At 49.6% G+C, this 115,343-nt stretch carries 93 protein-coding genes and 6 pseudogenes (2 of these 99 cut by a window edge); 38 read left to right on the top strand and 61 right to left on the bottom strand.

Going from position 1 to position 115,343, the window contains the following annotated elements:
- The 9 genes and pseudogenes from HUZ68_RS11290 to HUZ68_RS11245 form a co-directional block, all read left to right on the top strand.
- A protein-coding gene (locus HUZ68_RS11290) for a family 10 glycosylhydrolase (RefSeq protein WP_088129698.1) crosses the window boundary here: on the top strand, window positions 1-1,302 show its 3' portion. The gene continues 18 nt to the left of window position 1, outside the view; the window shows 1,302 of its 1,320 coding nt (coding positions 19-1,320); its start codon lies off the left edge, out of view; its stop codon occupies window positions 1,300-1,302.
- 376 nt (window positions 1,303-1,678) lie between these two features.
- The gene (dosC, locus tag HUZ68_RS11280; RefSeq protein WP_000426292.1) at window positions 1,679-3,061 is read left to right on the top strand and encodes a diguanylate cyclase DosC; all 1,383 of its coding nucleotides are present in this window, start codon (window positions 1,679-1,681) and stop codon (window positions 3,059-3,061) included.
- A 24-nt stretch (window positions 3,062-3,085) separates the two neighbouring features.
- Window positions 3,086-5,485: pseudogene (dosP, locus tag HUZ68_RS11275) on the top strand (oxygen-sensing cyclic-di-GMP phosphodiesterase DosP).
- A 257-nt stretch (window positions 5,486-5,742) separates the two neighbouring features.
- Window positions 5,743-6,324: a D-alanyl-D-alanine dipeptidase gene (ddpX, locus tag HUZ68_RS11270; RefSeq protein ID WP_001285834.1), complete on the top strand. Its 582-nt coding sequence runs from the start codon at window positions 5,743-5,745 to the stop codon at window positions 6,322-6,324.
- A 13-nt stretch (window positions 6,325-6,337) separates the two neighbouring features.
- Window positions 6,338-7,888: an ABC transporter substrate-binding protein gene (locus tag HUZ68_RS11265; RefSeq protein WP_000830565.1), complete on the top strand. Its 1,551-nt coding sequence runs from the start codon at window positions 6,338-6,340 to the stop codon at window positions 7,886-7,888.
- Between the two features lies 1 nt (window position 7,889).
- Window positions 7,890-8,912, top strand: a complete 1,023-nt coding sequence (locus HUZ68_RS11260; protein WP_000145111.1) for an ABC transporter permease — start codon at window positions 7,890-7,892, stop codon at window positions 8,910-8,912.
- Window positions 8,909-9,805: a D,D-dipeptide ABC transporter permease gene (gene ddpC / locus HUZ68_RS11255; RefSeq protein ID WP_000979613.1), complete on the top strand. Its 897-nt coding sequence runs from the start codon at window positions 8,909-8,911 to the stop codon at window positions 9,803-9,805. Before HUZ68_RS11260 ends, ddpC begins: the two co-directional genes overlap by 4 nt.
- On the top strand, window positions 9,802-10,788 hold the full coding sequence (locus tag HUZ68_RS11250) for an ABC transporter ATP-binding protein (protein WP_028132732.1): 987 nt from the start codon (window positions 9,802-9,804) through the stop codon (window positions 10,786-10,788). The genes ddpC and HUZ68_RS11250 overlap by 4 nt, the downstream gene beginning before the upstream one ends.
- Window positions 10,781-11,707 carry an oligopeptide/dipeptide ABC transporter ATP-binding protein gene (locus HUZ68_RS11245; RefSeq protein ID WP_028132733.1) on the top strand — a complete coding sequence of 309 codons (927 nt, stop codon included), beginning with the start codon at window positions 10,781-10,783 and terminating at the stop codon, window positions 11,705-11,707. The genes HUZ68_RS11250 and HUZ68_RS11245 overlap by 8 nt, the downstream gene beginning before the upstream one ends.
- 55 nt (window positions 11,708-11,762) lie before the next feature.
- Here HUZ68_RS11245 and osmC read toward each other — a convergent pair whose 3' ends face one another.
- On the bottom strand, window positions 11,763-12,194 hold the full coding sequence (osmC, locus tag HUZ68_RS11240) for a peroxiredoxin OsmC (protein ID WP_000152305.1): 432 nt from the start codon (window positions 12,192-12,194) through the stop codon (window positions 11,763-11,765).
- A gap of 344 nt (window positions 12,195-12,538) precedes the next feature.
- On the opposite strand from osmC, the gene bdm reads away from it, so the two are divergent.
- The 5 genes from bdm to HUZ68_RS11215 all read left to right on the top strand — a co-directional run bounded on the left by bdm (window position 12,539) and on the right by HUZ68_RS11215 (window position 16,422).
- Window positions 12,539-12,754: a biofilm-dependent modulation protein gene (gene bdm, locus HUZ68_RS11235; RefSeq protein WP_000495766.1), complete on the top strand. Its 216-nt coding sequence runs from the start codon at window positions 12,539-12,541 to the stop codon at window positions 12,752-12,754.
- Between the two features lie 101 nt (window positions 12,755-12,855).
- Complete coding sequence (gene sra, locus HUZ68_RS11230; RefSeq protein WP_000841554.1) at window positions 12,856-12,993, top strand: stationary-phase-induced ribosome-associated protein; 138 nt, start codon at window positions 12,856-12,858, stop codon at window positions 12,991-12,993.
- Between the two features lie 156 nt (window positions 12,994-13,149).
- Complete coding sequence (gene maeA / locus HUZ68_RS11225) at window positions 13,150-14,847, top strand: malate dehydrogenase (protein ID WP_000433464.1); 1,698 nt, start codon at window positions 13,150-13,152, stop codon at window positions 14,845-14,847.
- Window positions 14,848-14,980: 133 nt separating this feature from the next.
- On the top strand, window positions 14,981-15,991 hold the full coding sequence (adhP, locus tag HUZ68_RS11220) for an alcohol dehydrogenase AdhP (RefSeq protein WP_000642407.1): 1,011 nt from the start codon (window positions 14,981-14,983) through the stop codon (window positions 15,989-15,991).
- Window positions 15,992-16,137: 146 nt separating this feature from the next.
- Window positions 16,138-16,422, top strand: coding sequence for a HigA family addiction module antitoxin (locus HUZ68_RS11215; RefSeq protein WP_000781370.1), 285 nt, complete (start codon window positions 16,138-16,140; stop codon window positions 16,420-16,422).
- 227 nt (window positions 16,423-16,649) lie between these two features.
- Here the strand turns inward: HUZ68_RS11215 and fdnI are convergent, their stop codons facing one another.
- The 3 genes from fdnI to fdnG are packed head-to-tail and all read right to left on the bottom strand — an operon-like array spanning window position 16,650 to window position 21,240.
- The gene (fdnI, locus tag HUZ68_RS11210) at window positions 16,650-17,303 is read right to left on the bottom strand and encodes a formate dehydrogenase-N subunit gamma (protein ID WP_000045648.1); all 654 of its coding nucleotides are present in this window, start codon (window positions 17,301-17,303) and stop codon (window positions 16,650-16,652) included.
- A complete protein-coding gene (gene fdnH, locus HUZ68_RS11205) occupies window positions 17,296-18,180 on the bottom strand; it encodes a formate dehydrogenase N subunit beta (RefSeq protein WP_001240582.1) in 885 nt (294 codons plus the stop codon). Before fdnH ends, fdnI begins: the two co-directional genes overlap by 8 nt.
- Before the next feature lie 12 nt (window positions 18,181-18,192).
- Complete coding sequence (fdnG, locus tag HUZ68_RS11200) at window positions 18,193-21,240, bottom strand: formate dehydrogenase-N subunit alpha (protein WP_239594203.1); 3,048 nt, start codon at window positions 21,238-21,240, stop codon at window positions 18,193-18,195.
- Window positions 21,241-21,471: 231 nt separating this feature from the next.
- On the opposite strand from fdnG, the gene yddG reads away from it, so the two are divergent.
- From yddG to narI, 9 genes and pseudogenes are all read left to right on the top strand, one after another.
- Window positions 21,472-22,353, top strand: a complete 882-nt coding sequence (yddG, locus tag HUZ68_RS11195) for an aromatic amino acid efflux DMT transporter YddG (protein WP_000198197.1) — start codon at window positions 21,472-21,474, stop codon at window positions 22,351-22,353.
- 258 nt (window positions 22,354-22,611) lie between these two features.
- Window positions 22,612-23,712, top strand: a complete 1,101-nt coding sequence (ompC, locus tag HUZ68_RS11190; protein ID WP_000768395.1) for a porin OmpC — start codon at window positions 22,612-22,614, stop codon at window positions 23,710-23,712.
- 163 nt (window positions 23,713-23,875) lie between these two features.
- Window positions 23,876-24,358 (top strand): annotated as a pseudogene (locus tag HUZ68_RS11185) (leucine-rich repeat domain-containing protein); the annotation flags it as partial.
- Window positions 24,359-25,203: 845 nt separating this feature from the next.
- Window positions 25,204-26,460, top strand: coding sequence for a T3SS effector leucine-rich repeat protein EspR1 (gene espR1, locus HUZ68_RS11180; protein WP_239594201.1), 1,257 nt, complete (start codon window positions 25,204-25,206; stop codon window positions 26,458-26,460).
- A gap of 320 nt (window positions 26,461-26,780) precedes the next feature.
- A complete protein-coding gene (narU, locus tag HUZ68_RS11175) occupies window positions 26,781-28,169 on the top strand; it encodes a nitrate/nitrite transporter NarU (RefSeq protein ID WP_001625224.1) in 1,389 nt (462 codons plus the stop codon).
- An 81-nt stretch (window positions 28,170-28,250) separates the two neighbouring features.
- Window positions 28,251-31,991: a nitrate reductase Z subunit alpha gene (gene narZ / locus HUZ68_RS11170; protein ID WP_062892365.1), complete on the top strand. Its 3,741-nt coding sequence runs from the start codon at window positions 28,251-28,253 to the stop codon at window positions 31,989-31,991.
- Window positions 31,988-33,532 carry a nitrate reductase subunit beta gene (gene narH, locus HUZ68_RS11165; RefSeq protein ID WP_000702551.1) on the top strand — a complete coding sequence of 515 codons (1,545 nt, stop codon included), beginning with the start codon at window positions 31,988-31,990 and terminating at the stop codon, window positions 33,530-33,532. The genes narZ and narH overlap by 4 nt, the downstream gene beginning before the upstream one ends.
- On the top strand, window positions 33,532-34,227 hold the full coding sequence (narW, locus tag HUZ68_RS11160) for a nitrate reductase molybdenum cofactor assembly chaperone (RefSeq protein WP_044867356.1): 696 nt from the start codon (window positions 33,532-33,534) through the stop codon (window positions 34,225-34,227). The genes narH and narW overlap by 1 nt, the downstream gene beginning before the upstream one ends.
- Complete coding sequence (gene narI, locus HUZ68_RS11155) at window positions 34,224-34,904, top strand: respiratory nitrate reductase subunit gamma (protein WP_000617115.1); 681 nt, start codon at window positions 34,224-34,226, stop codon at window positions 34,902-34,904. The genes narW and narI overlap by 4 nt, the downstream gene beginning before the upstream one ends.
- A gap of 64 nt (window positions 34,905-34,968) precedes the next feature.
- Here narI and HUZ68_RS11150 read toward each other — a convergent pair whose 3' ends face one another.
- Complete coding sequence (locus tag HUZ68_RS11150; protein WP_033815631.1) at window positions 34,969-36,159, bottom strand: DUF4303 domain-containing protein; 1,191 nt, start codon at window positions 36,157-36,159, stop codon at window positions 34,969-34,971.
- A 136-nt stretch (window positions 36,160-36,295) separates the two neighbouring features.
- Here HUZ68_RS11150 and HUZ68_RS11145 point away from each other — a divergent pair, with 136 nt between their 5' ends.
- Window positions 36,296-37,189: a PhzF family isomerase gene (locus tag HUZ68_RS11145; protein WP_239594198.1), complete on the top strand. Its 894-nt coding sequence runs from the start codon at window positions 36,296-36,298 to the stop codon at window positions 37,187-37,189.
- Between the two features lie 95 nt (window positions 37,190-37,284).
- Here the strand turns inward: HUZ68_RS11145 and nhoA are convergent, their stop codons facing one another.
- Window positions 37,285-38,130: an N-hydroxyarylamine O-acetyltransferase gene (gene nhoA / locus HUZ68_RS11140; protein WP_001625219.1), complete on the bottom strand. Its 846-nt coding sequence runs from the start codon at window positions 38,128-38,130 to the stop codon at window positions 37,285-37,287.
- 172 nt (window positions 38,131-38,302) lie between these two features.
- Here nhoA and HUZ68_RS11135 point away from each other — a divergent pair, with 172 nt between their 5' ends.
- Window positions 38,303-38,872, top strand: a complete 570-nt coding sequence (locus HUZ68_RS11135; RefSeq protein WP_000085901.1) for a flavin reductase family protein — start codon at window positions 38,303-38,305, stop codon at window positions 38,870-38,872.
- Window positions 38,873-38,875: 3 nt separating this feature from the next.
- On the opposite strand, the gene pptA is transcribed toward HUZ68_RS11135, so the two are convergent.
- The 11 genes and pseudogenes from pptA to HUZ68_RS11080 all read right to left on the bottom strand — a co-directional run bounded on the left by pptA (window position 38,876) and on the right by HUZ68_RS11080 (window position 52,179).
- The gene (gene pptA, locus HUZ68_RS11130) at window positions 38,876-39,103 is read right to left on the bottom strand and encodes a tautomerase PptA (RefSeq protein WP_001120147.1); all 228 of its coding nucleotides are present in this window, start codon (window positions 39,101-39,103) and stop codon (window positions 38,876-38,878) included.
- A 594-nt stretch (window positions 39,104-39,697) separates the two neighbouring features.
- Window positions 39,698-40,096 (bottom strand): hypothetical protein, encoded by a 399-nt coding sequence (locus HUZ68_RS11125; RefSeq protein WP_000425544.1) that lies wholly within the window; start codon window positions 40,094-40,096, stop codon window positions 39,698-39,700.
- On the bottom strand, window positions 40,097-40,537 hold the full coding sequence (locus HUZ68_RS11120; protein ID WP_223718857.1) for a hypothetical protein: 441 nt from the start codon (window positions 40,535-40,537) through the stop codon (window positions 40,097-40,099).
- Window positions 40,538-40,543: 6 nt separating this feature from the next.
- A pseudogene (locus HUZ68_RS11115) lies at window positions 40,544-41,956 on the bottom strand (RHS repeat-associated core domain-containing protein); the annotation flags it as partial.
- 9 nt (window positions 41,957-41,965) lie between these two features.
- A complete protein-coding gene (locus HUZ68_RS11110) occupies window positions 41,966-43,102 on the bottom strand; it encodes an ISAs1 family transposase (protein WP_137563588.1) in 1,137 nt (378 codons plus the stop codon).
- A 110-nt stretch (window positions 43,103-43,212) separates the two neighbouring features.
- Window positions 43,213-43,351: pseudogene (locus HUZ68_RS11105) on the bottom strand (IS1 family transposase); the annotation flags it as partial.
- Window positions 43,352-43,392: 41 nt separating this feature from the next.
- Window positions 43,393-43,986, bottom strand: a complete 594-nt coding sequence (locus HUZ68_RS11100) for a hypothetical protein (RefSeq protein ID WP_223718882.1) — start codon at window positions 43,984-43,986, stop codon at window positions 43,393-43,395.
- An 80-nt stretch (window positions 43,987-44,066) separates the two neighbouring features.
- Window positions 44,067-48,278 (bottom strand): RHS element core protein, encoded by a 4,212-nt coding sequence (locus HUZ68_RS11095; protein ID WP_239594194.1) that lies wholly within the window; start codon window positions 48,276-48,278, stop codon window positions 44,067-44,069.
- A gap of 66 nt (window positions 48,279-48,344) precedes the next feature.
- Entirely contained in the window at window positions 48,345-50,453 is a 2,109-nt protein-coding gene (locus HUZ68_RS11090; protein ID WP_231206946.1) for a type VI secretion system Vgr family protein, read from the bottom strand.
- 820 nt (window positions 50,454-51,273) lie between these two features.
- Entirely contained in the window at window positions 51,274-51,486 is a 213-nt protein-coding gene (locus HUZ68_RS11085; protein WP_001312904.1) for a YncH family protein, read from the bottom strand.
- A gap of 75 nt (window positions 51,487-51,561) precedes the next feature.
- A complete protein-coding gene (locus HUZ68_RS11080) occupies window positions 51,562-52,179 on the bottom strand; it encodes a glutathione S-transferase family protein (RefSeq protein WP_028132424.1) in 618 nt (205 codons plus the stop codon).
- Window positions 52,180-52,445: 266 nt separating this feature from the next.
- On the opposite strand from HUZ68_RS11080, the gene ansP reads away from it, so the two are divergent.
- Window positions 52,446-53,945 (top strand): L-asparagine permease, encoded by a 1,500-nt coding sequence (ansP, locus tag HUZ68_RS11075; protein ID WP_001300590.1) that lies wholly within the window; start codon window positions 52,446-52,448, stop codon window positions 53,943-53,945.
- A gap of 112 nt (window positions 53,946-54,057) precedes the next feature.
- Here ansP and yncE read toward each other — a convergent pair whose 3' ends face one another.
- Complete coding sequence (gene yncE / locus HUZ68_RS11070; RefSeq protein ID WP_028132423.1) at window positions 54,058-55,119, bottom strand: 7-bladed beta-propeller protein YncE; 1,062 nt, start codon at window positions 55,117-55,119, stop codon at window positions 54,058-54,060.
- 241 nt (window positions 55,120-55,360) lie between these two features.
- On the opposite strand from yncE, the gene pqqU reads away from it, so the two are divergent.
- Window positions 55,361-57,463 carry a TonB-dependent receptor PqqU gene (pqqU, locus tag HUZ68_RS11065; protein WP_033815237.1) on the top strand — a complete coding sequence of 701 codons (2,103 nt, stop codon included), beginning with the start codon at window positions 55,361-55,363 and terminating at the stop codon, window positions 57,461-57,463.
- Between the two features lie 35 nt (window positions 57,464-57,498).
- Here pqqU and mcbR read toward each other — a convergent pair whose 3' ends face one another.
- Entirely contained in the window at window positions 57,499-58,164 is a 666-nt protein-coding gene (gene mcbR / locus HUZ68_RS11060) for a colanic acid/biofilm transcriptional regulator McbR (RefSeq protein WP_001302140.1), read from the bottom strand.
- Window positions 58,165-58,361: 197 nt separating this feature from the next.
- The gene (gene curA / locus HUZ68_RS11055; protein WP_021574594.1) at window positions 58,362-59,399 is read right to left on the bottom strand and encodes an NADPH-dependent curcumin/dihydrocurcumin reductase; all 1,038 of its coding nucleotides are present in this window, start codon (window positions 59,397-59,399) and stop codon (window positions 58,362-58,364) included.
- Between the two features lie 180 nt (window positions 59,400-59,579).
- On the opposite strand from curA, the gene HUZ68_RS11050 reads away from it, so the two are divergent.
- Both HUZ68_RS11050 and HUZ68_RS11045 read left to right on the top strand, forming a co-directional pair.
- Window positions 59,580-60,098: a GNAT family N-acetyltransferase gene (locus tag HUZ68_RS11050; protein WP_000027563.1), complete on the top strand. Its 519-nt coding sequence runs from the start codon at window positions 59,580-59,582 to the stop codon at window positions 60,096-60,098.
- Window positions 60,095-60,544: a DMT family transporter gene (locus HUZ68_RS11045; RefSeq protein WP_001076539.1), complete on the top strand. Its 450-nt coding sequence runs from the start codon at window positions 60,095-60,097 to the stop codon at window positions 60,542-60,544. The genes HUZ68_RS11050 and HUZ68_RS11045 overlap by 4 nt, the downstream gene beginning before the upstream one ends.
- Here the strand turns inward: HUZ68_RS11045 and ydcY are convergent, their stop codons facing one another.
- Together ydcY and ortT are read right to left on the bottom strand one after the other, a co-directional pair.
- The gene (gene ydcY, locus HUZ68_RS11040) at window positions 60,545-60,778 is read right to left on the bottom strand and encodes a DUF2526 family protein YdcY (RefSeq protein ID WP_000018633.1); all 234 of its coding nucleotides are present in this window, start codon (window positions 60,776-60,778) and stop codon (window positions 60,545-60,547) included.
- Window positions 60,779-60,863: 85 nt separating this feature from the next.
- A complete protein-coding gene (gene ortT / locus HUZ68_RS11035; RefSeq protein WP_001595729.1) occupies window positions 60,864-61,037 on the bottom strand; it encodes an orphan toxin OrtT in 174 nt (57 codons plus the stop codon).
- 194 nt (window positions 61,038-61,231) lie between these two features.
- Between ortT and yncL the strand changes: the two genes are divergently transcribed.
- Window positions 61,232-61,327 carry a stress response membrane protein YncL gene (yncL, locus tag HUZ68_RS11030; protein WP_001303494.1) on the top strand — a complete coding sequence of 32 codons (96 nt, stop codon included), beginning with the start codon at window positions 61,232-61,234 and terminating at the stop codon, window positions 61,325-61,327.
- Between the two features lie 96 nt (window positions 61,328-61,423).
- Here the strand turns inward: yncL and patD are convergent, their stop codons facing one another.
- The 8 genes from patD to hicA form a co-directional block, all read right to left on the bottom strand.
- A complete protein-coding gene (gene patD, locus HUZ68_RS11025; RefSeq protein ID WP_001163882.1) occupies window positions 61,424-62,848 on the bottom strand; it encodes an aminobutyraldehyde dehydrogenase in 1,425 nt (474 codons plus the stop codon).
- Between the two features lie 21 nt (window positions 62,849-62,869).
- Window positions 62,870-63,664, bottom strand: a complete 795-nt coding sequence (locus HUZ68_RS11020; protein ID WP_000555458.1) for an ABC transporter permease — start codon at window positions 63,662-63,664, stop codon at window positions 62,870-62,872.
- Window positions 63,654-64,595, bottom strand: a complete 942-nt coding sequence (locus HUZ68_RS11015) for an ABC transporter permease (protein ID WP_001251315.1) — start codon at window positions 64,593-64,595, stop codon at window positions 63,654-63,656. Before HUZ68_RS11015 ends, HUZ68_RS11020 begins: the two co-directional genes overlap by 11 nt.
- Window positions 64,596-65,609, bottom strand: a complete 1,014-nt coding sequence (locus HUZ68_RS11010) for an ABC transporter ATP-binding protein (protein ID WP_000220411.1) — start codon at window positions 65,607-65,609, stop codon at window positions 64,596-64,598.
- A 17-nt stretch (window positions 65,610-65,626) separates the two neighbouring features.
- A complete protein-coding gene (ydcS, locus tag HUZ68_RS11005) occupies window positions 65,627-66,772 on the bottom strand; it encodes a putative ABC transporter substrate-binding protein YdcS (protein ID WP_000047424.1) in 1,146 nt (381 codons plus the stop codon).
- 244 nt (window positions 66,773-67,016) lie between these two features.
- Window positions 67,017-68,423 carry an aminotransferase-like domain-containing protein gene (locus HUZ68_RS11000; RefSeq protein WP_000760655.1) on the bottom strand — a complete coding sequence of 469 codons (1,407 nt, stop codon included), beginning with the start codon at window positions 68,421-68,423 and terminating at the stop codon, window positions 67,017-67,019.
- A 78-nt stretch (window positions 68,424-68,501) separates the two neighbouring features.
- A complete protein-coding gene (gene hicB, locus HUZ68_RS10995) occupies window positions 68,502-68,918 on the bottom strand; it encodes a type II toxin-antitoxin system antitoxin HicB (protein WP_077778300.1) in 417 nt (138 codons plus the stop codon).
- Window positions 68,919-68,963: 45 nt separating this feature from the next.
- Window positions 68,964-69,140: a type II toxin-antitoxin system mRNA interferase toxin HicA gene (hicA, locus tag HUZ68_RS10990; RefSeq protein ID WP_000813794.1), complete on the bottom strand. Its 177-nt coding sequence runs from the start codon at window positions 69,138-69,140 to the stop codon at window positions 68,964-68,966.
- A 221-nt stretch (window positions 69,141-69,361) separates the two neighbouring features.
- On the opposite strand from hicA, the gene HUZ68_RS10985 reads away from it, so the two are divergent.
- The gene (locus HUZ68_RS10985) at window positions 69,362-69,592 is read left to right on the top strand and encodes a YncJ family protein (RefSeq protein ID WP_000494244.1); all 231 of its coding nucleotides are present in this window, start codon (window positions 69,362-69,364) and stop codon (window positions 69,590-69,592) included.
- A gap of 91 nt (window positions 69,593-69,683) precedes the next feature.
- Here the strand turns inward: HUZ68_RS10985 and rlhA are convergent, their stop codons facing one another.
- Both rlhA and sutR read right to left on the bottom strand, forming a co-directional pair.
- Complete coding sequence (rlhA, locus tag HUZ68_RS10980) at window positions 69,684-71,645, bottom strand: 23S rRNA 5-hydroxycytidine C2501 synthase (protein WP_033815235.1); 1,962 nt, start codon at window positions 71,643-71,645, stop codon at window positions 69,684-69,686.
- A 72-nt stretch (window positions 71,646-71,717) separates the two neighbouring features.
- On the bottom strand, window positions 71,718-72,254 hold the full coding sequence (gene sutR, locus HUZ68_RS10975) for a DNA-binding transcriptional regulator SutR (RefSeq protein ID WP_021577428.1): 537 nt from the start codon (window positions 72,252-72,254) through the stop codon (window positions 71,718-71,720).
- Between the two features lie 91 nt (window positions 72,255-72,345).
- Here sutR and ydcO point away from each other — a divergent pair, with 91 nt between their 5' ends.
- Window positions 72,346-73,521 carry a BenE family transporter YdcO gene (gene ydcO, locus HUZ68_RS10970; protein WP_021556777.1) on the top strand — a complete coding sequence of 392 codons (1,176 nt, stop codon included), beginning with the start codon at window positions 72,346-72,348 and terminating at the stop codon, window positions 73,519-73,521.
- A gap of 39 nt (window positions 73,522-73,560) precedes the next feature.
- Here the strand turns inward: ydcO and HUZ68_RS10965 are convergent.
- A pseudogene (locus HUZ68_RS10965) lies at window positions 73,561-74,769 on the bottom strand (RNA-guided endonuclease InsQ/TnpB family protein).
- 7 nt (window positions 74,770-74,776) lie between these two features.
- Here HUZ68_RS10965 and tnpA point away from each other — a divergent pair.
- Window positions 74,777-75,283: pseudogene (gene tnpA / locus HUZ68_RS10960) on the top strand (IS200/IS605 family transposase).
- 17 nt (window positions 75,284-75,300) lie between these two features.
- On the opposite strand, the gene HUZ68_RS10955 reads toward tnpA, so the two are convergent.
- From HUZ68_RS10955 to tehA, 3 genes are all read right to left on the bottom strand, one after another.
- Window positions 75,301-75,969, bottom strand: a complete 669-nt coding sequence (locus tag HUZ68_RS10955; RefSeq protein WP_001261013.1) for a DUF3313 domain-containing protein — start codon at window positions 75,967-75,969, stop codon at window positions 75,301-75,303.
- 302 nt (window positions 75,970-76,271) lie between these two features.
- The gene (gene tehB, locus HUZ68_RS10950; protein WP_033814803.1) at window positions 76,272-76,865 is read right to left on the bottom strand and encodes a tellurite resistance methyltransferase TehB; all 594 of its coding nucleotides are present in this window, start codon (window positions 76,863-76,865) and stop codon (window positions 76,272-76,274) included.
- Window positions 76,862-77,854 carry a dicarboxylate transporter/tellurite-resistance protein TehA gene (gene tehA, locus HUZ68_RS10945; protein WP_033814808.1) on the bottom strand — a complete coding sequence of 331 codons (993 nt, stop codon included), beginning with the start codon at window positions 77,852-77,854 and terminating at the stop codon, window positions 76,862-76,864. The genes tehB and tehA overlap by 4 nt, the downstream gene beginning before the upstream one ends.
- A gap of 123 nt (window positions 77,855-77,977) precedes the next feature.
- Between tehA and ydcK the strand changes: the two genes are divergently transcribed.
- Complete coding sequence (ydcK, locus tag HUZ68_RS10940; RefSeq protein WP_239594192.1) at window positions 77,978-78,958, top strand: YdcK family protein; 981 nt, start codon at window positions 77,978-77,980, stop codon at window positions 78,956-78,958.
- On the opposite strand, the gene rimL is transcribed toward ydcK, so the two are convergent.
- From rimL to hglS, 4 genes are all read right to left on the bottom strand, one after another.
- Window positions 78,953-79,489, bottom strand: a complete 537-nt coding sequence (rimL, locus tag HUZ68_RS10935; RefSeq protein ID WP_033814801.1) for a 50S ribosomal protein L7/L12-serine acetyltransferase — start codon at window positions 79,487-79,489, stop codon at window positions 78,953-78,955. The genes ydcK and rimL overlap by 6 nt on opposite strands.
- Window positions 79,490-79,551: 62 nt before the next feature.
- Window positions 79,552-79,776 carry an HP1242/YdcH family protein gene (locus tag HUZ68_RS10930; protein WP_001296778.1) on the bottom strand — a complete coding sequence of 75 codons (225 nt, stop codon included), beginning with the start codon at window positions 79,774-79,776 and terminating at the stop codon, window positions 79,552-79,554.
- A 139-nt stretch (window positions 79,777-79,915) separates the two neighbouring features.
- A complete protein-coding gene (gene opgD / locus HUZ68_RS10925; protein WP_000375956.1) occupies window positions 79,916-81,571 on the bottom strand; it encodes a glucan biosynthesis protein OpgD in 1,656 nt (551 codons plus the stop codon).
- Window positions 81,572-81,795: 224 nt separating this feature from the next.
- Window positions 81,796-83,139, bottom strand: coding sequence for a 2-oxoadipate dioxygenase/decarboxylase HglS (gene hglS, locus HUZ68_RS10920; RefSeq protein WP_000013762.1), 1,344 nt, complete (start codon window positions 83,137-83,139; stop codon window positions 81,796-81,798).
- Between the two features lie 216 nt (window positions 83,140-83,355).
- Here hglS and HUZ68_RS10915 point away from each other — a divergent pair, with 216 nt between their 5' ends.
- Window positions 83,356-84,279, top strand: a complete 924-nt coding sequence (locus HUZ68_RS10915) for a LysR substrate-binding domain-containing protein (protein WP_000414564.1) — start codon at window positions 83,356-83,358, stop codon at window positions 84,277-84,279.
- Window positions 84,280-84,316: 37 nt separating this feature from the next.
- Here the strand turns inward: HUZ68_RS10915 and trg are convergent, their stop codons facing one another.
- Window positions 84,317-85,957, bottom strand: a complete 1,641-nt coding sequence (trg, locus tag HUZ68_RS10910; protein WP_239594189.1) for a methyl-accepting chemotaxis protein Trg — start codon at window positions 85,955-85,957, stop codon at window positions 84,317-84,319.
- A 389-nt stretch (window positions 85,958-86,346) separates the two neighbouring features.
- On the opposite strand from trg, the gene hokB reads away from it, so the two are divergent.
- On the top strand, window positions 86,347-86,496 hold the full coding sequence (gene hokB, locus HUZ68_RS10900) for a type I toxin-antitoxin system toxin HokB (protein ID WP_001309484.1): 150 nt from the start codon (window positions 86,347-86,349) through the stop codon (window positions 86,494-86,496).
- Here hokB and HUZ68_RS10895 read toward each other — a convergent pair.
- From HUZ68_RS10895 to cybB, 3 genes are all read right to left on the bottom strand, one after another.
- On the bottom strand, window positions 86,474-86,542 hold the full coding sequence (locus HUZ68_RS10895; protein WP_213044703.1) for a hypothetical protein: 69 nt from the start codon (window positions 86,540-86,542) through the stop codon (window positions 86,474-86,476). The two genes, hokB and HUZ68_RS10895, sit on opposite strands and share 23 nt — an antisense overlap.
- 25 nt (window positions 86,543-86,567) lie before the next feature.
- Window positions 86,568-86,741, bottom strand: coding sequence for a YdcA family protein (locus HUZ68_RS10890; RefSeq protein WP_000731833.1), 174 nt, complete (start codon window positions 86,739-86,741; stop codon window positions 86,568-86,570).
- Between the two features lie 244 nt (window positions 86,742-86,985).
- Window positions 86,986-87,516: a cytochrome b561 gene (gene cybB / locus HUZ68_RS10885; RefSeq protein WP_001362610.1), complete on the bottom strand. Its 531-nt coding sequence runs from the start codon at window positions 87,514-87,516 to the stop codon at window positions 86,986-86,988.
- 188 nt (window positions 87,517-87,704) lie between these two features.
- Between cybB and gap the strand changes: the two genes are divergently transcribed.
- Window positions 87,705-88,706: a type I glyceraldehyde-3-phosphate dehydrogenase gene (gap, locus tag HUZ68_RS10880; protein ID WP_000048684.1), complete on the top strand. Its 1,002-nt coding sequence runs from the start codon at window positions 87,705-87,707 to the stop codon at window positions 88,704-88,706.
- 41 nt (window positions 88,707-88,747) lie between these two features.
- Here the strand turns inward: gap and aldA are convergent, their stop codons facing one another.
- The 7 genes from aldA to hrpA all read right to left on the bottom strand — a co-directional run bounded on the left by aldA (window position 88,748) and on the right by hrpA (window position 97,037).
- The gene (gene aldA, locus HUZ68_RS10875; RefSeq protein ID WP_000115947.1) at window positions 88,748-90,187 is read right to left on the bottom strand and encodes an aldehyde dehydrogenase; all 1,440 of its coding nucleotides are present in this window, start codon (window positions 90,185-90,187) and stop codon (window positions 88,748-88,750) included.
- A gap of 196 nt (window positions 90,188-90,383) precedes the next feature.
- On the bottom strand, window positions 90,384-91,184 hold the full coding sequence (gene ydcF / locus HUZ68_RS10870) for a DUF218 domain-containing protein YdcF (protein ID WP_033814798.1): 801 nt from the start codon (window positions 91,182-91,184) through the stop codon (window positions 90,384-90,386).
- A gap of 115 nt (window positions 91,185-91,299) precedes the next feature.
- Window positions 91,300-91,677 (bottom strand): hypothetical protein, encoded by a 378-nt coding sequence (locus HUZ68_RS10865; protein ID WP_000344422.1) that lies wholly within the window; start codon window positions 91,675-91,677, stop codon window positions 91,300-91,302.
- Between the two features lie 125 nt (window positions 91,678-91,802).
- A complete protein-coding gene (locus HUZ68_RS10860; protein ID WP_001102899.1) occupies window positions 91,803-92,234 on the bottom strand; it encodes a hypothetical protein in 432 nt (143 codons plus the stop codon).
- The gene (locus HUZ68_RS10855; protein ID WP_000799861.1) at window positions 92,221-92,559 is read right to left on the bottom strand and encodes a hypothetical protein; all 339 of its coding nucleotides are present in this window, start codon (window positions 92,557-92,559) and stop codon (window positions 92,221-92,223) included. The genes HUZ68_RS10860 and HUZ68_RS10855 overlap by 14 nt, the downstream gene beginning before the upstream one ends.
- Window positions 92,560-92,563: 4 nt before the next feature.
- Window positions 92,564-92,989, bottom strand: coding sequence for a hypothetical protein (locus HUZ68_RS10850; protein ID WP_000086435.1), 426 nt, complete (start codon window positions 92,987-92,989; stop codon window positions 92,564-92,566).
- Between the two features lie 145 nt (window positions 92,990-93,134).
- On the bottom strand, window positions 93,135-97,037 hold the full coding sequence (hrpA, locus tag HUZ68_RS10845) for an ATP-dependent RNA helicase HrpA (protein ID WP_239594186.1): 3,903 nt from the start codon (window positions 97,035-97,037) through the stop codon (window positions 93,135-93,137).
- Window positions 97,038-97,237: 200 nt separating this feature from the next.
- Here hrpA and azoR point away from each other — a divergent pair, with 200 nt between their 5' ends.
- A complete protein-coding gene (gene azoR, locus HUZ68_RS10840; protein WP_000048948.1) occupies window positions 97,238-97,843 on the top strand; it encodes an FMN-dependent NADH-azoreductase in 606 nt (201 codons plus the stop codon).
- A gap of 53 nt (window positions 97,844-97,896) precedes the next feature.
- Here the strand turns inward: azoR and HUZ68_RS10835 are convergent, their stop codons facing one another.
- From HUZ68_RS10835 to HUZ68_RS10790, 10 genes are all read right to left on the bottom strand, one after another.
- Entirely contained in the window at window positions 97,897-99,213 is a 1,317-nt protein-coding gene (locus HUZ68_RS10835; protein ID WP_000627353.1) for a phosphatase PAP2/dual specificity phosphatase family protein, read from the bottom strand.
- Window positions 99,203-100,960 (bottom strand): bifunctional alpha/beta hydrolase/class I SAM-dependent methyltransferase, encoded by a 1,758-nt coding sequence (locus tag HUZ68_RS10830; RefSeq protein WP_000431832.1) that lies wholly within the window; start codon window positions 100,958-100,960, stop codon window positions 99,203-99,205. Before HUZ68_RS10830 ends, HUZ68_RS10835 begins: the two co-directional genes overlap by 11 nt.
- Before the next feature lie 15 nt (window positions 100,961-100,975).
- On the bottom strand, window positions 100,976-101,872 hold the full coding sequence (locus tag HUZ68_RS10825) for a phosphatidate cytidylyltransferase (RefSeq protein WP_072686564.1): 897 nt from the start codon (window positions 101,870-101,872) through the stop codon (window positions 100,976-100,978).
- Entirely contained in the window at window positions 101,872-102,477 is a 606-nt protein-coding gene (locus HUZ68_RS10820; protein WP_000177502.1) for a CDP-alcohol phosphatidyltransferase family protein, read from the bottom strand. The genes HUZ68_RS10825 and HUZ68_RS10820 overlap by 1 nt, the downstream gene beginning before the upstream one ends.
- Window positions 102,478-102,646: 169 nt before the next feature.
- Window positions 102,647-104,953, bottom strand: coding sequence for a DUF2773 domain-containing bactofilin (locus tag HUZ68_RS10815; RefSeq protein WP_033814795.1), 2,307 nt, complete (start codon window positions 104,951-104,953; stop codon window positions 102,647-102,649).
- Window positions 104,954-105,016: 63 nt separating this feature from the next.
- Window positions 105,017-105,877 carry a pyridoxine 4-dehydrogenase gene (gene pdxI, locus HUZ68_RS10810; protein WP_000097811.1) on the bottom strand — a complete coding sequence of 287 codons (861 nt, stop codon included), beginning with the start codon at window positions 105,875-105,877 and terminating at the stop codon, window positions 105,017-105,019.
- A gap of 219 nt (window positions 105,878-106,096) precedes the next feature.
- Window positions 106,097-112,051: a BigA/YdbA N-terminal beta-barrel domain-containing protein gene (locus tag HUZ68_RS10805; RefSeq protein ID WP_239594185.1), complete on the bottom strand. Its 5,955-nt coding sequence runs from the start codon at window positions 112,049-112,051 to the stop codon at window positions 106,097-106,099.
- Between the two features lie 407 nt (window positions 112,052-112,458).
- Window positions 112,459-112,782: a YdbL family probable chaperone protein gene (locus HUZ68_RS10800; protein WP_000831637.1), complete on the bottom strand. Its 324-nt coding sequence runs from the start codon at window positions 112,780-112,782 to the stop codon at window positions 112,459-112,461.
- A 7-nt stretch (window positions 112,783-112,789) separates the two neighbouring features.
- On the bottom strand, window positions 112,790-112,975 hold the full coding sequence (locus HUZ68_RS10795) for a YnbE family lipoprotein (protein ID WP_000706310.1): 186 nt from the start codon (window positions 112,973-112,975) through the stop codon (window positions 112,790-112,792).
- Window positions 112,972-115,343, bottom strand: the 3' portion of a protein-coding gene (locus HUZ68_RS10790) for a YdbH family protein (RefSeq protein WP_239594184.1). Its footprint extends 268 nt past the window's final position; the window shows 2,372 of its 2,640 coding nt (coding positions 269-2,640); its start codon lies off the right edge, out of view; its stop codon occupies window positions 112,972-112,974. The genes HUZ68_RS10795 and HUZ68_RS10790 overlap by 4 nt, the downstream gene beginning before the upstream one ends.

Raw genomic sequence — 115,343 nt, 5'->3', positions numbered from 1 at the left:
AACGAGAAATTAGCGATTAGAAGACCAGCGATACTGGTTGCACTGGCACTTTTACTGTGTAGTTGTAAAAGCACGCCTCCAGAGTCCATGGTGACACCACCAGCAGGTTCAAATCCACCAGCCACGACGCAACAATCGTCACAACCGATGCGTGGCATCTGGCTGGCCACGGTGTCTCGCCTCGACTGGCCACCGGTTTCCTCGGTTAACATTAGTAACCCCACCAGCCGGGCCCGTGTACAACAACAGGCGATGATCGACAAACTGGATCATCTGCAACGTCTCGGTATAAACACGGTCTTTTTCCAGGTCAAGCCGGACGGTACCGCCCTGTGGCCTTCAAAAATTTTGCCATGGTCCGATCTTATGACCGGTAAGATTGGTGAAAATCCGGGTTACGATCCGCTGCAATTTATGCTCGACGAAGCCCACAAGCGTGGGATGAAAGTACACGCCTGGTTTAACCCCTATCGCGTATCGGTTAATACGAAGCCCGGTACTGTCAGGGAACTGAATAGCACTCTGTCTCAACAACCGGCGAGCGTCTATGTGCAACACCGTGACTGGATCAGAACGTCTGGCGATCGCTTTGTCCTCGACCCGGGCATCCCTGAGGTTCAGGACTGGATCACATCAATAGTCGCAGAAGTGGTTTCCCGCTATCCGGTAGATGGCGTGCAGTTTGACGACTATTTCTATACTGAGTCACCGGGTTCACGGCTAAATGATAACGAAACGTACCGTAAATACGGAGGCGCATTTGCGTCAAAAGCAGACTGGCGGCGCAACAATACTCAGCAGTTAATTGCAAAAGTATCGCACACCATTAAAAGCATTAAGCCGGGAGTCGAATTTGGTGTTAGCCCGGCAGGCGTGTGGCGTAACCGATCACACGATCCGCTCGGCTCCGATACCCGAGGCGCGGCAGCCTATGACGAATCCTACGCTGACACTCGTCGATGGGTGGAACAAGGATTGCTGGATTACATTGCTCCCCAAATTTACTGGCCGTTCTCACGGAGTGCCGCGCGTTATGACGTGTTGGCAAAATGGTGGGCGGATGTCGTTAAACCGACCAGGACCCGCCTGTATATCGGTATCGCCTTCTATAAAGTGGGTGAACCTTCAAAGATAGAGCCAGACTGGATGATTAACGGCGGCGTACCGGAACTGAAAAAGCAGCTCGATCTTAACGATGCGGTACCAGAAATTAGCGGCACCATCTTGTTCCGTGAGGACTATCTGAATAAACCGCAGACTCAACAAGCGGTCAGCTATCTGCAAAGTCGTTGGGGCAGTTAAACTCCCATTCTTACTTTGTAACAAGCCGGTACATTACCCACCGGCTTGTTACCCTCTTGAACTATCCCACTACTAATCATGCTTACTAAAGTCAAATTAACCATGCAATTAACCACACTTAGTTAAACAGCCATAAATCCCCTAATAAAAATGTATGAATATGAAAAAACATACGATATTCGCTGTCACCGAAAAATAATTACGATGGGCTATACTCTTCTGAAGAACAGTAGCGTAGATTGAAACTGTCCTAAGTCGCTTATTTCTTTTCAGTATATCTTCATATTTCAGGAGAATATGGTGCAGTTAGTCGATCTCGCACGTTGCGTTTCGTTTTGATTCCGTCTGATTTCCCAGCCTTATAAGGGTGTGAATTATGGAGATGTATTTTAAAAGAATGAAAGATGAGTGGACCGGACTTGTCGAACAGGCAGATCCGCCCATTCGAGCTAAAGCCGCGGAAATTGCCGTTGCGCATGCTCATTATCTGAGTATTGAGTTTTATCGAATTGTCCGCATTGACCCGCATGCCGAAGAATTCTTGAGTAATGAACAAGTTGAGCGGCAGTTGAAAAGTGCGATGGAACGCTGGATTATTAACGTGCTTTCTGCCCAGGTTGACGATGTCGAAAGGCTAATACAAATCCAGCATACCGTCGCGGAAGTGCATGCCCGCATAGGAATTCCGGTAGAAATTGTCGAGATGGGGTTTCGGGTGCTGAAAAAGATCCTCTATCCGGTAATCTTCTCTTCGGATTATTCTGCCGCAGAAAAACTTCAGGTCTACCATTTCTCGATTAACAGTATTGATATCGCTATGGAAGTGATGACCCGCGCGTTTACCTTTAGTGACAGTAGTGCCTCAAAAGAAGATGAAAACTATCGTATCTTCTCGTTACTGGAAAACGCCGAAGAAGAAAAAGAACGGCAAATAGCCTCAATACTTTCATGGGAAATAGATATCATCTATAAAATCCTGCTGGATTCTGATTTAGGCAGTAGTTTGCCTTTAAGCCAGGCTGATTTTGGCCTGTGGTTTAACCATAAAGGTCGACATTATTTCAGCGGCATTGCTGAAGTGGGCCATATCTCTCGTCTGATTCAGGATTTCGACGGTATTTTCAATCAAACCATGCGTAACACCAGGAATTTGAATAACAGAAGTCTGCGGGTGAAATTTTTATTACAGATAAGAAATACTGTATCGCAAATTATTACCTTGCTGCGTGAATTGTTTGAAGAAGTATCGCGCCACGAAGTCGGTATGGATGTACTGACGAAATTACTTAACCGCCGTTTCCTGCCGACTATCTTCAAACGCGAAATTGCCCATGCCAACCGGACCGGTACACCGCTGTCAGTGCTGATTATTGACGTTGATAAATTCAAAGAGATCAACGATACGTGGGGCCATAACACTGGTGATGAAATTCTGCGTAAAGTCTCTCAGGCCTTTTATGACAACGTCCGCAGTAGTGATTATGTTTTCCGCTACGGGGGCGATGAATTTATCATTGTTTTGACTGAAGCTTCTGAAAACGAAACGTTACGTACCGCAGAACGTATTCGCAGTCGGGTGGAGAAAACCAAACTGAAAGCCGCAAACGGCGAGGATATTGCCCTCTCACTTTCCATCGGTGCCGCCATGTTTAATGGTCATCCTGACTATGAGCGCCTCATTCAAATAGCCGATGAAGCTCTGTATATCGCCAAAAGACGAGGTAGAAACCGTGTTGAACTCTGGAAAGCCAGTCTTTAGATGCGCCAGGATGCAGAGGTAATCATGAAGCTAACCGATGCGGATAATGCCGCCGATGGCATTTTTTTCCCCGCCCTTGAGCAAAATATGATGGGTGCGGTGTTAATTAACGAAAATGATGAAGTGATGTTTTTCAACCCCGCCGCAGAGAAGCTCTGGGGATACAAACGTGAAGAAGTCATTGGCAATAACATTGATATGCTGATTCCGCGGGATTTGCGTCCTGCGCATCCTGAATACATTCGTCACAACCGTGAAGGCGGTAAAGCGCGTGTTGAGGGGATGAGTCGGGAGCTGCAGCTGGAGAAAAAAGACGGCAGTAAAATCTGGACCCGTTTTGCGCTATCGAAAGTGAGCGCCGAGGGGAAAGTTTATTACCTGGCGCTGGTACGGGATGCCAGCGTAGAAATGGCGCAAAAAGAATAGACCCGACAATTGATTATTGCCGTTGACCATCTCGACCGACCGGTGATTGTTCTCGATCCGGAACGCCATATTGTGCAGTGCAATCGCGCATTTACCGAAATGTTTGGTTACTGCATTAGCGAAGCCAGCGGTATGCAGCCCGATACACTCCTGAACATTCCTGAATTCCCTGCCGATAACCGCATTCGTTTACAACAGTTGCTATGGAAAACCGCCCGCGATCAGGACGAATTTCTGCTGCTGACGCGCACCGGTGAAAAAATCTGGATTAAAGCCTCTATAAGCCCGGTTTATGACGTGCTCGCGCATCTGCAGAACCTGGTAATGACTTTCTCGGATATCACCGAAGAACGGCAGATCCGCCAGCTTGAAGGCAATATTCTCGCCGCCATGTGCAGCAGCCCGCCATTTCATGAAATGGGGGAAATCATTTGTCGTAACATCGAATCTGTTCTCAACGAATCGCATGTTTCGCTGTTCGCACTGCGCAACGGGATGCCGATACACTGGGCGTCATCTTCGCACGGTGCAGAAGTTCAAAATGCGCAAAGCTGGTCAGCGACCATTCGTCAGCGTGATGGCGCGCCTGCGGGGATCCTGCAAATTAAAACCTCGTCAGGAGCAGAAACCAGCGCCTTTATCGAACGCGTGGCAGATATCAGCCAGCATATGGCCGCGCTGGCGCTGGAACAGGAAAAAAGCCGTCAGCATATTGAACAACTCATCCAATTTGATCCGATGACCGGTCTGCCAAATCGCAATAACCTGCACAATTACCTCGATGACCTGGTCGACAAAGCCGTCTCTCCGGTGGTGTATCTCATCGGTGTTGACCATATTCAGGATGTGATTGATAGCCTTGGCTATGCGTGGGCCGATCAGGCATTGCTGGAAGTGGTCAATCGCTTTCGTGAAAAACTCAAACCGGATCAGTATCTCTGTCGTATCGAAGGTACGCAGTTTGTCCTCGTGAGCCTGGAAAACGACGTCAGTAACATTACCCAAATCGCCGATGAGCTACGGAATGTGGTCAGCAAACCGATAATGATTGACGATAAACCCTTCCCGCTTACCTTGAGTATTGGCATCAGCTACGACGTGGGTAAAAACCGCGATTACCTGCTCTCCACTGCTCACAATGCAATGGATTATATTCGCAAGAATGGCGGTAACGGCTGGCAGTTCTTCAGCCCGGCGATGAACGAAATGGTAAAAGAGCGTTTGGTTTTAGGCGCAGCGCTGAAAGAAGCGATTAGCAATAACCAACTGAAACTGGTTTACCAGCCGCAAATCTTCGCAGAAACGGGTGAACTGTACGGCATCGAAGCCCTTGCTCGCTGGCACGATCCCCAGCATGGTCATGTGCCCCCTTCACGGTTTATTCCTCTCGCAGAAGAGATTGGTGAAATCGAAAATATTGGGCGCTGGGTCATCGCGGAAGCTTGCCGTCAGTTAGCAGAATGGCGTAGCCAGAATATTCATATCCCGGCGTTATCCGTGAACTTGTCGGCGCTGCACTTTCGCAGTAATCAGCTGCCTAATCAGGTGTCTGATGCAATGCAAGCCTGGGGTATTGACGGCCACCAGCTGACGGTAGAAATCACGGAAAGCATGATGATGGAACACGATACCGAAATCTTTAAGCGCATTCAGATCCTGCGTGATATGGGCGTGGGTTTATCGGTAGATGATTTTGGCACGGGCTTTTCCGGATTATCCCGCTTAGTCAGTCTTCCGGTAACGGAAATCAAAATTGACAAAAGTTTTGTCGATCGTTGTCTGACGGAAAAACGCATCCTTGCCTTACTTGAAGCCATTACCAGCATTGGGCAAAGCCTCAATTTAACCGTCGTGGCGGAAGGCGTCGAAACCAAAGAGCAATTTGAGATGCTACGCAAGATCCACTGTCGCGTTATTCAGGGATATTTCTTTTCCCGCCCCCTACCCGCCGAAGAAATTCCAGGCTGGATGAGCAGCGTGTTACCGCTGAAAATCTGACAAATTCCTCTCGCCCGCACTCGCGGGTATTCATTTAACGTGACACCGTCACTTAAATACTGTGATTTCAGCTACGATTCCGGGAGATTCCTTCCTTAACTTCCCCTCTTGCACCAAAACTGCACTACGCTGCACAAATGTTGATCAAAAGTTAAAAAATATAACTTTAAGCCAGCATTCTGGCGCTTCTCCCGGCATGGCATGAGATCTGCATAAGCGGAAAGCGCAGCAATTTTTGTCTTATACAGGAACCGTTTATGTCGGATACCACCGAACTGGTTGATTTAGCCGTGATCTTCCCTGATCTGGAGATCGAATTGAAATACGCCTGCGCTGATAACATCACAGGTAAAGCTATTTACCAGCAAGCGCGTTGTCTGTTACACAAGGATGCGATTACCGCGCTGGCGAAAAGTATCAGTATCGCCCAGCTATCAGGCTTACAACTGGTGATTTACGATGCGTATCGCCCACAACAAGCACAGGCGATGTTGTGGCAAGCCTGCCCAGACCCGCAATATGTTGTTGATGTGACGGTCGGTTCTAATCACAGCCGTGGCACGGCGATCGACCTGACGCTTCGTGATGAGCACGGGAACATCCTGGATATGGGCGCAGGGTTCGATGAAATGCACGAGCGCTCCCATGCCTATCACCCTTCCGTCCCGCCCGCCGCTCAGCGCAATCGCCTGTTGCTGAATGCGATAATGACTGGTGGCGGTTTTGTCGGTATTTCCAGCGAATGGTGGCACTTCGAATTACCCCAGGCAGCGAGTTACCCACTGCTCGCTGATCAATTCACCTGTTTTATATCCCCTGGCACACAGCACGTCAGTTAATCAGGAAACTTTCATGAAGAGATCGATATCGTTTCGTCCCACATTGCTCGCGCTCGTCCTTGCCACAACTTTCCCGGTTGCGCACGCCGCCGTACCGAAAGATATGCTGGTGATTGGTAAGGCCGCCGATCCACAAACCCTCGACCCGGCGGTAACAATAGATAATAACGACTGGACAGTGACCTACCCGTCTTATCAGCGGCTGGTTCAGTACAAAACGGACGGTGATAAAGGCTCAACCGACGTTGAAGGCGATCTGGCAAGTAGCTGGAAAGCGTCTGACGATCAAAAAGAGTGGACGTTCACCCTGAAAGATAATGCTAAATTTGCCGATGGCACACCTGTCACTGCCGAAGCAGTAAAACTTTCTTTTGAGCGGCTACTAAAAATCGGCCAGGGGCCAGCAGAAGCATTTCCCAAAGATTTAAAGATTGATGCTCCCGACGAACATACGGTGAAGTTTACCCTTAGCCAGCCATTTGCACCGTTCCTCTACACGCTGGCGAATGACGGTGCATCCATTATCAACCCGGCGGTGTTAAAGGAACATGCGGCGGATGATGCCCGCGGCTTCCTCGCGCAAAATACCGCCGGTTCCGGACCATTTATGCTGAAAAGCTGGCAAAAAGGTCAGCAATTAGTTCTGGTGCCAAATCCGCATTACTCCGGCAATAAACCGAACTTTAAGCGAGTATCGGTAAAAATTATCGGTGAAAGTGCCTCCCGTCGCCTGCAGCTCTCCCGTGGCGACATTGACATTGCCGATGCGCTGCCGGTGGATCAACTCAACGCCCTGAAGCAGGAAAATAAAGTCAATGTGGCAGAGTATCCGTCACTGCGCGTCACCTATCTGTATCTGAATAACAGCAAAGCGCCACTTAATCAGGCGGATCTGCGTCGGGCCATTTCCTGGTCTACCGATTATCAGGGCATGGTTAACGGCATTCTGAGTGGTAACGGAAAACAGATGCGCGGCCCGATTCCGGAAGGCATGTGGGGCTACGATGCGACGGCAATGCAATACAACCATGACGAAACGAAAGCCAAAGCCGAATGGGATAAAGTGAAGAGCAAACCCACCAGCCTGACGTTTCTCTACTCCGATAACGATCCGAACTGGGAGCCTATTGCTCTGGCGACACAATCCAGTCTCAACAAGCTGGGCATCAATGTGAAGCTGGAAAAGCTGGCGAACGCCACCATGCGCGACAGAGTGGGTAAAGGTGATTACGACATTGCGATTGGCAACTGGAGTCCGGATTTTGCCGACCCGTATATGTTTATGAATTACTGGTTTGAGTCAGACAAAAAAGGTCTGCCGGGTAACCGCTCGTTCTATGAAAACAGTGAGGTCGATAAGTTACTACGCAATGCGCTCGCGACCACCGACCAGACGCAGCGTACCCGGGACTACCAGCAGGCACAGAAAATCGTCATTGATGACGCTGCTTATGTGTACCTGTTCCAGAAAAACTACCAACTGGCGATGAACAAAGAGGTGAAAGGCTTTGTGTTCAATCCCATGCTGGAACAGGTCTTCAATATCAATACCATGAGTAAATAACGTGACCTTCTGGAGTATTTTACGCCAACGCTGCTGGGGGCTGGTGCTCGTGGTGGCGGGCGTCTGCGTGATTACGTTTATTATCTCGCATCTGATCCCTGGTGATCCGGCGCGGTTACTGGCGGGTGACCGCGCCAGCGATGCTATCGTGGAAAATATTCGCCAGCAACTGGGACTGGACCAGCCACTGTATGTACAGTTTTACCGCTACGTCAGCGACCTGTTTCATGGTGACCTGGGAACATCCATTCGTACCGGGCGTCCGGTGCTGGAAGAGTTGCGTATATTTTTCCCGGCGACGCTGGAGCTGGCATTTTGCGCGCTGCTACTGGCACTCCTGATTGGCATCCCGCTGGGCATACTCTCTGCAGTCTGGCGAAATCGCTGGCTGGATCATCTGGTGCGAATAATGGCCATTACCGGAATCTCCACACCTGCGTTCTGGCTTGGGCTGGGCGTCATTGTGCTGTTTTATGGTCATCTGCAAATTCTTCCCGGCGGCGGAAGGCTTGATGACTGGCTGGATCCACCAACGCACGTTACCGGCTTTTATCTGCTCGATGCGTTGCTTGAAGGCAACGGTGAAGTCTTCTTCAATGCGTTGCAACATCTCATCTTACCGGCATTAACGCTGGCGTTTGTTCACCTGGGGATTGTCGCCCGCCAGATCCGCTCAGCGATGCTGGAACAATTGAGTGAAGACTACATTCGTACCGCCCGGGCCAGCGGCTTGCCCGGCTGGTATATCGTTCTATGTTATGCGCTACCCAATGCGTTGATCCCTTCGATTACCGTATTGGGGCTGGCGCTGGGCGATTTGTTGTATGGCGCAGTGCTTACCGAAACCGTTTTTGCCTGGCCCGGAATGGGGGCATGGGTAGTGACATCAATACAGGCGCTCGACTTCCCGGCAGTGATGGGCTTTGCCGTCGTGGTTTCATTTGCTTATGTGCTGGTCAACCTGGTGGTGGATTTGCTCTATTTGTGGATTGATCCGCGTATCGGACGTGGAGGTGGTGAATGATGCTAAGCGAGGAAACGTCCGCCGTACGCCCACAAAAACAAACGCGATTTAACGGTGCAAAACTGGTATGGATGCTGAAAGGCAGTCCGCTCACCGTGACCGGCGCAGTCATCATTGTATTAATGCTACTGATGATGATTTTTTCACCGTGGCTGGCGACGCATGATCCCAACGCCATTGATTTAACCGCCCGCCTTTTGCCGCCTTCTGCGGCGCACTGGTTTGGCACCGATGAAGTGGGACGCGATCTGTTCAGCCGCGTACTGGTCGGCAGTCAGCAATCAATTCTCGCCGGATTAGTGGTGGTCGCCATTGCGGGTATGATTGGTTCGCTACTCGGATGTCTATCCGGTGTGCTTGGCGGACGCGCAGACGCCATCATCATGCGCATCATGGACATTATGCTGTCGATTCCTTCGTTGGTACTGACAATGGCACTGGCTGCCGCTCTCGGGCCGAGTTTATTTAACGCCATGCTGGCGATTGCTATTGTGCGAATTCCCTTTTATGTGCGCCTGGCGCGGGGGCAAGCATTAGTTGTACGCCAGTATACCTATGTTCAGGCGGCGAAAACCTTTGGTGCGTCGCGTTGGCATCTGATCAGCTGGCATATTTTACGTAACTCCCTGCCGCCGCTGATCGTGCAGGCATCGCTGGATATCGGTAGCGCGATTTTAATGGCCGCCACGTTGGGATTTATTGGCCTGGGTGCTCAACAACCGAGTGCTGAATGGGGCGCGATGGTAGCGAATGGTCGCAACTATGTACTCGATCAGTGGTGGTATTGCGCATTTCCGGGGGCAGCGATTTTGCTTACCGCCGTTGGGTTTAATCTCTTTGGTGATGGTATTCGCGATCTGCTTGACCCGAAAGCAGGAGGAAAGCAGTCATGACCCAACCCGTTCTGGACATTCAACAGCTGCATTTGAGTTTCCCCGGTTTTAACGGTGATGTTCACGCGCTCAACAATGTGTCCTTGCAGATTAACCGCGGTGAAATTGTCGGTCTGGTGGGAGAATCCGGCTCAGGTAAATCAGTCACCGCAATGCTGATTATGCGTCTGCTACCGACGGGCAGTTATTGCGTACATCGGGGGCAGATTTCCCTACTGGGAGAAGATGTTCTTAACGCGCGGGAAAAACAGCTTCGTCAGTGGCGCGGCGCACAAGTGGCGATGATCTTTCAGGAACCGATGACCGCCCTCAATCCGACACGTCGAATAGGTCTTCAGATGATGGACGTGATCCGCCATCATCAACCAATAAGTCGTCGGGAAGCCAGAGCTAAAGCGATTGCCCTGCTGGAAGAGATGCAAATCCCGGATGCCGTGGAAGTTATGTCGCGCTATCCGTTTGAGCTTTCAGGTGGTATGCGCCAGCGGGTAATGATTGCGCTGGCATTCTCCTGCGAACCGCAATTGATTATTGCCGACGAACCGACTACGGCGCTGGACGTCACGGTGCAGTTGCAGGTACTGCGTTTGCTTAAACATAAAGCCCGCGCCAGTGGAACTGCGGTTCTGTTCATCAGCCATGATATGGCCGTGGTGTCGCAACTGTGCGATAGCGTTTACGTGATGTATGCCGGAAGCGTAATTGAAAGCGGCGTGACGGCAGACGTTATCCATCATCCCCGGCATCCGTATACCATTGGTTTGCTGCAATGCGCACCAGAACATGGAGTACCACGCCAGCTATTACCCGCCATTCCAGGGACGGTACCAAACCTCACCCATTTGCCTGACGGCTGCGCTTTTCGCGATCGTTGCTATGCGGCAGGTGCACAGTGTGAAAACGTCCCGGCGCTGACAGCGTGTGGTGACAACAACCAGTGCTGTGCCTGTTGGTATCCGCAGCAGGAGGTCATAAGTGTCTGACACGTTATTAACGTTACGCGACGTCCATATCAATTTCCCGGCCCGTAAAAACTGGCTTGGTAAAACTACGGAACATGTTCATGCCATTAATGGTATTGATTTACAGATCCGCCGTGGTGAAACCTTAGGGATCGTCGGCGAGTCAGGCTGCGGCAAAAGCACCCTCGCACAGCTTTTAATGGGTATGCTGCAACCGAGCCACGGGCAATACATCCGTTCTGGCTCACAACGCATTATGCAGATGGTGTTTCAGGACCCGCTCTCTTCGCTCAATCCGCGCTTACCGGTGTGGCGCATCATCACAGAACCGCTCTGGATAGCTAAGCGTAGTAGTGAACAACAGCGGCGAGCGTTGGCAGAGGAGCTGGCTGTGCAGGTGGGTATTCGTCCTGAGTATCTCGACCGCCTGCCTCATGCGTTCTCCGGCGGGCAGCGGCAACGCATCGCCATTGCCAGAGCACTCTCTTCGCAGCCTGACGTGATTGTGCTTGATGAGCCAACCTCGGCGCTGGATATCTCCGTGCAGGCGCAGATCCTCAATTTACTGGTAACGCTACAGGAAAATCACGGGCTGACTTATGTGCTGATTTCACACAATGTCTCGGTGATTCGTCATATGAGCGATCGGGTAGCGGTGATGTATCTCGGGCAGATTGTAGAACTGGGCGACGCGCAACAGGTACTGACGGCTCCGGCACATCCGTACACCCGATTATTGCTGGACTCCCTCCCCGCCATTGATAAACCGCTGGAGGAAGAATGGGCATTACGTAAAACGGAACTGCCGGGAAACCGCACGTTGCCGCAAGGCTGTTTTTTCCGCGAACGTTGCCCTCTGGCAACCCACGGATGTGAAGTCCGGCAATCATTAGCAATAAGGGAGGACGGACGTGAGCTCCGGTGCTGGCGGGCGCTGTAGAGATGCTAACAACGCATCAGGCATTCACGCGCCTGACGCGTCATCCGGCAATGCTTTACGATTTCAACTGGTAATCCAGCGTAATTTCCGCTTTCAGTACCTGAGAGACCGGGCATCCTGCTTTTGCTTTCTGGATGATGCCGTCAAAGGTAGAGGCATCAATACCCGGCACCGCAACTTCACTCTTCAGTGCGATTTTCGTAATCGCAAAACCGGCATCCACTTTATCCAGCGACACATCGGCGGTGGTATCAATCGATGTTGGCGTGAATCCCGCTTCCCCCAGCATTAATGAAAGCGCCATTGAGAAACATGCGGCATGCGCTGCGCCAATCAGTTCTTCAGGGTTGGTTCCTTTTTCGCCTTCAAAACGCGTGTTAAATCCATACGGCTGTTGGTTCAGCACGCCACTCTCGGTGGATACTGTTCCCTTCCCGCGTTTGATATCGCCTTCCCAGTGTGCCTGACCTTTCTTATGGATTGTCATTGTTGCTCTCCTGTGGGCTTAAAAAGGAAATTATAGACTACGTGAGAAACCGCACGAGGATAAGCAGGATATTCCGAATAAAATACGGCGAAAATATTACTTCTGCACTTAAATTAAATTCCCGCAATAGATAACGGGGAATATATAACCCAAAAGATATTGCATCAATATTAATCGAATAGTCCCAATCACAATCCCTATGAATATCATGGTGTTAAAATATAAAAATCATCAACCAGGACTAATCTTAACAACGAAGCGGCAAATATTTGCCATGCTGAATGTGCTTTATAAATCTGCGATCCGTAGCAGACACCATAAATACACAGACACGGAGAATCACTATGTTTACTTATTATCAGGCAGAAAATTCAACAGCAGAACCCGCTCTGGTTAATGCCATTGAGCAAGGCCTTCGGGCAGAGCACGGTGTTGTCACTGAAGATGACATTCTCATGGAGCTGACCAAATGGGTGGAAGCTTCTGATAACGACATCCTCAGTGATATCTACCAGCAAACGATCAATTATGTGGTCAGTGGCCAGCACCCTACGCTTTAAGGTGCTATGCTTGATCGGCAACCTAATTTAGGGGTTTAGCACGTGTTTCTTCGCTACGGCGATGTTGTCCTTAAAACTAGCAACAGGATTGAGGAGTTAAAATGAAATCGAACCGTCAGGCACGTCATATTCTTGGACTGGACCATAAAATATCTAACCAGCGCAAAATAGTTACCGAAGGTGACAAATCCAGCGTGGTAAATAACCCAACCGGCAGAAAACGCCCCGCTGAAAAGTAATTCATAACCATCAGTCCTCAATGACGATTAAACACCATTGCCTGCGCAATGGTGTTTTTGTTTTTATCTGCTTTATACTTGGGGCCGACGCCCTGGCGGTAAAGCAAAGACGATAAAAGCCCCCCAGGGATGGATATTCAAAAAAGAGTGAGTGACATGGAACCAAAAACAAAAAAACAGCGTTCGCTTTATATCCCTTACGCTGGCCCTGTACTGCTGGAATTTCCGTTGTTGAATAAAGGCAGTGCCTTCAGCATGGAAGAACGCCGTAACTTCAACCTGCTGGGGTTACTGCCGGAAGTGGTCGAAACCATCGAAGAACAAGCGGAACGAGCATGGATCCAGTATCAGGGATTCAAAACCGAAATCGACAAACACATCTACCTGCGTAACATCCAGGACACTAACGAAACCCTCTTCTACCGTCTGGTAAACAATCATCTTGATGAGATGATGCCTGTTATTTATACCCCAACCGTCGGCGCAGCCTGTGAGCGTTTTTCTGAGATCTACCGCCGTTCACGCGGCGTGTTTATCTCTTACCAGAACCGCCACAATATGGACGATATTCTGCAAAACGTACCAAACCATAATATCAAAGTGATTGTGGTGACTGACGGTGAACGTATTCTGGGGCTTGGTGACCAGGGCATCGGCGGGATGGGCATTCCGATCGGTAAACTGTCGCTCTATACCGCCTGTGGCGGCATCAGCCCGGCGTATACCCTTCCGGTGGTGCTGGATGTCGGCACCAACAACCAACAGCTGCTTAACGATCCGCTGTATATGGGCTGGCGTAATCCGCGTATCACTGACGACGAATACTATGAATTCGTTGATGAATTTATCCAGGCTGTGAAACAACGCTGGCCGGACGTGCTGTTGCAGTTTGAAGACTTCGCACAAAAAAATGCGATGCCGTTACTTAACCGCTATCGCAATGAAATTTGTTCCTTTAACGATGACATTCAGGGCACTGCGGCGGTAACAGTCGGCACACTGATCGCAGCAAGCCGCGCGGCAGGTGGTCAGTTAAGCGAGAAAAAAATCGTCTTCCTTGGCGCAGGTTCAGCGGGATGCGGCATTGCCGAAATGATCATCGCCCAGACCCAGCGTGAAGGATTAAGCGAGGAAGCAGCACGGCAGAAAGTCTTTATGGTCGATCGCTTTGGCCTGCTGACCGACAAGATGCCGAACCTGCTGCCTTTCCAGACCAAACTGGTGCAGAAGCGCGAAAACCTCAGTGACTGGGATACCGACAGCGATGTGCTGTCACTGCTGGATGTGGTGCGCAATGTAAAACCAGATATTCTGATTGGCGTCTCAGGACAGACCGGGCTGTTTACGGAAGAGATCATCCGTGAGATGCATAAACACTGTCCGCGTCCGATCGTGATGCCGCTGTCTAACCCGACGTCACGCGTGGAAGCCACACCGCAGGACATTATCGCCTGGACTGAAGGTAACGCGCTGGTCGCCACTGGCAGCCCGTTTAATCCAGTGGTATGGAAAGATAAAATCTACCCTATCGCCCAGTGTAACAACGCCTTTATTTTCCCGGGCATCGGCCTGGGGGTTATTGCTTCCGGCGCGTCACGTATCACCGATGAGATGCTGATGTCGGCAAGTGAAACGCTTGCTCAGTATTCGCCGCTGGTCCTGAACGGCGAAGGTCTGGTACTACCGGAACTAAAAGATATTCAGAAAGTCTCCCGCGCAATTGCGTTTGCGGTTGGCAAAATGGCGCAGCAGCAAGGCGTGGCGGTGAAAACGTCTGCCGAAGCTTTGCAACAAGCCATTGACGATAATTTCTGGCAAGCCGAATACCGCGACTACCGCCGTACCTCCATCTAAGCCTGCGCCCGGTAGTGAAGGCTACCGGGCAATTTCCCTCTCCCTTTTTCAGATCTCATCCATACTGGGTAGTGGCGAATAAATATCATTTGCCTCACCTGCTATGCAGAACATCATCCGAAAAGGAGGAACTATGAAGGCTGCAGTTGTTACGAAGGATCATCATGTTGACGTTACGGATAAAACACTGCGCTCACTGAAACATGGCGAAGCCCTGCTGAAAATGGAGTGTTGTGGTGTATGTCATACCGATCTTCATGTTAAGAATGGCGATTTTGGTGACAAAACCGGCGTAATTCTGGGCCATGAAGGCATCGGTGTGGTGGCAGAAGTTGGCCCAGGTGTCACCTCATTAAAACCAGGCGATCGTGCCAGCGTGGCGTGGTTCTACGAAGGATGCGGTCATTGCGAATACTGTAACAGTGGTAACGAAACGCTCTGCCGTTCAGTTAAAAATGCCGGATACAGCGTTGATGGCGGGATGGCGGAAGAGTGCATCGTGGTCGCCGATTACGCGGTAAAAGTGCCAGATGGTCTGGACTCGGCGGCGGCCAGCAGCATTACCTGTGCGGGGGTCACCACCTACAAAGCCGTTAAGCTGTCAAAAATTCGTCCCGGGCAGTGGATTGCTATCTACGGTCTTGGCGGTCTGGGTAACCTCGCCCTGCAATACGCGAAGAATGTCTTTAACGCGAAAGTGATCGCCATTGATGTCAATGATGAGCAGTTAAAACTGGCAACCGAAATGGGTGCAGATTTAGCGATTAACTCACGCACCGAAGACGCCGCCAAAATTGTGCAGGAGAAAACCGGTGGCGCTCACGCTGCGGTGGTAACAGCAGTAGCTAAAGCTGCGTTTAACTCGGCAGTTGATGCAGTCCGTGCAGGTGGTCGTGTTGTGGCTGTCGGTCTGCCGCCGGAGTCTATGAGCCTGGATATCCCACGTCTTGTGCTGGATGGCATTGAAGTGGTCGGTTCGCTGGTCGGCACGCGCCAGGATCTAACTGAAGCCTTCCAGTTTGCGGCCGAAGGCAAAGTGGTGCCGAAAGTCGCCCTGCGTCCGTTAGCGGACATCAACACCATCTTTACCGAGATGGAAGAAGGCAAAATCCGTGGCCGTATGGTGATTGATTTCCGCCGCTAAGAGGCCTTTGCTGCGACTGCCAGTCCTGGTGTCGCAGCATCGCACACTCTCCAACATGAAATGGCTAAATGGATTATTGTTGCGTAGGAAGGAACAATAATGATAGTGTTCCCAGTGAAGGAACACTACTGAGAGTAAAGACACTAATGAAAATGGCCAATCATCCCCGCCCGGGGGACATTATTCAGGAATCACTGGACGAACTTAATGTCAGCCTGCGCGAGTTTGCCAGAGCAATGGAAATTGCGCCCTCAACGGCAAGCCGATTGCTGACCGGAAAAGCAGCTTTGACGCCTGAAATGGCAATTAAACTTTCCGTGGTGATCGGCAGTTCGCCGCAAATGTGGCTGAATCTGCAAAACGCCTGGAGTCTGGCAGAGGCTGAAAAAACGGTGGATGTGTCGCGATTACGCCGTCTGGTTACGCAATAAAAAATGGCACCTTATAAAGCGCCATTTGAAACTGATGACAAATGCAACATTGCCTGATGCGCTACGCTTATCAGGCCTACACGTTCACTGCAATCTATTGTATTTGAAGGGTTTTCATGCCGGATAAGGCATTCACGACGCATCCGGGATGAACAAAGCCCACGTTGTCTACAATATGAAAATGGCGCCTTTTACAGCGCCATTTTCAGCTTAAAGTTCAATAGAGATTATATCCCTTCTTCACTCTCTTTTTTCGCTTCTGCCTTCTCGATTTCACGATACCAGCGCGGATGGTGTTTCTTCGCCCAGCGACGGCTCACCTTCCCTTCGATCATCCCTTTAATCGATCCTTTCACCCAGAATGCCATATACATATGGATCAGGATGGCGTGGATCAGGATGATACCCGCAGCCGCGTGGATCAGCAGGCTGTAGCGAACAACCTGCATCGGGAAGTACTGCGCAAAGTACGGACGCCAGATAATCACCCCGGTCACCAGCAGCACGAAAATCATGCTCATGATCGACCAGAACATCATCTTTTGCCCGGCGTTGTACTTACCGACATCCGCCACTTTGTGCTCATTGCCTTTTAATACTTCGACAATGTTCAACAGCCACGGAATATCTTTCTTATCCGGGATGTTGTGATGCACAAAACGCACAAACATAAACATCAGTGCGACGAAAATCGCAATGCCGAAGAACGGGTGCAAAATGCGTCCCATCTGCGGCGTACCGAAGGTTTGCGTCAGCCATTGCAGCGTCGGGAAGAAGAACGAAATCCCGGACAGCGCCACCAGGAAGAAGCAAATCACCACGGTCCAGTGACAGGCGCGATCAATAAATTTGGTGCGCACAATCATTTTCGACTTACTCATGATGATCCTCCTCGTCATCGTCCACTTCCTTATTCGGGCCAATACCGATGTAATGGAAAATCAACCCTGCAAAAGTGGCAATAAAGCCAGCCGCTGCCAGCGGTTTCAACGCGCCTTTCCACAGGCTTACCGAGGTGTCGATCTTCGGATCTTTCGGCAGACCGTGATACAGCTCCGGCTGATCGGCGTGATGCAGCACGTACATAACGTGCGTACCACCGACCCCTTCCGGGTTGTAGACGCCAGCATGTTCGTAACCACGCGCTTTCAGTTTCGCCACGCGCTGTTCCGCCAGCTCCAGCATCTCCTTCTTGGTGCCGAAGTGGATAGCCCCGGTCGGACAGGTTTTCACACAAGCCGGTTCCTGGCCGACGCTGACGCGATCGACGCAGAGCGTGCATTTATATACCCGGTTATCCTCTTTGTTGAGGCGCGGAATATTAAACGGACACCCGGCAATGCAGTAACCACAGCCGATGCAGTTTTCCGACTGGAAATCGACAATCCCGTTAGCGTACTGAATGATTGCACCAGCAGACGGGCACGCCTTCAGGCAGCCGGGATCTTCACAGTGCATACAGCCGTCTTTACGGATCAGCCACTCCAGCTTGCCGTTCTGTTCGGTTTCGCTAAAGCGCATCACCGTCCAGGACTTGGCGCTCAGATCGGCGGGGTTATCATAAACCCCGACGCAGTGCCCCACTTCATCACGGATGTCGTTCCACTCCGAACACGCCACCTGACAGGCTTTACAGCCGATACAGGTGGAAACGTCGATAAGTTTCGCGACTTCTGCTTTGTAATCACGCACCTGAGAAGGCGGCGTGATGGAGTTAGTTGCGGACCTTTTGATAATGTCCTGCGTTTCCATAGCCATCTGTTCGCCCCCTTACGCCTTCTCGATGTTGACTAAGAACGCTTTATATTCCGGCGTTTGCGAGTTTGCATCACCGACATTCGGCGTCAGAATGTTAGCGATATAACCTTTACGCGCGACACCCTCAAAGCCCCAGTGGATTGGAATACCCACCGTTTCAACCTGCTGACCGTTTACATTCAGCGGTTTCAGACGGCGCGTTACCACAGCCACCGCGCGGATAAAGCCACGCTTGCTTGAGACAGTGACACGATCGCCATTATTAATGCCTTTCGCCGCCGCCAGCGTTTCGCTGATTTCCACAAACTGTTCCGGCTGAGCAATTGCGTTGAGCAATGCGTGCTTGGTCCAGGTGTGGAAGTGCTCGGTCAGACGATAGGTCGTACCCACATACGGGAACTGCTCTTTTTTACCCATCCGCAGCGCGTCTTGTTCATACAGACGAACGACCGGGTTAGACACCACGTTCGGATGCAGCGGGTTAGTGCCCAGCGGCGTTTCAATCGGCTCGTAGTGTTCCGGGAACGGACCTTCCGCCATTTTGTTGATGGCAAACAGGCGTCCCATCCCTTCCGGCTGCATAATAAACGGCCCGGTTGGCGTACCCGGTGCGGCATTGCCGAAGTCCGGAATATCGTTACCCGTCCACTTGCTGCCGTTCCACTGGATCAGCATCCGTTTCGGATCCCACGGTTTACCGTTGATATCCGCCGAAGCACGGTTGTACAGCACGCGACGGTTGAGCGGCCACGCCCAGGCCCATCCCAGCGTATTCCCCAGACCGGACGGGTCGGAGTTATCGCGGTTAGCCATCTGGTTGCCCTGCTCTGTCCAGCTACCGGTGTAGATCCAGCAAGAGGATGCGGTTGTACCGTCATCACGCAGATGCGCAAAGCTACTCAGCAACTGACCTTTCTTCGCAATCAGCACGCCATTTGCGTCATAGAGATCTTCCAGCGCATAGCCGTTGTTCTCTTTTGCCACTTCGTCAGATTGCGGTTCGTGCGGCTGCTTGTAGTTCCAGCTCATCTTCATCAGCGGTTCTACGCCTTTACCACCTTCGGCCTGGTACAGCTCGCGCAGATGATGGTAGATACCCGCCAGAATTTCGCCGTCGTTACGCGCTTCGCCCGGCGCGTCCTGACCTTTCCAGTGCCACTGCAACCAGCGACCGGAGTTAGCGATAGAACCATCTTCTTCGGCAAAGCAGGTCGAAGGCAGACGGAATACTTCAGTCTGAATAGACGCCGGATCGACATCGTTCGACTCGCCGTGGTTCTGCCAGAAGGTTGAGGTTTCAGTCACCAGCGGATCGATAACCACCATGTACTTCAGTTTGCTCAGGCAGCTCACCACTTTGTTTTTGTCCGGGAAGGACGCAACCGGGTTAAAGCCCTGGCAGAAATAACCGGTGACTTTGCCTTCATCCATCATGTTGAAATACTTGATGACGTCGTAGGTCTGGTCCCACTTCGGCAGCCAGTCATAGCCCCAGTTGTTCTCTTTCTGCGCGGCATCGCCATAGAAAGATTTCATCAGGCTAACGAAGAACTTCGGATAGTTGCTCCAGTAGTTCACCTGACCAGCCAGCGTCGCTTTCGGCGTGTTCGCTTCCAGATACGACTGCAAATCAACCTGTTTTTCTGACGGCAGCGTCAGATAACCTGGCAGGCTGGTAGAGAGCAGGCCTAAGTCAGTCAGCCCCTGAATGTTGGAGTGACCACGCAATGCGTTCACGCCGCCACCGGCCATACCCATGTTACCGAGTAGCAACTGGATCATCGCCATAGTACGGATGTTCTGCGCACCCACGGTGTGCTGCGTCCAGCCCAGCGCGTACAGGAAGGTGGTTGTGCGATCCGGTGCGCTGGTGGAGGCCAGCACTTCACACACTTTCAGGAAGTCAGCTTTTGGCGTACCGCAGATGTTTTCAACGACGTCCGGCGTGTAGCGGGAAACGTGCGCTTTCAGCAAGGTCCACACACAGCGCGGATGAGTCAGTGTTTCATCGCGTTTCGCATAGCCGTTTTCATCGAACTGATAGTTCCAGGACGATTTATCGTATTGCCGTTTTTCAGCGTCGTAGCCGCTGAACAGACCGTCTTCGAAAGCAAAATCATCACGCACCAGCAAGCTGGCGTTGGTGTAATGCTTAACGTATTCAGCGTTGATTTTGTCGTTTTCGATCAGGTAGCGCAAAACGCCAGACAGGAACGTAATGTCCGTACCGGAACGAATAGGTGCGTAAATATCCGCTACAGAAGCGGTACGCGTAAAACGGGGATCGACAACGATCAAGGTTGCATCGTTGTTGTTTTTCGCTTCCATCGCCCAGCGGAAACCGACGGGATGCGCTTCAGCAGCGTTACCGCCCATTACCATTACGACGTTAGCGTTTTTGATATCCACCCAGTGGTTGGTCATCGCACCGCGACCAAATGTTGGAGCAAGACTTGCTACCGTTGGTCCGTGTCAGACGCGCGCCTGGTTGTCTACCGCCAGCATCCCGAGGGAGCGGGCAAATTTCTGGGTCAGCATCCCGGTTTCGTTGCTGGCACCGGAAGCACACAGCATACCGGTAGAAAGCCAACGGTTTACCGTTACGCCCTGCTCGTTCTTTTCAATAAAGTTAGCGTCACGGTCAGCTTTCATCAGCTTCGCAATACGGGAGAATGCTTCTTCCCAGCTAATGCGCTGCCATTTGTCAGAACCTGGCGCACGATATTCCGGGTAGCGCAGACGGTTTTCGCTGTTGACGTAATCCAGCAAACCGGCCCCTTTCGGGCACAGCGCACCACGGCTTACCGGATGATCCGGGTCACCTTCAATGTGATAAATCGCTTCTCTGGCGTTTTTCGCGCCATCACCCAGGCTATACATCAATAGCCCGCAACCTACGGAACAGTATGTGCAGGTGTTACGGATCTCTTTAGCGCGTAATAATTTGTAGTTTCGCGCCTGAGCCAGTGCTTGCTTCGGGGCAAAGCCCAATGCCGCTACTGTTGTTCCAGCCATACCGCCCGCGCAGATTTTAAAAAATTGTCTGCGACTGACGTCCATTGCTTTCCTCTTTTTTCAGGGGTATTACTGCGCGAGGAAACTAACAGTAAAATTCTGAATCTTTTTGCGCGAAATCAAAAAGAACACGTGTTTGCCACAAAATAATCCGCCTGCGCAAATTGACCTACCTCAATAGCGGTAGAAAAACGCACCACTGCCTGACAGGCCAGTTAAAAAAATGCTATAAAATTCAGCTTAATTTTTAACGGCAAAAGAGACAAAACAGCGAGCATGACACGACAAAAAGCAACGCTCATAGGGCTGATAGCGATCATCCTGTGGAGCACGATGGTAGGATTGATTCGCGGTGTCAGTGAGGGGCTCGGCCCGGTCGGCGGCGCAGCTGCTATCTATTCATTAAGCGGGCTGCTGTTAATCTTCACGGTTGGATTTCCGCGTATTCGGCAAATCCCGAAAGGCTATTTACTCGCCGGGAGTCTGTTATTCGTCAGCTATGAAATCTGTCTGGCGCTTTCCTTAGGGTATGCGGCGACCCGTCATCAGGCGATTGAAGTGGGTATGGTGAACTATCTATGGCCCAGCCTGACAATTCTCTTTGCCATTCTGTTTAATGGTCAGAAAACCAACTGGTTGATTGTACCAGGATTATTATTAGCCCTCGTCGGCGTCTGCTGGGTGTTAGGCGGTGACAATGGGTTACATTATGATGAAATCATCAATAATATCACCACCAGCCCATTGAGTTATTTCCTGGCGTTCATTGGTGCGTTTATCTGGGCAGCCTACTGCACAGTAACGAATAAATACGCACGCGGATTTAATGGAATTACCGTTTTTGTCCTGCTAACGGGAGCAAGTCTGTGGGTTTACTATTTTCTCACGCCACAACCAGAAATGGTATTTAGCACGCCAGTCATGATTAAACTCATCTCTGCGGCATTTACCTTAGGATTTGCTTATGCTGCATGGAATGTCGGTATACTGCATGGCAACGTCACCATAATGGCGGTAGGTTCGTATTTTACGCCCGTACTTTCCTCAGCGCTAGCAGCCGTGCTGCTCAGCGCCCCGCTGTCGTTCTCGTTCTGGCAAGGCGCGCTGATGGTCTGCGGCGGTTCCCTGCTCTGCTGGCTGGCGACACGTCGTGGTTAAAATAATTGCCGGGTCTACGGCCTGGCAGTTAATCAGATAAATTCCGACAATATTAAAAAATAAATTTCGAATACCAGTAATTCACCTTATATCTCATTTCGACTTCGATCACATATCGATAAATAATATTATTTCATCTATTTTTCTCATTGTTTTTAATCACCATTCTATTTTAAAAACAGTATGTCATTTATAAATGACGCCGTTTAAAATTCGTTTAGAAAATACGTTTAACGATAATTAAAAGGATTCTGTTAAATGAAATTAAAAATAGTTGCGGTGGTTGTAACTGGTTTGTTAGCTGCGAACGTAGCACACGCTGCCGAAGTCTATAACAAGGATGGTAATAAACTCGACCTTTATGGCAAGGTTACCGCTCTACGTTATTTTACTGATGATAAGCGTGACGATGGTGATAAAACTTATGCCCGTCTCGGCTTTAAAGGAGAAACGCAAATCAATGATCAAATGATTGGTTTTGGTCACTGGGAATATGATTTTAAAGGCTATAACGATGAAGCCAACGGCTCGCGCGGCAACAAGACCCGTCTGGCCTATGCTGGTTTAAAAATTAGTGAGTTTGGCTCTCTGGACTATGGTCGTAACTACGGTGTCGGCTATGACATTGGTTCATGGACCGATATGTTGCCAGAATTTGGTGGCGATACCTGGAGTCAGAAAGATGTCTTCATGACATACCGTACCACCGGTGTAGCAACCTATCGCAACTACGATTTCTTTGGCTTAATTGAAGGGCTGAACTTTGCCGCGCAATATCAAGGCAAAAATGAACGTACTGACAACAGTCATCTTTATGGTGCAGACTACACGCGTGCCAACGGTGACGGTTTCGGTATCTCCTCAACTTATGTTTATGATGGCTTTGGTATCGGTGCGGTATATACCAAATCCGATCGGACAAATGCGCAGGAAAGAGCCGCTGCTAATCCTCTCAATGCCTCCGGTAAGAATGCAGAACTGTGGGCCACAGGTATAAAGTATGATGCCAACAACATCTACTTTGCAGCTAATTACGCTGAAACATTAAACATGACCACCTATGGCGATGGTTATATCTCGAACAAAGCACAAAGTTTTGAAGTGGTGGCGCAATATCAATTCGACTTCGGCTTGCGCCCATCACTCGCTTACCTGAAATCGAAAGGCAAAGATCTGGGCCGCTACGGCGACCAGGACATGATTGAGTATATCGACGTTGGTGCGACGTATTTCTTCAACAAAAATATGTCGACCTATGTTGATTATAAAATCAACCTGATTGATGAAAGCGATTTTACCCGTGCCGTAGATATTCGCACCGATAACATCGTCGCTACGGGCATTACCTATCAGTTCTAACATCCTCTCCTGACCAGCCCTTCTCTGGGCTGGTTTTTGATTTAAGTACTGCTGTATGACTCCTTAAGTAAAAATGAGCAATTTTTGATATTTCTGGTCATTCACCTCAATTAATATTATTCCATACCCTCCGGGGACATCTTACTATAATATTTATTGATGAGTGATTATGACCAATATTAATACAGCTTGTGTAAAAAATAATGCCAGTTATCAATTTAATAACGCATTACCTAACAAAGAAACCATCTCCAGCAATTTTTGTGAACGACTAGAACAATGGGGTAATAAGTCGCTTAATAATGGTGAAGAAAGAGCAATTGCCGTGGAGCGAATTAAAGAAGCTTACAATTCGAACATGGCATCTCTTGATTTGTCATATCTTGATTTGAGTGAGTTGCCGCCTATCCCTTCGACAGTTAATACGTTAAATCTGGAAAACAATTGTCTAACTTGTCTTGACTTTGCTGACAATGCTAGTCTCGTCAATATCAACCTCAGCTTTAATAAAATTAAAACGATAACCTTTCCAAATGAATCAAAACTGGAAAATGTTTATATTGATCATAACGATCTGGAAAGTTTAGATTTTAAAAACCAAAATTCATTGATTAATCTGGAAGCACAAAATAACAACCTGACAAAAATTAATATTTCTGAAAGTTATAAACTGAAATTTCTTAATCTTGATTATAACAAACTATCATCACTGGATCTCTCCCGGCAAGAATCTCTGATTGAGTTAAGTGCCCATCACAATATGATCACTGACCTTATATTACACAATCATCCCAGGATGAAAACAATCACTTTAAACGACAACCATATTGCACATTTAAACACCAAAACCACTACAAAACTTGAATATTTAAACTTAAGCAATAACAATTTATTGCCAACCAATGATATTGAGCGACTAATATCATCAAAACATCTTTGGCATTTATTAGTTAACGGCATCAACAATGATCCACTTGCACAAATGCAGTACTGGACTGCAGTAAGAAATATAATTGATGACACTAATGAAGTGACCATTGATTTATCTTATAACCTGGCAATCACAAATATCGATACCAGTGATGAACATCTTGCAGAAGTAAGCGATAATTCAGAAGGTAATTATATAAAAGACAATGACTCAATGTCTATTCGTTATAGATCAAAATATTATTCCAGAGATTCCGCCTTAATAGAAGAAGAAACAATATTTTCTGACGCAGAACTAAAAGCTATTCTGCCTATGCGTCGCATGTACGGGGTTGGTGACTATAAGTCAAATTCCTCTTCTCTATCCTCACTCTCGGGGCTCAAGGACCCAACGGGCACACCCGTCTGTTATTATATTCATAATGAGAGTAAACCTTCCTTAGGTTATGGTCCAACATGCAATAATTGGTTAAGCCAATCCTTTACAACAGAGTTATAAAACACATCCTGATTTATCAAGGGTGATAAATCAGAAAAACATTGTATTACTACGGAGCAGTTATGAAATTCCCTTCAATATTTAACAAAATAAAACCACAATCCATACAGCAACATCCAGAAAAAAATCAACTTAACTGGATGCTCGAATTAAATAAATGGAAAGAAGAACGTATACTTACAGGTGAAATCCATCGTCCGGAATGCCGAAACGAAGCCGCTGAAAGGATAAGCTGTGCTTTTTTGTCGAAACAGAATGACATTGATTTATCAGGACTTAATTTAACTACTCAACCACCAGGGCTGCAAAACTTCACCTCTATCAATCTTGATAATAACCAACTCACACATTTTGATGCTACAAAATACGATAGACTCGTAAAGCTTAGTCTGAATAGTAATGCTCTTGAGTCAATAAATTTTCCTCAAGGCAGAAATGTAAGCATTACACATATATCTATGAATAATAATTGTCTCAGAAATATTGATATAGATAGACTTTCATCAATTACTTATTTTAGTGCGGCACATAGTCAGCTAGAGTTTGTGCAATTAGAATCTTGCGAATGGCTGCAATACCTGAATCTCAGCCATAATCAATTAACTGATATTGTTACAGGAAATAAAGAAGAACTCTTACTGCTGGATCTATCCCATAATAAACTAGCAAGTTTACACAATGCCTTATTTCCCAACTTGAATACGTTACTTATCAACAACAACTTGCTTTCTGAAATTAAAATGTTTTATAGCAACTTCTGCAAAGTTCAGACATTAAACGCTGCTAACAATCAGTTGGAAAAAATAAACCTTCATTTCCTGACTTATCTTTCATCTATCAAAAGTTTAAGGCTGGACAATAATAAAATAACCCGCATTGATACTGAGAATACATCCGATATTAGAAGTTTATTTCCAATAATAAAGAAGAGCGAAAGCTTAAATTTTTTAAATATTTCTGGCGAGAACAATTGCCCTACTATCCAGCTCATGTTATTTAATTTGTTTTCCCCAGCACTTAAGCTTAATACTGGCCTGGCAATTCTTTCGCCTGGTGCATTTGAAGATCACTCTGACGGATTAGATGTGGATAACGAATTGTTTCACTATACTATTAATAAAGCATATACCCCATATAATATACATACTTATAAAACAGAAGAAGTTGTAAACCAGAGGAATATAAAAATTAAAAATATGACCTTAGATGAAATAAACAATACTTATTGTAATAACAATTATTACAATGAGGCAATAAGAGAGGAACCGAGAGGCTTTCTGGACAGAACCTTTTCCTCCAGCTCATGGCCTTTTGAGTGAATAAATTATTGCTAATTCTATAAGTGTCTGGTCTTGTTAAGAATATAGTTAATATACAACCCTTTGGATTCATCATCTGAAGGGTGAATCATGACATGCGTTCAAAGATTACCCCCCCGTTTAATGGTTAGCTTGTCAGTTACATTTAGTAACACATATCTGGCTACCTAATCCCCATTCTGCCCCCGCGGTTACGCTTTCTTATCTATTCTTTCAATCAGCACTTCACCCAATTCATCCTTAATTCTAATAACTGGCTATTGCGCCTTACCTCCTGTTTTGTCTTTTTTCATTACCAATGTGTGCATGTGAGGAACAATATGGCACTGCAAAATGAGAAAAATAGTCGTTATCTTTTACGCGACTGGAAACCAGAAAATCCGGCCTTCTGGGAAAATAAAGGAAAACATATTGCTCGAAGAAACCTCTGGATATCAGTCAGTTGTCTACTTCTTGCCTTCTGTGTCTGGATGCTATTTAGCGCAGTTACCGTTAATCTCAATAAAATCGGTTTTAATTTTACTACCGATCAACTCTTTTTATTAACCGCATTACCCTCCGTTTCTGGCGCATTATTGCGTGTTCCCTACTCCTTTATGGTACCTATATTCGGTGGACGCCGATGGACGGTTTTTAGTACTGCAATCCTGATTATTCCTTGCGTCTGGCTTGGAATTGCCGTGCAGAATCCGAATACTCCTTTTGGGATCTTTATCGTTATCGCTTTGCTATGCGGTTTTGCAGGTGCGAACTTTGCTTCGAGCATGGGCAATATCAGTTTCTTCTTTCCAAAAGCCAGGCAAGGGAGCGCTCTTGGGATTAATGGCGGATTAGGAAACTTAGGTGTAAGTGTGATGCAGCTGGTTGCACCGCTGGTCATTTTTGTGCCCGTATTTGCCTTTCTCGGCGTCAATGGCGTCCCGCAGGCCGACGGTTCGGTGATGTCGCTGGCGAATGCCGCATGGATTTGGGTACCGCTACTGGCGATTGCCACGATCGCCGCCTGGTCAGGGATGAATGATATCGCCAGTTCACGCGCGTCAATTGCCGACCAGCTCCCTGTCTTACAACGCCTGCATCTCTGGCTGCTGAGCCTGCTTTACCTTGCCACCTTCGGTTCGTTTATCGGTTTTTCTGCGGGTTTTGCCATGCTGGCAAAAACCCAGTTCCCGGATGTGAATATTCTGCGCCTGGCGTTCTTTGGCCCATTTATCGGTGCCATCGCGCGGTCGGTTGGTGGTGCTATTTCCGATAAATTCGGCGGCGTGCGGGTGACGTTGATCAACTTTATTTTTATGGCGATTTTCAGCGCCCTGCTGTTCCTTACCTTACCGGGCACAGGCTCCGGTAATTTCATCGCCTTTTACGCCGTATTTATGGGGCTGTTTCTGACCGCGGGTCTGGGAAGTGGTTCTACTTTCCAGATGATCGCCGTCATCTTTCGCCAGATAACCATTTATCGGGTGAAGATGAAAGGCGGTAGTGATGAGCAAGCTCAGAGAGAAGCCGTCACCGAAACGGCGGCGGCTCTGGGCTTTATCTCAGCCATTGGCGCAGTGGGCGGCTTTTTTATTCCGCAGGCGTTTGGCATGTCGCTCAATATGACCGGCTCTCCAGTGGGCGCGATGAAAGTGTTTTTAATCTTCTACATCGTTTGTGTGCTACTGACCTGGCTGGTTTATGGTCGGCGGAAGTTCAGCCAAAAATAAGAGATCGATGCCTGATGTACAACCGTGTCGCATCCGACAAGGCATCAGATCCCAATTCATTCCTGGAGCAGGAGTCATGTCATGAGTAAACTTTTGGATCGCTTTCGCTACTTCAAACAAAAGGGCGATACCTTTGCCGATGGTCACGGACAGGTGATGCATAGCAACCGCGACTGGGAGGACAGCTATCGCCAGCGTTGGCAGTTCGACAAAATCGTGCGTTCCACCCACGGTGTTAACTGTACAGGCTCCTGTAGCTGGAAAATCTACGTTAAAAATGGTCTGGTGACCTGGGAAATCCAACAGACCGACTACCCGCGCACTCGCCCTGACCTGCCCAATCATGAACCTCGCGGCTGCCCGCGTGGCGCAAGTTACTCCTGGTATCTTTACAGCGCTAACCGCCTGAAATACCCGCTCATTCGTAAACGACTGATTGAACTGTGGCGCGAAGCCCTCAAACAACACAGCGATCCGGTACTGGCGTGGGCATCGATTATGAACGATCCGCAAAAGTGCCTGAGCTACAAACAAGTGCGTGGGCGCGGCGGGTTTATCCGCTCCAACTGGCAGGAACTAAACCAGCTGATTGCCGCCGCTAACGTCTGGACCATCAAAACCTACGGCCCGGATCGCGTTGCCGGTTTCTCGCCGATCCCGGCGATGTCGATGGTTTCTTACGCCGCCGGAACACGTTATCTGTCACTATTAGGTGGCACCTGTTTAAGCTTCTACGACTGGTATTGCGACCTGCCGCCCGCCTCGCCGATGACCTGGGGCGAGCAAACCGACGTACCGGAATCTGCCGACTGGTATAACTCCAGTTACATCATCGCCTGGGGGTCTAACGTACCGCAGACACGTACGCCGGACGCCCATTTCTTTACCGAAGTACGCTACAAAGGCACTAAAACCATCGCCATTACCCCTGACTACTCTGAAGTGGCCAAATTGTGCGACCAGTGGCTGGCACCAAAACAAGGCACGGATAGCGCCCTGGCGATGGCAATGGGCCATGTGATTTTAAAAGAGTTTCATCTCGATAATCCCAGCGACTACTTTATCAACTACTGCCGCCGCTATAGCGACATGCCGATGCTGGTAATGCTGGAACCTCGCGACGATGGTAGCTACGTACCCGGGCGCATGATCCGCGCGTCTGACCTGGTAGATGGACTGGGCGAAAGCAATAATCCGCAGTGGAAAACCGTGGCGGTTAATACCGCAGGTGAATTGGTAGTGCCGAACGGTTCGATTGGTTTCCGCTGGGGAGAAAAAGGCAAATGGAATCTGGAATCCATTGCCGCCGGTAAGGAAACCGAATTGTCGTTAACCCTGCTCGGTCAACATGACGCTGTTGCAGGCGTGGCCTTCCCCTACTTTGGCGGCATCGAAAATCCGCATTTTCGCAGCGTAAAACACAATCCGGTGCTGGTGCGCCAATTACCCGTTAAAAACCTGACATTAGCCGATGGCAGCACCTGTCCAGTGGTCAGCGTTTATGATTTGGTACTGGCGAATTACGGCCTCGATCGCGGGCTGGAAGATGAAAACAGCGCGAAAGATTACGCTGAAATCAAACCGTACACCCCAGCCTGGGGTGAGCAAATTACCGGCGTGCCGCGCCAGTATATTGAAACTATCGCCCGCGAATTTGCCGATACCGCCCATAAAACGCATGGGCGCTCAATGATTATCCTCGGTGCTGGCGTCAACCACTGGTATCACATGGATATGAACTACCGTGGGATGATCAATATGCTGATCTTCTGCGGTTGTGTCGGGCAAAGCGGCGGCGGCTGGGCGCACTATGTCGGTCAGGAAAAACTGCGCCCACAAACCGGCTGGTTGCCGCTGGCCTTTGCGCTCGACTGGAACCGACCACCACGCCAGATGAACAGCACCTCGTTTTTCTACAATCATTCCAGCCAATGGCGCTATGAAAAAGTCTCTGCGCAGGAGTTACTTTCACCGCTTGCCGATGCCAGTAAGTACAGCGGTCATCTGATTGATTTCAACGTTCGCGCCGAACGCATGGGCTGGCTACCTTCTGCGCCGCAGCTGGGGCGTAACCCGCTCGGGATTAAAGCTGAAGCCGACAAGGCCGGATTATCCCCCACAGAATTTACCGCCCAGGCGCTGAAATCGGGCGAGTTGCGTATGGCCTGCGAACAACCAGATAGCGGCAGCAATCATCCGCGTAATTTGTTTGTCTGGCGTTCTAACCTGCTTGGCTCCTCCGGCAAAGGCCACGAGTATATGCAGAAGTATCTGCTGGGGACCGAAAGCGGGATTCAGGGCAAGGAACTCGGTGCCAGCGACGGGATCAAACCGGAAGAAGTCGAGTGGCAAACTGCGGCGATTGAAGGCAAGCTCGACCTGCTGGTGACGCTCGACTTTCGCATGTCCAGCACCTGCCTGTTCTCCGATATTGTTCTGCCTACCGCCACCTGGTACGAAAAAGACGATATGAATACCTCGGATATGCATCCGTTTATTCATCCGCTTTCTGCGGCGGTCGATCCGGCCTGGGAGTCACGCAGCGACTGGGAAATCTACAAAGGTATTGCCAAAGCATTTTCGCAAGTGTGCGTGGGTCATCTTGGCAAAGAAACCGATGTGGTATTACAGCCACTGCTGCACGACTCTCCGGCAGAGCTCTCACAGCCGTGTGAAGTCCTCGACTGGCGCAAAGGCGAATGCGATCTGATTCCAGGTAAAACCGCACCCAATATTGTGGCGGTGGAGCGCGACTACCCTGCTACCTATGAACGCTTTACCTCGCTCGGGCCATTGATGGACAAACTTGGCAACGGCGGTAAAGGGATTTCGTGGAATACCCAGGATGAAATCGATTTCCTCGGTAAACTCAATTACACCAAACGTGATGGCCCGGCACAGGGGCGTCCACTGATTGACACCGCTATTGATGCATCAGAGGTCATTCTGGCACTGGCTCCAGAAACCAACGGTCATGTTGCAGTCAAAGCGTGGCAGGCGCTGGGCGAAATCACCGGACGCGAACATACCCATCTGGCGCTGCACAAAGAGGACGAGAAGATTCGCTTTCGCGATATTCAGGCGCAGCCACGTAAAATTATCTCCAGCCCCACATGGTCCGGTCTGGAAAGCGATCATGTTTCCTATAACGCGGGATACACCAACGTTCATGAGTTAATTCCGTGGCGCACGCTGTCGGGACGCCAGCAACTCTATCAGGATCATCCGTGGATGCGAGCTTTTGGTGAAAGCCTGGTGGCTTATCGCCCGCCTATTGACACCCGTAGCGTCAGTGAAATGCGCCAAATCCCGCCAAACGGCTTCCCGGAAAAAGCACTTAACTTCCTGACGCCGCACCAGAAATGGGGCATTCACTCAACCTACAGTGAAAACCTGCTAATGCTGACGCTTTCTCGCGGTGGACCGATTGTCTGGATCAGCGAAACCGATGCCCGAGAATTGACCATTGTCGATAACGACTGGGTGGAAGTGTTTAACGCCAATGGCGCGCTGACGGCCCGCGCGGTGGTCAGCCAACGTGTACCGCCGGGTATGACCATGATGTATCACGCCCAGGAACGCATTATGAATATCCCTGGTTCGGAAGTAACTGGCATGCGCGGCGGCATTCATAACTCGGTTACCCGCGTTTGCCCGAAACCAACGCATATGATTGGCGGTTACGCGCAGCTGGCCTGGGGCTTTAACTACTACGGCACCGTCGGCTCAAACCGTGATGAATTCATCATGATCCGCAAGATGAAGAACGTTAACTGGCTGGATGATGAAGGTCGCGATCAGGTACAGGAGGCGAAAAAATGAAAATACGTTCGCAAGTCGGCATGGTGCTTAACCTCGATAAATGTATCGGCTGCCATACCTGTTCGGTGACCTGTAAAAACGTCTGGACCGGACGCGAAGGCATGGAGTACGCATGGTTTAACAACGTCGAAACCAAACCGGGCATTGGTTATCCGAAAAACTGGGAAGATCAGGAAGAGTGGCAAGGCGGCTGGGTCCGCGATGTGAATGGCAAGATACGCCCGCGTCTGGGCAGCAAGATGGGTGTAATAACCAAAATCTTCGCCAACCCGGTGGTGCCGCAGATTGATGATTACTACGAACCTTTCACCTTCGACTACGAACATTTGCATAGCGCACCGGAAGGCAAACATATCCCTACTGCTCGCCCGCGTTCGCTGATTGACGGTAAGCGGATGGACAAAGTGATCTGGGGGCCAAACTGGGAAGAACTGCTGGGCGGCGAGTTTGAAAAACGTGCCCGCGACCGCAACTTCGAGGCCATGCAAAAGGAGATGTACGGGCAGTTTGAAAACACCTTCATGATGTACCTGCCGCGCCTGTGCGAACACTGCCTCAATCCCAGCTGCGTGGCGACCTGCCCAAGCGGCGCTATCTACAAACGCGAAGAAGACGGCATTGTGCTGATTGATCAGGATAAATGCCGTGGCTGGCGTTTGTGCATTAGCGGTTGTCCGTACAAAAAAATCTACTTCAACTGGAAAAGCGGCAAGTCAGAAAAATGTATCTTCTGTTACCCACGAATTGAGTCCGGTCAACCGACCGTATGCTCAGAAACCTGCGTGGGTCGCATCCGATATCTGGGCGTGCTGCTTTACGACGCCGACCGCATTGAGGAAGCGGCAAGCACCGAGCGCGAAGTTGACCTCTATGAGCGCCAGTGCGAAGTGTTCCTCGATCCACACGATCCCTCAGTGATCGAGGAAGCCCTGAAACAAGGTATTCCACAAAATGTGATTGACGCTGCCCAGCGTTCGCCAGTCTACAAAATGGCGATGGACTGGAAACTGGCACTACCGTTGCACCCTGAATACCGCACCCTGCCGATGGTCTGGTACGTTCCTCCGCTGTCACCGATTCAGTCCTACGCAGATGCGGGCGGTTTGCCGAAAAGCGAAGGCGTGCTGCCCGCTATCGAAAGCCTGCGTATTCCGGTGCAATATCTCGCCAATATGTTGAGTGCTGGCGATACCGGTCCGGTACTGCGGGCGCTGAAACGGATGATGGCGATGCGCCACTATATGCGTTCACAAACCGTGGAAGGCGTTACTGATACTCGTGCCATCGACGAAGTAGGCCTGAGCGTCGCCCAGGTCGAAGAAATGTATCGCTATCTCGCCATTGCCAACTATGAAGATCGTTTTGTTATCCCGACCAGCCATCGGGAAATGGCGGGCGATGCCTTCGCAGAACGCAACGGCTGCGGTTTTACCTTTGGCGACGGTTGCCACGGTTCGGACAGTAAATTCAACCTGTTCAACAGTAGCCGTATCGATGCCATCAACATCACCGAAGTGCGCGACAAAGCGGAGGGCGAATAATGCAGATCCTCAAAGTGATCGGCCTGTTGATGGAGTATCCGGACGAGCTGTTGTGGGAATGCAAGGAGGACGCGCTGGCGTTGATCCGCCGCGACGCGCCGATGCTTACGGATTTCACCCACAACCTGCTTAACGCGCCGCTGCTGGATAAACAGGCCGAATGGTGCGAAGTGTTTGACCGCGGGCGCACCACGTCGCTGCTGCTGTTCGAACATGTTCATGCCGAGTCCCGCGATCGCGGCCAGGCAATGGTGGACCTGCTGGCGGAGTATGAAAAGGTCGGCCTGCAGCTGGATTGTCGGGAACTGCCCGATTATCTACCGCTGTATCTGGAGTATTTAAGCATACTGCCTGGCGATCAGGCGAAAGAAGGATTGCTCAATGTTGCGCCGATCCTCGCCCTGCTTGGCGGTCGCTTAAAACAACGCAAGGCACCGTGGTACGCGTTGTTTGATGCTCTGCTGCAACTGGCAGGAAGTACACTTTCAAGTGACAGTGTCACAAAACAAGTAAACAGCGAAGAGCGCGATGACACCCGCCAGGCGCTTGATGCAGTGTGGGAAGAGGAACAGGTGAAGTTTATTGAAGATAACGCCACGGCGTGTGACAGCTCGCCGCTTAATCAATATCAGCGACGCTTTAGCCAGGATGTCGCGCCGCAGTATGTCGACATCAGTGCGGGAGGTGAGAAATGATTCAGTATCTGAACGTCTTTTTTTACGATATCTACCCGTACATTTGTGCGACGGTGTTTTTCCTCGGCAGCTGGCTGCGCTACGACTACGGGCAGTACACCTGGCGCGCCTCCTCAAGTCAGATGCTCGATAAACGCGGGATGGTGATATGGTCGAATCTGTTCCATATCGGCATTTTGGGGATCTTCTTCGGGCACCTGTTCGGCATGTTAACGCCGCACTGGATGTACGCGTGGTTTTTGCCAGTGGCAGCGAAACAACTAATGGCGATGGTGCTCGGTGGTATTTGCGGTGTGTTGACGTTGATTGGCGGCGCAGGACTGCTGTGGCGCAGGCTGACAAATCAGCGCGTGCGTGCCACTTCCACTACGCCGGATATCATCATCATGAGCATTTTGCTGATCCAGTGTCTGTTGGGGCTAAGTACCATACCGTTCTCAGCACAGTATCCTGATGGTAGCGAAATGATGAAGCTGGTGGGTTGGGCGCAAAGCATTGTCACTTTCCGTGGTGGATCGTCAGAGATGCTTAACGGTGTAGCGTTCGTCTTCCGCCTGCATCTGGTGTTGGGAATGACCATCTTCTTGCTCTTCCCGTTCACCCGACTGGTGCATGTGTGGAGCGCCCCGTTTGAGTACTTTACTCGTCGGTATCAGATTGTGCGCTCGCGGCGATAATTCTGCTTTTCAAAACCGCCTGTTTTTCTTGTCATGTGTTGTCAGAAAAACAGGCTTTTCAACCTTAATGATTATCTTCAAACTCTTCCAAAACATATTGAGCATGAAATTGAATACAGGGCCAGGATGAAACTAAACCAGCGCGAGCAGTGGGTTCTTCATTGGCGGTGATGGTGCAAAACCCTCTTCCTGGTGCCATTTCTTTTGCTATGGCTTCAACCAGCTCTGGATGATGACTAAGGACAAACTCTAACGGGGTGTAATCTAAGGGTAAATGACGTCCGTGGTCCCGAAATGCCAGATATGGAGCTGTTACTCCACGAAGCAAAATTTCTACAGGGAGCTGGGAAATGCGTTCTACCAATAAATTCATATGCCCAAGCCGCGCTATAGCCGCTGCAGCCCAACAGCGGTTACTCCCATCGGCTGTTTGATCGTCCAGCAGGCTTGTCAAAACAGCAATCACATCCTCATTAGATTCATTAATTTCTGCAATCAATTTACAGGCATTCCATGCTTTGTCTGCATTTTTAACTTCTTGCAGCAAAGCAGGTAACGCCAGTTGACCTAGTTGTTTGAGTAATACTTCGTAATCGTCTAAAAGTAGACCCGGCGTTTTTCTGCCAAATATTTGCGCGATTAATTCTGCTATCCGTGCTTGTGAAGGCAAACTTTTCAGATATTGCCTCTCCTGTTCAGCCTGAGAATATTGAGGAAAATATTGCAATATTTGTTTTTTTGTCAGACTTAACGGGATCAACTCACCAACCTCATCAGAGGCTATGGCGATAAAGTTTTTCTCCACTACCCCTTCACGTAAGAGTTGTAGTCGTGCTTTTTTGGCTGCTTTCGGAAAAACACGCAGGAATTGCGCGTACACCTCATACCAGGCATCAAATGTTCCATTAATAGCAGCGAACTCATGGCATTCATTAGCCCATTGTTCGCATTCTTCGTTAGGTTCATCATTGTACTTATGGTCCGCAGGCGACCAGCGTAAGTCCTGTGTGAGTTTTTCTACGTTTTGTGTAAATCCATTTTTCTGATAAGCAGTAACAATAGAGGCCAGGCTTTCCTCAGTGCCAACTGCCAGACAAGGCCAGTCAATGATGTCCCCATCCCCATAAAAACAATGAAACATGGCACCATAGATATGTTGGCATGGGTGTTCCTGATGTATATGTTTAACGGAAGCTACCATGTAATTAATGGCAGCCGTTTCCATCCCTTTCCAGTCAAATTGTACTTGCTTCATAAAGCGGTCCGTGTAAGGCAATATAGAGAGTTAACCATTTTATCCTGATAGTTATTTCAACATGACTTGCCAAGGATTAATTCAGAAAAGTGCCCTAAACAGGCTATGATAGTTCTCCAGTCACAGGAGAACGTTAATGAAACCGCAGGTTTACCACGTCGATGCTTTTACCTCTCAACCATTTCGCGGCAATTCTGCCGGTGTTGTTTTCCCCGCCGATAATCTTAGCGAAGCGCAAATGCAGCTTATCGCCAGCGAATTAGGTCATTCGGAAACTGCTTTTCTGCTGCACAGCGACGACAGCGATGTGCGCATCCGCTACTTTACGCCAACGGTTGAAGTTCCGATTTGTGGTCACGCGACAGTAGCTGCGCACTATGTACGTGCGAAGGTGTTAGGTTTAGGAAATTGCACGGTCTGGCAAACATCGCTGGCAGGAAAACATCGCGTGACTATCGAAAAGCACCACGATGATTATCGTATTTCGCTGGAACAAGGTACGCCGGGCTTTGAGCCACCGCTGGAAGATGAAACACGTGCGGCGATTATCAACGCGCTTCATCTCACTGAGGACGATATTCTGCCAGGCTTGCCAATTCAGGTGGCAACAACAGGACACTCAAAAGTGATGATCCCGTTGAAACCAGAAGTGGATATCGACGCCCTTTCGCCTGATCTTGCTGCGCTGAGCGCTATCAGCAAACAGATTGGCTGCAATGGTTTCTTCCCGTTCCAGATCCGCCCAGGCAAAAACGAAACCGATGGTCGCATGTTCTCGCCTGCGATTGGTATTGTGGAAGATCCGGTGACTGGCAATGCCAATGGCCCGATGGGTGCATGGTTGGTACATCACAACGTATTGCCCCACGATGGCAAGGTGCTGCGTGTTAAAGGCCATCAGGGGCGCGCATTGGGGCGTGACGGCGTGATTGAAGTGACGGTGACAATTCGTGATAACCAACCGGAAAAAGTCACCATTTCTGGCGCGGCGGTGATTTTGTTTCATGCCGAATGGGCAATTAAACTCTGAAACCGTTGCCTGATGCGCTTCGCTTATCAGGTCTACAACCGAGCTAATGTATGCCGGATAAGGCGTTTACGCCGCATCCGGCAACCTGACATAAATTATTTTCCCGCCTCCGGGTGCGTATCAAACGCCGCCATCACCAGCGCTAACTCATCCACGGTAAAGCCATGTTTCGCATCATCCACGCCCAGACCAAACTGTTCTTGCATCACAGCATATAATGACGCCACATCCGGTAGATTTCGCTGCTCCACCGCGTGCCCATTTTCATAATGGGTAAAATGAAAATTGGTCAGTGTCAGCTTGCCGCCGTCCGGCAAATGGCGGCACATCAGCAAATGATGGCGAAAATGCGACTGCGGCCAGTGCGCCGACCAGAAATTGCCCATCACATAATCGCTTTGTTGCTGCTCGCAGAGATCAAAACGGTACATCGACTGCCAATGCTGATGATGATTAAACTGCAACACCCAATCATCACCCTCCTGCAACAACCGATACTCTCCGTGTGGCGTGGTCTGCACGAGATCGGGAACTAAACGAATCGGCGCGGTTAGCGTCTGCCCACCGAAACCGACATCAGCAATCCATTTTTCCCCTTCCAGTTCAACCAACAGCAAACGATGGGTGCGCGGCGGTAATGCTGGCGGATTTGATAACACTACCCGCCCTAACAAGCTGCGAACGTTAAACCCCAGCTCGCGTAACACCCGCTCAAACACGCCATTCTGCTCAAAACAGTAACCGCCACGACGGGCTATCACCAGTTTCTCTTCCAGCGATTGATCATCAAGCTGTATTTCCCTCGGCAGCAAAACGTCGAGGTTTTCAAACGGAATGGTGCAATTGTGTTTCAGGTGCAATGCACGAAGCGTATCAATATTGACCGCAGCAGCTCCCGACCAGTTAATACGGGCAAAATAGTGATTCAGAATGGGCGTCATCAGGCGTTTCCCTTAGTGGTTTTCTCAACTTATAACCTGGAATAGACGCCGCACCGGCTATTTTGTGCGATCGCGGACATGCATCACGTTCGCAAATCGCCAATCCCGTTAATTTCGTTACTTATTGCGTTACGGACTACGCTTAAAAAAACCTTCTTCGCGAGGCGATACCATGAGCCGATTCATCCCCATAGAATTACACCATGCCAGCCGTCTGTTAAATCATGGCCCAACTGTCTTGATCACCAGTTTCGATGAGCAATCCCAGCGGCGTAACATTATGGCTGCAGCCTGGTCAATGCCGGTGGAGTTTGAACCTCCACGCGTGGCGATTGTGGTAGATAAATCGACATGGACCAGGGAGTTGATTGAACATAACGGTAAATTTGGCATCGTTATCCCGGGCGTTGCAGCAACTAACTGGACGTGGGCAGTGGGAAGTGTGTCGGGGCGTGAAGAAGATAAATTTAATTGCTATGGCATTCCGGTTGTGAGAGGCCCGGTATTTGGTTTGCCTCTGGTCGAGGAAAAATGTCTGGCGTGGATGGAGTGTCGCCTGCTACCTGCGACTTCTGCGCAAGAACAATACGACACACTGTTTGGCGAGGTAGTATCAGCAGCGGCAGACGCACGGGTATTTGTCGAAGGCCGCTGGCAGTTTGATGATGATAAGCTCAATACGTTGCATCATTTAGGTGCTGGCACGTTTGTTACTAGCGGCAAGCGTGTTACGGCGGGTTAAGCATTACATGCTGTAACCAGGTTTCTTTATCAAAGCCTCCATTTGGGGCGCGATTTCGGCATCCCAGATAGCTTGCCATGATTCTGGTTGAATCTGCTGTAGAGAAATGCTTATCGAGCTATCTTTACTGTTCAGATGGCGAATAATAACGTCGGTAATATCTGCAGCAAGTGCTGCTTTTTGTTGTTCGTCCAGTTCACGCGGAAAACATTTAATGTCGATGTGCGGCATGATTGTGCTCCTTTTGAAAGATGTCAGTAAAATTAACACACATTGTGAATGTCGTATGTCCGGTGATGCGTTTTTACGACAATAATGCCTACTTGAAATTGTAGATATTTGCACTACACCCTTTTAAATAAAGCACCAACAAATCGTCAACTTGCAGAACATATTCTTCTGCCTACATACCATTAAGAAAACATCAAGTTCCCGACTTGCCAATTTATTAACGCCCATTATAGACGCTGAAACAAGCTACGGACAAAGGAGATGCCAAAATTACCGGCAATGCAGAAAAACTCAACGAACCATGGCTCTTTACCACAGCAGCCGGGGTTGTTTGGGACCGACTTCCGACAGCAGATCCCGGTGGGCCTGCCACCATCTCTTCACAAGCTTATGCTTATTACATGCAAAACGTCCCGTTTTGCATCTTTGTGCCTACGGCACACAGTGATCTTTCCCTGGTCCCTGTCCCGGATTGTAGTACCGGTGCCAGTTGTAGTGCAGTTCGGATTCGTCGTCATACTGCTAGCCCGGATGGCGGAGCAGTTGCTCTAGTCACTCAGAATATTGTAATAGTGATAGAGTGCAGTGCCGGTTTCAATATCCTAACGCTGGTCTTTTGCCTGTATTAACTGATTTAGCTGGTTTGCTACATATTAATGCCTTCAGATTTTCCCTTTCCTTGTCTGTGATACTGTCGCAAACCCTACTAGCCCATTCTACTTCACTCTTCTCCAGGCATTCTATTTTCTTATTGCTCATTGTTCTAATGTTTGGTGTTGCATCTCCATTTAATAACATCCATGTTTCATTTTTCTTCATAAAACATCTTCCATTATGTTCAAAGATATTAGGTGTGAATATATTATCAGAATCCCATGTTACGACTTGCTCGAGGGCTATATTATCTTGATAGTCCATGCCAGCATTATAATAATCACAAGATATAATTATCATGGAAATAATTATCACTAATATCTTCCCAAGCATTTCCATTTACTTTACCTCTTGAAATTCAAATGGGAATCCAGTGAAAGGACCTTTAGGCATAATATATCTTTGATATCCATAAAGCTCACCGAGCACTTGTAGGCTTATAGGCGCATTTGTATTCATAGAGGGGTTGTTAAACCCGCACGCCTCAAAAATCATGTTCGTTCGGCTAAAACAATTATTTAAAACAGGAAGAGGCCCGAGGTTAATAGTTTTTAGTTTTTTATTAAGGTCTATTGCCTTATTCATCATACATTGTTCTTCTTCATCTGTTGTATCTATTATCCAAATCCAGGTATCTCTGCGGGATTGTATCTTTTTAAAATAATCAGAGACAGAGGCTCCCATCTCATCCCCAGTTCCCGAACTCATTAATCCATATCGATTTGCCGCCGCAGCATGCCCAAAAGGATTATCAGGAACGGGGCCGTTACCTATTATCATAGTACTAAGCCCTAATGGATCAACGTGTTGCACTGGATTCAGCGGATATTGGTACAGATTCCATCCCCCCTTCAGCCCAATCGGGTCCTGGATGATATACCGCCCCTGCAACGGATCGTAGTACCGGTGACGGTTATAATACAGCCCCGACTCCTCATCGTGTTGCTGCCCTGGCAGACGGTACGGCTGGTGCAGGTGATGCGGGTTTTCCTCATTCAGCAGGTTTCCCCACTCATCATACTCCCCGCTTCACGCAGTATTGCCGTCTTCGCTGATGAGCGCCAGCGGCAGGCCCCGGTGGTCGCAGTGGTAAAAATGAACTTTTCGCGCCGGTGTGTATTCCGGCTCCACCTGTCTGGCCAGTTGCTCCACCGTCAGCCCGCACTGCGCAAGCCACGCCCGGCTTGCACTGCTCACGCGGTCTGCCCGGATTTCTTCCTCCAGTCTGTCCAGCAGCCGCACCAGTTCAGCCGGAAATACCACGCCGTGCCCGTCCTCGCTCCCTTCCTGCTGCATCTTCTCCGCCAGGCTGCGGCGCTGCGCTTTCTCCCGCTCGCCGTTCTCTGTCTCGACCCGGATGAGCGGCGTGAAGCTTCCCGGCTCGTATACCGTCTGGATACGTGTGGTGTCAGTCTGCACCGTCGTCAGCCTGTCGCCGTCCCACCCGTACCATGTCTCCTCCGGTTTACGCGACAGCGACATCCATCCCGTCAGGTCACGCCCGCGACGCCACACCCGTTTTGCCATTCGCCGTCCCAGCGGGTCGTAGAGGTAGCGGCTCTCGACCAGTGGCTCGCCATGCTGTATCCGCGTGTAGAACACCAGCCGGTGCTGGCTGTCGTAGTGATAGTGGTGGGTGCGCTCGTCGTGCATCCGGATAACCCCTTCCGGGATACGGTCCGTCTTCTCCGCCAGCCTGCCGTATTCATCGTAGCGATAGACATAGTGCGCATCTTCCGCGATGCGGTTATCCGGCCACGCCGTGAAGGTACTGTCCGGGTGCAGTTCCGGGTCCGGCAGCCGGTTTCCCGCCGGGTCTGTTGCATACGGGATATCGATATCCAGGTTCGCCGCCGTGGTGTGGACGCCCGTCAGCCTTCCCGTGTCACTGTAACGGTACTCCCGGCTCTCCTGCGGGCCGCTGATGCGGATTAGCTGTCCGTTGTCGTTCCAGTCGTAGTCACGGTCAAGCTGCGGAAGGTTCAGGTGCCTGCTCTGGAGCTGGCCGCTGGTATTCCAGGCGGTGGCAAGTTCATATGCCTCCCCGCCGAAGCTGCGGGCCATCTCACGGTGCAGCCGGTCCCGCGTGTACTCGACCAGCGGCGTTCCGCCCAGCTTCATCCCCGCAAGATAACCGCTGCCATACGTCAGCCACTCCACCGGCGGCAGACCGTCCGGCTCCTGACGGGTCGCCAGCCCAGGGCAAGATTACGAAAGCCCGCTCCCCGCAAGGACTGACGCCAGATAGTTTCTGTCCATGGCTGCTTTTCGCATCTTACGTCTTAACCCTGCCTTGAATACCTTATCATTCGTCAAAATATTAATAGCAATGTGCCGTATCCCTGAAAATAATTCTACTGCATTTCCTCTTCTTATTTTGCAGTCGTCTTCATTCATTACCACGTCCAGACGCCAGTGCAGCTTATTCTCCACGTGCCAGTGGTTTCGGATTGCTGTGGCGAACTTCTCTGCGGTTAAATCAGCAGAACTGATATAATATCTGACCGTCATTTTTGGCTCTTTCTTTTGTTCTGCTATTATGGACCGAAAGGAGACTGCCACGCATAATTTCTTCAGCCCTTTCCATTCAAACGTGAAATCAATAAGTTCATCAGGGACATCGCAAACAATATGAAGACGGATTTCTTCTCTGCCGTGACTCTTTTCACTGATTGCGTAACTGTCATACTCTGGATTATTTAATTCTTTCAGCGGAAATTTTTCCTCAAAGGCTTTATTTAGCCGCCCCTGGTTTCCTTTTACCGCGAATAAATAATCACCTCCCTGTTTTTGTATCTTCTCTGCAATATCTTTCTGGCAACCCATCGCATCAGTTGTGATGATTTTTCCTTTAATATCCAGCATGTTAAGAAGTTCAGGGATAGCTGTAATTTCATTGGATTTCTCATCCGTCCTGATCTGTCCGATGACCAGACTGTGCATTGTTGAGAACGCACTAATGACATGAATCGCTCCCCTGCGGCGACTCTTGTCATAAGAGTGCCGGAGCGTTTTTCCATCAATTGCAATGACGTCTTTATCATCTGAAGAATGGCAGTCACGCATCCAGTTAATAAAGTACTCGTGAAATTTTGCAGGACTGATACAGGATACAACTCTGGCGATGGTATCGTGAACAGGAATACCATTTTCAAAATTACCGTATTGTTTTAAAAAATCGAGATGTGTTTCCCCAAAATCCTCTATATCTTCCCAACCTTCCGCACCCGAAATAACGGCACAAATAGTCAACAGTAGAATATCCGATAATTTATGTTCCACTTTCCAGGCTTGTCTGTAATCGGGGATAATAGAAATATGTTCCATCAATTTTTTAAGTTCCATTTTGTTCTCCTTAATTATGTAAGGAGTATTTGATCATGTATAAGCAATAAAAAACAGCTTTAGGTAATGAGGAATATCTCAATTTTTAAACATAAAATGCGAATTATTTAGTACAAAAAGTGAACTTCTGATGATCTTTCCCTGCACCGATAGCGCTGATGTTTAGCTTTTCCCGGACCATGCTTTTTAACCGATTCGGTTTGCCCACAAAACGTGGCATTTTACGTCAACTTTAGCCGTTCGAGACACTCAGCAAAAGGAATAATATTACAACGTTGAATACTTGACCGTTATTTTGACATGCTCAATAATTTGTTAAGTGAGTATGGATTTGTTCTATGGTACTCATATAATTCTATATCATTTTTTGTCAAAATAACCTTCCATAATGGTAATGTTGCACTAATATCTTCTCTATACTTAGCGAAAACTGGAGACATTGAATCAAATAACACCTCCACATTAAGACATTGATCAAAAGACAATATAACCAACTGAACGGGACTAGTAGCGGATAAAATTAACAGAACTTTGTTTTTAAATGGTGGGTAATTAGATATGATAAATGCTGATGATTTTAATTGACTACTTTCCCCTTCACTCTTAACTATTGCATACTGTCGCTCCCCTTGTAATATATATAAATCATTATTAAATGATAAACGGGTCTTTATATCAATAATTTTGACCATATCTGAGGCTATATTCATGGCTTTATCAATATCATGGAATATTTTTAATTCGTTATGCACATTCTTAATATATGAATCAAAATGAACAGGGTCTTGTCTAATCAAATAAATGTATGTAAAGAGCGATTGCTGAACCTCATATAAGGAAGTTACACACGCTGCTTTACATTTAACAAATAAAAATAATGTCATAACGCAACATGTTATAAAAAACCTTTTCATGAAAAGGATCTCCAAAAAAGGTGGCTAGAGCTTAGTCTGGCCACCTTTCTTTATTGAGGAATATATTCGTGAGCAGGACAATTACCATTCCGGGGATCATTATAAAAGTAAACTGTTGTTCCATTGAGCGTTGCTGTTCCTGACGTTGTTAACGGAGTTACACGTTCACGCACTCGTCCTGCCGGGTGTCGAGCATTAACTATTTCACGACAGCTATGAACAACCGCACAGTCCTCATTTCCTACACAAAACATATTTCCACCACCAGATAAATCTTTACCATTTGTCGCATTTTGAATATTTTCCCATGCGGCTTTATCCGATGGTGCAGAAGCATTACTACCATCTACGGGGTGGCAGTTTCTGGAAGCATTGTTTCTTGAGCAGGCAGCGCCAATGCTGGCTTTCATATCCGCAAGTCCGGGCGGGGGAGTAAAATCGCGTTGACTCGTAACACAGCTATTACCTACCTCACCATAGGTCCAATTGTCCTCTTGAGTTAAACCTGTTGGGGCAATAAACTGGGCTGGATTATTAAGCACATAACTATAGGGATTCCACCCCCCCACCGGCCCAATCGGATCCTGGGTAATATACCTCCCCTGCAACGGATCATAGTACCGGTTGCGGTTATAGTACAGCCCCGACTCCTCATCATACTGCTGCCCCGGCAGGCGGTATGGCTGATACACATGATGCGGGTTCTCCTCATTAAGCTGGTTGCCCCATTCATCATACTCCCCGCTCCACGCAGTATTGCCGTCTTCGCTGATGAGCGCCAGCGGCAGGCCCCGGTGGTCGCAGTGATAAAGATGAACTTTTCGCGCCGGTGTGTATTCCGGCTCCACCTGTCTGGCCAGTTGCTCCACCGTCAGCCCGCACTGCGCAAGCCACGCCCGGCTTTCACTGCTCACGCGGTCTGCCCGGATTTCTTCCTCCAGCCTGTCCAGCAGCCGCACCAGTTCAGCCGGAAATACCACGCCGTGCCCGTCCTCGCTCCCTTCCTGCTGCAGCTTCTCCGCCAGGCTGCGGCGCTGCGCTTTTTTCCGTTCGCCGTTCTCTGTCTCGACCCGGATGAGCGGCGTGAAGCTTCCCGGCTCGTATACCGTCTGGATACGTGTGGTGTCAGTCTGCACCGTCGTCAGCCTGTCGCCGTCCCATCCGTACCATGTCTCCTCCGGTTTACGCGACAGCGACATCCACCCCGTCAGGTCACGCTCCCGCCGCCAGACCCGTTTTGCCATTCGCCGTCCCAGCGGGTCACAGAGGTAGCGGCTCTCGACCAGTGGCTCACCATGCTGTATCCGAGTATAAAACACCAGGCGGTGCTGACTGTCGTAGTGGTAGTGGTGGGTCCGCTCGTCGTCCGTCCGGATAACCCCTGCCGGGATGCGGTCCGTCTTCTCCGTCAGCCTGCCGTACTCATCGTAGCGGTACAGGTAGTGCGCGTCTTCGGTGATGCGGTTATCCGGCCACACCGTGAGCGTGCTGTCAGGATGCAGCTCCGGGTCCGGCAGGCGGTTGCCCGCCGGGTCGGTGGCATACGGGATGCGGATGTCCAGGTCCGGTGCGAGGGTGCGCACGCTCTCCAGCCTGCCCGTGGCACTGTAGCCGTATTCCCGCGTCTGTCGCGGGCCGCTGATGCGCACCAGGTCGCCGTTGTCATTCCACCCGTAGTCACGGTCATACACCAGGCTGTTCAGGTGCTGGCTCTGTAACTGGCCTGCGGGGGTGTAAGTGCTGGTCAGTTCATATGCATTATTGCCGAAGCTGCGCACCGTCTCCCGGTGCAGGCGGTCGCGCGTGAACTCCAGCAGCGGCGTCCCGCCCAGCTTCATTCCCGCCAGGTAACCGCTGCCATACGTCAGCCACTCCACCCGCGGCAGGCTGTCCGGCGTGACGCGGTTTGCCAGACCCTGTTCGTTGTATGCGTGCTCTGTCTCATGCTGCCACAGCAGTTCCCCCGTCTCCGGGTTATGCACCGTCTGGCGTTCGCCGGCCAGGCGGCCCTTATCATCATAACCGTAATGCACCGCCACCTGATGGCCTTCGCTCAGGTGGCTGATGTCTGTCAGCCAGCCGTGGCCGTCATACTGCCACTGCTCTGCCGGTTCACCGTTCACCGTGCGGTGAGTGATACGGTCCGATTCGTCGTAGTGCCAGAGGGTGACAAGTCCCTCATCCTCACTCTGTGTGAGTTTTCCGGTCAGGTCATAATGATAACGCTGCGTCCGCCCGTCAAAGCCGCCCTGCTGTACCAGGCGGTCCAGCGCATCGTAGCTGAAGTCGCTGTGACTGCCGTTCTCGTTGGTCAGGCTGATGACACGTCCGGCAGCATCGTACTCCATACTGCGCGTCAGCCCGCCCTGCGTGGTGCTGACCGCCTTTCCCCACGCATCGTACTGTGTCTCGCTCCGGTTGCCGTCCGGGGTGATAACGGCAGTCAGGTCGCCTGCGGCGTTGTATTCATACCGCGTTTCACGGCCCTGTGCGTCTTTCACCGAGGTTAACCGGCCACGGTTGTCATAGCGGCGGTAAAGGCTGATGCCTTCCTCGCGGTGGACCGCCGTCATCTGGCCGAAGCGGTCGTATTCATAGCGGGTCTGGTAGCCCGAGCAGTCGGTGAACGCCAGCAACTGCCCGTAGCGGCTCCACGTCATCTGCCGGGTGCTGCCCGTCGCATCTGTTGTCGTGGCCGGTAATTCACTGTGCGGATTATCATAAGCATACCGGATGACGTCCCCACTGCGCGATGTCTCCGATACCAGCCTGTCCCGCTCATCATACGCCCGGCGGCTCTCCAGCCCGTCCGGGTACACCACTGCCGTTAACTGGTTCCCGTCGTTATAGTAAAATTTCGTCTCCCGCCCGTCCGGCGTGGTGATATCCGTGATATCGCCGGATACCACATTCAGACCGTACTCTGTCCGCCGTCCCGCCGCGTCCGTCTGCGCCGTGAGCCTTCCTGCCGCGTCATACCCGCTGTGCGTGACGCTGCCGTCCGCCAGTTCTTTTTTCACCACCCGCTTCAGCCCGGCCCCGCCTTCTGTATGCAGCACCTCACGCCGGTTCAGGCTGTCCGTGACGGTGATGCGGTCCTGCTCATACTGGTAGCGGTAACTCAGGCCTGCCGGGTTAAGCTGCTCCACCACCCGCCCGGTATCGTCGTAGCGGTAGCGCATCTCCGGCCTTCCCGCATAACGGTGCCCCACCATCCGGCCCGGGTGCTGCGCGTCATACGTGAAAGCGCGCACCTGCGTATTGCTGCGGTCATATACCGCCAGCAGTTCACCGGCTTCCGTATACGTGTACCGCACCAGTGGCGCACCGGGCAGGCTCTCCGGGTATGCCGGGTCGTGCATCAGCCACACCGCCGAAAGGCGGATGCCCCTGTCGGGGCCGTATTCGGTACCGGGCAGTGTGTCGGGGAACGCTGAGGCTGAGAGAGGGCGGGAACGGTCAGAAGAAGATAGCGAAGAGGTGCGGGCCTCTTCCGCCCGCTGCGCCTGCGTGGTCAGCACCAGACGGAACTCCCGCCCGGCACCGTCCGTCACGCCGGTGATTCCCCCGGCCAGGTCACCGGCGGCCTCACGCCGGTACGTCAGCGTCCGCCCGAAGCGGTCCGCCATCCCGGTAAGCACCCGGTACGGCGGCAGAGGCGCTGGCAGTACGTCCTCAGCACCCGGCACCCGCTCAGACCACCCCAGTATCCACCACGGCCCCTGTGCGCTGTTGGTCGCCAGGTAAAGATGCGGGCTTAACCGGATATCCGGCGGCAGCGACGCCCACAGCCGTGCCAGCGTATGGCCGTCCGGCTGCGTTGCCTTACCACCGCGCACCAGCCACATTGACTCGCTGCGGCTGTACACCGCCTCCCCCGGCAGCAGCGGCTCAAAGTGAATGCTCCGCCCGCCGTTGTCGTTGAGTATCAGTCCGTCATCACGTAGCTGTAAGCGGATATCAGAAGGCGCTTTCCAGCCGGGGCCGAAAACGCCCACCGGTGCAGGCGTCCGGGTCCGGTAGCTGCTGTAGGTGCGGGAGAGAATGAACGGCAGCGGGCCGGGCAGCGCAAGGTCCGTCTCGCCGGGCAGCACCTTCGCCCCCAGCAGCGGATTTACCGGGTTGCCCGAAGTCATCCCGCCCGGACACACCGAGCACGCCACGCCAGTTGGCGCGCCAATTCTTACACCTGCCGAACCCTGGACAATGGGACCGCCATACTGGGTCATATCTCCCTGACGCGCCGCTGGTTTTCCGCTCATGATTCAATTCCTTCTTCTGTTTATTTTTAATGCTTGTTTGTTACTGAATACCGAACAGGTACGGGATCAGTACTCTCTCATATCCGGCGTATCCTGCTTTTCATCAGGGGTCTTCGGTGGGGATTTCGAGGCTGCACAGTTCCAGTTAATCAACAGTGAGTCACCATTAACCTGCTCCTTACCCTGCAAATGAATTTTTGTGCCGTTGAGAAAAATTTGTCCGTCCTTCGTCAGCACCAGCCTTGCCTTACCACAGCAGAGCTCCAGATGCTCACCGGCGGAGTAAATCGCGGTCTGCCCGGTATCATCCTTTTTCGTTTTACCAACGGTGAAGGTAACGTTATTTCCGACTTTGACGTCATAACCCAGCCCGACCCTCAACGATTTATGCAAACCGATCTGCGAGGACTGCATCAGAGCCACCGAGGTGTTCATAATGCCACCTACCGTCGTCTGATACGCCACGCCCACGGTCAGCGCACGAACAAGTCCAATCGTTTCCACCTGAACAGAACCCACGTTAATGATCTGGTTACTGCCCACCGTCTCTATCTGGTTAACGCCCACCGTCTGTATCTGATTGTTGGTAACCGCAATTATCTGATTGTTGCCGATGGTCTCAGCATGGTTATTTATCACATCCGTGGTGCGGTTATTCAGCACCTCGGTGTTCATGTTCTTCTGCGCGTGGATGTAGACCTGTTCTTTCCCTGTCGCATCGTCAAACTTCAGTTCATTAAACCCGCTGCCCTTATAGGTTTTCGAACGAATGGTCATCTGCGTCTTTGTTCCCGGCAGGCTGCCGGGTGTGCGGTTTTCCTGGTGGTAGGTGCGCCCCATAATGATCGGCTGGTCCGGATCGCCGTTGAGGAAGTCCACAATCACCTCCTGACCCACGCGCGGTATCGCAAGGTTACCGAATCCGGTGCCTGCCCACGCCTGTGCCACACGGATCCAGCATGAACTGTCCTGGTTTGACGGGTTATAACGGTCCCAGTTAAATTTCACCCGCACGCGGCCATGTTCATCACAGAAGATTTCCTCGCCTGCCGGTCCCGTCACGACGGCGCTCTGCGGGCCGTCCACCAGCGGTTTCAGCAACGGCTGTGGTCGCCATGTTCTGTCTGCCGGTATTACCGCAAAATGGTTATCCAGCGTGGTGCCTGAACCCCTGCGTCCCGGTACCGCCTGCGGCTGTTCGCCGTGAAGATCACTCGCCACCACCTGCCATTCCCGGTTCAGGTTCGCCTGCGGATGCCCCGTCAGCACAATTCGCCGTCCCGGCCATATCTCCGGCGAACGGCTTGTTCCGCGCGCCACTTCTGCGTTGTTGCGCCAGCCATCCATCTGCCAGCGGGCAAAGTTCTGCCCGTGGGCACCCTTGAAACGTCCGGGGTAGTCATACACTTCATACTGTGTGCGCTGGTAATCCTGGTACTGGCCTTCCTGATCAAAACGCCCTGCCCAGCCGGGTCGTTTAAAGGTGTAGTCTTTGGTCACCACGGAAGAAGGGCGGATTTGTGCGCTGTAGCGAAACTGGCTGATGCAGAGGGTGCTCACCTCGGTACGGGTGTTCGGATTCCAGGGGATCTCAAAGGACTCCGGCAGATAACGCACGGTATCGCACAGGACCAGGCTCTGGTCGGTACTTTTTTGCGCGTGCTCCTCATAAAAGAAGATGCCTTCCTCCGCCGCCATCCGGCACAGGAAATCGTAATCAGTCTCACCGTACTGGACACAAAACTCACGGGAAGGATGTGGCTCGCTGAACAGCGGGCTCCACTCGGTCACCCCGTTTTCCTGCAATATCGTGCCGAGGATGCTTTCGATGTCCTCATTCTGGAAGATACGGAAGTTCTGGCGCAGCCCTGTGCGCCACAGCGGTGGGCACACCTTCATGCTGTACAGCATCTGGTTTTTGTCGTTCTCCCCCAGTTCAAACCAGGTCACCACACCTTTCACCCGGCGCTGTACGTCATCGCCCTGCCATACCGTCAGGTAGGCCATTTTGTCCAGCACCTGCGCAAATTCAAGGGAAAGAAACTGCTGACTGACCAGAGAAAGGTCGAGGGAAAAAAGTGAAGAGAGTGACTGGGTGAGATGAAAGGAAACCACCGCAAAAGCATCCGGTGGCAGGCCGTCCACTTCCAGCGTGAAACGTAATCCGGTTGACATAGCAACCTCCGTGAAAATGAATAATAATCCGCACATATTGCATGTACAACATGTCGGGCGGATGAGATAAGCGAGTCGACATCTGGCGTTACCGGGGAATATCAGAAAAATGTCATGGTTATGTGATGATTTAGTCTGGGATTTTACTTCAGAGAAACGGGTGTCTGTTTAGTCAACAAAATAATCACAAACGCAACGGATGGGTTCTCGACGTTATTCACGACAGGCTCGTACATTACAGCGAGTAATAAAAAACCTGATATGCAAAGTCAAACCAATATTCATAATGTCTTTTTATTCACAACAATAAATAATTTAATAACAATCATTGAAATGAATGATGATTTGTATAAGGAATATACGCTACCGCCCCACCCTGATAACATGATCTGCACATTGCCATCTTAACGTCGTTAAACACTGGCTTAATAGTGGATATTTCAAATTAGGAATTTATTAAATTCACCTGATGAATATCATAAGCAAATAGCATAGAAAATAATGACAACTCCCCCGAGGGGACCATTTCCAAAGCACTGCACCACCACCTGGTGCCCGGATGATCTTGCTTCAGTGGTAAGAGTACCTGATGCATTGTTCCCAAAATGGTGTTTTCCCCTGCCCCTCCAATAATGTGCAGCTCTCACGTGATAATCTATTGATTAGGTTATATTAAGAATCAATATTTAAAATACATCCATTTTCTTGAATAAATCAACATGTTTATTAATCAATTGCTGTTTTAGCTCTGACTCATCAAGCTCTCCATATTTGTCCTACAGATAATTGCGAATAAATACAGAGAACGCCATTTATCCTTTTAGCATACCTGCCGGATATTTTTATTTGTATTAATATTAATTGTATCTCCAACTCCGAGCATATCCATCATTAAAAACATTTTGAGATTATAGAATGCCTGTGATAACAAGTGAAACATCTTCACAATGTGAATAGTTAGTTTCTTTTCAGAGGAAATGAAATAGACAAGCTGAATGAAAGGGAGAGTGATATAAATTAAAAAACATAACATGAATCTAATTAATTACGCCCATCATTGTGGATAAAGTTACTGAATAATAAATAACATAATCTTCTGGTATCCCACTCAAATAATGACATTCCTTTTTAATACTTCTTGTAATTTCGGTAACTGACATACAGCATCAGCAATCGCACTGATATTCGTGGCATTATCCTGAAACCATTCATGCCCAGGCCCCCATGTGCGCATAGTGCAAAGATAACAGTCCACCAGCGTTAGTTGCTCACCAAACGCATAAGGTTCAGGGGTCAATTGTGAATTCAGCCAGATATAAAGCGATTTACGATATTCAATAACATTCTTCTTTAACTGTTCGGGTGCGTCAGGAGCCCAACGCTCAGGGTAATCAGCGAAAGTGAATGTTGGATAGACATTAGCAACCAGCCAGACCAATAGCCGTTGAAACTGCTGACGTTCGGCGCGCCCAACCGGTGGCGCAAGGTCCGGGCGACGCTCGAGAACCATCAATGCAATCGCCGCTGTCTCCGTCATAATCTCGTCATTTTCCAGAGCCAGTGTCGGAACCTGACACAACGGGTTCAGGGTTTTCAATAACTCGCGTGAAGTTCCCTCGTGGTCAAAACCACTGACATCAACGAACTGATAAGGAATATCAGCCAGTGTTAGCATCAGCTCACTGATTGTAGAGCCCCATCCGGGTACGCCATACACCTTAATCATATGCCCCTCACAATCTTTTAAAGATTAAGTGTAGGACAGTACACAGGTTAACCAGCAAAAGGATTTGTCATTTTTTCGTCAGTTGTATTATTCCCCTTCAGGATTGTAAGGGGATGTTTTGCATCGTTTATCGATAACGGGTAGGATGCTGCGCCGATAGTTTTATACCCATAAAGAATAATGGTGATAACTATCATCGCCAGGATGAATAAACATTGTTCATGGCAACTTATATGACTTTTTCATTAAAGCAATCAGGGAGAGCAATGAGTAAACACGACACCGACACTTCAGATCAACACGCCGCGAAACGCCGCTGGCTTAATGCCCACGAAGAGGGGTATCACAAAGCGATGGGCAATCGCCAGGTACAGATGATCGCCATTGGCGGCGCGATTGGCACCGGCTTGTTTTTAGGTGCAGGAGCCCGACTGCAAATGGCGGGTCCAGCACTGGCACTGGTTTATTTAATTTGTGGCTTGTTTTCGTTTTTTATTCTGCGTGCATTGGGTGAGCTGGTGCTACACCGCCCTTCCAGTGGCAGTTTTGTCTCTTATGCCCGTGAGTTTTTGGGTGAGAAAGCCGCTTATGTTGCTGGCTGGATGTACTTCATCAACTGGGCGATGACGGGGATTGTTGATATTACCGCCGTCGCTCTGTATATGCATTACTGGGGTGCGTTTGGCGGCGTGCCGCAGTGGGTCTTTGCGCTCGCTGCACTTACCATCGTTGGCACCATGAATATGATCGGTGTGAAATGGTTTGCGGAGATGGAGTTCTGGTTTGCGCTTATTAAAGTGCTCGCCATTGTGACCTTTTTGGTCGTGGGTACAGTGTTCCTCGGTAGTGGTCAGCCGCTGGATGGCAACACCACTGGCTTTCATTTAATCACCGATAATGGCGGCTTCTTCCCCCACGGCTTGCTGCCTGCGCTGGTGTTGATTCAGGGCGTAGTGTTTGCTTTTGCCTCCATTGAAATGGTGGGTACAGCTGCCGGAGAATGTAAAGATCCGCAGACCATGGTGCCTAAAGCGATTAACAGTGTGATTTGGCGTATTGGCCTGTTTTACGTCGGCTCCGTGGTGTTGCTGGTTATGTTATTGCCGTGGAGCGCGTATCAGGCGGGGCAAAGTCCGTTCGTGACGTTTTTCTCTAAACTGGGTGTGCCATATATCGGCAGCATTATGAACATTGTGGTGCTGACCGCTGCCCTCTCCAGCCTGAATTCAGGTCTGTACTGCACCGGACGTATTCTGCGCTCAATGGCGATGGGCGGTTCCGCACCGAGTTTTATGGCGAAAATGAGTCGTCAGCATGTGCCGTATGCCGGGATTCTGGCGACACTGGTTGTGTATGTCGTCGGCGTATTCCTCAACTATCTGGTGCCGTCGCGCGTATTTGAGATTGTGTTGAACTTCGCGTCGCTGGGAATCATCGCTTCATGGGCGTTTATCATCGTGTGCCAGATGCGCCTGCGTAAAGCGATTAAAGAAGGCAAAGCAGCGGATGTCAGTTTTAAACTGCCTGGCGCGCCCTTCACTTCCTGGCTGACATTACTGTTTTTACTGAGTGTCCTTGTGCTGATGGCGTTCGATTACCCGAACGGGACTTATACTATCGCGGCGCTGCCGATTATCGGTATTCTGCTGGTTATAGGCTGGTTTGGTGTGCGCAAACGCGTTGCTGAAATTCACAGCACTGCGCCAGTCGTCGAGGAAGATGAAGAAAAACAGGAAATTGTGTTTAAGCCTGAAACGGCGAGTTAATTGCAAAATTGCCCGGCTACGTGCCGGGCAAATTTAGATTACTGACGAAGGTGCCGCATGCGGCGTGATAAAAGTCAGGCAAGTCTCTCCGTTTTCACCCTCGCCATATCTATTACAGCGCAATACGAATCACATCGTCTGGCTGGGTAGCTTCCTGCTGTTTAGTGGATTTTTGTTTCACACTGACATACAGCGTTTTGCCATCGGCAGACAGCGCCAGGCTGTTTGGATGAGTCGGCGTATCGAACGTTTTCATCACTTTATAGCTTTTCGCGTCAATCACACTGACTTTACCTGCCTGACGATGCGTCACGTAGGCTTCATTACGCGCAGGGTTAAACAGCACAGCCAGTGATTCCGGTGCCGCAACCTTCGCCAGAATATTGCCATTACGGGTATCGACCACTAACACTTCTGCGGCTTTAGAATCGGTGATAAATGCACGCTGCCTGGCGGTATCAAGGCTAATGTTGATAAAGAAGTGCTCTTTGCCGTCATCCAGCAGCTTTTTACGGCTGAGGATTTTATTGTCGGCGGTGTCGATGGTAATCAATTCGCCGTCAGCGTTAGTGGTGTAAAGACGTTTGCCTTTGCTATCCAGCGCCAGACCGGTACTCATTTTACCGGTGTTCTGGATGGCGGTTTTCAGTTTGATATTCTCGCCATCAACGACCCAAATCACGCTCTCTTTACCAATACCACTGATGTAAACGGTGTTCGTGGCATCATCAGCTACCAGCTCACGCGGTTGCAGCGGGCGCACCTCTTCCGTGCGCTTACGATCATCCAGCACCAGACGGCCTTTCACTTCGCCCGTTTTGGCATCTATCGCCGTGACCGCGCTGTTTACGGTGTTACCAAACCACAACGTCTGAGTCGTGTTATTGATGGTGGCACCAAACGGCTTGAGATCGTTATGGATCGCCTGCGTCACTTCCAGAGTGACCGGATCAAGACGATAAACCACGCCACCTTTATCCAGTTTGCGGCTTTGCGAAGTGGCGAGCCACAGCGCGTTTTCTTGCTGGCTATAAGCCATTTCGTAGGCACCTTTACCTACCGCTTTACGCAGCATTTCTTCTGCGGCCTGCGTACTGAATGATGAAGCAACAAGCAATGAACCTAACAGTAATGAACCACGCAGGCGCAATGAAAACAGATGACGTAAATGCATGACGACTCCCTTTGATGAACCGATATTTTTGCTGCTTCACAATGCTTCGCTAAGCGTAATCATCGTTACGCTCTTGTTATAAATGGGAATGGTAATCATTATTTTCTCAAATGTGGAGCATTTCTTGCCGTTACGACTACAATTTTCTCAATTACTTAACGTATTGTGCCGTTTCATTTTCCATAAATTTACAATTTCATTACCATGACGGCGTTTTCCCATTCTTAACCTGGCTTTTTTCATGAAGATTTTTTCCGTCCGACAGACCGTTTTGCCCGCACTGCTTGTCCTTTCCCCCGTTGTTTTTGCCGCTGATGAACAGACCATGATTGTCAGTGCCGCGCCGCAGGTGGTTTCAGAACTGGATACCCCTGCAGCAGTAAGCGTGGTGGATGGCGAGGAGATGCGCCTGGCAACACCGCGCATTAACTTGTCCGAATCACTGACCGGCGTGCCTGGTTTACAGGTACAAAACCGGCAGAACTATGCGCAAGATTTACAGCTGTCGATTCGCGGATTTGGCTCCCGTTCCACTTACGGAATTCGCGGTATTCGCCTGTATGTGGACGGTATTCCCGCCACCATGCCCGACGGGCAAGGGCAAACATCCAACATCGATTTAAGCAGTGTGCAAAATGTGGAAGTGCTGCGTGGCCCCTTCTCTGCCCTGTATGGCAACGCGTCTGGCGGTGTAACGAATGTCACCACCCAGACCGGACAACAGCCACCAACCATTGAAGCCAGTAGTTACTACGGCAGTTTTGGCAGCTGGCGCTATGGGCTGAAAGCAACGGGCGCAACGGGAGACGGCACACAGTCCGGCGATGTTGATTACACCGTCTCAACCACGCGTTTTACGACCCACGGCTATCGTGACCATAGTGGCGCACAGAAAAATTTAGCCAATGCCAAACTGGGCGTACGCATTGATGAAGCCAGCAAATTAAGCCTGATTTTCAATAGTGTGGATATCAAAGCAGATGACCCAGGTGGGCTAACCAAAGCAGAATGGAAGGCGAATCCACAACAAGCGCCTCGTGCAGAACAGTACGACACGCGAAAAACCATCAAGCAAACTCAGGCTGGGTTGCGCTATGAACGTAGCCTGAGTTCGCGGGATGATATGAGTGTGATGATGTATGCCGGAGAGCGAGAAACGACCCAGTACCAGTCAATACCCATGGCACCACAACTTAACCCGTCACATGCGGGCGGCGTGATTACCCTGCAACGCCATTACCAGGGAATAGACAGCCGCTGGACACACCGTGGTGAACTGGGCGTTCCGGTCACGTTCACTACCGGCCTGAACTACGAAAACATGAGTGAAAACCGCAAGGGCTACAATAACTTCCGCCTGAATAGCGGCATGCCGGAGTACGGGCAAAAAGGTGAGTTGCGTCGCGACGAACGCAATCTGATGTGGAACATCGATCCCTATTTACAGACGCAGTGGCAGCTGAGCGAAAAACTGTCGCTGGATGCTGGCGTGCGCTACAGCTCCGTGTGGTTTGATTCCAACGACCATTACATTACTCCGGGTAACGGCGATGACAGCGGTGATGCCAGTTATCACAAATGGCTACCAGCCGGATCGTTAAAATATGCAATGACCGATGCCTGGAATATCTATCTGGCAGCCGGGCGTGGTTTTGAAACGCCGACGATTAATGAGCTGTCTTATCGCGCTGATGGGCAAAGCGGTATGAACTTTGGTTTAAAACCATCCACCAACGATACAATTGAGATCGGCAGTAAAACGCGTATTGGTGATGGGCTGCTTAGTCTCGCATTGTTCCAGACCGACACCGATGATGAAATTGTTGTCGATAGCAGTAGCGGTGGGCGTACGACTTACAAAAATGCTGGAAAGACCCGTCGTCAAGGCGCTGAACTGGCATGGGATCAACGTTTCGCGGGAGATTTTCGCGTAAACGCGTCCTGGACCTGGCTTGATGCGACCTATCGCAGCAATGTTTGCAATGAACAGGATTGTAACGGTAATCGGATGCCAGGGATCGCCCGTAATATGGGCTTTGCGTCGATAGGTTATGTACCGGAAGATGGCTGGTATGCAGGCACGGAAGCGCGTTATATGGGCGATATTATGGCAGATGATGAAAATACGGCCAAAGCGCCGTCTTATACTCTCGTCGGCTTATTCACCGGGTATAAATACAATTACCACAATTTAACTGTGGATTTATTTGGTCGTGTCGATAATTTATTCGATAAAGAATACGTTGGTTCTGTCATTGTCAATGAGTCAAACGGGCGATATTACGAACCTGCGCCCGGACGAAATTATGGTGTCGGCGTGAATATCGCATGGCGATTTGAGTAATTACCTTGATGCCCGGTATTTGCCGGGCATTTACTTTAACGATTGTATTGCTGGTATAAAATAGCAATATTTTGTTGCATAATTTCAGCAAGACAATGTCTGCATCCCTCTTTGTCTTTTGCTTTTAACGCAGCGAGTAACAGATGATAGTTTTCTATATGCTCCCGTAATTCCGCTGGATTAATCGCTTCATAGAGATAATGTAAACCAGGTCCCATCCTGACCCACAGTTGCTCAATCATCTCACACAGGATGGGCATATTTGAGCGATGATAAATCGCTAAGCGAAATAGCCTGTTTACATTAATGATTTGTTCCATGTCGCCCTTTTCTTGCGCCTGCTGTAATTTCTCGAGCAATTCCTGGAGTTCCGCCAGGTCTTGCGGGGTGAGGTTTTCAACAGCCAGAGCAACTGCCATTAATTCCAGTTCGTAGCGGATCCGATTGATTTCGTCTAATTGACGTTTCCCCACTTCCGGAACTGTAAATGCTTGCGCTGGTGCGACAGAAAGCGCATTCACCGAAACCAGACGTAATAATGCTTCACGCACAGGTGTAATACTCATACCTAATTGCTCCGCCAGATTTTTAGTAATCAGGCGTGCGCCAGGTTTTAGTGCGCCAATACTAAGCTGATGTTTCAGGTCGTTCTCAACCTGCAGAGTCAAACTGACATGTTTCATTTTTTCCGTTCCAGGCATTTTAATTCCTTCGCGTGTTTTCTGTCCAACCCTGCCTGCATGGCAGAAGGAATTCACCTGGTGTATTAAAGTGAATAATCATAAACCACTCACCTTTGTTGTTATTAGCAGCAGAACAATGATGTGGTTAGTTAATTAAAGCTGAAAATAAGCTTTTTGCCTGGATTTTTATGGCGGCTTACGCCGCCGTTGAAACTTTAATCATCACCCGCCACGCGGATCACCACTTTGCCGAAGTTTTTACCCTTCAGCAGGCCGATAAACGTCTGTGGCGCATTCTCTAAACCGTCAGTAATTTCTTCGCGGTAGTGGATTTTATCCTCTTTCACCCATTGCCCCATCTCCTTCTGAAACTCATGGATGCGGTGACCATAATCCTGAGCGATAATAAACCCTTGCAAGCGAATACGTTTTTTCAGCACCGTTGCCATCAACAGGGGTAAACGATCCGGACCGGGTGGTAGCTCTGTAGCGTTATAGCTGCTCACTAAGCCACAAACGGGAATGCGCGCAGATGTATTAAGTAATGGTAGCACAGCATCAAATACCTTACCGCCCACGTTTTCATAATAGATATCAATACCTTTTGGGCACGCTTTCGCCAGTTGTTCGGCAAAATCGTCCGCGTGGTGATCAAGGCAAACATCGAAGCCTAACACCTCGGTAGCATGGCGGCATTTTTCCGCGCCACCGGCTACCCCCACCACTCTGCAACCTTTAAGTTTGCCGATTTGCCCCACCGTCGCCCCCACTGGTCCTGTCGCCGCAGCTACCACCAACGTTTCGCCCTCTTTAGGCTGACCGATATCCAGTAGGCCCATATAAGCGGTAAAGCCTGGCATCCCTAGCACACCCAGCGACCACGATGGATTTTGCGGATGATCGCCAAGTTTCACCAGATCATCACCACTGGATATGTCATAGTCTTGCCATCCACTGTAGCCCAGCACCCAGTCGCCAGACTGATAATCAGGATGATTCGACTCCACGACACGGCTCACCGTACCGCCGACCATCACGCCGCCAATATCAACCGGCGGTGAATAAGATGGCTCATCGCTCATACGTCCACGCATATACGGGTCCAGGGACAAATAAACTGTGCGCAGTAACACCTGTCCTTCACCCGGTGTGGCGACATCATCTTCTTCAAGACGGAAATTCTCCGGAACCGGTGCGCCATGTGGACGCGAGGCCAGAACCCAACGTCGATTACGCTGCTTTTGTTGCCCCATAATGCTCTCCTGTGCTTTTGGCATGAATCCATCAATAGTAGCAGGCTCGCAGGATTGGTTTTGTTTGCAGCCGTCACACCCCCTCTGCAACACGCAATAATTTCATCGAGGAATCCGTTGCTTCGGGCTGTTTTCGATAGTATTGATAACATCATCATCATTATTTTATTGAGGCCAGACATGTCCATCCGTTTTGCCCGCAAAGCCGACTGTGCTGCCATTGCGGAAATTTATAACCACGCCGTGTTGTATACGGCGGCTATCTGGAATGACCAAACGGTGGATGCAGATAACCGCATTGCCTGGTTTGAAGCGCGGACCATAGCAGGTTATCCGGTGCTGGTAAGTGAAGAAGATGGCGTAGTGACGGGATATGCCTCATTTGGCGACTGGCGTAGTTTCGATGGTTTTCGCCATACCGTGGAACATTCGGTTTATGTCCATCCCGATCATCAGGGCAAAGGTCTGGGGCGTAAATTGTTAAGCCGATTGATTGATGAAGCGCGAGATTGCGGGAAGCATGTCATGGTCGCCGGGATCGAATCGCAAAATCAGGCCTCGCTGCATCTGCACCAGTCGCTGGGATTTGTCGTCACCGCACAAATGCCGCAGGTGGGCACTAAATTTGGGCGCTGGCTGGATCTGACATTTATGCAGTTGCAACTCGACGAACGCACTGAACCGGACGCGATTGGATGAATCAGTCGCTCACCCTTGCCTTTTTGATTGCCGCCGGAATTGGTCTGGTAGTCCAGAACACGCTGATGGTGCGCATCACCCAGACCTCCTCTACCATTCTCATCGCCATGTTGCTGAACTCACTGGTGGGGATTGTGCTCTTTGTTTCTATTTTATGGTTTAAACAAGGTATGGCGGGGTTTGGCGAACTGGTGTCCAGCGTGCGCTGGTGGACACTTATACCTGGCTTGCTGGGATCGTTTTTTGTCTTCGCCAGTATCAGCGGATATCAGAATGTGGGAGCGGCGACAACTATTGCAGTACTGGTCGCCAGCCAGCTGATTGGCGGTCTGGTGCTGGATATCTTCCGCAGTCATGGCGTACCACTACGGGCGTTGTTCGGCCCAATTTGTGGCGCAATTTTACTTGTGGTTGGCGCCTGGTTGGTGGCCAGACGCTCATTTTAATCACAGGATGGTGCCGCCTTTGGTTAACTGTTCGTGGCGCGCTTCCATATCTTCTTTATGCTTGCGACCGTGATGGGCGATCGCTGTGCGCAGACGTTGCTGCTGGGTGTAGCGATCTTCCCGACTTAACTCCGCGTCATCGCTCAGGGCGATTAATAATTCGTTCATATGGGCAATGACGCTCTCTTCAATCGCGGCATCCACGCGCGCGATGACTTCATCCAGATGCGACATACTTTCTCCTTAGCCACTTGTGAAATTTATCGATTCATCCAAATGATATAAGTCTGCGTGGTGCCGTCAAGCCAGTGAGTAAGATTTAAAACAGTGAAAACAACAGCGCCACCGGGAAACTCATCGGCCATGTTGCCCCCACCAGAAAGGCGCTTAAGAAACGGATGCGTTTCTTATCGTGAGAAAGAAACCAGGTGATAAGAAATGAGATTGCTGCCATAACCGCATAAAAAACAAGCATATGTTGATAGAGAGACATGTACGGGCGTCCAGCCAGATGAATAAAACGCGCGCAAATATGCGTCATTTTTTGACGTGCATCAAGTTTTTTAACCGGTTTGAGAAAAAAACATCAAACAGCAACTTGCCCTTATCCATCTTCAGAATGAGTATTATTGCGGATTTTCTTAACCCGTACTATACACATAGGGGCAATGATAAAAGGTGGCAAAAATGAATGTTTCCAGTAGAACTGTAGTACTGATAAATGTCTTTGCTGCTGTTGGTTTGTTTACTCTTATCTCTATGAGATTTGGCTGGTTTATTTGATGTAGTGATTTTGCACGCAGCACGTACTGTCAGAGAAATCAGTGCTCTGACAGTACGTAAGATCATCTCATACTCTTACGATCTGCAATATTATCCTTAATGTTTAACCATGACGTGGCGGACGACGGTGTAATCCTCCAGCCCATAAAGTGACATATCCTTGCCGTAACCAGAAAGTTTCTGCCCACCGTGCGGCATTTCACTTACCAGCATGAAATGGGTATTGACCCAGGTACAACCATATTGCAGCCGTGCACTGACGCGATGCGCCCTGCCCACATCTTTCGTCCATACCGAAGATGCAAGTCCGTACTGGCTGTCATTCGCCCAGTTCACCACCTGTTCTTCGTTGTCGAAGAGCGTAACACTCACTACTGGACCAAATACCTCTTTTTGCACGATGGCATCGTCCTGTAATGCGCCAGCCAGCAGCGTCGGCGCATAGTAATAGCCATTACCCTTGCGCTTTTCACCGCCAGTGATCACTTTGATGTGCCCTGTCGCTTTCGCCTCTTCTACTGCCTTGCTGACGCGTTCGAGATGCGCCAGCGAGCTTAAAGGTCCAAGCTCCGTAGACTCGTCATCCGGCGCACCAGATTTTAACGTTGCCACCGCAGCACCCAGTTTTTCCACCAGCGTATCGTAAATGCCTTTTTGCGCGTAGATCCGACAAGCCGCAGTACAATCCTGTCCAGCATTGTAATAGCCAAATGTACGTACACCTTCGACCACTGCTTCAATATCCGCATCATCAAAAACAATCACTGGCGCTTTGCCACCAAGTTCCATATGAGTACGCTTAATGGACGGCGCGGTATGGCTGATGATGTGCTCGCCGGTGGCGATAGAGCCCGTCAGCGACACCATCCGCACTTTAGGATGTCCGGTCAGCGGATCGCCCACCGTTTTGCCTCTGCCAAACAGTACGTTAATCACGCCTGCCGGGAAGATATCTTTCGCCAGCTCTGCCAACTTCAACGCGGTCAGCGGGGTAATTTCTGATGGTTTAAGCACTACGCAGTTCCCTGCCGCCAGCGCCGGAGCCAGTTTCCACGCTGCCATCATCAGCGGATAATTCCACGGTGCGATAGAAGCCACGACCCCCAACGGATCGCGACGGATCATCGAAGTATGACCTTCAAGATATTCACCTGCCGCCAGACCATTCAGACAGCGCGCCGCACCCGCGAAAAAGCGAAAAACATCGACAATCGCCGGGATTTCATCATTGAACGCACTATGCAGCGGTTTGCCACAATTACGGGACTCCAGTTCGGCAAAAACCTGACCATTTTCTTCGATAACATCAGCCAGTTTCAGCAGACATTCCGCACGCACTTTCGGCGTGGTTTGCCCCCATTCGGCAAATGCTGCATCTGCCGCGCGCACAGCAGCATCGACCTGCTCTGCGGATGCCTCGGCAATCTCCAGTAAAACGTCCCCCGTTGCCGGATTATAGACAGGCTGTTTTTCCCCTTCGCCGCTAACCAGTTCTCCGTTAATCAGTAACTTATGTTGCATAGCATATTCCTGTATCAGTGGTTATTGACCATTGTCGCCTTCGCGGGTTAGCCACCAGGCCCCCAGGATCGGCAAGGTTGTTACCAACATAACCAGCAGTGCCACCACGTTAGTTACCGGTACATCACGCGGTCGCCCAAGCTGATTGAGCAACCACAACGGTAACGTTCGTTCATGACCTGCCGTAAAGGTCGTAACGATGATTTCATCGAACGACAAGGCAAACGCCAGCATTCCTCCTGCCAGTAACGCCGAACTGAGATTCGGCAACACTACGTAGCGGAAGGTTTGCCAGCCATTGGCCCCAAGATCCATTGACGCCTCAACCAGACTCCACGAGGTGCGGCGAAAACGGGCGATGACATTGTTAAACACCACCACTACGCAAAAAGTCGCATGGCCGACCACGATGGTGAAAAATCCCGGCTCCAGATTGATGGTTTTAAAAGCGGTTAATAGCGCCAGACCAGTGACAATGCCCGGCAGCGCAATGGGCAGCAGCAGTAACAGCGAAATGGCGTTTTTGCCGAAAAAGTCTCGTCGCCACAGCGCGGCAGCTGCAAGCGTCCCTAACACCAGCGCGATTAATGTCGCCAGCGCCGCCACTTTAAGTGACAGTGTCACGGCATCAAGAATATCACTACGCTGTGCTGCCACGCTAAACCAGCGCAGCGTCAGGCCTTGCGGTGGAAAACTAAACGCCGCATCTTCAGTGTTAAACGCATAGGCGGCGATAATCAGGATAGGAAAATGTAGGAAAACTACGCCGCCCCAGGCCGCCAGTTTGAGGAAAAACGGTGCGCGTTCAGAGTGCATCGAACGCTCCCAGACGTTTCACGAACGCCAGGTACAGTGCGATGAGAACAATCGGCACCAGGGTGAATGCCGCCGCCATCGGCATATTGCCAATCGCCCCCTGCTGGGAATAAACCATATTGCCGATAAAATATCCTGGAGGGCCAACCAGTTGCGGGACGATAAAATCACCCAGTGTGAGTGAGAAGGTAAAGATAGAGCCAGCGGCAATACCCGGGATCGCCAGCGGCAGCACCACATAGCGAAAGGTTTGTCGTGGACGTGCGCCGAGATCAGCTGACGCCTGCAACAATGACGGCGGCAAACGCTCAAGCGCCGCCTGCACGGGCAGGATCATGAACGGCAGCCAGATATAGAGAAACACCAGAAAGCGCCCCAGCCCGGAAGTTGACAGCGTATTGCCGCCCACCGCAGGTAATGTAAGGAACGCAGTCAGCAGTGGTTCCAGCCCCAGATGTTGTAAAAACCACTGAGCCACGCCATCTTTTGCCAGCAATAACGTCCAGGCATAGGCTTTAACAATGTAGCTCGCCCACATCGGCAACATTACCGCGATATAAAAAAACGCTTTCATTTTTCCGCTGGTATAGCGCGCCATATACCACGCCATTGGAAAAGCCAGAATGGCGCTGGCGATAGTGACTGCCACAGCCATAGTCAGCGTGCGGAGAATGATGTCGTAATTTGCCGGATTAAACAGCGCACGGATGTTCGCCAGCGTCAGTTCCGGCGTTACCGACATGGTGAAATCGTCAAAGGTATAAAAGCCCTGCCATAACAGCGTTAGCAGCGAGCCGAAATAGACAATGCCAAACCACATTAGCGGGCCAAGCAGCAGCAAAAACAGCCCCAGCCCCGGATTCCGCCAGAAGAAACCGGACACCTTACCCAGACCTGGACGTGAAGGTGATTGCAATACGTTCATCGCCATTCACCTCTCCTCAACCAGCGGCACCATCACATCACGCGACCAGGAAACCATCACCTGTTGTCCGGGCGTGAGCGTGGCAGGCAGTTCTTCGCCTGTCATATTGGCCTGACTCACCAGCAGTTTTTCACCGCCGTTCAATTTCAGTTCAAAACGAGTTGCCGCGCCCTGATATTGCACCGCCTGGATCGTGCCATTGGCCTGCAGTTCACCTGGGGTGTTGAGACGGATATGTTCCGGTCGTAGTGCGAAGCTTCCCGTCATGCCACAAAGTTTCTCTGCCATCAGTCCATCAAAAACATTCGATGTCCCAACGAATCCGGCAACAAACGGCGTGCGCGGGCGCATATAGAGATCGCGCGGGGAATCGACCTGCTCAATGCGTCCATTATTGAAAACCGCCACACGATCGGACATCGATAACGCTTCGCCCTGATCGTGGGTAACGAAGATAAAAGTGATACCGAGAGACTGTTGCAGTTTTTTCAGTTCCAGCTGCATCTGCTCACGCAATTTGAGATCCAGTGCGCCGAGCGGTTCATCCAACAGCAATACGCGCGGTTCATTCACCAATGCTCTGGCGATAGCAACCCGCTGGCGCTGACCACCAGAAAGTTGTGACGGTTTACGTTGCTGTACAAACCCCAACGCCACTTTCTCCAGCGCCTCTTGCGCCATTGCGTGCCGCTGCTTTTTATTCACGCCTTTGACCATCAGCCCATAGGCGACGTTGTCAAGAATCGACATATGCGGAAATAGCGCGTAGTCCTGAAAGACAGTATTCACGTCCCGCTCCCACGGTGGCAGATTGCTGGCGGGTTTACCAAAGATAGAGATAGCCCCGCCGGAAAGCTGTTCGAAGCCAGCAATCAGGCGCAGGCAGGTGGTTTTGCCGGAGCCGGACGGCCCCAGCATAGAGAAGAACTCACCATCTTTTATCGCAATACTGACGCCATCTACTGCGCGCACGTCACCGTACAACCGCGAGACGTTGTCAAACTCCACTGCGTACGTCATAAAGCACCCCAGCGAAGTTAGCGACCGCCCATAATGGCAATGTAATCCTGCGTCCAACGACTGTAGGGAACAAACTTGCCCCCTTCTGCTATAGGCGTTTTCCAGAAGGCGATTTTGTCGAAATAGTTAAAACCGTTGGTTTCACAACCTTTTTCGCCTAATAACGGACTGGCTTTACACCCTTCCGGCACTACCGGTAACGAGCCAAACCAGGCCGCCACATCGCCCTGCACTTTTGGCGTTAATGACCAGTTCATCCATTTGTAGGCGCAAACCGGATGTTTCGCTTCGCTATGCAGCATGGTGGTATCAGCCCAACCGGTAACACCCTCCTTCGGGAAAACGGTAGCAACAGGCTGGCCTTCGGCTTTCAAGGCGTTGGCCTGATAGGGCCATGCACTGGAAGCAACCACACCCTCGTTTTTGAAATCGCTCATTTGCACGGTAGTGTCATGCCAGTAGCGATGGATCAAACTATGTTGAGCGCGCAGCACTTTCAGCACCGCCTGGTACTGTTCTTCGGTGAGTTGATACGGATCGCTGATGCCCAACTGCGGCTGAGTGGCTTTAACGAACAACGCAGCGTCCGCAATGTAGATAGGGCCATCATAAGCCTGAACGCGGCCTTTATTGCTCTTGCCGTCCGGCAGATTCTGCTCAACAAAAACCACTTGCCAGCTATCCGGCGGCGTCGGGAAGGTTTTAGTGTTGTACATCAGCAGGTTCGGCCCCCATTGGTAAGGTGTGCCGTAAACTTTGCCGCCCACGTTAAACCAGTCGCCTTTAACCACGCGCGGATCGAGCGTTTTCCAGTTGGGAATCAATGCGGTATTAATCGGCTGCACGCGTTTACCCATAATCAAACGCAGCGAGGCATCGCCGGATGCCGTAACCAGATCGTAACCCCCTTTGGTCATCAGACTGACCATTTCATCGGAAGTCGCCGCAGTTTTCACATTCACCGCGCAACCTGTTTCTTTTTCAAATTGCGTCACCCAGTCGTATTGTTTATCGGTTTGTCCGCGTTCGATGTATCCCGGCCAGGCGATAATATCCAGTCGCCCTTCCGGTTTATCTAAATTGGTAGGCGGTTCGGCGGCGTGAGCGGTCATTATTGTCATGCTGAGCGCACACAGGCTGCTGCGGGCAAATGTCTTGCTCATAAGGTCTTACTCCTGTCGTAATTAATTGTTCAGCCGCCGTGCCGTAAAAATATCTCCTTGTTTAACCATAGACGGCGGCTTGCAGGCACACCTTCGCCCCTGAGAAAATTTAATCAGGTTGTGAGCTACCGCGCATTATGCCGTCTGTAAGGTTATCTTCTGGAGTATAGACAAGGAGTTAGGAAATATGACTGCTATTCGAAATTCATATTACCCAATCTAAGAGGAATTAAATTAAACGCTATTACAGCCGTTCTTGAATAAGTTTGCCTAATTGTTTTACCGCCTGTTCTTCACGTTCTCCCCACTGCCACGCGGTATTAAAACGAAAAAAACGTGACCAGTTTTCACCGGTAGAAAACATTTTACCTGGCGCAATACTGATATGATGCGTCAGTGCCGCCAGGCTCAATTCGCCGGCATCTAACGGCTCGGGGAGCTCCAGCCAGAGAAAATAACCGCTGTCATTATGATGAATTTTCACTTCCGCAGGCAGATAACGCAGCAGTGCCTGCCAGGCACGTTGTTTACGTTCCGCAAGCTGGCGACGCAGGCGACGAAGATGGGCGTCGTATCGGCGCGTGGAAAGGTAATCCACCAGCGCAAGCTGCATCGGTGAGCTGGTGGAAAGCGTACTCATCAGCTGCAAGCGTTGAATTTTACGTGCATGTTTTCCGGCGGCGACCCAACCAATACGAAAACCAGGCACCAGACATTTCGAAAACGAAGAGCAATGCAAAACGCCATCGTGGCGATCCCACGCTTTCGCAGGCAGCGGTTTTTCCCGTCCAAAATAAAGTTCGCTGTAAACGTCATCTTCAATCAGCGTTACGTTGTACTGATTGAGCAACGCCACCAGTTGTGCTTTTTTTTGCGGCGTTAAGGTAAATCCGAGTGGATTCTGGCTATTAGTCATCAGCCAGCACGCTTTCACCGGATACTCCTGCAACGCCAGTTCCAGCGCCTGAAGATCGATCCCTTCTTTAACATCCGTCGCTACCGATAACGCTTTCAGCCGTAGCCGTTCCAGCGCCTGCAACGCGCCATAGAAACAAGGATTCTCTACTATCACCCAATCGCCCGGTTCAGTTACCGCTTGCAAACTGAGGTTTAATGCTTCTAACGCCCCGGCAGTGATGACAATTTCATCAGGAGAAATGGTGATGCCCTGTAAGGCATAGCGACGAGCAATAGCCTGACGCAGTTCTGCGTTTCCTGGCGGTAAGTTTTCAATCACACTCATCGCTGTGGCGGTTTTGCTTACCTGCGCCAGCGAGCGGTTTAGTTGTTGGAGGGGGAAAAGTCGCGGGTCGGGAAAGGCCGAGGCAAACGGAACGACCGACGGATCGCGACTGGCCTGCAACATATCAAAAATATAAGTGTTGATATCGACTGCTTCATCTCGAGTGACTGGAATGACTGGCACTTTCGGCATTTTTATTGCCTGTGGCGCAACGTAATAACCCGACTGCGGTCGTGCGATAATATATCCCTGACTTTCGAGCAACTGATAGGCATGGCTGACAGTCATAAAGCTCATGCCAGAAAGCGCCACCTGGTCACGCAACGAAGGCAAACGATCGCCGGGTTGCCAGATACCCGACGCAATCTGCTCGCGTAATTGTTCTGCAAGCTGCTGGTATTTTTTCATTATCGAATCGTAATTATGTGCAGATGATTCGGCAGTCTATATCAGTTGTTAAAAATGACAACTTTTCGTTAACTGTAATTAAACCATCACCAGCGATAACTCTTTGCCAAGCGCCTTTGCCGCGAGCTGGACGGCGTCGATTTTTGTCGCATGATGCAAGTTAAATAGGCGAGTAATCTCCTGTTTAGGTTTGCCAATTCGCCTGGCTAACTCTTGCTGAGTGATTTCTGACTGTAAAAAAGCATTTAACAGCAATACCTTAGAGGCGACGCTCAAAGGTACTTCAATAAAGTGATCATGACTATTTAATGGCGAAGGTAAAGGGATAAGCTCGTTATCTTCAAAATAAAAATCAAATGCGGTCTGTAAAGCATCTTTTGCCGCTTCCATCGCTTCAGCGACAGTTTCGCCCTGCGTCAACGCTTCAGGGATATCCACAAAAGAAACCATATAACCGCCTTCCGGCGCGGGTGTAAGAGTGACGGGATAACGCATAATTTCGACTGTCTCTCGCATGTCATTAACCTTTTTAATTGGCGATTAACTCAAACCGAGTTGTTTCAGGATTGCTTTACGCAATGGTTCTTTAATCTCATCGCAGGGGTGACGCGGCATGACACTGCGCCTCCCATGAAACCTGAGTTTCAAATGGTTGCTGCCATTCGCTACATCGACGCCCTGAGATTCGAGCCAACGTCTGAACTCGCTTTGTTTCACATCGCCTCCCTGCCGCTGAGTATATCAACAAAGTAAACATTAGTGTTTACCTCCGTGTGTAATTTGCTCGAAAATAGCACTAAATCGCCGCAACGGCAGAATGCAATGCAAAATCAGGAAGGAAGATTCCAGAATTTCTTTGCGCTAATTTGCAAAACTGAATAATAACCTCAAGAAACGATCGGCATCATAGCGGCAAAAGGTAAGAAAAAGGTGGCAGGATGTTTACGAAGGCGTTATCGGTTGTCTTATTAACGTGTGCGCTGTTCTCAGGACAACTCATGGCAGGGCACAAAGGACATGAATTTGTGTGGGTAAAGAATGTGGATCATCAGCTGCGTCATGAAGCGGACAGCGATGAATTGCGTGCTGTGGCGGAAGAGTCGGCGGAAGGTTTGCGCGAGCATTTTTACTGGCAAAAATCGCGCAAACCAGAAGCGGGACAACGTTGAGTCGTTTGATGCCGGATGCGGCGTAACGCCTTACCCGGCAGGCAATATCATGCAGATTCAATAAGTTGTGAGTAACCAGAAAACTGGCGTTTTACCCTTTTCGCTTCGGCAATGTTTTCAGCAGCTCATCCGGACTTACGGATGCCACTACGCTTCCCGGTAACGGCATTTTCAGTATGTGATTTTTGATTTTGCCAATGACGTGCATCTCGCATGGGCGGCAATCAAACTTTAGCGTTAATACTTCATCGCCGTTAACCAGTTGCATTGGCGTAGCCTTCCAGCTTTTGATATTGCCTTTCGCCTGTTTCGGGCACAAATTAAAGGCAAAGCGCAGACAATGCTTGGTGATCATCACCGGGACTTCGCCCTTCTCTTCATGTGCCTCATACGCCGCGTCAATCAGCTGCACACCATAGCGATGATAAAATTCACGCGCTTTCTGGTTGTAAACGTTCGCGAGGAAACTCAGATGCGTTTGCGGATAAACCGGCGCAGGATCAGCAACCGGTTTACGGCTGCCACGCTGGTAACTGGCAAGACGCGCAGCATCCAGCATGTCAGCAGCTTCACGGCGGAACTGGTTTAACAGACTGTTTGGTACAAACAGCGCCCCCGGCAAATTAATTTGCACATCGCGGGCGTAATAGATGGTTTGCCCCAGTTTTGCCAGACCATCCTTCAGATTGTTCATTGCTTTTTCGGCGTTATTGGCTTCGTCGAACTGCCCATCCAGCGTATGCGTGATGCTGACCCCCTCTTCACTGGTGAGGGTCAGAATCAATTGTTCCAGCCAACCGCCCAGTTCAATGTCTACCGCCACCCGACGTTCGCTGGAGGTTTTTGTCAGTGCCTGCTGCCAGTTATGATCAAGATTACGGTTTAGTGGGTGATGCGGGCGAATTTTGTGCAAATCTGCTGGCATTTCATTGGGCCAGACGCGGTACTGATTTTCTCCGGTTTTCTCGACCGTATTGGCACGAAAACCGACGACTTCACGTTTAATCAACACGTTCAGGCCATCGCCATTTGCCAGTGGATCGGTAACGGCAACATCAAGATGATCTTTCGCCACTTTCAATACTTCACCCACCGGCAGGCCGATAAATTTCGGCGAATCGAACGCGCCAATATCGCCTTTACGGGCATTCACAAAATAATCTGTGCTACCACGGTGGAAAGTCTTTTCCGTCGATGGAACAAAGAAATGTTCAGTACGACCTGATGAAGCGCGCGTCAGATCGCCACGTTCTTCAATAATGGCATCCAGCATCTGGCGATAATGGGCGGTGATATTCTTCACGTAGCTCATATCTTTGTAACGCCCTTCAATCTTGAAGGAGCGTACGCCAGCATCAATCAGCGCGCCGAGGTTGGCAGTCTGATCGTTATCTTTCATCGACAGCAGATGTTTTTCATAGGAAACCACCCGCCCCTGATCGTCTTTCAATGTGTATGGCAAACGGCACGCCTGCGAGCAATCGCCACGGTTGGCGCTACGCCCTGTTTGCGCATGAGAAATGTAGCACTGACCCGAATAGGCCACGCACAGTGCGCCATGAATAAAGAATTCAATGGTCGCGTCCGTGGCCTGGTGAATCGCGCGGATCTGATCAAGATTCAGCTCTCGCGCCAGCACAATCTGCGTGAAGCCAACATCAGAGAGGAACTTCGCTTTTTCTACTGTACGAATGTCGCACTGCGTACTGGCGTGCAGTTCAATCGGCGGAATATCAAGTTCCAGAATCCCCATATCCTGAACAATCAGCGCATCGACACCGGTCTGGTAGAGGTCAGTAATCAGCCGTTGCGCGGGTTCCAGCTCATCATCATGCAAAATGGTGTTAAGCGTGACGAAAATTTTTGCACCATAACGATGGGCAAACGGCACCAGCTCGGCAATATCTTTCAGGCTATTACTGGCATTATGACGGGCACCAAAACCAGGGCCGCCGATATAAACAGCATCAGCACCGTGCAAAATAGCTTCGCGGGCAATGGCGGCATCGCGTGCCGGGCTTAACAGTTCAAGTCGATGAGAAGATACGGTCACATTCTTATCCAGTAGCTGAAAAATGGCGGCTATTTTAGCCACAAGCGCGACGTTGCGAAATAGTTTTCCCGCTTAACTGCGCGGGTAATGGATGAGGGAATGAAAATGTACGGTTTGCTCCCCACCATTACGATAGACATGCGTGACGTCTGCAGCAAATCGAACGCCTTCCCCACAATTAAGGCTCTGCCATTCCCCATCAACGCACAGATCAAGTTGTCCATCAATGACGACGACATGTTCGATTACCCCCTTCTCATGGGGCGTCGATTCGCTTATTGCACCGGGTGCCATCTGAATCGAGAAGTGTTCAAAGCAGAGTTGTGGATCATAAGGAAACAGCGAAGTGATCACCATCGCCTGCTGTTGTGGATCATAAACTGAAGGCGTAGCGGACTGTGGCGGAGAAATAAATGTCGAAAAGGGCACGTTCAACCCAGTGGCAATTTTCCATAATGTCGCGACCGTCGGGCTGGACTCATTACGCTCAATCTGTCCTAACATTGCTTTAGAAACGCCCGTCGCTTCTGCCAGTCGCGAAAGACTCCAGCCGCGCTGCTGACGTAATTGTTTAAGTGTGGTGGATAAAAAGCGAGCGAGATTTTCCATGCGACTCCTCCGGCAAAACGGAAGTTTATCACTTGTGCGTTATAACGGACAAATGCTACGGTGCCTGTACGCTATAACGCACGAGGTGACTATGCGTCTGTTTTCTATTCCTCCACCCACGCTACTGGCGGGGTTTCTGGCGGTATTAATTGGCTACGCCAGTTCAGCGGCAATAATCTGGCAAGCAGCGATTGTCGCCGGAGCCTCCACTGCACAAATCTCTGGCTGGATGACGGCGCTGGGGCTGGCAATGGGCGTCAGTACGCTGACTCTGACATTATGGTATCGCGTACCTGTTCTCACCGCATGGTCAACGCCTGGCGCGGCTTTGTTGGTCACCGGATTGCAGGGACTAACACTTAACGAAGCCATCGGCGTTTTTATTGTCACCAACGCGTTAATAGTCCTCTGCGGCATAACGGGACTCTTTGCTCGTCTGATGCGCATTATTCCGCACTCGCTTGCGGCGGCAATGCTTGCCGGGATTTTATTACGCTTTGGTTTACAGGCGTTTGCCAGTCTGGACGGTCAATTTACGTTGTGTGGAAGTATGTTGCTGGTATGGCTGGCAACCAAGGCCGTTGCGCCGCGCTATGCGGTAATTGCCGCGATGATTATTGGGATCGTGATCGTTATCGCGCAAGGTGACGTTGTCACAACTGATGTTGTCTTTAAACCCGTTCTCCCCACTTATATTACCCCTGATTTTTCGTTTGCTCACAGCCTGAGCGTTGCACTCCCCCTTTTTCTGGTGACGATGGCATCGCAAAACGCACCGGGTATCGCAGCAATGAAAGCAGCCGGGTATTCGGCTCCTGTTTCGCCATTAATTGTATTTACTGGATTGCTGGCACTGGTTTTTTCCCCTTTCGGCGTTTATTCCGTCGGTATTGCGGCAATCACCGCGGCTATTTGCCAAAGCCCGGAAGCGCATCCGGATAAAGATCAACGTTGGCTGGCAGCTGCCGTTGCAGGCATTTTTTATTTGATCGCAGGTCTGTTTGGTAGTGCTATTACCGGGATGATGGCTGCCCTGCCCGTAAGTTGGATCCAGATGCTGGCAGGTCTGGCGCTGTTAAGTACCATTAGCGGCAGTTTGTATCAGGCGCTGCATAATGAGCGTGAGCGAGACGCGGCGGTGGTGGCATTTCTGGTAACGGCAAGTGGATTGACGCTGGTCGGGATTGGTTCTGCGTTCTGGGGATTAATTGCCGGAGGCGTTTGTTACGTGGTGTTGAATTTAATCGCTGACAGAAACCGATATTGACATCCTCCACGCCCTGAAGGACGTGGATCCCTGCTACGTTCAGGCTGTCGCCTGAATCATTTCGGTGGGTTCCTGCTTCAACGGGCGGCCTGACTGCACCATCTCTCCACAGGCAAGAACGGCGTGCCCCGCCGCTAAAATGTTACGAGCGCCATTTACATCGGCGTTCGCTGTATATCCACATACCTGGCATCTGAATTTACTTTGTGACAGGCGGTTCTCTTTCGCTGTATGACCACAGTACGCGCAACGCTGGCTTGTATACGCTGGCGGAACAGCAAGCACCTGACCGCCACGCCAGAGCTGCTTGTACTCAAGCTGGCGGCGCATTTCATACCAGCCCTGATCCAGTATCGAACGGTTTAAACCTGATTTTGCCCGGACATTGCGCCCCGGCTGGCTGACCGTACCCGCTGCTGACTTTGACATGTTGCTGACCTTCAAATCCTCAATGACTATCATTGCGTGGTTTTTGCTGACGGCCGTTGTGACTTTGTGAAGGTAGTCCCTGCGGATATTTGCGATACAGGAATGCAGTCGCTGTATTTTGCGTTTCTGCTTCTGCCAGTTGTTGCTGAATTTGACCTTGCGGCTTAACTGTCGCTGAAGTCTCGCCAGCGTCTTCTGGTTTTTCTGAAAACTGTTTACAGGCTCAAAGACTGTGCCATCTGACAGCGTGGCGAGTTTAGCCACGCCAGCATCCAGCCCGACCATTGATGCTGAAGGGTGAGCCGGAGTGGATACTTCACTTTCTGTCTGAATACTGATGTACCACTTACCGCAGGACTGGATGACAGTGACATTTTTCACAACACCCGTGACCTGACGGCTGTTCCGGTAGCGCATCCAGCCCAGTTTCGGCAGAAAAATACGGCTGTTTTCCTGATCGAGCTTAACGCCCTGCGGGTAGCGGAATGCATCATTCTGTCCCCGCTTTTTGAATCGGGGAAAAGCAGCCCGCTTCCGGAAGAAGTTTTTGTAAGCCCGCTCAAGGTCTTTCAGTGACTGTTGCAATGGCTATGAGGGAGAATCTTTAAGCCATTGCGTTTCAGTGGCATTTTTCCACTCAACCAGCCAGGAAGCCATTTTCCCGTAAGGGATGTATTTATTACCGGCCTCATGATTCTCATTCTGACGTGCCAGAGCACGATTGAAAACGAAACGACATGCGCCTGCGAAGCGCCTCATTTCACACTCCTGTTGACCACCTGGTCTTAACTGGAATTTAAATGCCTGTAATCGTTTCACAGGTCAAATGATACTTTGGTCTGTGAAAAAAGAAACCGATATCCGGCGTGGAAGGCATTGTGTTTTCCTGATGCATGTTCACCTGGTCTTTGTCACCAGATACCGACGCCAGATTTTTGACCATGACGCGACAGAAAAACTACGCACTTACTTTTCAAATGTATGTGCTTATTTTGAAGCTGAACTGGTTGAAATGGATGGCGAACCAGATCACGTCCATTTGTTAATTAACTAACCTCCCAAACTGGCGATATCCAGTCTGGTAAACAGCCTCAAAGGCGTATCGGGTAGGTTACTGCGACAAGATCGACCAGATATTGCAGTCAGGTATTACTACAAAGGCGTTTTGTGGAGTCCTGGCTATTTTGCCAGTAGCTGCGGAGGTGCGCCAATATCCGTCATCCGCCAATACATTGAACAACAGCAAACACCTGGTCAGGTGGAAAACCGCGCCTTATATCCCCGCCCTGAAGGATGGGGTTTTACGGCGCACCGGATAAAAAGCGCCATCTAACGATGGCGCGTCTGGAACTACTTTTTGTTAACGTCAAACATGGTGGCATCGGTCGCCATGTCATCAATAACTTGTTTAATATTTTCGAAAGCCATTGGCGTACTTTCGTTATTCAGGTCTTTACCTTCGCCCTGACGAACGACTTTGATAACCGGTTTATTAGTCGCTGCATCAATCAGCTCACCTTCAAAATAGAGGCGAGTATCCATGGTACGGTGGCCTGTAGCCATTTGCGTCCCCGCAACCACTAATGCAACAGGAACCACTTCATAGAATTGCAGCCCTTCTTTGCTGGTATCTACACCGGTAATGGCCCCACGGAAAATCAGACTACGCGGCCCAGCGGTGGTAACCAGTGGTTTACGCTGCGCTATCGCTTCTTTCATTTCGGTGTTGGTATAGTTCAAAATTTTATCCAGAACTTTCTGCCCTACCTGGGTTGAAGGTTTCGGTACCGGATAATAAGTGATTGGGTTCCAGACGATGCTGTCATATTTGCTTTGATCAAAACTCGGGTCTACCCAACGTAAAACCGGTTTACCTGTAGCCGAGGTTGTTTCTTTTAAATCAGAGTAATTGTTTAAAAAACCAGAATATTTATCTGGCTGGGTGATTTTAGAGGCACAACCAGACAGAGCCAACAAGCCGCATAAAGCTGCAACTTTTGCAAATGATGTGGTACGCATGAATAGTTTCCTGAGATGATTATATTACTTTTTAAGTTATAGCAAAAAGCGCCGCTTCGTGTTGTGGCAAAAAAAGTGTTGGTGAAAATAAATTTTTCAGCCCCTTTTCAGACGACATAGTCAATGCCGAAAAAGGGGCTAAGTCAATCATCAGTAGTTAAATTTCAGTAAGTTAAGCTGCTAAAAAACTTCGACTACTGTGATTAATTTCACATCCCTTCGATAAAAAATATGCTTACCGAAAAGAAGAACAGTAAACCATCTCAGCGTGGGGAATTTTCACGCGCTTTGTTCTTACCGGGTCATTTTTTACGTGCCAGCATCGTGGCGAAACGCAGTTTAATACGATTACCGTTGGCGTCGGTGCGGTGCAGCTCGCCGACGTCTTCATTGTATTTCACCATCTCCCAGCCTTCGTAATATCGACGTAATTCTCTCTCTTTGAAGGCAAACGGGAAGCCGACGGTACATGGATAATCAGCGGTATCCATCGCTGCCACAATCAGGTTGTAACCGCCAGGTTTCGTGCAACGTTGCATATTGGCAATCAGCCCTGGGATGGTTTTAGCCTCAAGGAACATCAGCACCACAGTCGAAAGAATAAAATCGTACTGTCCAGCAAATGTGAGGTTATTCAGATCAACGACCCGAGTGTGTAAATTATCCAGATTTTCAATAGATTTAATGCGCTCGACGTTGGCGATACTCATGGCATTTTTATCCCATGCGTCAACATCATAACCATTGGCTGCCAGGTAAAGACTGTTACGACCATTGCCACAGCCCAGATCCAGCGTTTTACCCGGTTTAACCACTTTCACCGCTTCCAGTACTTCAGAGTGTGTGCGGGTTAATTCATATTTATCAGTAAAATAATTTTCGTCACGAATGATCATTCTTTGTCCTCTGCTTTCATTAAAACGGCGCGCTCGGTTCTGACTAACAATTTTCCCTGCATCAGAAGCGCAAAAGTACGGATGAGCAGTATTGCAATAATAAAATTGGTAAAGATAAACAGCGGCACCGCCAGCGTATGGAAAAATCCATTATCGCTGCCACTCCCCAGATGCAAACCGGTGGTTGCCAGTGCAGATACGCCGAACGAGAAACTCCAGAATGAAGCATTAAATGGCTGGGAGAGATACCATGGCATCAGACGTAGCATAAACAGCAGTTGCAGCAGTCCATAACCGAAAAGCAATTTCGCCAGCGTGTCACCCTCGCCGCCGTTGACGCTCAGCCAGGCACTACAGGCCACCAGCGCAGGAGCGAGCTGAATGCCGAGTGATGTCCGCAGTGCCGTGGGTAATTCTCCCGAACTGCGCAGACGCTGCAAGATCACCGGTTCAAGGCTTAGCCATGAGAAAACGCCTGCGCCTAAAAACACCAGACCGGCGTCGGTGTAGCCCAACGCACCACAGGCCATTGCGCTGATAAAGTTGTTGGCAACTGTCGGCAGATACAGTCCAGGCGTGGTAGCTTCTTCAGGGTGAGATCCGCGCCATAATCCCGCAGTTTGCCAGGCGGCATAAGCCAACTGAACCACGACACCAAAACTGAACAGGCACACCGCCAGTGGGCGAAACCACGGAACAAAACCAATCGCTACCAGCATCGTCGTTGCCGGAAACAAACTCACAAAACTGCTCAGCACTGGATGGCGCACTTCTGCCAGCACGCTATGCGGAAAGCGTATGAGTCGGGTAATAAATGCGCTAGTTAATAATCCCCAGATGATCATCGCCAGAATCACCATTCCATCCCCTAACCAGTGGCTGACCTGCCAAACCTGGCTGGCATAGCGCCAGGCAAATCCCATCCCTATCGTCCCCAACACAATACCAAAGTAGCCTGCCGGCAAATTGAGCACTTTATCGCTCTGTATCTTCTTACTCATTTTGTTTAATTTATAAAGTATATTTGAAATGCATTTTATGGAATTTTCTCGAGCATAGCCAGAGCCGCAGAATTTGCTACGGTTATAGTAAGTCACCTGTGGGAAAACGCTATGCGCAAATATCGTCTAAGTGAAGAACAGCGAGCCTTTAGTTATCAGGAAGATGGCACTAAAAAAAATGTGTTATTACGGCAGATTATCGCCATGAGCGATTTTAACGATGTGATAGCAGGAACCGCTGGCGGCTGGATCGATCGCGAAACGGTGTTAGCACAGGAAGGAAATTGCTGGATTTACGACCAGAATGCTATTGCGTTCGGCGGAACGGTGATTTCCGGTAATACGCGTATCACCGGCACCAGCGTGCTGTGGGGAGAGGTTTACGCAACGGATAATGTCTGGATCGATAATAGTGAAATCAGCCAGGGTGCATATATAAGTGACAGTGTCACCATTCATGACTCACTGGTTTGCGGGCAATGTAGAATATTTGGTCACGCCTTAATTAATCAACATTCTATGATCGTCGCAGCACAAGGCTTAACGCCCGACCATCAACTCCTGCTACAAATTTATGATCGCGCAAGGATTAGCGCCTCGCGTATTGTCCACCAGGCACAAATTTATGGCAATGCCGTCGTCCGGTATGCTTTTATTGAACATCGCGCCGAAGTTTTTGATTTTGCCAGTATTGAAGGTAATGAAGAGAACAACGTCTGGCTATGCGATTGCGCTAAAGTCTACGGTCACGCGCAGGTGAAAGCTGGCATAGAAGAAGATGCCATTCCAACGATTCATTACAGTTCGCAGGTGGCGGAATATGCCATTGTGGAAGGTAATTGTGTGTTAAAACATCATGTCTTGATTGGCGGAAATGCCGTGGTACGTGGTGGACCGATTCTGCTCGACGAGCACGTTGTAATACAAGGTGAGAGCCGTATTACAGGTGCGGTGATAATTGAAAACCATGTGGAGTTAACCGACCACGCCGTCGTTGAAGCCTTTGATGGCGACACGGTTCATGTCCGTGGTCCAAAAGTCATTAACGGCGAGGAGCGCATTACGCGAACGCCGCTGGCAGGGTTATTATGAATCGATAATACGCGCGTATAAGTTCACATCATCATAGGCATCATTCAGGAACTCAGCCTGTTTCAGGCAACCTTCAAGGATAAAACCATTGCGCAAAGCGACCTGGTTGCTTTGCGGATTGTCCACCCGACATTTGATCACGAAGCGTCTAAGTTCACCAGACTGGGCGTAATGATGAATCAATGCCTGCAGCGCCTGAGAAATGATCCCCTGCCCCTGATGAGATTCGTCCAGCCAGTAGCCTATTTCAGCGGTTTTATTCAGTGGTTCAATACGATTAAACGAGATAACGCCGATAAGTTCATCTTCTTTGAAAATCATGAACATTTTGGCATAGCCGCGTTGATGCAACATCACATTACCCTGCACCGTTTTTCGCGTGTCCTCTTCACTCTGAACGAACTGCGGCCAGTTTAGCGACTGCTGTAACCAGGTTTTATTTTTACAGATTAACTGATAAAGAGGAGTGACGTGATTTTCTGCAACAGCATGTAATTCAAGTAATTCGCTTATTTTTATCGTTTCAGTCATCTTATCTCCAGTCAATCCATGCAGTTGTTAAAAAAGCCGCCTGGCTGGCGGCTTAGGAAAGTTTACACCTCTTTGACGCTCTCCTGCTGCAGGATTTTGAGCATCTCATCTTTTAACTGTAGCTTTTGTTTTTTCATGCGGACCACTTCCGCATTGTACCCTCGACCGTCGGAACCTTCCTTTCTGGCAATTTCATGATCAAGTTTATTGTGTTTATCGAACAAGGACATAAAGCGAGGATTTTCGTTTTTCAGACGGGATATTAAATCTCGATATTCTGGAAACATACGCACTCCCTGTTAGTGGCTGACAAGGTGTATCTGAAATACACACCATCAGATTACTCATTTAACTTAGGGAAAAATGCGAGCGGGATCGTGTTTAACCAGACGGCACCTCCCGAAGAAGGTGCCGAAGAAAAAACAATTAACTCATCACGCGGTCGTCAACATACTGACGTTTATCGGGCGCTGGCGGGAAATACTGATACAGCCACGTTTCACTGATAGCGTCGCCCTGACAACGCAGATACATCCGCATATCGACCGGATCAGTGGAGTCCGACGTCGGATACCAGTCAAACTGAATACGATAACCATCAATGGGTTCAATATAGAGAATTTCGATTTGCTTCGCTTCCCCACTGGAAAGCGTAATCACCGGCTCAATGCCTTTTGGCGCGGCAGCTTTCAGATCACCACCAACGAAATCGACGGCAAAACGACGCGCCCATTTTTCGGGATAGTGTTCACCTGGTGCCCAACCTTCCGGGAAACCGCCCATGCCGGTACGCGTCGCCATAACGCGCGCTAATGGGCAATGAACAGGCGGTTGCGCACTCCAGTACAGACGATACTGGAATGCAAACTCATCACCCGCCTTTACAGCTTTTTCTGGCTGCCAGAAGCAGACAATGTTATCCAGCGTTTCGCCCGTTGTTGGGATTTCCATCAGGCCGATGGTGCCCTTACCCCACTTGTTACGCGGTTCCACCCACAGACTTGGGCGTTTGTTATACCAGCCCATAATGTCCTGATAATGGGAGAAATCACGATCCAGTTGCAATAAACCAAACCCTTTCGGGTTGTTGTCGGTGTAAGCATTGAACTGCAATTTTTGCGGATTATTCAGCGGACGGCAAATCCACTCGCCGTTGCCCCGCCACATGGACAGACGATCAGAGTCATGAATTTGCGGATGAATGGTGTCGCACATCCGACGTTCATTAGTACCGCAGCTGAACATACTGGTCATCGGCGCAATGCCCAGCTGTTTAATGTCTTTGCGCGCATACAGGTGATTTTCCACATCCATAATCACCTGACTTTTCTCACAATGGATAGTGAACTTATAGGCACCAGTAATGCTGGCGCTATCGAGCAACGCATAAACGGTAAAGGTAGTTGCCCCCGGTTTTACCGTATCAAACCAGAAGGCGGTAAAGTCGGGGAACTCTTCTTTACTGTCGGTGTAAGTGTCAATCGCCAGGCCGCGGGCCGACAAACCGTATTGATATGTATCATCAACGGCGCGGAAATAACTCGCGCCGAGAAATGATACTACATCACGGCGCGCCAGTTCGGGGGCTTTAAACACGCGAAAACCGGCAAAGCCGAGATCGCTTTGCCCTTCTAATTGTTTGGTATCAACACCTGCATCGTTGTATTTGAACAACTCCGGGCGAAAGTGAATTTCACGCGCCAGATGTGTTGCTGGATCTACAGAAAACATACGAACGCGGCGACGGAATCCCATTCCCATATGGAAGAACTGAGCGTCCAGTTGACGGTTCTCAACGTTATGCCAGAGCGATTTTTCGGCGTCGTATTGAATACTGTTATAAGCCTGCGGCGTCATTGTCGCCAGAGTGTCAGGTAACGGACGAGGCGCACCACGCCACGCTGTTTGCGCTAAGTCATGCGCCATTGACTGTAGAATGGAGAAGTCAAAACGCTGGGTTTGTCCGTCGGCAATATCAGAATCTGCCGCGAATGCCGCCTGAGAAAAAAGAGAAGCAATGCCGCTGGTACCGCACACGGCGGCCATAGCCATTGAACCTTTAATAAATCGTCTACGATCCATACCTGAAAGTGAGTCCTTCTGGTGTTGTGAATGGTCCCGCGCTGGTCGTTTTCAGCGGCAAGAAAGTGCTTATTTATGACCGCTCACTCTAGACAATATTTATTAATAATCCAATTGTTGAACTGAGAGAATATGCATAAATCGGCATTTTTTTTATGTCGATGGGATGAGCCTGATTCGTTTGTAAAATCAGGCAAATTTTTGCAAAGGCGGATGGTCAGAATTTAAAGCAAACCACAGCGACGTTTACTGCGTTCTTCCGCTTCCTGATAAAGCTGGAACTCATCCAAAACCGGACAACCCAACGCCTGCTCAAATGCTTCGCGACTGGCATTACCGTGGCTGCGTGCCTGCGTTTCATTACCCAGATTTGACTGGAAGATCCCCGCCGCGCTAACGGGCAAGAAATCTTCATAGGTAATGGGTTGCGCCGCGACCCAACCACGTTCAATTAAGGGCTGTGGATCGTCTCCGGGATGAATCGCCTGACGATGCGCCTCACCCGAAGGCGTCAGACGGTACCGGAACCATGCCAACCCTTGCTGACGCATTAAAAACTCACTGTCAGGAAAAGTGCGGAAGGTTTCCTGTAAATGCATTTGGTGAGTGAGATTATCCTGCCCGGTTCCAGCGTTACGCAGAAGATCATCATACAGTTGTCGCCCTTTCGGCGTTAATGCCACGCCACGCTGCTCAATTTCACCAAAGCGCGCAGTATGCGTGCCCTGTTTCTGCCCCGCAAACAACACCGTCTCTTCCAGTGCTTTAAAGCTGGTCTGGCGTAGTAAAATCGGTACCTCGCGGCGCGGCGGCCCTTCGATCAGAATTTTTGGTTCAATTCCGCATTCAGGCATCATCGACTGCACCCGGTCAATATCCAGCGTACGTGGCGTCAGATGGTTGATATGGCATCCAGGAAAACAGACCACATCAGCAATCAACCGATGTTCGTTGTGCAAGGCGCGATAGGTTTCTTCATCTACCGTTGCTGACTGGTGCCAACGGAACGTTTCCAGGGCCTCCTGCACAAACTCCTGTGCCTGTGTTTCGTTAAAACCGCCCCGCTGGTCATACTCCTCTAACAGTTGTCGACAACGTGGGGTGAAGATATCGCGCTGACGCAGAATCTCCGCCGCTTTCTGGCGCAAAATTTCGTTCTCGATAAGCTCAAGGCGGAGTAAGGAGGTAAAAACGCGGAAGGGATTACGCGCCAGAGAAGCATCATCAATGGGCCGAAATGCTGTCGAATGTACCGGCACCCCTGCCTGCGAGAGATCGTAATAGCTCACCGGGTACATCCCCATAATGGCAAACATCCGCCGAAGAGTAGCAAGCTCTTGTGCAGTCCCAACGCGAATCGCCCCATGACGTTCAACATTCAGTCGCGCCAGCTCGTCTGCATTTACCATTTTTTCGTGCAGTTGAGGATTGTTTTCCAGCACAGCCAGATTCACATCAGCTACCAGTTCCAGCAGCGTGCCATATTGCGGAACTTCTTGCTGGTACATGGCTGACATTGCCTGCGAAAACTGTTCCCGAATCTCATCCGCCGTGATGCTGTTCGCCATAGTGTCTGCCTCCAGTGGTCAGTAATCTGGAGTGTAGGTAACCGCATTCACTCTGGCGGGAAGAATTTACAAACTGTGATCTCGCCGCGAAAACATCAATATTATCCATTTTGCTGTAACATAATTGCTTTAATTGTTAATAATATTTTGCAATCAAGTTATCATAATCAAACAACTTCACTTGTCAGCGACACCGCTTCGTTTTTAACATCGCTTATGGAAAAAAATAGTCTGTTTAGTCAGCGCATCCGTTTGCGCCACCTTCATACATTCGTAGCTGTCGCACAACAAGGAACTTTGGGGCGCGCGGCTGAAACCCTTAATTTGAGTCAACCTGCGCTCTCTAAGACATTGAATGAACTGGAGCAACTGACGGGCGCTCGCTTGTTTGAGCGTGGTCGTCAGGGGGCGCAACTTACCTTACCCGGCGAACAATTTTTAACGCATGCAGTCAGAGTTCTTGACGCCATCAACACTGCTGGACAGTCGCTTCATCGTAAAGAAGGTCTTAATAATGATGTCGTCAGGGTTGGTGCACTACCTACTGCGGCACTGGGGATATTACCTTCGGTTATAGGTCAGTTTCATCAGCAACAAAAAGAGACGACCTTGCAAGTTGCGACAATGAGTAACCCTATGATTCTGGCGGGTTTAAAAACCGGGGAAATCGATATCGGCATTGGTCGGATGTCAGATCCTGAACTGATGACCGGGCTTAATTACGAACTGCTGTTTCTTGAATCGCTGAAGCTGGTTGTCCGCCCTAATCACCCGCTACTTCAGGAGAACGTAACGCTAAGCCGGGTGCTGGAATGGCCGGTCGTTGTATCACCAGAAGGCACTGCACCACGCCAGCATTCAGATGCATTAGTACAGAGCCAGGGATGTAAAATTCCTTCGGGTTGTATCGAAACGCTGTCTGCTTCGCTATCTCGTCAACTTACGGTTGAATACGACTACGTGTGGTTTGTCCCTTCTGGCGCGGTAAAAGACGACCTGCGTCATGCCACGCTGGTGGCCCTGCCTGTTCCGGGACATGGTGCAGGCGAACCGATTGGAATACTGACCCGCGTAGATGCGACGTTCTCTTCTGGTTGCCAGTTGATGATTAACGCTATTCGAAAATCAATGCCGTTCTGAAAGGTGAAGGGATCTGTCGATCCCTCCTTGAACATTTTCACACCGTAGCGAAACTAACTTGTTCACCCGCTCCGCGAGGTTCTGCCGACACAGAATGTTTGTTCAGACGGAATACGTCCACCGCCTCAGTTAATCGTGCAGCCTGTTCTTCAAGGGACACCGCCGCTGCTGAGGCCTCTTCTACCAGAGAAGCATTCTGTTGCGTCACCTTATCCATTTCAGAAATCGCCTGGCTAACCTGCGTTATGCCTCTACTTTGTTCATCCGAGGCGGCGGCGATTTCCTGCATGATATGTGTGACACTCGCGACGGCATCAACAATAGTGCTCATGGTTTTCCCTGCCGTTGCCACCTCATTCGACCCCAGGTCAATTAACCTGACTGATTCACTGATCAAGCCTTCAATCTCTTTCGCCGCCTGAGCGCTGCGGCTTGCGAGTGTCCGTACTTCGCTGGCGACAACGGCAAATCCACGTCCTTGCTCACCCGCTCGAGCGGCTTCAACGGCAGCATTCAGTGCCAGAATATTCGTCTGGAAAGCAATACTGTTGATGACGGCGGTGATCTCAGAAATTTTCTTCGAACTCGTGGAGATAGCGCCCATCGTTTTTACTACCCCGGAAACCGTCTGCCCGCCATCGCTGGCTTTAATAGAAGCCTCTTGCGCCAGTTTGCTGGCATGATGCGCGTTATCCGCATTCTGTTTCACCGTCGCAGTGAGTTGCTCCATGCTGGCGGCAGTTTGTTCGATAGCCGCCGCTTGTTCTTCGGTGCGAGATGAAAGGTCCGCATTGCCAGCGGAAATTTCGCTGGTGCCACGATAAATCTCTTCCGCGCCCTGTCGAACAGTCCCTACTGTCATCCCCAGTGAATGCTGCATTTGCTGTAAATGACGACTTAAGCGACCGATTTCATTACGACCCGCCGGTTCATCATTCATCGTCAGATCGCCACTGGCGATTTTTTCAATCCGTTGTGCGGCATGTTGCAGTGGACGAATGACGATCTGACGTAGCACCATAAATGTTATCAGCGTCATGACCAGGGCAAGCACAAACGCGCCAATCATGAACATCCCACCCACGCGGGTGCGCTGATGGGCCAGTTCCGCCAGTTGGTTGGCTCTGGTGCTACGTATCTTAACGGCTTTGTTCAAAATATCGGTATAAGCATTATCCAGCGTTCGGATCTGCTCACTTTCATGATTGATAATTGCTTCAAACATACCATTTTTGGCATATTTCAACATAGGTTGCATACCCGTGATATAAGCCTGAAAGCGTTGATTTAATTCAGTGTCGAGGGCTTCATCAGCAGGTATTTTCACCGGCCGATTCTGATAAGCACGATAACCTTGCTGCGACTGTTTAATCTCCGATTCGGCTTGCGCAATATTTCGCTTCATTGCTTCCATTTCCGCAATACGACTCGCAGCCCCGGCCTGAATCATATTGATCCGGGCTGAACGCAAAAAATCTGAACTGTTCGCTAACCCGGTCCGAATCTCAATCTCCGCAGTAACATCACGCTGATCGCGATCGGCCTGCCAGAGGAAATAGCCAGCCAGGGCTGAACTTAATGCGAATAGAACTAAGATACCGCCTAGAATGCAGGCAAATAACGGAACCAACCTGATGTGATGCAAAAAACCTAATCGCTGTGAGGGAGTTGTATTCATTACCGTTGTCTCTCGTCCAGGTTTACTCCTGATAGAAAGTCATCGGCATTTGACGGTAATTACTTACGACTAAAAGCCTCTTTGCGTCACATTTTTACAACAATTATTGCAGAGAAGATTAATGCTATTGGAATGAAGAGAGTAACGAATGGCTAAACCGAATGACGAAAAATTCTGGAAAACAGCACGCAATTTCGTCAGGTGATTATTTTCGTCCCTAAGGAAACCACATAGGATGCTCACGGGTGCCTGAGACTTTCTGTTTTCAGGCTAACCGGGAATCAGAAAGACGAAGGCCCCGACCGATATTTCTATCAACCGAGGCCAACGAATGAACCAAGCAATTCAGATGTTAGCCTCTTACCCGCCATCCGGCAAGGAGAAAGGCTATGAAGCGCAACCCTCTGGTGGTGTGTCTGCTCATTATCTGCATTACGATTCTGACATTCACACTCCTGACCCGACAAACGCTCTACGAACTGCGGTTCCGGGACGGTGATAAGGAGGTTGCTGCGCTCATGGCTTGCACGTCCAGGTAAGGGCAAGCGCGGGGATTTTCCCCGCGCATCTGACTAGCAGATTCATTTTCTCATGGCACCCCTTTTACACTTCAGTTAGTGCATGTTTTTTTCGATGCACTAATAGAACCATCATTACAGACAAATTTGCCGCCTGCCGTACAGTGTGAGATCCCCCCTTTCGAACCAGAACAGGGTTTGCGCCCGGCATCGGCATAAAAGGAAACAAGCGTTCCCATAAACAAAATAAGTGCCAGTTTTTTCATATAACCTCCATGGTTTATCGAATCTTATGTTCGATTTGAACGTTATACGCTGGTTTATTTTGATACCGTTGATGAGATCAAAGATCGGGTGAATTGATTAAAAATAAGCCAGATGGACGTATGGGCAAGGATTATGGTTTTATTTGTCATACAAATAAATATAATAGGCGCTTCCGATGTAGACCCGTATTCTTCGCCTGTACCACGGGTCGGTTTTAGTACAGGCGTTTTCTTTAAATATCCTTCAGGAACGTTTACGCGGCATCATGCGTAGAAGTGTGTTGTCCTTCCAGAAATAGTGGTGTGCCAGTGCAGCCGCAGCGTGCAAACCGATGACAAAATATCCCAGATTCGCCAGCGTTTCATGCCACGACTTTAAGCTATCAACCCGTTCGAAATTGGCCTCTGAAGCGTAAGGCATCGTCAAACCAAACGCAAACCACGGGTTGCCTCGGTTATACATCATCACCAAACCAATCACTGGCAGCGCAATAAACAGGAGATAAATCACCAAATGTCCCAAATGCGCCAGTCCCGTCATCATCGGTTTTGGCTTAGGTATAATCGGCGGGGTTGGGTATTTCAGCCTTAACAAAAGACGAACGACCATCAGCACGAGAATTGATATGCCGCAGGAAACATGAATCATGTTGATGAGTGGCCGATCGCTACGTGGTAAGAAACCCCGAAACTCCATTGCGCAATACGCTGCGATAACCAGCAAAAAGACCAGCCAGTGAATGCTGATTTGTAACCTTGAGTATTTATTTTCCATAACATTTCCTGCTTTAACATAATTTTCCGTTAACATAACGGGCTTTTCTCAAAATTTCATTAAATATTGTTCACCCGTTTTCAGTACGTTACGTTTCACTGTAAGAATGGAGATTGCCCATCCCGCCATCCTGGTCTAAGCCTGGAAAGGATCAATTTTCATCCGAACGTTCCTGACAGGAGAAAACCATGAGTAAAGTTGGTATTAACGGTTTTGGTCGTATCGGTCGACTGGTGTTGCGTCGATTACTTGAAGTCAAAAGCAACATAGACGTTGTCGCTATTAATGATCTCACTTCTCCAAAAATTCTCGCCTACCTGCTGAAACATGATTCAAACTACGGACCGTTCCCCTGGAGCGTTGATTTTACGGAAGATTCACTTATCGTTAATGGGAAAAGTATCGCGGTTTACGCCGAAAAAGAGGCTAAAAATATTCCGTGGAAAGCGAAAGGTGCAGAAATCATTGTCGAATGTACTGGCTTTTATACCTCCGCCGAGAAATCGCAGGCGCATCTCGATGCTGGCGCGAAGAAGGTGTTGATTTCCGCCCCTGCCGGTGAAATGAAAACTATCGTTTATAACGTCAATGACGACACTCTGGATGGCAACGATACCATTGTTTCCGTGGCGTCATGCACCACTAACTGCCTTGCGCCGATGGCCAAAGCCTTGCATGACAGTTTCGGGATAGAAGTCGGCACGATGACGACCATTCATGCCTATACTGGCACCCAGTCACTGGTGGATGGCCCGCGTGGTAAAGATTTACGTGCTTCACGCGCAGCGGCAGAAAATATCATTCCCCACACTACGGGCGCGGCCAAAGCCATTGGTCTGGTGATCCCGGAACTGAGCGGCAAACTGAAAGGTCATGCGCAACGCGTGCCGGTGAAAACAGGTTCGGTCACTGAACTGGTATCGATTCTCGGAAAAAAAGTGACTGCCGAAGAGGTGAATAACGCACTTAAACAAGCAACCACCAATAACGAGTCATTTGGTTATACCGATGAAGAAATAGTCTCTTCCGATATCATTGGCAGCCATTTCGGTTCGGTGTTTGATGCCACGCAAACGGAAATTACCGCCGTGGGCGATTTACAACTGGTGAAAACGGTCGCCTGGTACGATAACGAATATGGCTTCGTCACGCAGCTTATTCGCACCCTCGAAAAATTCGCTAAACTCTGACGCGCACAGGCGGAGGAAAAAACCTCCGCCTCTTTCACTCATTAAGACTGTAAATAAACCACCTGGGTCTGCAGATATTCATGCAGGCCATGTTTACCATCTGCGCCGCCAATACCGGATTTACGCCATCCGGCGTGGAAGCCTTGCATAGCTTCGAAGTTTTCACGGTTGATGTAAGTTTCACCAAACTTCAGCCCTTTAATGGCTTTCATCGCGACGTTCAGATTTTGGGTATAGATTGATGAGGTCAGGCCGTAATCACTGTCATTAGCCATTGAGATAGCATCTTCCAGCGTGTCAAATGCGACTACCGGCAGAACCGGGCCAAAGGTTTCCTCATGCATAATCGACATTTCCTGGCGAACATCCAGCAGCAATGTCGGCGGATAATAATATCCTTTCCCCTCTACCGCTTTGCCACCCAACGCCACTCTCGCCCCTTCTTCTACTGCGCGCGCCACTTTTTGCTCGACCCTTTCCAGCGCCGCGGCGTTAATCAACGGCCCCATCGCAATGTCGTTGCGTTCAGCGGGGTTACCAAATTGAACCGCCTGCATCGCTTCACCCAGCCGATTGACGAACTGATCATAAATGCCTTTCTGTACATAAACACGTTCTGCACAGTTACACACTTGCCCACTATTAATGACGCGTGAATCAACGATGGCTTTGACTGCCAGTTCGAGATCGGCATCGTCCATTACGATAGCTGGTGCTTTACCACCCAATTCCAGACACACTTTGGTGATGTTTTTCGCCGCAGTCGCCATGATCTTCTCACCTGCAGAGACGCTGCCTGTCATACTGACCATTGCGACCTTTGGGTTACCCGCCAGTTCTTGCCCAACGGTTTCACCACGCCCCAGAACAAGGTTAAACACGCCGCGCGGAAGGCCTATTTCATCGACGATTTTGGCGAATGCAATCGCATTGTTTGGCGTAAATTCACTGGGTTTAATGACGATGGTATTACCGGTCAAAAGAGCGGGAGCCATTTTGCGGGCAATGAGGAAGAACGGGAAGTTCCACGGCAGAATGCCGGTAGTCACACCAAGCGCACGTTTAAACAGAAGAATATTTTCTCCTGGACGATCGCTTTGAATAATCTCGCCCTCGTAACGCCGTGCCCACTCCGCCATGTAATCGATATAGTCGGCAGTAAAAGCCACTTCGACTTCAGCCAGCTGCTGGATCTTGCCCCCTTCTTCAACAATCAGCGCACTGATTTCACTGGCGCGTTCGCGGATCCCGGCGGAGATTTTGCGCAACCAACTGGCGCGTTCAATTGCAGGCAACGCTTCCCATTCTGGTTGTGCACGTTCTGCTGCATCGATTGCCTTACGGGCATCCTCGGCCTGACCATCGGGAATGCGGGAAATGACAGCCTCTGTAGCAGGGTTTACCACATCAATCCATGCGTCTCCACGCCAGGTAACAAACTGTCCATCAATATACATAGGATGTTGAACGGGTACTGACATGGGCGACTCCTGTGATTTATATGTTTGTTTTTGGTAAATGCATTGTTAATTAACATCAATCATCAGAGAGACGGCATCGTGAAAGGACAATTCTGTGAAGGGCTTCATAAAAACAAGTGTAAAAGGAATAAAAGGCAGAAATATAAGTCAGGAGTCATGCCCGTTTGCAAACAAGTGGTTCACAAACGGGCAATTTTTAACGTAACGAGCGACTTTCCATCGCCTCGATGAGCACCGCATCGTGTTTAAGCGTTTGCCATGCCTGAATGACTTCTGCCGGAAAATCAACGTGAACGATAAAATCTCGCCCGCGGGGACCGTAGCCATCGCTATCATCGTGTAAACGCGGCAGCTCGCCAGTGAGTAGTGAGAGATAACGCTCAACCGGCCATAATCCTTGTAACTGATTAATAAAGATTACACTGTCTGCGTTATTTCCTAACTGAGGAACGAATCCGGGATAACTTAACCAGCGTGGTGCATCGGGATTGTCCCCGGTCATACGGCGGAACGTCGCCATCGTGCGCCGCTGCATGGTGGGGTCCTGTACAACGATAGCTGTGTGAACTCGTTCTACGGCCTGATTCAATAGCGCGATGCTAAAGCGTGCGTTTTCACCGCAGTTTGTTGACTGGTCTTCAATCCAGATTTTTTCATGCGGAATATGCCAGAACTGATGAGCGATATCCGCCAGGATGGTCGCTTCTGCTCTGCCAGTGGTGCGGATAGTGTTGTAGTGCGGATGCTGTGCGATGGCGCTATACAAAAAAGTTGTCGAGTGACCGATACCACCACTAATCAGTAAAGGAATTTGCTGATCGCGGGCAATCTTACATGCCGCATCGATAGTCGGCATAACCGCATTTCCTGCAAGTATGACGCAATCAGCCTGATACGGCACCTCACCGGAGAAATCATCCTGCGCCAGCCACTGTCCGATAACATTTATGGCATCTATAGTTGCCGTCGAAAGCGTCGGAAACGGGGTAATGTTCATGGTTCCTCCTTATCGTTCCCTTAAGAATACTGCGTGAGATAATAGTGAGAAGCGGAGCACTCTGAAAGGAGGATAATGCTTTTTCTATCTCGCCATCGCGAACCAGACACTGGTTTTAGTCGTACACTATTTGCGGAGAAACTGTTGATAAAACATCAATAACATCATTTGACGTGGCAATAACATAATGTTCAATCATTTTATTTTTATGAATTTCACAACTTTGCATAGTAAACCATGTAAGATAAGTGGAATTGGCTACTATATAGATCCCCGTTTGGTTAATTCCCTGCTTTCCTGACATACCTAACAAATCACCTTCGTCAGTAACACGAAATGAGTGTATCCAGTCAAATGATATCTTAACTTCTGACTTGATCGCCGGGCATATCAGGGTAAGTTCAAGCCTGGCATTCTTATAGCTTAAACCTGACAGATCGGCGTGTTTAAAAGACAACGAAGTCGGCGTGTTATTTATAAAACGTTCATCCATGTTAACATCCTTAATATATGAGACTGTACTCAATTTAACCTTCTACAAAAATGGTGCGAGTACTGTTTAAGTACCATGTATAATCGATGACCGTTGCTGAATTTTAAAATCATCTTGTCCACTCATTAACCATTTTTCATGGGAAACATCTGCAATACATTCATTAATGCGAAATACAATTTCCCCTCAGGCACCCATATTCTAATCTTATCATCCCCTAATATGATAAATTGCAATTGACGTTTGAAATCTAAAGTTTTATTTTCAGGTAATTCAGTTTGTATTTTTTTCTTGATATCATCAAGGTAGATGTGATGACAATGTTCATCAAACACACTCATCACTTCCAGACCGTTTACAGATGTCCATCTTTGTTCACTTTCCCAATAAACAAGAACCGGTTTGCGACAGGTATATCTGCCTAAAAAGCGCTGAATGTGTTCTTCCTGATTCTCGTAAAATATTGCCTCTGCATTCGAGATTTGCCGACGCATTCGCCAGCGGATTTTTTCTTCATAAAAAGACAAGTTGTCGAATTTGACATTACGCACATTCATTGTCAATAACTCGCATGGTTTTAAATGTAAAACTTAAAAAACCGCCAAACAAATGAAGTGAAATTTTATACTTCTTTGCCTTATAAACAATTGTCGCATCTTTGATATTACCTGCATTTTGGTTATCTATAAGTTCAGCAATATCCATAACCTGCGATAAATGTTCCACTCCTGTAAACTCGAACCTTTTTCGTTCCCTTCCGGCTGTAAATTCATCAACATAAAGCTCCGCCGTCAATATAAAATTATACTCGGTGTGGTGACATTCCATTCTGGTTTCTACTAAAACACCATCATGCCAGATAATATTTTCTACATTTTTCATGCTATTAACTATTCTCAGGTAAGTAACCATTAGAGTTTCTAAACTGGTTCGATGACGCAGATACTCTCGTTAACAAACAATCTAGCTCAAATGTGCATTGCGTAATTATGATATTATTATTCTTTTTAATAAGTTCACGCAAAACACTTTTTTGAGTTTCAGTAAATTCAATAACATTTATTGAGCGTACAAAATCGCTAATGGTCTGTTGGCGTAGAAATTTTTTCTGTGACATGATGTAAAAAATAAACTTAAATTCGTCGTCACCGACGTTAAGTTTAATCGGATAAATTATTGATAAAATATACAGCGCGCGTCGGTAATTTTCCTCTGGAAGTTTTTCATAGAAAGATATTAAAGCCTGACCAACGCGATCACCCTCTATTATCCGTTCAAATTGCGACCTCAGTAAAATATCATGTCTACTCATTGCAATACGTCCTGTTCGCCCAGGGCGAAGTATGAATGAAACTTATGTAAAATAGTACCGCCCTTGCTATATTTCAGAATTCATAAAGAAAAAACCCGGCGCTAAATGCTTACCGGGTTTTATATTTATCAGGCAAATAGCAGCGTTAACCGCTAATCTGCTCCATCGCCTGCAAAATACGCTTATCAGAAATCGGATAAGGCGTACCAAGTTGTTGAGCGAAGTAACTAACGCGCAGCTCTTCTATCATCCAGCGGATCTCTTTCACGTCTTCATCCTCACGACGTGCAGGCGGCAGTTTGTTGATCCATTGCTGCCACGCCTGCTGGACGTTTTCGACTTTCAGCATCTGAGCACGGTCGCGATGTGGGTCAACCCCCAGTTTTTCCAGTCGTTTTTCAATCGCCTGCAAATAACGCAGCGTGTCGCCCAGCCGTTTGAAGCCGTTACCAGTCACAAAACCGCGATACACCAACCCGCCCATCTGCGCTTTAATGTCAGAAAGCCCCAGCGCCATGGTCATATCCACCCGCCCTTTCAGGCGTTTGTTGATATTGAACACTGCCGTAAGGATTTGCTCGACCTGCTTCGCAATATCCACCACCGTGTCGTTCAGTTCGGCACGCACTTTTTCATGCAGCGCAGCAAAGCCTTCTTCCGTCCAGACCGGGCCACCATTGGCGTCGATCAGTTGATCCACACCGCAGGAGATACAGTCGTCTATCAGCTCCAGCACTTTGCCATACGGGTTAAAGTACAGCCCCAGCTTGGCTTTGTTTGGCAACTTCTCATGCAAATATTTGATTGGCGACGGAATATTCAGCAGCAGTAAACGGCGAAGACCGTTCCACATTGCCTGTTTTTGCTCCAGCGGGTTATCAAACAGTTTGATCGCCACACTGTCGCGCTCATCCACCAGCGCCGGCCACGCCTTCACTTTGTAGTTACCACGCTTCTGTTCGTAGCTTTCCGGCAACTGACCAAAACTCCAGATATGTAAGCCGCTCTGCTCGATACCGTCATCCGCCACCGCAGACAGCGTTTCCTGCACTTTGCCTTTCAGCGCATCTTTCAGATCTTGTAGCGAGCGCCCTTCTTTTAGCTTCTTGTTTTTGTCATCCACCACGCGGAAGGTGATTTTCAGGTGATCGGGCACCTGATCCCAGTGCCAGTCTTCGCGGTCAACGGTAACGCCGGTCATCCGCCGTAACTCGCGCTCAAGGCTGTCGAGCAACGGTAACTCCAATGGTGTTACGCGGCCTAAAAACGCTTCGGCGTAGTTTGGCGCGGGCACAAAATTACGGCGTACCGGTTTCGGCAACGATTTAATCAGAGCAATCACCAGTTCGCGGCGCAGACCAGGGATCTGCCATTCAAACCCGCTTTCCTCAACCTGGTTAAGTAACGGCAGCGGAATATGTACGGTCACACCGTCCGCGTCCGCGCCTGGCTCAAACTGATAGCTCAAACGCAGCTTGAGATTGCCCTGATGCCAGAAGTTCGGATAATCCAGCTTGCTGATTTTTTCCGCCCCTTCTTTGATCAACATGCTCTTTTCAAAGTTGAGCAAATCAGGCGTTTCGCGGCTGACTTTTTTCCACCAGCTATCGAAGTGACGAGCGGAGATTACATCGTGGCTGATGCGCTGGTCGTAGAACTCAAACAGCGTTTCGTCATCAACCAGAATATCGCGGCGACGTGATTTGTGTTCCAGCTCTTCCACTTCCGCCCACAGTTTCAGGTTTTCACGGAAGAATGCGTGACGCGTCTGCCAGTCACCTTCCACCAGCGCGTGGCGAATAAAGAGTTCACGACATAACGCCGGATCGATCTGGCTGTAGTTGACCTTGCGCGCAGCAACAATCGGCAAACCATAAACAGTGACTTTTTCCGTTGCCATCACCGCGCCCTGCGCCCGTTCCCAGTGCGGTTCGCTGTAGGTGCGTTTAATCAAATGCTGAGCGACGGGCTCCACCCATTCCGGGTCGATACGCGCAGCAATGCGGCCCCACAGGCGGCTGGTTTCTACCAGTTCCGCCACCATTACCCATTTCGGCGGCTTTTTGAATAAACCAGAACCGGGGAAGATGGAGAAACGCGCGTTACGTGCGCCGGTATATTCTTGTTTATCGGCATCTTTCATGCCGATATGGGAAAGCAACCCCGTCAGCAACGCAATGTGAATTTCGCGATATTCCGCCGGTTCGCTGTTCACCGGAATGCCGAGTTCTTTCACCACCTGGCGCAACTGGGTGTAGATATCCTGCCATTCGCGCACGCGCAGATAGTTGAGATAATCGGTACGACACAGGCGACGGAAGGCGTTGGAAGAAAGCGCCTTTTGCTGCTCGCCAAGATAATTCCACAGATTTACAAACGCGAGGAAATCGGACTCTTTGTCGTGGAAGCGACGATGTTTTTCGTCCGATGCCTGCTGTTTGTCCATCGGACGCTCGCGCGGATCCTGAATGGAGAGCGCGGACGTGATAATCATCGCCTCACGCACGCAGCCGTGTTTCTGCGCTTCAAGCACCATACGCGCAAGTCGAGGATCGACCGGCAGTTGCGAAAGCTGACGCCCGAGCGGCGTCAGTTTATAGGCGCTGGCCTGTTCATCCGTGGTGATTGCACCCAACTCTTCGAGCAGACGCACACCATCCTGGATATTGCGTTTATCCGGTGCTTCGACAAACGGGAACGCAGCGATATCGCCCAGCCCCAGCGCGGTCATCTGCAAAATAACCGAGGCCAGGTTGGTACGCAGAATTTCCGGGTCGGTAAACTCCGGGCGCGAGAGGAAATCGTCTTCGGAATAGAGACGAATACAGATCCCTTCGGACACACGACCACAACGGCCTTTACGCTGATTGGCAGACGCCTGCGAAATCGGCTCAATCGGTAAACGCTGCACTTTGGTGCGATAGCTGTAGCGGCTGATACGCGCTGTACCGGGGTCGATAACGTATTTAATCCCCGGTACGGTCAGCGAGGTTTCCGCGACGTTGGTCGCCAGCACAATGCGCCGTCCGCTATGCGACTGGAACACCCTATTCTGTTCGCTGTTCGAAAGCCGCGCATAAAGCGGAAGAATTTCCGTATGGCGTAAGTTCAGTTTGTTCAGTGCATCAGCGGTATCGCGGATTTCCCGCTCGCCGCTCATAAAGATCAGAATGTCGCCAGGGCTTTCCTGACTCAGTTCGTCTACGGCGTCAAAAATCGCCTGCAATTGATCGCGCTCGGTGTCATCGGCTTCTTCAACAATCGGGCGATAGCGCACTTCCACCGGATAGGTCCGACCGGAGACTTCGATAATCGGCGCATTATTAAAGTGGCGCGAAAAGCGTTCCGGGTCGATAGTCGCGGAAGTGATAATGATTTTTAGGTCAGGACGCCGCGGCAGCAACTCTTTCAAATAGCCGAGCAGAAAATCGATATTCAGGCTACGTTCGTGCGCTTCATCGATAATGATGGTGTCGTACTGCATCAGCAGGCGGTCTTGCTGGATCTCCGCCAGCAGGATACCGTCGGTCATCAGCTTGACCATCGTGTTATCACTTACGTGATCGCTGAAACGCACTTTGTAACCGATGCAACCGCCCGGCTCCGTTTTCAGCTCTTCCGCAATACGGTTCGCCACCGTTCGTGCCGCCAGGCGACGCGGCTGGGTATGACCGATCAGCCCTTTAATACCGCGCCCCAGCTCCATACAGATTTTCGGTAGCTGAGTCGTTTTACCGGAACCGGTTTCCCCGGCGACGATCACCACCTGGTGATCACGAATCGCTTCGAGAATGTCCTGTTTTTTCTGACTAACCGGCAAATTGTCCGGGTAAGTAATTTCCGGTCGTGCCGCTTCACGCAGCAGGACTTTCCCTGCCGCCTGGTCAATCTCTTTCGCCATCTCCTGGAAAATGGCCTGTTGTGCATCAGGATTTTTAACCTTCTTCACACCATGCAGACGGCGAGAAAAACGCAGTCTGTCACGCAGCATCAGCGAATCCAGCCGCTGCTGCAAGGCTGTAAAGGTCAATTTTTGTTGTTCTGTCATAACGTTAGAGGGCAGTAGGCTGCCTGATTAATTTTCTTTTAAATGATAGATATAGAGTACCACATCGCGGCTTTCTATGCGTTGTTCAATAAATTCGAACATAGGCTTCGATTTATTGCGCTATCTCTGTGGCAGGATTGTGAATAAAGTGTCAGCAAGCAACGGGGCATCGCCCATTCAAACATCTATAAGGAAACACCATGAGCAAGGTATTAGTTCTTAAATCCAGCATCCTGGCAGGGTACTCTCAGTCTAATCAGTTGTCCGATTATTTTGTTGAACAATGGCGCGAAAAGCACTCCGCTGATGAAATCACCGTTCGCGACCTGGCTGCAAATCCGATTCCGGTACTGGATGGCGAACTGGTTGGTGCGCTGCGTCCGAGCGATGCGCCGCTGACTCCGCGTCAGCAGGAAGCTCTGGCACTTTCCGATGAGCTGATTGCCGAGCTGAAAGCCCATGACGTTATCGTTATTGCGGCACCGATGTATAACTTCAACATCTCGACTCAGCTGAAAAACTATTTTGACCTGGTTGCACGTGCAGGCGTTACTTTCCGCTATACCGAGAATGGTCCGGAAGGTCTGGTAACGGGTAAAAAAGCCATCGTTATTACCAGCCGCGGCGGGATCCATAAAGATGGACCAACGGACCTGGTGACGCCGTATCTGTCCACGTTCCTGGGCTTTATCGGCATTACTGATGTGAAATTTGTCTTCGCCGAAGGGATCGCATACGGTCCGGAAATGGCAGCGAAAGCGCAGTCTGACGCGAAAGCAGCCATCGACAGCATTGTTGCTGCATAACCGGACACGGTCTTGATGTGGACTGTAGATATTCAGTCCACATCTCAATCCACTTACCTGTTTTCCCATAATTTCAACATCGCTTTGTGCTCTTCCTTAAGCACAATATGCGAGCGTCTGGCTCGAATAAAGCTAATCGCTTCATCAACTGTTTTACAGTGTCCGTAACATAACAGCCATGCCGCCACTACCAGCGCACTGCGCGATAATCCCAATGCGCAATGGACCAGAACGCTGCCTTGCTCTTCGCGTAATGTTTCCAGCATCGCCACGGCCTGTCGGAGCTCCCCCTCTTCCGGAACCACCAGATCCAACATCGGTACACAGAAATAGAGTCGATCTTTTGTCGCTCGTCCGCGAGGGAATTCAAAGGTGACGTCCAGAACCGCATTCTGTGCCGGAATATGTCGTGGAAACGCCCCTAAATAAACACCAGCAGTCATTTTGCTCACCGGCTCCAGGCGACGACAAAACCAACGCATAGATAGCCACATCCCGATACGCCAGGGCAATGTCAGCCAGTAAACGGCGGGCGGGAGTTTCCCCTGACTATCTTTCCCTGTTGTTATCGCGCCAAGCCCACCGTACCCACGGCCAATAATGAGTAGCGATAATACTGGCCAACATAACCAGACTGACCACCATAACTGAACCATCATCATTAGCTCCATCAACACAATGCACGCGCACGCACCTACGACATATGGCAGTGCTATTTTGATTCGACGTTGATCAGGTTTCTGATAATTCCAACGACGGTCGACGGGTACCATCCAGTCAATCAACATACCTACCGCCAGCCCTGTGATGACATCAATAAAATGATGCTGCCAGGTTGTCAGCGTCGAAATGGCGATGAGTAAAAACCATCCGCCGCAGACTTTACGCCAACTCACAGCCAGATGCTGACGAAAGTGACGCCAAAGTAGCCAGCAGAGAATAATATGCAGCGAAGGAGACTGGTTATAGGGCAGATCAAACAGTTCAAGTTGCGAAAATAGCCATCCTGTCACCCCACTCACTTCAGGACGGATAAAACTAAACTTCAGCGGGTAGAGAAAAAAACCGCAGCAGGCCATTACCGTTGCCAGAATAAGCCGGTGGACAAGTCGGCGTTGTTCGAATGTCGAGCTACAAACGAACAGCGAAAATCCATATAAAAGATCCAGACTCCAGTAAGGAACAATAGTCCAGGGAAGAAAAGGGATCGCCGTTTCCCAACCGAATACCTGACTGGGGATATCATGGCTGTTAAGGTCCTGAACCGCGGTGAACTGATTAAGAGATCCATAGGTGAAGAAGAAAAACGGGGCCAGCAACAATAACCAGCCAGCGCCTTGTAGCAATACGTTCCGACGTTCAGTTATCACGACGCACCGCCATCGAAACCGTAAAAATACCCCACTCATCAATCCGTTGTGTGCATTTATCAAATCCGGCATCACGCACGAGTGAATCCATCTCCCCTTGCGAACGCACGCGCATTACCCACGGTTTACCATCTTTATGACTGGTTAACACCCCGGCAATCAGCTCCAGTTGTGGGTGCCACGGCTGCCCGGTGTAGAGGAGAATGCCGCCCGGTTCGATGGCATTGGCAAGACCTGCGAGTGAGTTTTTTACCTGCTCATTTTCGGGAAAAAGCTCATACAGGCCAGAGACAATCGCCAGCGTAGGCCGCGGAGTTAACGCGCTGAGTTCCTCCGGGTTAAACGCATCGCCCTGTTCAAAACGCACCCGCCCAGACATTCCCCGTTGAGCAATCATCTCTTGCCCCTGTGCAACATTTAACTCGCTGTAATCACGTAACAAAATATCGCTTACGGCAGGCTCGTTTGCCAGCGCATCCAGTACATAGCGCCCATGCCCTGCGGCAATGTCAACCACGCGGACGGCTAAACCTTTGGCGTGGAGATCGGCAACGGCTTGTTTAATCAGTATTTGTAAATGGGTTTTGCGCTGGCGAATACCGCGCCAGCCAACACTGTTCAGGTAGATTTTGTCGATTAAGCGCCCGAATGCGTTACTACCTTGCGGTTGATTTTGATAGACATAATCCAGCGAACTGCCTGAATCAAAGCCGGTGCTCATTCCGAGATGCAGGCCCGCAGAGTGCGCCCCGAACAATTTCATCGCTTTACGCATAAAGCGATACGCCAAATCAACCGGCGATAATGGCACGGGTCCACCTGAAAGGAGCCGCCAGCGATCCGCTGATGGTCCAGTGCGGTCTTCATGCTGATAATCAAATTTTTGTGACTTGTTAGCATATAAACGACTAATAAAGCTTTGCATTTTTTCAAATGCCAGCGCCCTGTTCTCTTCACCCAACGTGTCGTGATAAAAGCCTGGCAGCAGATGCAGCTCTTTGAGAGGGCTACGTAAACGCTGATAAAAATCGATCTGCGGTTGGCGATGCACCACATAGTCATCGCCTGATATCAGAAGTTGCGTGGGGAGCGTAATCGCCGCCGCATCGCTAACAATACGTTCAGACGTTTTATAGAGATCGAGCAAGATATTGACGGCAATCGCCCGTGTGATCAGCGGATCATTATTGAAACTCGCCACCCGTTGCCGATCGTGGGTCAAATAGCGTCCTTTCACATAGGAATTAATAAAAAACAGACCACGCAGACGATGCCATAACGCCAGCGCAGGACGTGCCAGCGGCACATACAATTTAACCTTAAAGGCCGGAGAAGCCAGCAGCAGCCCGCGAATTGCAGGCGCATAATCATGAACCCATGTGGCAACCAGCACTGCGCCGACGCTCTGCGCGATCACTACCACCTCTTCCAGCCCGACCTGGCTGTCGCTGGCAGCAAAACGGACAAACTCATCGACATCCCGCACTGAACGCGCAAGAGATGGGCTATAACCACGGGGCCCCGAAGTTTGTCCATGCCCTCGGGCATCCCATGCATAAAAAGCAGTATCTGGCATCGCCAGTTCATCAACGATATGTTGTAGACGACCAGAATGTTCATGACCGCGATGAAATAAGACGATGACCTTTTTCGCCCCTGGCTGTAAAGCGGGCCAGTGCCGATAAAACAACGCTGTATTATCACTGGTGGTAAAAAAATGTTCCCCAGGGATGCGTGAATTTTCCATTTTCTCTATTTTCCTTCAGTAACAGCAGTAGCGAATAAAATAAAAAAATACCGGAGCGGTGAAAATTAATGAGTCAATCCTGTCAAGGAGTCCGCCATGTCCTGGTAATAGTTTTCCGCTATCTTTAACACCCACATCTCGTTTGACGGCTGACATCACTACATCGCCGCAAAAACCACTAATACCAATTAACAAACCCGCTAATAATGCCTGTAATGTATTTAGCGGTGTCAGCAACGGTCCAATAATCAGTGACGCAATCATGGTGGTGATTACGCCCCCCACCAGACCTTCCAGCGTTTTTCCCGGGCTGACTTTGGGGACCACTTTTCTTCTGCCGCAGGATTTCCCCCATAAATACTGTGCAATATCGTTTGACTCTGTTATCGCCAAAAGAAATAACACCAGTAACGCCCCGCCCTGGGTATTTGTGGTTGGCAACATTAATAACCAGGCGGCATGACTCAAGGCGAAAACGGTCATTATCCAGCCCCAAAAAATGGCGCTCACGGTATGCAGAAAACCGGAGGTATCACCTACTAAAACTCGCCAGGTGGTTAATATCAGAAACCCAGCCAAAGGTATAAATAACAGAAACAGCTCAAAGCAATTAAAACCGATAAGCAAATAGTTAAGAGGAATAACCCAATATAACCAACGCGGAAAATGTACGGATATAAGCGTACAATATTCTTTCAATGCCAGAAAACTTATCAGCGCAAAAAACGTCAACGTCATCCAGCGTGGACCTGAAATCACCAGTGAAAAACAAATGACGATACCCCACCAGGTACGAATACGTAATGTAACTTCATCCTCTTTTCTCTCCGGTAACCGCCATACCCGAAAACGGTTTATCAGCGTTGCTAAAATTAACAACGCGAAAAGTGTTGCCAGAGATTTTTCCAACATTATCTTTCAGCACTCATCAGGAGCACACTCCGACAACGATTAATCGCAGTCCAGATAAGCAGAATTGAAGCAATGCCCCATAAAAGATTATTCCATTGCATCCACTGTGGATAAATGGCAACGGCCAGCCCCCACAACCCAAATATTAACGCACGATCGCTTTTGCCGAATGGACCGGCATAACTGCGAATACCGTTAATCGTCTGCGCGAGTAAACCGCAAAACTCAGTCAATATGGTGAAAAATAACATGAGTATTACGAGTGATGCGTTACTTTCTGGTAAAAATAAAAACGGTAAATAGAGCGCAATATCGGAAATAACATCGCCAGTTTCATTCAAAATCGCCCCCAGACGTGTTTGCAGATTGCACTCACGCGCCAACATGCCATCCAGCGCATTGAGTGCCATACGGATAAAAAGCACGATGGGCAATAGCAAAAAGAGGATGGGTTGTGCGACCAACATCAACAGCAATCCGGTAATAAGAGAAAGCGCCAGTGCAGCAAGAGTGATGTGATTCGCTGTAACATGGTGCTTATAAAGCCAAAACATCGTCGGCCTTAACAGCGACTGAAAGAGCGGTTTTATCTGGTAGAGCGTCATTATCAATCCTTGATAATTCGGTTTGCGCTATGGTGCATCAATTCCCCTGACGGAGATATCGCAACACGACGCTTCATTAAAAATTCAGAATATATCAAGGTATTGGGGACTCACTGTCAGGAATGATTATCCCAATAAATCAAGTGGTTAAAAATTATTACGCTGTTATTCAATACAACTCATCAAGTTTTCTCATCGCTTGTTCCCGTATTGCGCGCGTCTTACCGTTAAGCGCCAGCTGGCGAACTAAATCCAGTTCAGGGTTAACAAGCTCTAACGCCAGCAAAGGATCACGTTTCAGCCTCGCCTTTAATACATCAACTGGAAAACGGGGATTATTCATCGCCACAATCCACCACTCGGGATCAATTTCTGCCGCCAGTACTGCAGGCGGTGTGTGGCGGTTGTTAAGTGCGCCGAACTTGAAAAATGTGAGATTGCTTTTCGCCAGTGTACTCCACCATATACGATCCGGTTGTTTTGCCAGTACATCCAGTTGTGCTAACGCATCGGGGTCTAGTGCATAATAAACACGTAACGCTTCGTTAACCTGCGCACGGGAACTGTTTTCCTGCCTCAGAAAAAACTTCGCCCAAATATCATTACGTGGCGTGTTTTGCTGTAATTCCTTGAGAACAACAGCGGGTAAATTATCCCAACTAATTAATGCACTCTCTAAAAAGTCCCAGTCGTCCGAACGTATCAGAGAGGTGGCATTTAATAGCATCTGGTCATCAACTTCACCGTAGCTGATAAGCTCAGACAAAATCATATCAGCGCTGGTTTCATATGCATCTGAATCTGCTTTGGGATTATTTTTCCGATGCGATAAAGCACGTTGCCAAATTTTTTGTTTCATCGACGTGCTCAGATACTGATTTTTCGCCAGATTACTCCACCCCTCAGGATCGTTGAAACGTGTCAATAACCGTTGTAAAGCAGCGTCAGAGTGAATTATCTGCATATCCCGACAGCAAAAATAGGCAGGGGATTTTTTCTCCATCCTTTTAACAAAATTAAACTGTAAGTTATCTGGCAACGCTAAAAATAACGCACCTATTAGATCATCGTCATTCTCGAATTTTTGGTATAAATATACTGCTATTTTGTCACTCTCTTGTGGCGTCATCCGCAACAATTGACCATGGTGTTTCATCTCTGCCAGCTTTAACGCTAAGCTTGTGACAACATCGTTTGATGAATCGTTCGCCAACTGCATTGCCTGATTGTAGGTGAGTTGTCCTCCAGCACCGACCTGACGAATAGAGGAATCATCACTGCGGATATAGACATCAATAATGGATTCGGGCAATAACCACGCATCTTTATAAAGCTCCTGAATGATCATATCCCAATCTCTTTTCGCCAGAGTCATGACGATATCCAGAGGGAGATTTTCACGTAGCGCAAGATTCAACGGACCGACACCATCAGGTAGATGACTCATTCGCGTCATTATTTCGACAGAGAGCGGTTCACGGTCGAGCAACCCCAGAACAACAGGCTGGTAACCCAATTGCTGATCGGTCAACTCCAGAATCTCATTGTCAGGCATATATCTCGCCATACTTGCAATCGTTTGTCCATCATTGCTATTAATAAGTTGTTTGCGTAGGTTAGCTGAAATTCCTTTAAGCCTTGGGAGAGTTCGCATTATGGCAAGATCAAATGTCGCAATATCTCGTCCTTCAAATGCAGCAACGTTGCCTTCATCCAGCATTTGCAATTCCTGCACTAACTCAGGAGAAGGCTTAGGGCGAAACAGCGCTTCTTTTTTCATCTGATTACAGACATTCCCTGCCATGCGAATATTGCTTCGCTTAAAAATTTCTTTCAGAGCATCTTCATCATTTATTAGACCCCAATAATATGCATCAGGATTTATTATCTTCAGCGCTTTTTTGACATTTTCAGTGTCATTTTTGTCACTCGCACGGACCATGAATTCACTATTTGTCGAAGACGCAACAACAGGTGCAATTATGTCATTGATAAATATCCCACGCGCATTAATACTCCCCTTAATCGTAGACGGATTATCGTAATATGAGTCGATAAATACCAGTCCACTTGCATTTATCGAACCGGTAATTAACAGTGGTGAATCCGTAACTATATTCGTTGCCGTCACGTTACCGAGAATAACCCATGGATTAGAAAGAGAGAAAGTGGAAATATTACCTTTGACTGTCAAATTGCCAAGAACAATCAATTTTTGATTACTCTCTATATTACCTTCTACCACTAAATCGCCACGATGCACTTTCCAGTCCGATGCAGATAAACCGAAGGGGACAAGATTCACGCTACTGTTGATAGCTTGTTCAACTTGTTGTTTATCTTCAGCGGTAGCCGCAGAAAAAAAAGGTTCAATATCAACTGCATTTGCAACGCATCGAAGTTCCGCCTGTACTGGAAGACTCAGCATAAACAGGGGAAGTAAACCTATCCAGCTGCAAATCCTGGGCTTAAACATATGCACTCCATGCCATTAAAAAAGAAACAAAAGGGAAATGCATCTTTCCCTTTTGTATATTCGTTATTCTCGCGAAATACCATCCAACGTAGACAACACTTCCTCAGAAAGATGCAATTTTTCAGCAGCCATATTCTCCCGTAAATGCGCAACAGAAGACGTCCCTGGGATCAGCAAAATATTCGGTGAACGTTGTAACAGCCACGCCAGCGCCACCTGCATTGGTGTTGCACCCAAGCTCGCAGCAACATCGGAAAGCGTGGAAGATTGCAGCGGCGTAAAGCCCCCGAGCGGAAAGAACGGCACGTAGGCAATGCCGTCACGAGCCAAAGCTTCAATCATTGCGTCATCAGCACGATGAGCAATGTTGTATTCGTTCTGCACACAGACGATTTCGGCAATCTTGCGCGCCTCTGCAACCTGCGTCGGTGTGACGTTGCTTAGGCCAATATGTTTTACCAGGCCTTGTTGTTGCATCTCTGCCAGCACGGTCAGGCTGGCTTCAATCGATCCTTCCGCCGGGCCATGACCATCCCCCATCATCACGCGCAGGTTAACCACATCCAGTACGTCCAGGCCGAGATTACGTAGATTATCGTGCACCGCTTTTTGCAGCTCTGCCGGAGAAAATGCGGGCAACCAGGATGCGTCCTCTCCACGCCGCGCACCAATTTTAGTGACAATTGTCAGATCGTCAGAGTAAGGATAAAGCGCTTCGCGGATAATCTGATTGGTGACGTGCGGACCATAAAAGTCGCTGGTATCAATGTGATTGACGCCCAATGCCAGCGCCTCGCGCAGCACGGTAATAGCGACATGGCGATCTCTGGGGGGGCCGAAAACCCCAGGACCTGCCAGTTGCATCGCGCCATAACCAAGACGGTTAACGGATTTTGTACCGAGAGTAAATGTATTGCTGCTCATCGCACCCTGCCCTGTAATAAAACGGATTAAGAAAAATCAGTATAGAAACGAAAAGAGATAAATAATGCGAAGGCGTAAACAAGATTTCTGGATGAGTAGCACTATTGTACTGAAAGACACCAAAACATTAGACAGCAAAAGATAAGTCAAGCGTCGCATCCGGCAATAAAAAACCGCAACCTGTATCAGCGTTGCGGTTTGTGTATCACATGCTAAAAATTAGAACGTTTTCTTAAAGTTCAGCATCACGCCTTTGTCGCTGATGCCGTCCTCTTTCCAGTGATACGCATCCAGATTCAGCGAACTTTCTTTGCTACTGTACTTCACGCCGACGCTCGCCAGGCTGTTGATACCGCCGCCCTTCTGACCGTCATCGACGTTAAAGTGCTGGCTGCCTGCCCCTGCAAGGCTTGCCGTGCGCTGGCTCTTCGCGTAGCTCAGGTTCGGCCCGCCTTCCAGCGTAGCGCTAGCGCTCCAGCCGTCTTTACCTGCGTAATCCAGTTTCAACCCGACGATGCTGTCCACCGCCGTTTCGCTGCCACTGTTCATATTCAGGTTAAAGTCTCCGGCATTGCGCTCCTGATAGCCACCTTCCAGTGTGTGACGCAGTTTTACACCCGCATATGGCGTAACCTTCAGTCCTTCGCTCGGTTCGAAAGTCTTCGCCCCTTCGCTGCGGAACTCCAGGTACTGCTGCTTCACGTCGGTATCAGCCGTTTTGTTTGTGTTGCTAAATGCAATCGAACGGCTACTGTCAAGGTTGTGAACGTCATAACGCAATGCGTTATTCCAGTTCATGCCGTTGTCGAAGGACATCTGATGTTTCAGGCCAAAGAACTGGCTATAACCACCTGTGACGCCATTATCACCCGCTTTCTGCGCACCATCACCATCGAGACGAGCGATACCGTACTCCAGACTCATCGTCTGGCTTTCGCTCAGGTCGATGGTTTTACGCAATGCCAGCATGTCGTATTCGGTATTATTACCTAACTCGGCACGTGGATCGCCTTTCGCAACAACGTTGAACGCCAGACCGTTACCCACCTTCGGCGCGGCATCCGCCAGCATGCTGAAGCGGTTGCTTAACACACGCGCTTCACGGAATACCGTGGTCGCCTGGCTACCGCTCACCTGCTTCAGGGCGCTATTCAGTTCAGCAGTGGTGCCCACGTTCAGGCTGGTATACAGCTCGTTATTGGTGTAACCCGCATCCAGTGCCTTCGCCACATCGTTCACCGAAGCATCGGTCGCCACATCGGTGTAGGCGTTTTTGCTCATGATGACGTCAACGTTGCCGCTGGCATCGGTGCTGCCTTTGGCGGTCCATACCACGGACGTTGAGGTGATGGCATCGGCGTCGGTCAGGTTGATGCCTTCCACCACGTTGTCGAAACTGACCGTGGTGTCTGCCGTACCGGCGGCGAACCCGGTGTTGATCCCGACACCATTCATGCTGGCGTTGTTGACCTTCAGTTTACCGGCGCTGCCATCAACGTTGGTACCGACGATATAGCCGTTAAGATTGTTACTGCTGCCATCGCTACTACCGCTATCAGTCGTTTCACTGAAAGGTGAAGTGGTGTAAGAGCTTGGCATGTCCGGCAACGTGTAGTCGGTGTAATGCACTTCGGTATTGTTACCGCTGTTGCCGTTCACCCCTTCCACATTCACGCTGTCGCCCTGCTTAATCAACCCCGAACCGGTCACGCCATCGGCAATCACCACCGTACCATTGTTAACGATATGGCCTTGTGTTCCCAATACACTGAATGCAAACGAATCGTTAGCATAGATATTAATCGTGCCATTGTTCTCAATCACCGCGTCTGCGGTAGCGTTGGCATCCAGTTGCATACCAGTCAACCCGGTATCGGTGGTGCCTTCGGTGCCGAGATTGATAACACCGTTGTTAACCAGTTGTGCGTTTTTATCGCCTTCCATCGCCACGGCATTGTTGCCGCTGATGTTCATTACGCCATCGTTCAGCGCAACATAGTTGCTGTGGGTGAACTTAACCGCGCTGGCGTTATCTTTATCGAAGTTGATGACCCCGCCATCCTGGTTCCACAAGAAGGCATCGCTTTCTGTCGCACCGGCAGTACTTACCGCCACGGTGACTTTCGCATCCACCACGCCCTTATTAATAAACTGGCTGGCGCCATCGTCGTAGTGAATAGCGCCCGCACCTAATGCGGCATCCAGCGTCATTTCACCGGTGTTATATAACGTGGCGTTAGCATTGCTGCCCTGGAAGCGAATGGCGTTTTTGCTGTTATCAAGGATGAGTTTGCCGCTGTTGTTGAACGTTGACTTATCGTCAATATCCAGCGTCCCGGCATTGTTGTTTTCATCCTGATAACCCATTTTCCAGGTACCCGCGTTATTCACTACCGCAGAGTTATAGAGAATCGCGCCTTTACGCGCCTCGCCGCCTGCAAGGTTATTGAATACCGCATCGCCCTGAGCGTTAACGCGCGCCGACGCAATACCGCTGTTATTCACCGTACCATCGTTAAGCTGTAAGGTTGACAGGGAACCGGTGTTATTAATTACCGCGTTGCTGTTTTTCTCAATTTTGACGACGTCATTAAGCGTGCCGTTGTTATTAAAGGTTCCCCCTTCCAGAGTCACCGTGTTCAACACACCCTCATTGGTTAACGCACCGCCTGCATTCACGACGATGGCCGAATTGATTGCTCCGCTTTCCTCGTTAACCAGCGTGCCGTTTTCGAGTATCCTGATCGTTCCATTTTTAACGGTACCCGCACTGGTGACATCCCCGTTGATAATCGCACCTGACGATAATAATACGGTCTCACCCGCAGAGCTTAATACATCGCCATCATCATACAAATCGGCGATATAATTATCCGTCGGATTATACTCATCAGCCCCCTGGCAAACACCAAAGGTACAAATGGTGCCATAGTTGATAATAAGTCCAGTGCCATCGTTATAGAATGCCTGACCATTTTCCGCGTTGATGTTAATTACGCCTGTCTGGTCATTAATGGCGGTGCCTTCGTGATAAACCGCCATGCCAACGAGTTTATTCACACCGAGGGAATCGTTGTAATTTTCATTTTTCTCCAAGTTGATCGTACCCTGGTTAATGACCGTATTGGTATTACCATACGCCGCCATCCCCGCACCCGCGTTGTAGACGGTAATTACGCCTGTTTCGTGGTTGGTAGCCGTGGCTTTGGTTAATGCCCCATTATAAGCATCGGTACCCGAGGCCATTCCCACACCGAAATCTTTCGCTGTGCTATTGGCGATATTATTACGCAGCGATGTCTCATCATTTTCATCGACCCACAGCGTATCCAGGGTGATTTGCCCTTCGTTATCCGCGGTTGATTTATCGATGACTAACATCCCCACGCTACCACGGCCATACATATCAATAATGCCCGTTTCGCCGTTCAGAATGGATGACGAGTAGCTGCCAAGCATACCTGTCAGCCCTAATGCTTTGTTATTGAAAGAGGTACCATCAGACAAGTTCCACTCTGCCGGATAATTCAGCACACTGTGCTGATTCATCATTTTGGTGGTCAAGGTGCCATTGTTAACGCCAATACCCCCATATTCAACGTCAACGACTTTTGGCGCCGGGTCGGTACCAAAATCGTACATCGCCAGGCCAATGGATCCGTTATTGATGACCGTTGAATCTTTATTCCAGGCAGCCGCAAAACCGATATTTTTCAGTTCCACTTCACCGTTGTTTGTCGCCTTCGCACCAGAATCAATACTAATGGTGGATAACGCTACGCGATAATAATAGGTGAAGGAATCCACATCGCTCATATCAAACGTTGCGTCAGCGCCAATCTCCAGCTCCGCGCCATTACTCAGTTGAATGAGATTTTCGAAACCCAGCGGGAACTCACCGCTGATGGTTGACTCACCATTGAGGTAGACTGAGGAATGCCCATCAACGCTGATAAGCGGTGTATCTCCGATACCACGACGAGATGCGGCAGGTTTTGAGCCATCATCCATGACATTTTTTTCACCGACAAAATGGACACCGCCATTAAGCGTGAAGGTATTGTCATCGCCAGCAATAACAATACCCGCAATGTGCTCCTGAGCACCGTCGTAACTTGCATAGGAACGCGTAGTGGTTTCGCTATCAGCAACAACGGTTAACTGACCATCCAGCGTGACGTCATTGTTATTACCGCTGATATTTACGCCGGTTGAGGGATTAAAGAAGTAAGGTTGCGCATTATCGGCTTTCTGATCTTTATCAACCAGAATGCTGCCTGCGATTTCAATCGTATTGCCATCACCCGAAACATTAACACCCGTCGCTTTTTGCCCTGTCACATTCAGCTCATAAGTCGCCAGCGTCATGTTGTTATTATTGCCAGAGACATCAAGACCGGTGGAGAAATCCCCAACGTCTAACCCACCCGCGAGTGAAATATTAGCTTTATCCCCAGCAACGCTGACACCGGTTCCGGCATTGGTCGCGGAAATATCACCAACGTTAACAAATGTCGCATTATCACCGTCGATCTGAATGCCAATGGCATTTTCACCCGCTGCGGCCTGACCAACATTGAGGTCGCCCATGTTGATCACGCTGACGCCATCACCATCAAGCAGCATGCCAATAGAGTTATCTTCGATGACCGTAATATTACCTTTGTTGCTAACGAACGTATCATTGCCGTCAACGTCAATACCGTGCGCATCACCGCTTACGTATAAGTCGCCTTCCTGTTTGATGGTGGCACCGTCACCGACAATTTTCGAGCCAGTGGAATTCTCACCGTCAACGCTCATGGTACCTTGATTATCGACCCGCGCATTATCGCCATTGATAAGGCTACCCGTACCACCATTGGTGATGGTCGAGTCGCCCGCAGTGTTCAGCGTAGCATTATCGCCATTGATGATTACTGCGGTACCGCCGTCAACTTCCGTCTCGCCGTTGTTATTGATAGTGATATCGTCACCAGTAAGGATACCAACGACCGAACCCTCGCCGATGGCGGTCGTTTTACCGTCGTTGTTGAGGGTGATGTTGTCACCCTCAACCGTCATGACAGTACCGCCATTCAGCGCCGTATTGCCGCCCTGATCGGTGATGATCGCATTACCAAAATCAATCGCAGTTCCGGTTGTGCCATCAACAACGACACCGGCCTCTTTAGTGATATGGATGAGCCCATCATCGTCGTAGCTCCAGGTGATGCCACCTGCCGTATTTACGCCATCAAAGATGACGGTGTTGCTGTCGTCATGGACTGTCCAGCCCTTGACTATCGTCGTCAGGCCATCAGGCGCGGTTAAGGTGTAACTCCCATCGGCATTTTGGCTGTAGGTAAAGGTGGTTTCGCGAATTTTGACGGTTTTCGCGTCCTGATCCCAGGTTACGTCATTTTTATAGACGACAGGATCGTGTTTAACCGGGGTATCGCCACCATCGTCTGGCGGAACAGGCGTATCACCGCCGTCGTCTGGAACTGGCGTATCACCGCCATCATCTGGTGGAACTGGCGTATCACCGCCATCATCTGGTGGAACAGGCGTATCACCGCCGTCATCTGGTGGAACCGGCGTATCACCGCCGTCATCTGGCGGAACTGGCGTATCACCGCCGTCATCTGGCGGAACTGGCGTATCACCGCCGTCATCTGGCGGAACCGGCGTATCATCGCCGTCATCTGGAGGAACTGGCGTATCACCGCCGTCATCTGGCGGAACTGGCGTATCACCGCCGTCATCTGGCGGAACCGGCCTATCACCGCCGTCGTCTGGCGGAACAGGCGTATCACCGCCGTCATCTGGCGGAACCGGCGTATCACCGCCGTCGTCTGGCGGAACAGGCGTATCACCGCCATCATCCGGAACTGGGGAGTTATTATGGTGGTGATTGTCATCGTCACTTAAGGTATATATAGCAATTCCCGTAGCTACTGCAGCAAGACCTGCAGCTGCCCATGGTAAAACTGCACTATCTTTATTTTCTCTGCACTCCGCGGATAAATTTTCTAGCTGCTCTTTGCTCAGGGAATGAATATTTGCCGGACATGTTATCTTACTGGACTTACGTGTTTTTTCGGTTGAGTCGGGTATTGAAGTATCCGCAGCCCATGTCTGGCTACTTAACGCCATGGCAACACAAACAGACAATAATTTTTTCCTTTGCATATAAAATTCCTTAGATCTAGACCGTGCGTAACAAGCCATGCAGAATTTGAAGATAAATCGTAGTAAATATTCATAGTGAAATAAGCAATAAAGAAATGCTTATATAATTCACAAAATCAATATTAAAATCAGGCAAGTAAAAGCATACAAAAAAACAGTTGATGGAATTATATTCCACAAAAAACTCACTTCAATCTAAAAATTAACGACAGAAAACAAAAACACACTAATAATTCATTGACGCTGTATATATATTTTGTGATTACATATATATTGGTAATGATTTGTTATTTAAGGGAAGGATATATAAGGTTTTTGTAGAAATACCCACGGTAATTAAGCATGCTAACGTCAGTTTAAATACTGTAAAAGATCATTAATAGATACATTTTGTAGCCAACTATAATTTATTTGCGCAACCATTTACCATTAACTCCCTGAACATATTGCCCCGACTTCGCGCGAGCAACAAGCTTTTGTCCAGCCAGTTTGGCTATCTCTTTAGTGGATACATTATTTTGCTTTGCCAGTTGTTGGTAACTATGGTTACGAGCTTCATTAATATCTTTTACTAATGCCTGTGTTTCGGCATCCGTTTGTAGCGCCACTAGGTAACCGTTAAGCGTTTCACCTACCCGCCCCTGACTTCTGGCTTCGTTCAGGGTTAAAGCAATTGCACTGTCGCTCATCAGGCCAATGGCCCATACAGCTATGAGTAATGTTCTTTTCATCATCACCTCAAAATAGATCGCTACGGGTTTTGAGCAGGTCTTCAACGTCCTTATCCGCTTTAATGATGATTTCATGCTCAATTTTAACGTTCATATTAATGGTGATTGGCTCTTTCGGCGCAGCCACTTCAATGCGAGGCGTGCAACCAACCAACATAAAAGAGGACGCAAACGCGGCTATCACTATTTTCATTGTTTTTCCTCACACTCTTTTCCTGATGGGCAGCCAGTTTCCGATAGCTGGGCATTCTGCTCCAGCCATACCTGGAGATTATCGCCAAAGCGTAAACTGCGCCATAACGTAAAAATATTCTCTTCATGGTGATAATTAAGGTTTACCGTACCGCTTTTACCATCGACGCGACTGGTGCCCGAAATGTTGGCCTGCATGGTTAACACACCGAGATTATCTAAATTAATCCTTGTTGATGAGCGACTGATTTCCATATAACGCAACCAGTTGATGGCAGTTCCAGCGGTCATATTGTCTTTGGCCACCGCATCTGCAGTGTCTTTATCCAAACGCAGCGTCATCGGCCCCGAGTTTGCCAACCAGCCATCTTTGACAATCCATTTTTCATTGTTCAGCCATAGTGGCAAGGCCCCACTGAATGCCCCAGACATAGCAAACTGTTTCGGATTAACCGCGCTAACCAGTTCGCTGGACGATAGATTATTCAGGCGTAGCAACGCTGGGTCGTGCTGCGGCATACGCAATTGTTTCATTAGTACGTTACCGCCCAAAACATCAACGCTAACATCGGTCAGTAGCAATGGTTCTTCTTCTGTCCACGGATAACGCCCTTGCAAATCAGCAGTGATATTTTTCGCTGTCACCAAATTAATGACTTCGGCAATACGCAAAGTAACAGGTCCGCGAGTCCCAAGATGCCAGGCACCATCGGCAAAACGGAACGGCAATACAAAATCGACGCCGTTGACCTGATTATCTGGCATCCAGGCACTACCGCCTTTCAACACGCCGTGCCCTCCCGCGCGGAATCCTTGTTCAGGCGCAGCAGAAAATGCAACCTGAGCATACAGTTCACCATCGCGTAAGTTCATCTTCCAGTCGGGTGGCACCAGCGGCTGGAATACAGTCAGTGATTGTTTAGGCCACCAGGCGTTACCGCGCAGACGAATACCGTCCCAGCGACCATTTACCCGAACCGGGCCAATCTCACCAGCATGTAAATCGCCTTTAAAGAGGAAATACGTCGGATCGCGCCCATCGACGCTAAATTTTAAGGTTGATGGCGGTAACACACTGCCGCCAGTGAACAGCGTTTGCCCGGCGTCCAGTGACAGCGCGCCGCTGAAGGAGGGATGCTGTGCGTCACGTACCCAGACGACGGGCTTGTCGAGAATTAATCGCGGCTTTTCTACCGTCATCGTACCGTATTGTAACTGGTCGAAACCGGTGGAGAGATCGGTCAGCGTAATCGTGCTGTCATGCCACTCACCTTTTCCTGCGACATCCCAGGTGGCATTCATCGGTGTAAAACTGCCTTTTCCCCAGTAGCGCCACTGCCAGCGGCCAGCGTCAGGGAGAAAATCATTCGCCAGCCCATCCATATGCAGCACGAAATCGCCCAGTTCATTTTCATGCGCCTGCAAAATGGCCTGCAAACGTCCGTCAACACCACGTTGGGTGACTTTTACACCCGCTAAAGGCCAGCGGATTTCATCGATGTCCAGCGAATCGATGACTCTTCCCTTTGAACGAAGTAACGCGCCTGGCTCAAAGGTCAGCGTTGGGTCAGACAGACTTCCACTTAGCTGCGCAGGTAAACGGGCATATAAAATGAGGTCCGCCTGTTTCGCTTCACCGGTCAGCTGCAGAGGCAGCTGGCTGTTATCCATGCTTAATTTTCCTGGGCCAAAATTAAGCACCGCGTTGCCCTTACCCGCTTGCCCCTGGGTCAGCACACTCAGTCGTCCGCTGACCAGAGCGTTCTCAAGCCCTGCCTGCCAGTTGTCGACTTTGACACCCAGTCGGCCACTCAAAGGAAAACCTGCATACGGCCAGCTCCAGCGACCATCGCTTACGGTCAATTGTTGACGAGTAATTTGCCACGGCAAATCGAGCAACGGATCGCCGTTATCCCGTGCCAGCACGATCAATTGCCCGCTATTTTCCTGCCAGTCCAGCTCGGCATCCACCAGTGACGGTTCCTGCGGCAAGTTTAACGTCGCAGTAGCATGACCACTTACAGGAAGTCCATCCGGCACGAGCGGCATAGTAAATTCCCCCACCAGTTTAACCGGCGGCTGATTTTCAAACGCGACGACATCCAGTTCGCTGACTGTAAGTTGTTGCCCTTTCAGCTGGCCTTGAAATTTAACTTTTTCGCCCTGATAACGCAGTTGCTGGATATCAGAGGTTAATGCGAGAGAGAGTTTTCCCTGCCATTCCTGCCAGGGAGAAAAAATCAGTTTATCGATATTGATCCAGGTGTTAGGCAGCATGGACTGCCACTGCGCGAGGGTTTTTGGAGCGGCTGGCGATTGCTCCGTCTGCGGCAATTTCGCCAGACAAGCAGAATCAAGTTCTACCGTGC

Source organism: Shigella dysenteriae (assembly GCF_022354085.1).
Lineage (GTDB): Bacteria > Pseudomonadota > Gammaproteobacteria > Enterobacterales > Enterobacteriaceae > Escherichia > Escherichia coli.
Note: the sequence above shows the minus strand (reverse complement) of the source record. Positions and strands in the feature narration are given on the sequence as shown.

Coding starts and splice junctions, on each gene's coding strand:
- dosC (WP_000426292.1), top strand. CDS start 1,679: ATGGAGATGTATTTTAAAAGAATGAAAGATGAGTGGACCGGACTTGTC.
- ddpX (WP_001285834.1), top strand. CDS start 5,743: ATGTCGGATACCACCGAACTGGTTGATTTAGCCGTGATCTTCCCTGAT.
- HUZ68_RS11265 (WP_000830565.1), top strand. CDS start 6,338: ATGAAGAGATCGATATCGTTTCGTCCCACATTGCTCGCGCTCGTCCTT.
- ddpC (WP_000979613.1), top strand. CDS start 8,909: ATGATGCTAAGCGAGGAAACGTCCGCCGTACGCCCACAAAAACAAACG.
- HUZ68_RS11250 (WP_028132732.1), top strand. CDS start 9,802: ATGACCCAACCCGTTCTGGACATTCAACAGCTGCATTTGAGTTTCCCC.
- osmC (WP_000152305.1), bottom strand. CDS start 12,194: ATGACAATCCATAAGAAAGGTCAGGCACACTGGGAAGGCGATATCAAA.
- bdm (WP_000495766.1), top strand. CDS start 12,539: ATGTTTACTTATTATCAGGCAGAAAATTCAACAGCAGAACCCGCTCTG.
- sra (WP_000841554.1), top strand. CDS start 12,856: ATGAAATCGAACCGTCAGGCACGTCATATTCTTGGACTGGACCATAAA.
- maeA (WP_000433464.1), top strand. CDS start 13,150: ATGGAACCAAAAACAAAAAAACAGCGTTCGCTTTATATCCCTTACGCT.
- adhP (WP_000642407.1), top strand. CDS start 14,981: ATGAAGGCTGCAGTTGTTACGAAGGATCATCATGTTGACGTTACGGAT.
- HUZ68_RS11215 (WP_000781370.1), top strand. CDS start 16,138: ATGAAAATGGCCAATCATCCCCGCCCGGGGGACATTATTCAGGAATCA.
- fdnI (WP_000045648.1), bottom strand. CDS start 17,303: ATGAGTAAGTCGAAAATGATTGTGCGCACCAAATTTATTGATCGCGCC.
- fdnH (WP_001240582.1), bottom strand. CDS start 18,180: ATGGCTATGGAAACGCAGGACATTATCAAAAGGTCCGCAACTAACTCC.
- yddG (WP_000198197.1), top strand. CDS start 21,472: ATGACACGACAAAAAGCAACGCTCATAGGGCTGATAGCGATCATCCTG.
- ompC (WP_000768395.1), top strand. CDS start 22,612: ATGAAATTAAAAATAGTTGCGGTGGTTGTAACTGGTTTGTTAGCTGCG.
- espR1 (WP_239594201.1), top strand. CDS start 25,204: ATGAAATTCCCTTCAATATTTAACAAAATAAAACCACAATCCATACAG.
- narU (WP_001625224.1), top strand. CDS start 26,781: ATGGCACTGCAAAATGAGAAAAATAGTCGTTATCTTTTACGCGACTGG.
- narZ (WP_062892365.1), top strand. CDS start 28,251: ATGAGTAAACTTTTGGATCGCTTTCGCTACTTCAAACAAAAGGGCGAT.
- narH (WP_000702551.1), top strand. CDS start 31,988: ATGAAAATACGTTCGCAAGTCGGCATGGTGCTTAACCTCGATAAATGT.
- narW (WP_044867356.1), top strand. CDS start 33,532: ATGCAGATCCTCAAAGTGATCGGCCTGTTGATGGAGTATCCGGACGAG.
- narI (WP_000617115.1), top strand. CDS start 34,224: ATGATTCAGTATCTGAACGTCTTTTTTTACGATATCTACCCGTACATT.
- HUZ68_RS11150 (WP_033815631.1), bottom strand. CDS start 36,159: ATGAAGCAAGTACAATTTGACTGGAAAGGGATGGAAACGGCTGCCATT.
- HUZ68_RS11145 (WP_239594198.1), top strand. CDS start 36,296: ATGAAACCGCAGGTTTACCACGTCGATGCTTTTACCTCTCAACCATTT.
- nhoA (WP_001625219.1), bottom strand. CDS start 38,130: ATGACGCCCATTCTGAATCACTATTTTGCCCGTATTAACTGGTCGGGA.
- HUZ68_RS11135 (WP_000085901.1), top strand. CDS start 38,303: ATGAGCCGATTCATCCCCATAGAATTACACCATGCCAGCCGTCTGTTA.
- pptA (WP_001120147.1), bottom strand. CDS start 39,103: ATGCCGCACATCGACATTAAATGTTTTCCGCGTGAACTGGACGAACAA.
- HUZ68_RS11125 (WP_000425544.1), bottom strand. CDS start 40,096: ATGGAAATGCTTGGGAAGATATTAGTGATAATTATTTCCATGATAATT.
- HUZ68_RS11120 (WP_223718857.1), bottom strand. CDS start 40,537: ATGATAATAGGTAACGGCCCCGTTCCTGATAATCCTTTTGGGCATGCT.
- HUZ68_RS11110 (WP_137563588.1), bottom strand. CDS start 43,102: ATGGAACTTAAAAAATTGATGGAACATATTTCTATTATCCCCGATTAC.
- HUZ68_RS11100 (WP_223718882.1), bottom strand. CDS start 43,986: ATGACATTATTTTTATTTGTTAAATGTAAAGCAGCGTGTGTAACTTCC.
- HUZ68_RS11095 (WP_239594194.1), bottom strand. CDS start 48,278: ATGAGCGGAAAACCAGCGGCGCGTCAGGGAGATATGACCCAGTATGGC.
- HUZ68_RS11090 (WP_231206946.1), bottom strand. CDS start 50,453: ATGTCAACCGGATTACGTTTCACGCTGGAAGTGGACGGCCTGCCACCG.
- HUZ68_RS11085 (WP_001312904.1), bottom strand. CDS start 51,486: ATGTTATGTTTTTTAATTTATATCACTCTCCCTTTCATTCAGCTTGTC.
- HUZ68_RS11080 (WP_028132424.1), bottom strand. CDS start 52,179: ATGATTAAGGTGTATGGCGTACCCGGATGGGGCTCTACAATCAGTGAG.
- ansP (WP_001300590.1), top strand. CDS start 52,446: ATGAGTAAACACGACACCGACACTTCAGATCAACACGCCGCGAAACGC.
- yncE (WP_028132423.1), bottom strand. CDS start 55,119: ATGCATTTACGTCATCTGTTTTCATTGCGCCTGCGTGGTTCATTACTG.
- pqqU (WP_033815237.1), top strand. CDS start 55,361: ATGAAGATTTTTTCCGTCCGACAGACCGTTTTGCCCGCACTGCTTGTC.
- mcbR (WP_001302140.1), bottom strand. CDS start 58,164: ATGCCTGGAACGGAAAAAATGAAACATGTCAGTTTGACTCTGCAGGTT.
- curA (WP_021574594.1), bottom strand. CDS start 59,399: ATGGGGCAACAAAAGCAGCGTAATCGACGTTGGGTTCTGGCCTCGCGT.
- HUZ68_RS11050 (WP_000027563.1), top strand. CDS start 59,580: ATGTCCATCCGTTTTGCCCGCAAAGCCGACTGTGCTGCCATTGCGGAA.
- HUZ68_RS11045 (WP_001076539.1), top strand. CDS start 60,095: ATGAATCAGTCGCTCACCCTTGCCTTTTTGATTGCCGCCGGAATTGGT.
- ydcY (WP_000018633.1), bottom strand. CDS start 60,778: ATGTCGCATCTGGATGAAGTCATCGCGCGCGTGGATGCCGCGATTGAA.
- ortT (WP_001595729.1), bottom strand. CDS start 61,037: ATGTCTCTCTATCAACATATGCTTGTTTTTTATGCGGTTATGGCAGCA.
- yncL (WP_001303494.1), top strand. CDS start 61,232: ATGAATGTTTCCAGTAGAACTGTAGTACTGATAAATGTCTTTGCTGCT.
- patD (WP_001163882.1), bottom strand. CDS start 62,848: ATGCAACATAAGTTACTGATTAACGGAGAACTGGTTAGCGGCGAAGGG.
- HUZ68_RS11020 (WP_000555458.1), bottom strand. CDS start 63,664: ATGCACTCTGAACGCGCACCGTTTTTCCTCAAACTGGCGGCCTGGGGC.
- HUZ68_RS11015 (WP_001251315.1), bottom strand. CDS start 64,595: ATGGCGATGAACGTATTGCAATCACCTTCACGTCCAGGTCTGGGTAAG.
- HUZ68_RS11010 (WP_000220411.1), bottom strand. CDS start 65,609: ATGACGTACGCAGTGGAGTTTGACAACGTCTCGCGGTTGTACGGTGAC.
- ydcS (WP_000047424.1), bottom strand. CDS start 66,772: ATGAGCAAGACATTTGCCCGCAGCAGCCTGTGTGCGCTCAGCATGACA.
- HUZ68_RS11000 (WP_000760655.1), bottom strand. CDS start 68,423: ATGAAAAAATACCAGCAGCTTGCAGAACAATTACGCGAGCAGATTGCG.
- hicB (WP_077778300.1), bottom strand. CDS start 68,918: ATGCGTTATCCCGTCACTCTTACACCCGCGCCGGAAGGCGGTTATATG.
- HUZ68_RS10985 (WP_000494244.1), top strand. CDS start 69,362: ATGTTTACGAAGGCGTTATCGGTTGTCTTATTAACGTGTGCGCTGTTC.
- sutR (WP_021577428.1), bottom strand. CDS start 72,254: ATGGAAAATCTCGCTCGCTTTTTATCCACCACACTTAAACAATTACGT.
- ydcO (WP_021556777.1), top strand. CDS start 72,346: ATGCGTCTGTTTTCTATTCCTCCACCCACGCTACTGGCGGGGTTTCTG.
- HUZ68_RS10955 (WP_001261013.1), bottom strand. CDS start 75,969: ATGCGTACCACATCATTTGCAAAAGTTGCAGCTTTATGCGGCTTGTTG.
- tehB (WP_033814803.1), bottom strand. CDS start 76,865: ATGATCATTCGTGACGAAAATTATTTTACTGATAAATATGAATTAACC.
- ydcK (WP_239594192.1), top strand. CDS start 77,978: ATGCGCAAATATCGTCTAAGTGAAGAACAGCGAGCCTTTAGTTATCAG.
- rimL (WP_033814801.1), bottom strand. CDS start 79,489: ATGACTGAAACGATAAAAATAAGCGAATTACTTGAATTACATGCTGTT.
- HUZ68_RS10930 (WP_001296778.1), bottom strand. CDS start 79,776: ATGTTTCCAGAATATCGAGATTTAATATCCCGTCTGAAAAACGAAAAT.
- opgD (WP_000375956.1), bottom strand. CDS start 81,571: ATGGATCGTAGACGATTTATTAAAGGTTCAATGGCTATGGCCGCCGTG.
- hglS (WP_000013762.1), bottom strand. CDS start 83,139: ATGGCGAACAGCATCACGGCGGATGAGATTCGGGAACAGTTTTCGCAG.
- HUZ68_RS10915 (WP_000414564.1), top strand. CDS start 83,356: ATGGAAAAAAATAGTCTGTTTAGTCAGCGCATCCGTTTGCGCCACCTT.
- trg (WP_239594189.1), bottom strand. CDS start 85,957: ATGAATACAACTCCCTCACAGCGATTAGGTTTTTTGCATCACATCAGG.
- hokB (WP_001309484.1), top strand. CDS start 86,347: ATGAAGCGCAACCCTCTGGTGGTGTGTCTGCTCATTATCTGCATTACG.
- HUZ68_RS10890 (WP_000731833.1), bottom strand. CDS start 86,741: ATGAAAAAACTGGCACTTATTTTGTTTATGGGAACGCTTGTTTCCTTT.
- cybB (WP_001362610.1), bottom strand. CDS start 87,516: ATGGAAAATAAATACTCAAGGTTACAAATCAGCATTCACTGGCTGGTC.
- gap (WP_000048684.1), top strand. CDS start 87,705: ATGAGTAAAGTTGGTATTAACGGTTTTGGTCGTATCGGTCGACTGGTG.
- aldA (WP_000115947.1), bottom strand. CDS start 90,187: ATGTCAGTACCCGTTCAACATCCTATGTATATTGATGGACAGTTTGTT.
- ydcF (WP_033814798.1), bottom strand. CDS start 91,184: ATGAACATTACCCCGTTTCCGACGCTTTCGACGGCAACTATAGATGCC.
- HUZ68_RS10865 (WP_000344422.1), bottom strand. CDS start 91,677: ATGGATGAACGTTTTATAAATAACACGCCGACTTCGTTGTCTTTTAAA.
- HUZ68_RS10860 (WP_001102899.1), bottom strand. CDS start 92,234: ATGAATGTGCGTAATGTCAAATTCGACAACTTGTCTTTTTATGAAGAA.
- HUZ68_RS10855 (WP_000799861.1), bottom strand. CDS start 92,559: ATGAAAAATGTAGAAAATATTATCTGGCATGATGGTGTTTTAGTAGAA.
- HUZ68_RS10850 (WP_000086435.1), bottom strand. CDS start 92,989: ATGAGTAGACATGATATTTTACTGAGGTCGCAATTTGAACGGATAATA.
- hrpA (WP_239594186.1), bottom strand. CDS start 97,037: ATGACAGAACAACAAAAATTGACCTTTACAGCCTTGCAGCAGCGGCTG.
- azoR (WP_000048948.1), top strand. CDS start 97,238: ATGAGCAAGGTATTAGTTCTTAAATCCAGCATCCTGGCAGGGTACTCT.
- HUZ68_RS10830 (WP_000431832.1), bottom strand. CDS start 100,960: ATGGAAAATTCACGCATCCCTGGGGAACATTTTTTTACCACCAGTGAT.
- HUZ68_RS10825 (WP_072686564.1), bottom strand. CDS start 101,872: ATGTTGGAAAAATCTCTGGCAACACTTTTCGCGTTGTTAATTTTAGCA.
- HUZ68_RS10820 (WP_000177502.1), bottom strand. CDS start 102,477: ATGACGCTCTACCAGATAAAACCGCTCTTTCAGTCGCTGTTAAGGCCG.
- HUZ68_RS10815 (WP_033814795.1), bottom strand. CDS start 104,953: ATGTTTAAGCCCAGGATTTGCAGCTGGATAGGTTTACTTCCCCTGTTT.
- pdxI (WP_000097811.1), bottom strand. CDS start 105,877: ATGAGCAGCAATACATTTACTCTCGGTACAAAATCCGTTAACCGTCTT.
- HUZ68_RS10805 (WP_239594185.1), bottom strand. CDS start 112,051: ATGCAAAGGAAAAAATTATTGTCTGTTTGTGTTGCCATGGCGTTAAGT.
- HUZ68_RS10800 (WP_000831637.1), bottom strand. CDS start 112,782: ATGAAAAGAACATTACTCATAGCTGTATGGGCCATTGGCCTGATGAGC.
- HUZ68_RS10795 (WP_000706310.1), bottom strand. CDS start 112,975: ATGAAAATAGTGATAGCCGCGTTTGCGTCCTCTTTTATGTTGGTTGGT.